The organism is Actinomadura sp. NPDC000929 (genome assembly GCF_040492065.1).
In the GTDB taxonomy this organism is placed as follows: domain Bacteria; phylum Actinomycetota; class Actinomycetes; order Streptosporangiales; family Streptosporangiaceae; genus Spirillospora; species Spirillospora verrucosospora.
Window position 1 is genome coordinate 1 of sequence record NZ_JBEUPA010000006.1, and the last position, 113870, is coordinate 113870.

Annotated in this window: 109 protein-coding genes, 4 tRNA genes and 2 pseudogenes (1 of these 115 running past the window's edge); 49 read left to right on the forward strand and 66 right to left on the reverse strand. The window is 70.1% G+C overall.

From position 1 onward, the window contains the following. From ABWI04_RS03770 to ABWI04_RS03880, 23 genes and pseudogenes are all read right to left on the reverse strand, one after another. A pseudogene (locus tag ABWI04_RS03770) lies at positions 1-583 on the reverse strand (DNA-directed RNA polymerase subunit beta); the annotation flags it as partial. Between the two features lie 530 nt (positions 584-1113). After that, on the reverse strand, positions 1114-2229 hold the full coding sequence (locus ABWI04_RS03775) for an Rv1363c family protein (protein ID WP_353831417.1): 1116 nt from the start codon (positions 2227-2229) through the stop codon (positions 1114-1116). Beyond that, positions 2226-2714, reverse strand: coding sequence for an Rv1363c family protein (locus ABWI04_RS03780; protein ID WP_353831418.1), 489 nt, complete (start codon positions 2712-2714; stop codon positions 2226-2228). The genes ABWI04_RS03775 and ABWI04_RS03780 overlap by 4 nt, the downstream gene beginning before the upstream one ends. A gap of 10 nt (positions 2715-2724) precedes the next feature. Further along, on the reverse strand, positions 2725-4206 hold the full coding sequence (locus ABWI04_RS03785; protein ID WP_345178458.1) for an MCE family protein: 1482 nt from the start codon (positions 4204-4206) through the stop codon (positions 2725-2727). After that, the gene (locus tag ABWI04_RS03790; protein ID WP_353831419.1) at positions 4203-5516 is read right to left on the reverse strand and encodes an MCE family protein; all 1314 of its coding nucleotides are present in this window, start codon (positions 5514-5516) and stop codon (positions 4203-4205) included. The genes ABWI04_RS03785 and ABWI04_RS03790 overlap by 4 nt, the downstream gene beginning before the upstream one ends. Continuing rightward, the gene (locus ABWI04_RS03795; RefSeq protein WP_345178455.1) at positions 5513-6790 is read right to left on the reverse strand and encodes an MCE family protein; all 1278 of its coding nucleotides are present in this window, start codon (positions 6788-6790) and stop codon (positions 5513-5515) included. Before ABWI04_RS03795 ends, ABWI04_RS03790 begins: the two co-directional genes overlap by 4 nt. A gap of 15 nt (positions 6791-6805) precedes the next feature. Continuing rightward, positions 6806-7882, reverse strand: a complete 1077-nt coding sequence (locus tag ABWI04_RS03800; protein WP_345178454.1) for an MCE family protein — start codon at positions 7880-7882, stop codon at positions 6806-6808. After that, positions 7883-8914: an MCE family protein gene (locus tag ABWI04_RS03805; RefSeq protein WP_353831420.1), complete on the reverse strand. Its 1032-nt coding sequence runs from the start codon at positions 8912-8914 to the stop codon at positions 7883-7885. Further along, the gene (locus ABWI04_RS03810) at positions 8911-10215 is read right to left on the reverse strand and encodes an MCE family protein (RefSeq protein WP_353831421.1); all 1305 of its coding nucleotides are present in this window, start codon (positions 10213-10215) and stop codon (positions 8911-8913) included. The genes ABWI04_RS03805 and ABWI04_RS03810 overlap by 4 nt, the downstream gene beginning before the upstream one ends. Before the next feature lie 60 nt (positions 10216-10275). Then, a complete protein-coding gene (locus ABWI04_RS03815; RefSeq protein WP_378188722.1) occupies positions 10276-11124 on the reverse strand; it encodes an MlaE family ABC transporter permease in 849 nt (282 codons plus the stop codon). Then, positions 11125-11976 (reverse strand): MlaE family ABC transporter permease, encoded by an 852-nt coding sequence (locus ABWI04_RS03820; protein WP_425550309.1) that lies wholly within the window; start codon positions 11974-11976, stop codon positions 11125-11127. It abuts the gene before it with no gap. Next, positions 11976-13100, reverse strand: coding sequence for an ABC transporter ATP-binding protein (locus ABWI04_RS03825; protein WP_345178449.1), 1125 nt, complete (start codon positions 13098-13100; stop codon positions 11976-11978). Before ABWI04_RS03825 ends, ABWI04_RS03820 begins: the two co-directional genes overlap by 1 nt. 646 nt (positions 13101-13746) lie before the next feature. After that, the gene (rplL, locus tag ABWI04_RS03830) at positions 13747-14136 is read right to left on the reverse strand and encodes a 50S ribosomal protein L7/L12 (RefSeq protein ID WP_345178448.1); all 390 of its coding nucleotides are present in this window, start codon (positions 14134-14136) and stop codon (positions 13747-13749) included. 55 nt (positions 14137-14191) lie between these two features. After that, the gene (rplJ, locus tag ABWI04_RS03835) at positions 14192-14755 is read right to left on the reverse strand and encodes a 50S ribosomal protein L10 (protein ID WP_345178445.1); all 564 of its coding nucleotides are present in this window, start codon (positions 14753-14755) and stop codon (positions 14192-14194) included. Positions 14756-15077: 322 nt separating this feature from the next. Beyond that, complete coding sequence (locus ABWI04_RS03840; RefSeq protein ID WP_345178443.1) at positions 15078-15956, reverse strand: SCO4651 family lipoprotein; 879 nt, start codon at positions 15954-15956, stop codon at positions 15078-15080. An 89-nt stretch (positions 15957-16045) separates the two neighbouring features. Then, positions 16046-16897 (reverse strand): SCO4651 family lipoprotein, encoded by an 852-nt coding sequence (locus ABWI04_RS03845; RefSeq protein WP_353831422.1) that lies wholly within the window; start codon positions 16895-16897, stop codon positions 16046-16048. A 163-nt stretch (positions 16898-17060) separates the two neighbouring features. Then, positions 17061-17933 (reverse strand): hypothetical protein, encoded by an 873-nt coding sequence (locus ABWI04_RS03850; RefSeq protein WP_353831423.1) that lies wholly within the window; start codon positions 17931-17933, stop codon positions 17061-17063. A gap of 91 nt (positions 17934-18024) precedes the next feature. After that, on the reverse strand, positions 18025-19572 hold the full coding sequence (locus tag ABWI04_RS03855; RefSeq protein ID WP_353831424.1) for a class I adenylate-forming enzyme family protein: 1548 nt from the start codon (positions 19570-19572) through the stop codon (positions 18025-18027). A 187-nt stretch (positions 19573-19759) separates the two neighbouring features. Further along, positions 19760-20476, reverse strand: a complete 717-nt coding sequence (gene rplA, locus ABWI04_RS03860; protein WP_149259625.1) for a 50S ribosomal protein L1 — start codon at positions 20474-20476, stop codon at positions 19760-19762. Between the two features lie 61 nt (positions 20477-20537). After that, on the reverse strand, positions 20538-20969 hold the full coding sequence (rplK, locus tag ABWI04_RS03865; protein ID WP_345178434.1) for a 50S ribosomal protein L11: 432 nt from the start codon (positions 20967-20969) through the stop codon (positions 20538-20540). Positions 20970-21285: 316 nt separating this feature from the next. Continuing rightward, positions 21286-22074, reverse strand: coding sequence for a transcription termination/antitermination protein NusG (gene nusG / locus ABWI04_RS03870; protein WP_378188796.1), 789 nt, complete (start codon positions 22072-22074; stop codon positions 21286-21288). A 155-nt stretch (positions 22075-22229) separates the two neighbouring features. Then, on the reverse strand, positions 22230-22484 hold the full coding sequence (secE, locus tag ABWI04_RS03875) for a preprotein translocase subunit SecE (protein ID WP_345178429.1): 255 nt from the start codon (positions 22482-22484) through the stop codon (positions 22230-22232). Positions 22485-22606: 122 nt separating this feature from the next. Next, positions 22607-22679, reverse strand: a tRNA-Trp gene (locus ABWI04_RS03880). A 257-nt stretch (positions 22680-22936) separates the two neighbouring features. Between ABWI04_RS03880 and ABWI04_RS03885 the strand changes: the two genes are divergently transcribed. Next, a complete protein-coding gene (locus tag ABWI04_RS03885; RefSeq protein WP_345178426.1) occupies positions 22937-24148 on the forward strand; it encodes a pyridoxal phosphate-dependent aminotransferase in 1212 nt (403 codons plus the stop codon). Positions 24149-24320: 172 nt separating this feature from the next. Here the strand turns inward: ABWI04_RS03885 and ABWI04_RS03890 are convergent, their stop codons facing one another. From ABWI04_RS03890 to ABWI04_RS03900, 3 genes are all read right to left on the reverse strand, one after another. Then, positions 24321-25073, reverse strand: a complete 753-nt coding sequence (locus ABWI04_RS03890; RefSeq protein ID WP_353831425.1) for a hypothetical protein — start codon at positions 25071-25073, stop codon at positions 24321-24323. Between the two features lie 3 nt (positions 25074-25076). Then, the gene (locus tag ABWI04_RS03895; RefSeq protein WP_345178421.1) at positions 25077-25586 is read right to left on the reverse strand and encodes a SigE family RNA polymerase sigma factor; all 510 of its coding nucleotides are present in this window, start codon (positions 25584-25586) and stop codon (positions 25077-25079) included. 135 nt (positions 25587-25721) lie between these two features. After that, the gene (locus ABWI04_RS03900) at positions 25722-26672 is read right to left on the reverse strand and encodes a hypothetical protein (RefSeq protein ID WP_353831426.1); all 951 of its coding nucleotides are present in this window, start codon (positions 26670-26672) and stop codon (positions 25722-25724) included. A 268-nt stretch (positions 26673-26940) separates the two neighbouring features. Here ABWI04_RS03900 and ABWI04_RS03905 point away from each other — a divergent pair, with 268 nt between their 5' ends. Beyond that, a complete protein-coding gene (locus ABWI04_RS03905; protein ID WP_353831484.1) occupies positions 26941-28002 on the forward strand; it encodes an adenosine deaminase in 1062 nt (353 codons plus the stop codon). Positions 28003-28038: 36 nt separating this feature from the next. On the opposite strand, the gene ABWI04_RS03910 is transcribed toward ABWI04_RS03905, so the two are convergent. From ABWI04_RS03910 to ABWI04_RS03935, 6 genes are all read right to left on the reverse strand, one after another. Beyond that, the gene (locus tag ABWI04_RS03910; RefSeq protein WP_353831427.1) at positions 28039-28737 is read right to left on the reverse strand and encodes a GntR family transcriptional regulator; all 699 of its coding nucleotides are present in this window, start codon (positions 28735-28737) and stop codon (positions 28039-28041) included. A gap of 80 nt (positions 28738-28817) precedes the next feature. After that, positions 28818-29399 carry a TMEM165/GDT1 family protein gene (locus ABWI04_RS03915; RefSeq protein ID WP_353831428.1) on the reverse strand — a complete coding sequence of 194 codons (582 nt, stop codon included), beginning with the start codon at positions 29397-29399 and terminating at the stop codon, positions 28818-28820. A gap of 217 nt (positions 29400-29616) precedes the next feature. Then, positions 29617-30684 (reverse strand): UDP-N-acetylmuramate dehydrogenase, encoded by a 1068-nt coding sequence (locus ABWI04_RS03920; RefSeq protein ID WP_345178411.1) that lies wholly within the window; start codon positions 30682-30684, stop codon positions 29617-29619. A gap of 104 nt (positions 30685-30788) precedes the next feature. Continuing rightward, positions 30789-31214 (reverse strand): MaoC/PaaZ C-terminal domain-containing protein, encoded by a 426-nt coding sequence (locus ABWI04_RS03925; protein ID WP_345178409.1) that lies wholly within the window; start codon positions 31212-31214, stop codon positions 30789-30791. Next, complete coding sequence (locus ABWI04_RS03930) at positions 31214-31651, reverse strand: MaoC family dehydratase N-terminal domain-containing protein (RefSeq protein ID WP_353831429.1); 438 nt, start codon at positions 31649-31651, stop codon at positions 31214-31216. The genes ABWI04_RS03925 and ABWI04_RS03930 overlap by 1 nt, the downstream gene beginning before the upstream one ends. A gap of 367 nt (positions 31652-32018) precedes the next feature. Continuing rightward, a complete protein-coding gene (locus ABWI04_RS03935; protein ID WP_353831430.1) occupies positions 32019-32723 on the reverse strand; it encodes an LOG family protein in 705 nt (234 codons plus the stop codon). Between the two features lie 305 nt (positions 32724-33028). Here ABWI04_RS03935 and ABWI04_RS03940 point away from each other — a divergent pair, with 305 nt between their 5' ends. Then, the gene (locus ABWI04_RS03940) at positions 33029-33607 is read left to right on the forward strand and encodes an NUDIX hydrolase (RefSeq protein WP_353831431.1); all 579 of its coding nucleotides are present in this window, start codon (positions 33029-33031) and stop codon (positions 33605-33607) included. Between the two features lie 287 nt (positions 33608-33894). Here ABWI04_RS03940 and rpmG read toward each other — a convergent pair whose 3' ends face one another. The 4 genes from rpmG to ABWI04_RS03960 form a co-directional block, all read right to left on the reverse strand. Continuing rightward, on the reverse strand, positions 33895-34059 hold the full coding sequence (rpmG, locus tag ABWI04_RS03945) for a 50S ribosomal protein L33 (protein WP_067466611.1): 165 nt from the start codon (positions 34057-34059) through the stop codon (positions 33895-33897). Between the two features lie 118 nt (positions 34060-34177). Next, positions 34178-34251 (reverse strand) — tRNA-Met (locus ABWI04_RS03950). A 292-nt stretch (positions 34252-34543) separates the two neighbouring features. After that, positions 34544-34616: transfer RNA gene (locus ABWI04_RS03955), tRNA-Thr, on the reverse strand. An 80-nt stretch (positions 34617-34696) separates the two neighbouring features. Further along, the gene (locus ABWI04_RS03960; RefSeq protein WP_353831432.1) at positions 34697-35824 is read right to left on the reverse strand and encodes an acyl-CoA dehydrogenase family protein; all 1128 of its coding nucleotides are present in this window, start codon (positions 35822-35824) and stop codon (positions 34697-34699) included. A gap of 79 nt (positions 35825-35903) precedes the next feature. Here ABWI04_RS03960 and ABWI04_RS03965 point away from each other — a divergent pair, with 79 nt between their 5' ends. Further along, positions 35904-36935 carry a hypothetical protein gene (locus tag ABWI04_RS03965; RefSeq protein WP_345178389.1) on the forward strand — a complete coding sequence of 344 codons (1032 nt, stop codon included), beginning with the start codon at positions 35904-35906 and terminating at the stop codon, positions 36933-36935. A 63-nt stretch (positions 36936-36998) separates the two neighbouring features. Here the strand turns inward: ABWI04_RS03965 and ABWI04_RS03970 are convergent, their stop codons facing one another. Continuing rightward, the gene (locus ABWI04_RS03970) at positions 36999-37727 is read right to left on the reverse strand and encodes a PP2C family serine/threonine-protein phosphatase (RefSeq protein ID WP_345178388.1); all 729 of its coding nucleotides are present in this window, start codon (positions 37725-37727) and stop codon (positions 36999-37001) included. A 563-nt stretch (positions 37728-38290) separates the two neighbouring features. On the opposite strand from ABWI04_RS03970, the gene ABWI04_RS03975 reads away from it, so the two are divergent. From ABWI04_RS03975 to ABWI04_RS03990, 4 genes are read left to right on the forward strand one after another with little or no spacing between them, the layout of a single operon-like run. Beyond that, positions 38291-38938, forward strand: coding sequence for a class F sortase (locus ABWI04_RS03975; RefSeq protein WP_353831433.1), 648 nt, complete (start codon positions 38291-38293; stop codon positions 38936-38938). A 1-nt stretch (position 38939) separates the two neighbouring features. Further along, positions 38940-40334: a glycosyltransferase family 2 protein gene (locus ABWI04_RS03980; protein WP_353831434.1), complete on the forward strand. Its 1395-nt coding sequence runs from the start codon at positions 38940-38942 to the stop codon at positions 40332-40334. A 3-nt stretch (positions 40335-40337) separates the two neighbouring features. Further along, entirely contained in the window at positions 40338-40502 is a 165-nt protein-coding gene (locus ABWI04_RS03985) for a hypothetical protein (RefSeq protein ID WP_160160924.1), read from the forward strand. Between the two features lie 55 nt (positions 40503-40557). Next, the gene (locus tag ABWI04_RS03990; RefSeq protein WP_353831435.1) at positions 40558-41166 is read left to right on the forward strand and encodes a cadmium resistance transporter; all 609 of its coding nucleotides are present in this window, start codon (positions 40558-40560) and stop codon (positions 41164-41166) included. 107 nt (positions 41167-41273) lie between these two features. Here the strand turns inward: ABWI04_RS03990 and ABWI04_RS03995 are convergent, their stop codons facing one another. From ABWI04_RS03995 to ABWI04_RS04005, 3 genes are all read right to left on the reverse strand, one after another. Next, a complete protein-coding gene (locus tag ABWI04_RS03995; RefSeq protein ID WP_345178380.1) occupies positions 41274-41432 on the reverse strand; it encodes a twin-arginine translocation signal domain-containing protein in 159 nt (52 codons plus the stop codon). Positions 41433-41786: 354 nt separating this feature from the next. Then, positions 41787-42371: a hypothetical protein gene (locus tag ABWI04_RS04000; protein WP_353831436.1), complete on the reverse strand. Its 585-nt coding sequence runs from the start codon at positions 42369-42371 to the stop codon at positions 41787-41789. A 464-nt stretch (positions 42372-42835) separates the two neighbouring features. Continuing rightward, positions 42836-43633: a GNAT family N-acetyltransferase gene (locus tag ABWI04_RS04005; protein ID WP_353831437.1), complete on the reverse strand. Its 798-nt coding sequence runs from the start codon at positions 43631-43633 to the stop codon at positions 42836-42838. 218 nt (positions 43634-43851) lie between these two features. Here ABWI04_RS04005 and ABWI04_RS04010 point away from each other — a divergent pair, with 218 nt between their 5' ends. The 4 genes from ABWI04_RS04010 (at position 43852) to ABWI04_RS04025 (ending at position 48537) form a co-directional block, all read left to right on the forward strand. Continuing rightward, entirely contained in the window at positions 43852-44130 is a 279-nt protein-coding gene (locus tag ABWI04_RS04010) for a hypothetical protein (protein ID WP_353831438.1), read from the forward strand. A gap of 417 nt (positions 44131-44547) precedes the next feature. Continuing rightward, positions 44548-45849: a tetratricopeptide repeat protein gene (locus tag ABWI04_RS04015; protein ID WP_353831439.1), complete on the forward strand. Its 1302-nt coding sequence runs from the start codon at positions 44548-44550 to the stop codon at positions 45847-45849. An 808-nt stretch (positions 45850-46657) separates the two neighbouring features. Next, positions 46658-47047: a site-specific integrase gene (locus tag ABWI04_RS04020; protein WP_353831440.1), complete on the forward strand. Its 390-nt coding sequence runs from the start codon at positions 46658-46660 to the stop codon at positions 47045-47047. Between the two features lie 284 nt (positions 47048-47331). Further along, the gene (locus ABWI04_RS04025) at positions 47332-48537 is read left to right on the forward strand and encodes a phospholipase D-like domain-containing protein (RefSeq protein WP_353831441.1); all 1206 of its coding nucleotides are present in this window, start codon (positions 47332-47334) and stop codon (positions 48535-48537) included. Between the two features lie 498 nt (positions 48538-49035). On the opposite strand, the gene ABWI04_RS04030 is transcribed toward ABWI04_RS04025, so the two are convergent. Next, complete coding sequence (locus tag ABWI04_RS04030; RefSeq protein WP_353831442.1) at positions 49036-52017, reverse strand: Eco57I restriction-modification methylase domain-containing protein; 2982 nt, start codon at positions 52015-52017, stop codon at positions 49036-49038. A gap of 448 nt (positions 52018-52465) precedes the next feature. On the opposite strand from ABWI04_RS04030, the gene ABWI04_RS04035 reads away from it, so the two are divergent. The 14 genes from ABWI04_RS04035 to ABWI04_RS04100 all read left to right on the forward strand — a co-directional run bounded on the left by ABWI04_RS04035 (position 52466) and on the right by ABWI04_RS04100 (position 64329). Then, positions 52466-54100: an Eco57I restriction-modification methylase domain-containing protein gene (locus ABWI04_RS04035; RefSeq protein ID WP_353831443.1), complete on the forward strand. Its 1635-nt coding sequence runs from the start codon at positions 52466-52468 to the stop codon at positions 54098-54100. A 253-nt stretch (positions 54101-54353) separates the two neighbouring features. After that, on the forward strand, positions 54354-55139 hold the full coding sequence (locus ABWI04_RS04040; protein ID WP_353831444.1) for a Scr1 family TA system antitoxin-like transcriptional regulator: 786 nt from the start codon (positions 54354-54356) through the stop codon (positions 55137-55139). 76 nt (positions 55140-55215) lie between these two features. Continuing rightward, a complete protein-coding gene (locus ABWI04_RS04045; RefSeq protein WP_353831445.1) occupies positions 55216-55626 on the forward strand; it encodes an ATP-binding protein in 411 nt (136 codons plus the stop codon). Between the two features lie 122 nt (positions 55627-55748). Next, complete coding sequence (locus ABWI04_RS04050) at positions 55749-56594, forward strand: sigma-70 RNA polymerase sigma factor region 4 domain-containing protein (RefSeq protein WP_353831446.1); 846 nt, start codon at positions 55749-55751, stop codon at positions 56592-56594. A gap of 10 nt (positions 56595-56604) precedes the next feature. After that, the gene (locus ABWI04_RS04055; protein ID WP_353831447.1) at positions 56605-57429 is read left to right on the forward strand and encodes a protein phosphatase 2C domain-containing protein; all 825 of its coding nucleotides are present in this window, start codon (positions 56605-56607) and stop codon (positions 57427-57429) included. 136 nt (positions 57430-57565) lie between these two features. After that, positions 57566-57928 (forward strand): SCO3933 family regulatory protein, encoded by a 363-nt coding sequence (locus ABWI04_RS04060; protein WP_258943674.1) that lies wholly within the window; start codon positions 57566-57568, stop codon positions 57926-57928. A gap of 13 nt (positions 57929-57941) precedes the next feature. Next, a complete protein-coding gene (locus ABWI04_RS04065; protein ID WP_353831448.1) occupies positions 57942-59282 on the forward strand; it encodes an FtsK/SpoIIIE domain-containing protein in 1341 nt (446 codons plus the stop codon). A 149-nt stretch (positions 59283-59431) separates the two neighbouring features. Next, positions 59432-59674, forward strand: a complete 243-nt coding sequence (locus ABWI04_RS04070; protein WP_353831449.1) for a hypothetical protein — start codon at positions 59432-59434, stop codon at positions 59672-59674. After that, a complete protein-coding gene (locus tag ABWI04_RS04075; protein ID WP_353831450.1) occupies positions 59671-60516 on the forward strand; it encodes a DUF2637 domain-containing protein in 846 nt (281 codons plus the stop codon). The genes ABWI04_RS04070 and ABWI04_RS04075 overlap by 4 nt, the downstream gene beginning before the upstream one ends. An 18-nt stretch (positions 60517-60534) precedes the next feature. After that, entirely contained in the window at positions 60535-60945 is a 411-nt protein-coding gene (locus tag ABWI04_RS04080) for a hypothetical protein (RefSeq protein ID WP_353831451.1), read from the forward strand. 139 nt (positions 60946-61084) lie between these two features. After that, positions 61085-61240 carry a hypothetical protein gene (locus ABWI04_RS04085; RefSeq protein WP_353831452.1) on the forward strand — a complete coding sequence of 52 codons (156 nt, stop codon included), beginning with the start codon at positions 61085-61087 and terminating at the stop codon, positions 61238-61240. Positions 61241-61382: 142 nt separating this feature from the next. After that, the gene (locus ABWI04_RS04090) at positions 61383-62750 is read left to right on the forward strand and encodes a replication initiator (RefSeq protein WP_353831453.1); all 1368 of its coding nucleotides are present in this window, start codon (positions 61383-61385) and stop codon (positions 62748-62750) included. Next, positions 62747-62941: a helix-turn-helix transcriptional regulator gene (locus ABWI04_RS04095; protein ID WP_353831454.1), complete on the forward strand. Its 195-nt coding sequence runs from the start codon at positions 62747-62749 to the stop codon at positions 62939-62941. The genes ABWI04_RS04090 and ABWI04_RS04095 overlap by 4 nt, the downstream gene beginning before the upstream one ends. Further along, positions 62941-64329, forward strand: coding sequence for a tyrosine-type recombinase/integrase (locus tag ABWI04_RS04100; protein WP_353831455.1), 1389 nt, complete (start codon positions 62941-62943; stop codon positions 64327-64329). Before ABWI04_RS04095 ends, ABWI04_RS04100 begins: the two co-directional genes overlap by 1 nt. Positions 64330-64450: 121 nt before the next feature. Here ABWI04_RS04100 and ABWI04_RS04105 read toward each other — a convergent pair. Continuing rightward, positions 64451-64532: transfer RNA gene (locus tag ABWI04_RS04105), tRNA-Tyr, on the reverse strand. Between the two features lie 127 nt (positions 64533-64659). Here ABWI04_RS04105 and ABWI04_RS04110 point away from each other — a divergent pair. Then, positions 64660-65148: a YajQ family cyclic di-GMP-binding protein gene (locus ABWI04_RS04110; protein WP_345178307.1), complete on the forward strand. Its 489-nt coding sequence runs from the start codon at positions 64660-64662 to the stop codon at positions 65146-65148. Between the two features lie 95 nt (positions 65149-65243). Here the strand turns inward: ABWI04_RS04110 and htpX are convergent, their stop codons facing one another. The 7 genes and pseudogenes from htpX to ABWI04_RS04145 form a co-directional block, all read right to left on the reverse strand. After that, positions 65244-66098, reverse strand: a complete 855-nt coding sequence (htpX, locus tag ABWI04_RS04115) for a zinc metalloprotease HtpX (RefSeq protein WP_345178305.1) — start codon at positions 66096-66098, stop codon at positions 65244-65246. Between the two features lie 77 nt (positions 66099-66175). Then, positions 66176-67663, reverse strand: coding sequence for an NADH-quinone oxidoreductase subunit N (locus ABWI04_RS04120; RefSeq protein ID WP_353831456.1), 1488 nt, complete (start codon positions 67661-67663; stop codon positions 66176-66178). After that, entirely contained in the window at positions 67663-69171 is a 1509-nt protein-coding gene (locus ABWI04_RS04125; protein ID WP_353831457.1) for a complex I subunit 4 family protein, read from the reverse strand. Before ABWI04_RS04125 ends, ABWI04_RS04120 begins: the two co-directional genes overlap by 1 nt. Beyond that, positions 69168-71030, reverse strand: coding sequence for an NADH-quinone oxidoreductase subunit 5 family protein (locus ABWI04_RS04130; protein ID WP_353831458.1), 1863 nt, complete (start codon positions 71028-71030; stop codon positions 69168-69170). The genes ABWI04_RS04125 and ABWI04_RS04130 overlap by 4 nt, the downstream gene beginning before the upstream one ends. Positions 71031-71161: 131 nt before the next feature. Further along, positions 71162-71443 (reverse strand): annotated as a pseudogene (gene nuoK, locus ABWI04_RS04135) (NADH-quinone oxidoreductase subunit NuoK); the annotation flags it as partial. Then, positions 71443-72036, reverse strand: a complete 594-nt coding sequence (locus ABWI04_RS04140) for an NADH-quinone oxidoreductase subunit J family protein (protein ID WP_353831460.1) — start codon at positions 72034-72036, stop codon at positions 71443-71445. The gene ABWI04_RS04140 and the pseudogene nuoK, both read right to left, overlap by 1 nt. Next, complete coding sequence (locus ABWI04_RS04145) at positions 72033-72593, reverse strand: NuoI/complex I 23 kDa subunit family protein (protein ID WP_345178294.1); 561 nt, start codon at positions 72591-72593, stop codon at positions 72033-72035. Before ABWI04_RS04145 ends, ABWI04_RS04140 begins: the two co-directional genes overlap by 4 nt. Before the next feature lie 369 nt (positions 72594-72962). Here ABWI04_RS04145 and ABWI04_RS04150 point away from each other — a divergent pair, with 369 nt between their 5' ends. Then, positions 72963-73559 carry a ComEA family DNA-binding protein gene (locus ABWI04_RS04150; protein ID WP_353831461.1) on the forward strand — a complete coding sequence of 199 codons (597 nt, stop codon included), beginning with the start codon at positions 72963-72965 and terminating at the stop codon, positions 73557-73559. Between the two features lie 20 nt (positions 73560-73579). Here the strand turns inward: ABWI04_RS04150 and ABWI04_RS04155 are convergent, their stop codons facing one another. The 4 genes from ABWI04_RS04155 to ABWI04_RS04170 are packed head-to-tail and all read right to left on the reverse strand — an operon-like array spanning position 73580 to position 76690. Next, positions 73580-74533 carry a complex I subunit 1/NuoH family protein gene (locus tag ABWI04_RS04155; protein WP_345178290.1) on the reverse strand — a complete coding sequence of 318 codons (954 nt, stop codon included), beginning with the start codon at positions 74531-74533 and terminating at the stop codon, positions 73580-73582. Next, on the reverse strand, positions 74526-75092 hold the full coding sequence (locus ABWI04_RS04160; protein ID WP_345178289.1) for an NADH-quinone oxidoreductase subunit C: 567 nt from the start codon (positions 75090-75092) through the stop codon (positions 74526-74528). The genes ABWI04_RS04155 and ABWI04_RS04160 overlap by 8 nt, the downstream gene beginning before the upstream one ends. Then, complete coding sequence (locus ABWI04_RS42795) at positions 75089-76291, reverse strand: NADH-quinone oxidoreductase subunit B (protein WP_502913121.1); 1203 nt, start codon at positions 76289-76291, stop codon at positions 75089-75091. The genes ABWI04_RS04160 and ABWI04_RS42795 overlap by 4 nt, the downstream gene beginning before the upstream one ends. A 27-nt stretch (positions 76292-76318) precedes the next feature. Beyond that, positions 76319-76690 carry an NADH-quinone oxidoreductase subunit A gene (locus ABWI04_RS04170; RefSeq protein WP_345178286.1) on the reverse strand — a complete coding sequence of 124 codons (372 nt, stop codon included), beginning with the start codon at positions 76688-76690 and terminating at the stop codon, positions 76319-76321. 356 nt (positions 76691-77046) lie between these two features. Between ABWI04_RS04170 and ABWI04_RS04175 the strand changes: the two genes are divergently transcribed. The 5 genes from ABWI04_RS04175 (at position 77047) to ABWI04_RS04195 (ending at position 84541) form a co-directional block, all read left to right on the forward strand. Then, the gene (locus tag ABWI04_RS04175) at positions 77047-78114 is read left to right on the forward strand and encodes a hypothetical protein (RefSeq protein WP_345178283.1); all 1068 of its coding nucleotides are present in this window, start codon (positions 77047-77049) and stop codon (positions 78112-78114) included. Positions 78115-78372: 258 nt separating this feature from the next. Then, the gene (locus ABWI04_RS04180) at positions 78373-79962 is read left to right on the forward strand and encodes a LolA-like protein (RefSeq protein ID WP_353831462.1); all 1590 of its coding nucleotides are present in this window, start codon (positions 78373-78375) and stop codon (positions 79960-79962) included. A 427-nt stretch (positions 79963-80389) separates the two neighbouring features. Continuing rightward, entirely contained in the window at positions 80390-82231 is a 1842-nt protein-coding gene (locus ABWI04_RS04185; RefSeq protein ID WP_345178278.1) for a 2-oxoacid:acceptor oxidoreductase subunit alpha, read from the forward strand. A gap of 82 nt (positions 82232-82313) precedes the next feature. Further along, complete coding sequence (locus ABWI04_RS04190) at positions 82314-83345, forward strand: 2-oxoacid:ferredoxin oxidoreductase subunit beta (protein WP_345178470.1); 1032 nt, start codon at positions 82314-82316, stop codon at positions 83343-83345. Between the two features lie 191 nt (positions 83346-83536). After that, the gene (locus ABWI04_RS04195; protein ID WP_353831463.1) at positions 83537-84541 is read left to right on the forward strand and encodes a SecDF P1 head subdomain-containing protein; all 1005 of its coding nucleotides are present in this window, start codon (positions 83537-83539) and stop codon (positions 84539-84541) included. A gap of 240 nt (positions 84542-84781) precedes the next feature. On the opposite strand, the gene ABWI04_RS04200 is transcribed toward ABWI04_RS04195, so the two are convergent. Both ABWI04_RS04200 and ABWI04_RS04205 read right to left on the reverse strand, forming a co-directional pair. Next, positions 84782-85603 carry a YceI family protein gene (locus ABWI04_RS04200; RefSeq protein ID WP_345178274.1) on the reverse strand — a complete coding sequence of 274 codons (822 nt, stop codon included), beginning with the start codon at positions 85601-85603 and terminating at the stop codon, positions 84782-84784. A gap of 70 nt (positions 85604-85673) precedes the next feature. Next, positions 85674-88265: an MFS transporter gene (locus tag ABWI04_RS04205; protein ID WP_353831464.1), complete on the reverse strand. Its 2592-nt coding sequence runs from the start codon at positions 88263-88265 to the stop codon at positions 85674-85676. A gap of 120 nt (positions 88266-88385) precedes the next feature. Here ABWI04_RS04205 and ABWI04_RS04210 point away from each other — a divergent pair, with 120 nt between their 5' ends. The 4 genes from ABWI04_RS04210 to ABWI04_RS04225 all read left to right on the forward strand — a co-directional run bounded on the left by ABWI04_RS04210 (position 88386) and on the right by ABWI04_RS04225 (position 93729). Beyond that, entirely contained in the window at positions 88386-89006 is a 621-nt protein-coding gene (locus ABWI04_RS04210) for a TetR/AcrR family transcriptional regulator (RefSeq protein ID WP_345178271.1), read from the forward strand. A gap of 89 nt (positions 89007-89095) precedes the next feature. Further along, positions 89096-91570 carry an alpha/beta fold hydrolase gene (locus tag ABWI04_RS04215; protein WP_353831465.1) on the forward strand — a complete coding sequence of 825 codons (2475 nt, stop codon included), beginning with the start codon at positions 89096-89098 and terminating at the stop codon, positions 91568-91570. After that, on the forward strand, positions 91567-92397 hold the full coding sequence (locus ABWI04_RS04220; RefSeq protein WP_345178267.1) for an ABC transporter permease: 831 nt from the start codon (positions 91567-91569) through the stop codon (positions 92395-92397). Before ABWI04_RS04215 ends, ABWI04_RS04220 begins: the two co-directional genes overlap by 4 nt. Before the next feature lie 699 nt (positions 92398-93096). Continuing rightward, entirely contained in the window at positions 93097-93729 is a 633-nt protein-coding gene (locus tag ABWI04_RS04225; RefSeq protein ID WP_353831466.1) for a nucleotidyl cyclase domain-containing protein, read from the forward strand. Between the two features lie 3 nt (positions 93730-93732). On the opposite strand, the gene ABWI04_RS04230 is transcribed toward ABWI04_RS04225, so the two are convergent. From ABWI04_RS04230 to ABWI04_RS04240, 3 genes are all read right to left on the reverse strand, one after another. Then, complete coding sequence (locus ABWI04_RS04230) at positions 93733-93939, reverse strand: DUF397 domain-containing protein (RefSeq protein WP_353831467.1); 207 nt, start codon at positions 93937-93939, stop codon at positions 93733-93735. A 270-nt stretch (positions 93940-94209) separates the two neighbouring features. Beyond that, entirely contained in the window at positions 94210-95061 is an 852-nt protein-coding gene (locus tag ABWI04_RS04235) for a helix-turn-helix domain-containing protein (protein ID WP_345178264.1), read from the reverse strand. A 440-nt stretch (positions 95062-95501) separates the two neighbouring features. Beyond that, positions 95502-96059, reverse strand: coding sequence for a DUF2716 domain-containing protein (locus ABWI04_RS04240; protein ID WP_345178261.1), 558 nt, complete (start codon positions 96057-96059; stop codon positions 95502-95504). A 94-nt stretch (positions 96060-96153) separates the two neighbouring features. Here ABWI04_RS04240 and ABWI04_RS04245 point away from each other — a divergent pair, with 94 nt between their 5' ends. Then, positions 96154-96792 carry a Type 1 glutamine amidotransferase-like domain-containing protein gene (locus ABWI04_RS04245; RefSeq protein WP_353831485.1) on the forward strand — a complete coding sequence of 213 codons (639 nt, stop codon included), beginning with the start codon at positions 96154-96156 and terminating at the stop codon, positions 96790-96792. 24 nt (positions 96793-96816) lie between these two features. Here ABWI04_RS04245 and ABWI04_RS04250 read toward each other — a convergent pair whose 3' ends face one another. The 5 genes from ABWI04_RS04250 to ABWI04_RS04270 all read right to left on the reverse strand — a co-directional run bounded on the left by ABWI04_RS04250 (position 96817) and on the right by ABWI04_RS04270 (position 100454). Next, on the reverse strand, positions 96817-97338 hold the full coding sequence (locus tag ABWI04_RS04250) for a flavoprotein (protein WP_353831468.1): 522 nt from the start codon (positions 97336-97338) through the stop codon (positions 96817-96819). A gap of 113 nt (positions 97339-97451) precedes the next feature. Next, complete coding sequence (locus ABWI04_RS04255; RefSeq protein WP_345178258.1) at positions 97452-97583, reverse strand: hypothetical protein; 132 nt, start codon at positions 97581-97583, stop codon at positions 97452-97454. Positions 97584-97773: 190 nt separating this feature from the next. Next, positions 97774-98190 (reverse strand): DUF2809 domain-containing protein, encoded by a 417-nt coding sequence (locus tag ABWI04_RS04260; protein WP_353831469.1) that lies wholly within the window; start codon positions 98188-98190, stop codon positions 97774-97776. A 57-nt stretch (positions 98191-98247) separates the two neighbouring features. Beyond that, complete coding sequence (locus ABWI04_RS04265; protein WP_353831470.1) at positions 98248-99342, reverse strand: hypothetical protein; 1095 nt, start codon at positions 99340-99342, stop codon at positions 98248-98250. A gap of 380 nt (positions 99343-99722) precedes the next feature. Beyond that, positions 99723-100454 carry an SDR family oxidoreductase gene (locus ABWI04_RS04270; RefSeq protein ID WP_353831471.1) on the reverse strand — a complete coding sequence of 244 codons (732 nt, stop codon included), beginning with the start codon at positions 100452-100454 and terminating at the stop codon, positions 99723-99725. Between the two features lie 95 nt (positions 100455-100549). On the opposite strand from ABWI04_RS04270, the gene ABWI04_RS04275 reads away from it, so the two are divergent. Beyond that, positions 100550-101380, forward strand: coding sequence for a LysR family transcriptional regulator (locus ABWI04_RS04275; RefSeq protein WP_345178250.1), 831 nt, complete (start codon positions 100550-100552; stop codon positions 101378-101380). Positions 101381-101571: 191 nt separating this feature from the next. Here ABWI04_RS04275 and ABWI04_RS04280 read toward each other — a convergent pair whose 3' ends face one another. After that, positions 101572-101865, reverse strand: a complete 294-nt coding sequence (locus ABWI04_RS04280) for a helix-turn-helix domain-containing protein (RefSeq protein WP_353831472.1) — start codon at positions 101863-101865, stop codon at positions 101572-101574. Next, on the reverse strand, positions 101858-102064 hold the full coding sequence (locus ABWI04_RS04285; protein WP_353831473.1) for a type II toxin-antitoxin system RelE/ParE family toxin: 207 nt from the start codon (positions 102062-102064) through the stop codon (positions 101858-101860). The genes ABWI04_RS04280 and ABWI04_RS04285 overlap by 8 nt, the downstream gene beginning before the upstream one ends. A gap of 383 nt (positions 102065-102447) precedes the next feature. Between ABWI04_RS04285 and rarD the strand changes: the two genes are divergently transcribed. The 9 genes from rarD (at position 102448) to ABWI04_RS04330 (ending at position 112232) form a co-directional block, all read left to right on the forward strand. Continuing rightward, positions 102448-103338 (forward strand): EamA family transporter RarD, encoded by an 891-nt coding sequence (rarD, locus tag ABWI04_RS04290; RefSeq protein WP_353831474.1) that lies wholly within the window; start codon positions 102448-102450, stop codon positions 103336-103338. 38 nt (positions 103339-103376) lie between these two features. Then, a complete protein-coding gene (locus ABWI04_RS04295; protein WP_353831475.1) occupies positions 103377-103736 on the forward strand; it encodes a hypothetical protein in 360 nt (119 codons plus the stop codon). A gap of 380 nt (positions 103737-104116) precedes the next feature. Beyond that, entirely contained in the window at positions 104117-105487 is a 1371-nt protein-coding gene (locus ABWI04_RS04300; protein ID WP_345178245.1) for a cytochrome P450, read from the forward strand. Further along, positions 105484-106404, forward strand: a complete 921-nt coding sequence (locus tag ABWI04_RS04305) for a terpene synthase family protein (RefSeq protein ID WP_353831476.1) — start codon at positions 105484-105486, stop codon at positions 106402-106404. The genes ABWI04_RS04300 and ABWI04_RS04305 overlap by 4 nt, the downstream gene beginning before the upstream one ends. Further along, complete coding sequence (locus tag ABWI04_RS04310) at positions 106401-108155, forward strand: prenyltransferase/squalene oxidase repeat-containing protein (RefSeq protein ID WP_353831477.1); 1755 nt, start codon at positions 106401-106403, stop codon at positions 108153-108155. The genes ABWI04_RS04305 and ABWI04_RS04310 overlap by 4 nt, the downstream gene beginning before the upstream one ends. 208 nt (positions 108156-108363) lie before the next feature. Beyond that, on the forward strand, positions 108364-110790 hold the full coding sequence (locus tag ABWI04_RS04315; protein WP_345178239.1) for a sensor histidine kinase: 2427 nt from the start codon (positions 108364-108366) through the stop codon (positions 110788-110790). Continuing rightward, positions 110787-111212 carry a roadblock/LC7 domain-containing protein gene (locus ABWI04_RS04320; RefSeq protein WP_345178237.1) on the forward strand — a complete coding sequence of 142 codons (426 nt, stop codon included), beginning with the start codon at positions 110787-110789 and terminating at the stop codon, positions 111210-111212. Before ABWI04_RS04315 ends, ABWI04_RS04320 begins: the two co-directional genes overlap by 4 nt. Continuing rightward, positions 111209-111637: a DUF742 domain-containing protein gene (locus ABWI04_RS04325; protein WP_345178235.1), complete on the forward strand. Its 429-nt coding sequence runs from the start codon at positions 111209-111211 to the stop codon at positions 111635-111637. Before ABWI04_RS04320 ends, ABWI04_RS04325 begins: the two co-directional genes overlap by 4 nt. Further along, positions 111618-112232, forward strand: a complete 615-nt coding sequence (locus tag ABWI04_RS04330) for a GTP-binding protein (RefSeq protein WP_345178233.1) — start codon at positions 111618-111620, stop codon at positions 112230-112232. Before ABWI04_RS04325 ends, ABWI04_RS04330 begins: the two co-directional genes overlap by 20 nt. Here ABWI04_RS04330 and ABWI04_RS04335 read toward each other — a convergent pair. Beyond that, positions 112229-113122, reverse strand: a complete 894-nt coding sequence (locus tag ABWI04_RS04335) for a LysR family transcriptional regulator (protein ID WP_353831478.1) — start codon at positions 113120-113122, stop codon at positions 112229-112231. The two genes, ABWI04_RS04330 and ABWI04_RS04335, sit on opposite strands and share 4 nt — an antisense overlap. 89 nt (positions 113123-113211) lie before the next feature. Here ABWI04_RS04335 and ABWI04_RS04340 point away from each other — a divergent pair, with 89 nt between their 5' ends. Continuing rightward, a protein-coding gene (locus tag ABWI04_RS04340) for an MFS transporter (RefSeq protein WP_353831479.1) crosses the window boundary here: on the forward strand, positions 113212-113870 show its 5' portion. The gene runs 529 nt beyond the window's last position; 659 of the gene's 1188 nt are visible here — the first part of the coding sequence; it begins with the start codon at positions 113212-113214; the stop codon falls past the right edge of the window.

The window sequence follows — 113870 nt, forward strand, 5'->3', positions numbered from 1 at the left end:
GCCAGGCACCCCGACTCGGGATCACCCGGCACCCGTAGATGTCCTTGTCCGACGCCTTGTCCAGCGCCCGGTCGAAGTACACCCCCGGCGAACGCACCAGCTGCGAGACCACGACACGCTCGGTGCCGTTGATGATGAAGGTGCCCTTGGGGGTCATGAGCGGGAAGTCGCCCATGAACACCGTCTGGCTCTTGATCTCACCGGTGGTGTTGTTGATGAACTCCGCCGTGACGAACATCGGGGCGGAGTAGGTCATGTCCTTGTCCTTGCACTCCTCGACGGAGTACTTGGGCGGCTCGAACCGGTGGTCCCGGAACGACAGGGACATGGTTCCGGAGAAGTCCTCGATCGGACTGATCTCTTCGAAGATCTCCTCCAGCCCCGACTGCGTCGGGACGCTCTTACTTCCGGCCTTCTGGGCCGCCTCGACCCGGGCCTTCCACCTCTCGTTGCCCAGCAGCCAGTCGAACGAGTTGGTCTGCAGAGCAAGGAGGTCCGGGACTTCGAGCGGCTCCTTGATGCGCGCGAAGGAGACGCGGTTCGGACCGGTTGCGGTATTCGAGGCGTTGCGCGAGGCTGCCAAGAGTGGTCCTTCCGAGGGCTCGCGGCGTAACAGATGACACGCACGCCAGACGATCCACGTTCGAGACCTGCTCAAAGAGGGCCAAACCGGACCCTCAAAGGGGCCTGAACCGGACCTTCACAGGTGTGCTCTCACACGTGGATAGTCAGAGGGCAGCGCAAAGGGGCAGTGTAGCCGAACCGGTACACCGCTCGCAACTCTAGCGCCGCAGTATGCATCACGTTGCCATGGAGCATCGCCCCTCAGCGCCTCTCAGTCAAGAGCGGACTTGGACTTTTCAGGCCCTGACCTGCAGTGAGGAAGGCCATAGTTTAGGGATCCGGGTTGACAGCCCGCGAACCGCCCACGACGGCGGGTCGCGCGCCCTCGGACCGTTCGGCCCGCCGCCTCGTCTAGGCGCGGCCCGAGGGGGTTAACAGCGACTCGTCCGCGCGCCGTGGCGGCCGTCCGGAAGACTCCGGGAGAGACAGGCGTCCAGGCCCGGAGGGCCGGGCGCCCGGCCGGAGACCGGCGCCCGGCGCGTGCGGCGGCTAGGAGAGGACCGTGAGCTCAGAGGCGAGCCACTTGCCGTCCTTCTTGACCATCGTCAGCTTGATCCGGAGCGGCTCGGGGAGGCGCTGCTGCTTGTCGGTCTTGGTCGCCGACGACCGGTTGGCGTAGACGAGCGCCACGACCTTGTCGGGGGTCGCGCTCACGACGCCGACCTTCATGACCGTCGTGTTGGAGACGGCCTGCTGCTGGACGGCGACGGTCTTGAGCTGCTGGGCGAGCTTGTCGTACTGGGTGTGCAGCTTGCCCGTCGTGGTCGCGGACGCGGCCTTCAGGTCGGTGTCCAGCGTCTGGTAGTCGTACGAGGACAGCTTCTGGGCCGCGCGGGACGCCGCGAAGGACGCCTCCTTGGACGCCTGCTCGGTCGCGTCCTGCTCGCGGACCTTCAGCGCCAGCGCCGTGGTGGCCGCCGCGAGCGCGACCGCCAGGACGACCAGCACGGCGATCACCGTCGACCTGCCGCCCAGCCGGGACCGGCCCGCCGGCTCGTCCTCGTCGTCGTCCTCGTCGTCGTCGCCCTCGTCGCCCTCGTCGGTCGCCTTGACCGGCTTCTTGAGGTTCAGGCGCTTGGTCCTGGGGGCCTTGGCGGGCTTCGCGTCCTCGCCGTCTTCCTCGCCCTCGGCGTCTTCCTCAGCCTCGGATTCCTCCTCGGCCTCAGCGGCTTCAGCGACCTTCGCGGTCTCGGCGCTCTTCGCAGCCTTGGCCTTCTTCGGAGCCTTGGCCGTCTTGGAGGTCTGGGCCGTCTTGAGGGACTCGGTCTCGTCCTCTTCGGCCTTCGCGTCGTCGTCGCCGACGGCCTCGCCGTCCGTCTCCGCCGCTGATTCGCTCCCTGCGGCGTCGGCGTCGCCGGACGCGACTTCAGACGCCTTCCCGCCACGACGGGGCTTCTTGGGGGATTTGAGGGCCTTAGGAGTCTCCTCCGGAACGTCCTCCTCGGGCTCCTCGTCCGCCGCGGCCGCTTCGGCGGCGGCCGCCTCGTCCGCGGCGATCTGGGCGAGGCGCGCGGCCTCCCGGGCCTTCGCGGCGGCCTCCTCCGCCAGACGCGCCGCCTCGGCGGCCTCCTCGGCCCTGGCCGCTCGATCCGCCTTGATCGTCACGGGACAACCTCCAGTCCGGACACGAGCCAGCGGCCGTCGACCCGCGTGAGGTCCATCTGGTACCGGTAGCCCTGCGGCGTACCGTTCTGCACCTTGTCGTTGGTGACGGTCCCGGTGAGGGACACCATCACCTCGGCGGAGTCGCCGTCGATGGAGACCAGCGCGGCGTCGACGTCCCTGACCGTCGACTTGGCCTTGGCCTTGGTGATCTGCTGCATGAAGGCGTTCGACTGGCTTCCCAGCTTGTTCCTGAGGTCGCCGGTGGTGCCGCCCACGATGCGGTCCAGGTCGCGCTGGGCGGTGGCGGCGTCGAGCGACATCAGGTTGACGCCCATCTGCCGCGCCGACTGGATCGCCTTCGCCTTCTGGTCGGCCTCGTCCTTGTTCCTGAGGGAGACCACGCCGAGCCAGCCGGACGCGACGGCGAGCCCCACCACGACGACGCTCAGGACGATCGCGGTGACGAGGGGTAGACGGCGCCTCATCGTGCCCGCCTCACTGGCTCAGCGGTCCGAGCAGGAGCCACTTCCACGAGGATTCCTCTCCCAACTGGCGTGTACCGGCGCTGCGCGGCATGACGTATCGCTTGCCATCGGGGCCGTAGACGGCGCCCGTCGCTGGATCGTATCCAGCGAATTCGACTGAACCGGCCGGATACGACAGGTACAGGTTCCCGCCCGCGAGCTGGCCCGTCGGGGCCTCCGCGGCCTTCGCCTTGCTCTTGCCGGAGCCCTTGGCGTCCGTCTTGCCGCCGTCGCCGTCGCCGCTGCCGGCGCCGTCGCCGCGGGTGCCGTACGCGCCGCCCTCGGGGAACCCGGCCCCCGTGGTCGCGCCCGGCGGGACCTGCGGGAACGGCGCGATGGCGTCGCGCGGGAAGTTGCGGGCGCCGCGCACCGCCGTGGGCGCGTTGTTCGGCGCCTTGCAGCCGACGTCCAGGCGCGGCTTCTTCTTCGAGGTGTCCTGCGGCCAGCGGTGCTTGACCTTCTCGTAGCCCTGCGTGCAGGCGGGCGGCCCGTCGATGTTGAGGTCGAGCCCCAGGTGCTGCGTCCCGTCCCCGGGCGTGACGGTGAACGCGCCCGCGACCGTCACCGGGTAGAGGATGAACAGCGACCGCAGGCCGGCCTTGCGGGACGCGACGATCTGCCCCGTCGTGGTCAGGTTGGCCAGCAGGACGGGCAGCGTCGGCGCCAGCTGGTTGATGGCCTGGTGGGTCTCGTTCACCGCGCCCGGAGCGCTGTCGATGGTCTTGCGCAGCGCCGGGTCGTCGTTGCGGAGCGAGGTGGTCAGCGCGTTCAGGTTGCGGGCGAAGCCCTGGATGTTGGCGCCCTGGCCGCGCTGGGTGTCGAGGACGGTCACGCTGTTGTTCAGCAGCCGCTCGGTGTCGGGGTAGGCCTCGTTGGCGGTCTTCAGCAGCCGGTCGGTGTCGTCCAGGATCGACTGGAGGTCCGAGGCGGAGCCGGTGAACGCCTTGTTCAGTTCGTCCACGATGATGCCGAGATCCTTGGTGTTCACCGACCCGACGAGGGAGTCGACGTTGCGCAGCAGCTCGGCGGTGGACACCGGCAGCGTGGTGCGGCTCCGCGGGATGGTGTACGGGTCGCCCTCGTCCAGGTAGGGCCCGGACTTCGTGGTGGGCTCCAGGTCGATGTACTGCTCGCCGACCGCCGACCGGTTCGCCACGACGGCCTTGGTGCCCTCGCGCGGGATCCGCTTTCCGCGCTCCAGCAGCAGCTTGACGCGGATGCCGTCCTTGGTCAGCTCCAGGGGGCCGACGCGCCCGACCGGGACGCCCCGGTAGGTGACCTCGGCGTTGGTGAACACGCCGCCGGAGTCGGTGAGGTCGACGTAGGCGACGTACTGCTTGCCGAGCAGGTCGCGGCCGATGCCGATGTAGTTGACCGAGACGATCGCCACGCCGACGACGGTGATGACCGCGAAGGCGATGAGCTGGACGATGACGCCGCGCTTGAGGATCACGAGAGGCCCCCCGCCATCAGGGTCCGCAGACCGCCGTCACCGGGGTCGGGCGCGAGCGCGCCCGGCCGTCCCTGGCCGTTCGTGCCGGCCGGCTTCCCCGGGGTCTGTGTGGTGCCGCCGGGAAGCCCGGGCAGCCCGCCCTGGCTCCCGCCGCCCGGCGTCTGCGGCAGGACTCCCAGCGGGGAGTCCGGGAGCGTCACGTTCGGCACCTGGAGCATGCCGCGCATCTGCTTGCCGCTGCCGAGCAGCCCTTCCAGGTCCGTGCCGCCGAGCAGGTTCTGCGCGATGGACTCGAAGTCCAGGTCGACGGTCAGCCGCACGTTGCCGTAGTCGCCCGCGATGACGTTCTCGAACGTCGAGGGGAACGGGAAGGTGATCAGCGTCTCCAGCGACTTCGGCAGGTCGGAGCCGGCCTTGTTGAGGTTGCGCAGGATCGTGTTGAGGTCCCGCAGGTTGGCCAGCATGTCGGCCTTGGATTGGTTGATCACGTAGGTGGTGGTGCGGCTGAGCTTGTTCAGCGCGACCAGCATCTTGGTGAGGTCGGCGCGGTTGCGGTCGAGGACGGCGATCGCGGGCCCCGTCCGGTCGATGGTGTCCTGGATCGTCTTGCGCTCGGCCGCCAGCTTGCCGGTCAGCCGGTCGATGCTGTCCAGCGCCCGGGTGATCGCGGCGCGGTTCTGGTCCAGCGTCCCCGCGAAGGTGTTCACCCGCTGGAGCACCGACTTGATCGTGGACTCCCGGCCGCCCATCGCGGCCTGCAGCTCGTGACTGATCGTGGAGACCTGCTCCAGGCCGCCGCCGTTCAGCAGCAGCGACATCGCCGACAGCACCTCTTCGATCTCGGTGCCGCGGGAGGTGCGGTTCAGCGGGATCAGGTCGTCGTCGGCGAGCTCCCCGACCGGCGCCTCGTTCTTCGGCGGTTCGAGCTGCACGAACTTCTCGCCGAGCAGGCTGGTCTGGCTGATCGTCGCGATCGCGTTGTCGGGGAGCTTGACGTCGCCGCGGAACTTGACCGTGACGACGGCGTGCCAGCCGGCGCCCTGCCCGCCCTGCCCGCCGGGCTCGCCGGCCAGCTCGATCTTCTCGACCTTGCCCACCGACACGTCGTTGACCTTGACCGCCGACTGCGGGACGAGGTCCAGCACGTTCGCGAACTCGATCTTGACGGTGCGCGGGTGGGAGCCGAGGTCGGGCCCGCCGGGCAGCGGCAGCGACTCCACGCCGTTGAACGAGCAGCCGGACAGGGCCGTCACGCCCGCGAGCGCCGCGGCGCCGAGCAGCCGCGCCCTTCCGATCGACCGCCTGGTCATCGGCCACCTCCAGGCAGCAGCGCCGTGACGTCCGTGGGCTTCTTCTGGGTCCCGGTCGCCGCGGGCTTGTTCGTCGTGCTCGTCTTGCCGGACTTGCCGGGCCTGCCCTGCGGGCCGTAGGCGTCCGGCGGGATGGGCACCGGGTCGTAGTGCGTGGTCAGCGCGGTGATCCAGGACAGGTCCAGGCTGAAGCCGGTCAGCGCCTTGCCGATCCCGTTGTACGGCTTGACGAAGTCGAGGCACTCCTTGGCGGGCGTGCCCACCGAGTACGCCAGCGAGCAGATCCAGTCGGCCAGGTCGTGGAACTGGCGGAAGTTGTCGCGGGTGTGGATCGTGCCGCTGATCGGGTCGTAGGCGCGGGCCAGGTTGTTCACGGCGAGCGGGCCGGCGGTGAGGATCTCGGCGAGCGCGCCCTTCTCCTTCACCAGCACGCCGGTGACCTGCGCGAGCTGCCGGACGTTGGCGGCCAGCTCGGTGCGGTTGCCCTTGACGAATCGCTGCACGTTCCGCAGCGTCGGGGCGAGGGTGTTGAGGGCCGCGCTGAGCTCCTCCTTCTCCCCCGCGAGCTGCCCGGAGACGCCGTTGAGGTGCCCGGAGAACGACTTGATCTGCTGGTCGTTGGCCTTCATCGCGTCGGTGATGATCCGCAGGTTCTTGATCGTCTCGGCGACGTCGCCGCGGTCCGTGCTCAGCGTGCTGAGCGCCTTGGACGCGTCGGCGATCGTCTGCCGGATGTCCTCGCCCTGCCCGTCCAGGTTCGCCGCGCCGACCTGCAGCAGCCGCGACAGCGAGCCCTGCTGGCCGTTCGCTCCGGGCGCGTTCGCGCCCTGCGGGCCGAGCGCCCGGGACAGCTCGTTCAGGTTGCCGCCGACCTCGTCGACCTCGACCGGCACCGCGGTGCGGTTGGTGCCCAGCGTCGCCCCGTCGGCCAGGACGGCGCCGCCCTTGTAGACGGGCGTGATCTGGACGTAGCGGTCGGCGACGAGGGTCTGGTTGACGATCACGGCCTGCGCGCCGGCGGGAACCTTGTACTCGGCGTCGTACCTCAGCTCGACCTTCACCGCGTCCCCGACGGGCTCGACGCTGGTGACCTCGCCGACGGGGATGCCGAGGATGCGGACGTCCGCGCCCTTGTACAGGCCGACCGCCTTGGTGAAGTACGCCGTCATGTGGCGCTGCTTCGGCTCCTGGAGGACGAGCAGGAGCACGGCGGCCAGCACCGCGACGGCGAGGATCGCGCCGCCCAGGCGGAGGATGCTCGTGGAGTTACGCACTGGTGACCTGCCTGCTCACGGGAGGAAGGGCAACGGGTTGTCGGTGTTGCCGGTCGTGCCGGTGCCGGGCGATCCGCCGCCCGGACGGGCGCCCTGCCTGTTCGTCGTCGCGCCTCCGCCGGACGGGGGGTTCTGGATCGAGGCGGGGATCGGGATCAGGTTCTGGATCCACGAGTCGAACCAGCGGCCGGTGCCCGTCACGTCGGAGAACTGCCGGGCGAACGGCGCGAACAGCTGGAGGATCCGGTCCAGGTTGTTCTGGTTCTTCAGCAGGATCCGGTTGACCGCGGCCAGGTTGTCCAGCATCGGGCGCAGCTGCGCGTCGTTCTCGTTGATCAGCGCGTTCACCTGCTGCGACAGGGTCACGGTGTTGATCAGCAGCTGGTGGATGACGTCGCGCCTGGCCTGCACCGCCTGGAGCACCTTGTCGCCGTCCTGGACGAGCTTGGCGAAGTCCTGGTTGCGGTCGGCGAGCAGCTTGGAGACGTCCTTGGCCTTGCCGGCCAGCTCGTGCAACTCGTCGTCGCGGGACGCGACCGTGTTGGACAGCCGGCGCAGCCCCTGCAGGGAGGCCCTGACCTCCTCCGGGGAGTTCTTGAAGGTGTCCGACAGCACGTCGAAGGACTTGGCGACCTGCTGCACGTCGATCGCGCCGACGCGCTGGCTGAGCTCGCTGATCGCGGGGACGACCTCGAACGGGGTGTGGGTCCGCTCGATCGGGATGTTGCGGGCGAGCCGGCCGCGCCCGCGCGGGTTCAGCGCGAGGTAGTGGGCGCCGAGCACCGTCTTGATCTTGATGTCGGCCTCGGTGCGGTCGCCGAGCCGCACGCCGTCGTCGACCCGGAAGGTGACCTTCACGTGGTCGCCGGCCAGCTCCAGCCCGGTGACCTTGCCGACCTTGACGCCCGCGATCCGGACCTCCTCGCCGGCCCGCAGCCCGGCCGCCTCCCGGAACGCGGCGGTGTGGGTCCTGCCGCCGGAGACGAACGGGATGTTCTCCAGGTTCATCGCCAGCACCACCAGCACGATGATGATCGCGAACGCGGAGAGACCGATGGGGACCGGGTTGCGTTCCCGGAACGGGATCCTCATCTACTTGCACCTCGCGTTCTCGTTCACGATCGCCGGCGTCTGGTAGACCGGTCCGCCCGGCAGCCGCACCCGCGCGTCGAGACCGCAGATGTACATGTTGAACCAGGAGCCGTAGGAGGAGATGTTCACCAGCCCCTCCAGCCGCTTCGGCGTCCGCTGCAGGCCCGCGTCGAGCTCCTTGCCGTTCGCGTCGAACGTGGCGGTGAGCTTGCGCAGCCCCGCGATGTCGTCGCGGAGGTCCGGGCGGGCGTCGGCGAGCAGGTTCTGGGTGGTGCCGGTCAGCTCGTTGATCGCCGCCACCGAGTCGAAGATCGCCTTGCGGTCCCCCGAGACCCCGCTGACGAACCCGCGCAGGTCCGTGATCAGCTGGTTGACCTCGGTGTGCCGCTCGTCGATGGTGCCGAGCACGGTGTTCAGGTTGTCGATCACCTGGCCGATGACCTTGTCCCGGTCGGCGAGGGTGTTGGTCAGCGACGCCACGTGCGCGAGCAGGCTGTTGATCGTCCCGCCCTCGCCCTGGAGCACCTGGATGATCTGCATCGCGAGCGTGTTGACGTCCTTGGGCTCCAGCGCGCGGAACAGCGGCCGGAACCCGTTGAACAGGGTCGTCAGGTCCAGCGCGGGCGTGGTCTGCCCGATCGGGATCGTTCCGCCCGGCCGGAGGTAGTCGTTGGCCCGGCCGGCGCCGTCGGTCAGCGCCAGGTACCGCTGGCCCATCAGGTTGCGGTACCGGATCTGCGCCTTGGTGGACGAGGGCAGCCCCGCCTTGAACACGTCCTCCTTCTGGAGGCTGAACGTCACCTCGGCCTTGTCGCCCTCGTACAGCTCGATGTGCTCGATCTGGCCGACCCGGACGCCGGCGACGCGCACGTCGTCGTTGTCGAGCAGGCCCGTCACGTCCGAGAAGATCGCCTTGTAGGTGGTCGTCTCCCGGAACCGCATGTTGGAGATCGTCATCGCCAGCACGCCGGTGGCCAGCGAGGTGACGACCACGAAGATCCCCAGCTTGATCGCCGCACTGGTCGTCCTCACTTGACCGTCACCACCGATCCGTCGCCCAGCAGCGGCCCGAACATCAGCGCCGCGACGTCGGACAGCTGGTCGGCGCGGGTCCGCGTCACCGGTCCGAGCACGTTCTTGATCTTGTCCTTCTCGCTCATCGAGCCCGGGTCCACGAAGACGTTCGACAGCGCCCGGCCGCGGCTCCCGCCGCCGTTCGGGTCGTCGGGGTTCTTCCACCACAGGTCGTCCTGCGTGCCGTCCAGCGCCAGGTAGGTCGGGGACGGGACCTTGGGGTTCGGCAGCCCGTAGCAGCGCGGGTCGCGCTGGTCCTTGGCCTCCGGCTTGTCCAGCGGGTACTTGTAGCCCGGCACCGGCTTGACGATCTCGATCGTCAGGTTGAAGGTCTTGGACCCGTTGCCGCCGGCCACCCGCTGCGACTCCGGCCTGAGCTTCATCAGCCCGGCGAACACGCACGGCAGGGACGGCGAGTAGCGCGCGACCAGGTCCAGCCCGTCCCGGTTCGCGATGTTGAAGCCGATGATCTTCGGGGCGTTCTGCCGCATGAACACGTCGCCGTCCTGCGCCAGCGCGGTCGTCGCCGGGATCAGCTGCTCGATCGTCGCCTTCTTGTCGGTGATCGTCCGGCTGGTGACGTTGAGGTTGCGGAGCGTCTGCAGCAGGTCGGGCGCCGCGGCGCTGTAGATGTCGGAGACGTCGGCCAGGCCGTTCAGGTCGTGCACCAGCGTGCCGAGCTGCGGGTTGACCTTCCGCAGCAGCTCGTCGGCCTCCTCCAGGTTCCGGCCGATCTGGTCGCCGCGGCCCTGCAGCGCCGTCGCCAGGGCGTTCAGCGTCGCGTTCAGCTCCGCCGGCTTCACCGCCTGCAGCAGCGGGAGCAGGTCGTTCAGCACCTTGTCGATCTCGACGGCGGCCTGGGAGCGGTCCTGCTGGATCACCTGGCCCGAGCGCAGTCCCATCGGGCCTCCCTGCGCTGGGGCCGCCAGGTCCACGTACTTCTCGCCGAACAGCGTCTTCGGCAGCAGCCGCGCCTGGACGTTGCGCGGGATCAGCTTCGCCTTGCCCGGGTCCAGCGCCAGGTGGAGCGTCGCCCCCCGCGCGTCGGCGTCGGTGCCGCGCACCTCCCCGACGATCAGACCGCGGATCTTCACGTCGGAGTGCGGCAGCAGCTGCAGCCCCGCCCGCTCCGTCCGCACCTTGACGTCGAGCGTCGGCGTGAACGCCTTGTTGTACAGCGCCACGGTCAGCGCCAGCAGCAGGATGATCACGACGATCATCGACGCGCCGAGCACCCGGTAACGCACCCGCTCACTCATGCCGGCCTCCTGTGGGGGGACGACCCCCCACACCCCCCGCGTTCGCTCCGCTCATCCACGTCACCCCGCGATCCGGACGCTGGTGGTGGTGCCCCAGATCGCCATGCCGAGCATCAGGTCGACCACGTTGATCACCACGATGCTGGTGCGCACCGCGCGGCCCACCGCGACGCCGACGCCCGCCGGGCCGCCGGAGGCGTGGTAGCCGTAGTAGCAGTGGATCAGCATCACGAGCACCGCGAAAACGATCACTTTTCCGAATGACCACAAGATGTCGTACGGCGGTAGGAACAAATGGAAATAGTGGTCATAGGTGCCGGTCGACTGGCCGTAGAACATCGTCACGATGACCCGGGTCGCGCCGTAGGAGGCGAGCAGTCCCACGATGTAGAGCGGAATGACCGCGATCATCCCGGCGAGCATCCGGGTGGTGACGAGGAACGGCATCGACGGGACGGCCATGACCTCCAGCGCGTCGATCTCGTCGGAGATCCGCATCGCGCCGAGCTGGGCGGTGAACCCGCAGCCGACCGTCGCCGACAGGGCGAGCGCCGACACCAGCGGCGCGATCTCGCGGGTGTTGAAGTAGGACGCGACGAACCCGGTGAACGCGGCCGTGCCGATCTGGTTCAGCGACTCGTAGCCCTGCAGGCCGACCTGGCTGCCGGTGAAGAACGTCATGAACCCGACGATCACCACCGAGCCGCCGATCACCGCGAGGCCGCCGGTGCCGAGGCTCACCTCGGCCAGCAGCCGCAGCACCTCCTTGCGGTACCGGCGCAGCACCCGGAACACCCACGCGAACGCGCGGGCGTAGAACGACATCTGGTGGCCGAAGTCGTCCAGCCGGTCGAGCGGCGCGCTCGCCACCCGCCGGGCGGCCTTGCCCGTCTTGCCAGGGGCAGCCATCTACATCCCCTTCGACGGGACGAACTGGAAGTACAGCGTGGAGATCAGGAAGTTCTCCAGGAAGAGCAGCATGAACGTGATGACGACGGTCTGGTTGACCGCGTCGCCCACGCCCTTCGGCCCGCCCTTGGCGTTCAGGCCCTTGTACGCGGCGACCAGGCCCGCGGTGATGCCGAAGACGAACGCCTTGAACTCGGCCTGCAGCAGGTCGGGCAGCTGCGCGATGGCGTTGAAGGAGGCCAGGTAGGCGCCGGGGGTGCCGCCCTGCAGCATCACGTTGAAGAAGTAGCCGCCCAGCAGGCCGACCACCGAGACCAGCCCGTTGAGGAACAGCGCGACGAACGCGCAGGCGAGCATCCGCGGCACCACCAGGCGGTGCAGGGGGTTGATGCCCAGCACCTCCATGGCGTCGATCTCCTCGCGGATCTTCCGGGAGCCGATGTCGGCGCACATCGCCGACCCGGCGGCGCCCGCGACCAGCAGCGAGGTGACCAGCGGGCTGGCCTCCCGGACGATCGCGACCACCGCGGTGGCGCCGGTGTAGGACTGCGCGCCGAGCTGCCGGATCAGCCCGCCGACCTGGAGGGACAGCACGCCGCCGAAGGGGATGGCGACCAGCATCGTGGGGACGACGGTGACGCTGACGATGAACCAGGCCTGCTGGATGAACTCGCGCCACTGGAACGGCCACTGGAACATCGCGCGGCCGGTGTCCAGGCACAGGGCGAAGAACCGTCCCGGTTCCTTGATCGCGACGTTGGCCGCGCCGTCCCCGATCTTGCGGAACGTCGCCGAAGAGCCCCCGCCCTTTTTTGCCCCTCGCTGGTCCGCGCCGATACCAGGAGTGGACATCAGTAGCCTGCACCCGCTCCCGGCCGGCCGGGCGGCGGGGTGCCGGGGAACCCTCCCCCGGGTCCGCCGGGCGGCGGACCGGCGGGCGGCATGCCGCCGGGCGCCCCGTGCGCGCCGCCGGCGGGAGTGCCGACGGGCGTCATGGACGCCACGTACCGGGGCCACTCCTCCACCCAGTTGCGGCCGAGGTCGTCGACGAACGAGCCGGGCGGCGGCGTGACGCCGTGCGCCGCGCACCAGGCGCCGGGCGCGTGCATGCCGGCGCGGATCAGCCCGTTGCTCGGCATCTGCTGCGGCGGGATCGGCGGCAGCTTGCCGGGGTCGTGGCCCATCTTCGCCTCGGCCTCCAGCTCGGACTCGTCCTTCTCCTCGGACATGCCGATCGGGCCGATCTTGCTGGCGTTGAGGAACTGCCGGACGACCGGCTCCTCGCTGGACAGCAGCATCTCCCGCGGCCCGAACATCGCCAGGTGCCGCTGGTACAGCAGGCCGATGTTGTCCGGGAGGGTGCGGGCGGTGTTGATGTCGTGGGTGACGATCAGGAACGTCGCGCCGATCTGCGCGTTGAGGTCGATGAACACCTGGTTGAGGAACGCGGTGCGGACCGGGTCGAGGCCGGAGTCCGGCTCGTCCACCAGCAGGATCTCGGGGTCCAGGACGAGCGCGCGGGCCAGGCCGGCGCGCTTCTTCATGCCACCGGAGATCTCGCCGGGAAGCTTGTGCTCGGCGCCGAGAAGACCGACCAGGTCCATCTTCTCCATGACGATGCGCTTGATCTCGGACTCGGACTTCTTGGTGTGCTCGCGGAGCGGGAAGGCGATGTTGTCGAACAGGTTCATGGAGCCGAACAGAGCGCCGTCCTGGAACAGGACGCCGAACAGCTTCCGGGTGTCGTACAGCTGCGACTCGGGCAGGTAGGGCAGGTCCCTGTCGCCGATCCAGATGTGCCCGCGGTCGGGCTTGAGCAGCCCCACGAGGGACTTCAGGAAGACCGACTTTCCGGTGCCGGACGGACCCAGGAGAACGGAGATCTCACCTGCGGGAATGGTCAGCGACACGTCCTGCCAGATCACCTGGCGGCCGAAGGACTTCGTCAGGCCCTCGACTCTGATCTCGACGCCCACTCGTCACCTTTCGTCCAGGCCGGGGGAATCCCGAACCAATGAGCGAGTAGCACTCAGGCTCTTTCTGTCGTCACACCGCGTTCTGTCTCCACGCCGCGTTCCGTCGTCACACCGCGTGTCCGCCGCATTGCTACCGTCCGGTAGCCGTGACGGGTGCCACTACCGTAGCGGCCCCCCGTCCAAATGGAAGGGGTTCCGACCCAGATCAGCGGCCAAATGCGACGTTGTAAGACAATCGTTACTTACGGCGTCTATGAGACTAGTGGTCCAAGAACCGGAGCCTCAAGACCGGGGGTGCCGGGGACGGCCGCGACCCTGCGGCCCGCCGCACTGCGGGGACGCGAGCGGCCGGGTGTGGCCACCGCGTCAGACGGGACGCTACGCCGCGCGCGGGAAGCCGCACAACCCGCCGGGACACACGGTTTCCCGCAGGTGTTTGTCACCTCAGCACAGAAAACAGACCTTCCGGGCATCGCCGGTCCACGTTCCGCGACAAGGCCATCCGCCTGCCGCCCGCCTGCCGCCCGCCGGGCGCGACCCGGCCCGCGAGCACCCGGGGCAAGCGAATGGAGGCGGCCACCCCATCGGGGTGACCGCCTCCTGGAGAGCAGTGGAGCCGCGCGGGCTCCGGAGCTCTGGAGCGTCGTTACTTGACGGTGACCGAGGCGCCGGCCTTCTCCAGGGCCTCCTTGGCCTTGTCGGCCGTCTCCTTGTTGACCTTCTCCAGCAGCGGCTTCGGCGCGCCGTCGACCAGGTCCTTGGCCTCCTTGAGGCCGAGGCTCGTCAGGGCGCGCACCTCCTTGATGACCTGGATCTTCTTGTCGCCGGCACCCTCGAGGATGACGTCGAACTCGTCCTGCGCCGGGGCCTCCTCGGCGCCGCCGACCGGGCCGCCCTGGCCCGGGACGACGGCCGCGACGGGGGCGGCGGCCTTGACGTCGAAGACCTCTTCGAACTGCTTCACGAACTCGGAGAGCTCGAGAAGGGTCATCTCCTTGAAGGCGTCGAGCAGGTCGTCGGTGCTGAGCTTCGCCATGATGATTCCTCCGCTATGGCTTGTGATCTGGGGTGGTACGGGAACCGCGGGTTGCCTACTCGGCGGACGCCTCGGCGGCGGGTGCCTCGGCGGTCTCGCCCTCGGCCTCGCGCTTGGCGCGCAGCGCCTCGGCGAGCTGGGCGGCCTGCGTCGGCAGCGCGTTGAACAGCGCGGCGGCGTTGGCCATCGAGCCCTTCATCGCACCGGCCAGCTTCGCGAGGAGCACCTCGCGCGACTCGAGGTCCGCCAGCTTGGTGATCTGGGCCGCGTCCATCGACTGACCGTCGATGAAACCGCCCTTGATCACCAGCATCGGGTTCGCCTTGGCGAAGTCGCGCAGGCCCTTGGCGGCCTCGACGACGTCGCCGCGGACGAACGCGATGGCCGACGGGCCTTCGAGCAGCTCACGGAACTGCTCGTCGACACCGGCCTCGTTCGCGGCGCGCTTGGTCAGCGTGTTCTTCACCACGCGGAACCGCGCGGTCTCGCCGAGGTTGTCGCGCAGCTCCTTGACCTGCGCGACGGAAAGCCCGCGGTACTCGGTCAGCACGGCGCCGTTGGAGCTCTCGAACTCGTCCTTGAGCTCGGCGATCGCCGCGTCCTTGTGGGCCTTGGCCATAGCCCTCCTTCCGATTACCTGGGTGGTCCGATCCACGCCGCAGTCCGCGGACGAACTGGGCGCCGATCCACCAAAAAACGCCCCGGCGCAGGCGCACGGGGCGTCCAGGCACGGCACGGAGGCCATGCGGGAAGCTCTCGTCTCACCTACGCAGGCCGCCCGAACTGAGTCGGGTCCTTCGGTCACCTCGCGGGAGGTGACGACCGGCGGTCTTCGGCATCGGACAGCATACGTGCCCTGACCAAGGACACCAAATCAGCGGACAGAGCGAGGGACCGCGCCCCGGGCGGGGCGCGGTCCCTCGGTCGTGCTCAGGCCAGGATCAGGATCCGCCGGGCAGGCCGCCGCCGCCGAGCCGGCCCATGATCTCGCCGAAGTCCGTGACCTCGCTCGCCGGCGGCTCGGTGACCTGCACCGGCTTGCCGTAGTCGCGGTACTTCATCGTCATGGTCATGTCGCCGGTGGTCGACTGCGTCGACCTCATCGTCATCTGACGCGGCAGCTGCTGGCCGTCCACCCACAGGTCGAAGTTCATGGCCTGGAGGCCGGTCGTGCCGAGGCTCTTGCGGTAGGCCTCCTGCGTCTCCGGGGAGAGCTTGGCGACCGCGTCCTCCATCCGGTACGTGCCGGTGTAGTGGGTGGTCTGGACGCCGTCGATGGTCTCCTTGCCGACCTCGCGCGCGTCCTTGGACGCCGTCAGCATCTTGGTGTTCTGCACCGGGTCCATCTGCCGGGACTGCCGGAGCAGCTCGTCGATGTTCATCCCGGACTTGGCGCCCAGCTCGTCCAGCGAGATCTTGATCCAGGGCTTGGTCCCGCCGCCGAGCTGGGACAGCATCGGCATCTTCATGTACATGGTCCGGCCGACGAGCCGCTGCTCCATGCCGCCCGTCGGCTTGCCCGCGACCGTCATCTGCCCGAAGTTCATGCTGTAGGCCAGGTCGGGCTTCGTGCGGTACTGCATCGTGCCGCTCATCGTCATGTCGCCCGTCGACGAGCCGGTCGACTTCATCGTCAGGTCGGCCTGGAACGAGTCGATCTGGCCGGTCTTCTCGGCGGCCTTGCCGAGGACCTGCGCGGCGGACAGCCGGAGCCCCTTGCCGGCGTCGTCCACCGTCTTCCCGGCCTCGCCGAGGCAGCCGGTCAGCGAGAGGGCGAGGCCGGTGGCCAGCGCCGTGCCTGCCGCGAAACGACGGATCATCAGGGGGGTCTCCTTGCTCTCCTTGGCACCCGAGGGGTAGGGCCGAACGGTACATCAGACGCAAATGACCCCGCTGCGGTTCACCGTTCTCAGTTGCCGCCCAGGGCGGCCGGGAGGGACAGCTGCCCCACCTGGTCGGACGGAGGCGTGTTCACCTTGAACGACTTGCCGTAGTCGCTGTAGAGGACGGTCACCGACCCGTTCTCGCCCTTCGAGCCGGTCGCCTTGGAGACGAGCTTGCGCGGCAGGTTGTCGCCGTCGGTCCACAGATCGAAGTTGATCTTGCCGTTGGCCCGGTCCTTCGGCAGCCACTGCTGGACCTTCGCGCGGGCCTGCGCGTCGAGCCGGTTCAGCGCGTCCTCGACGGTGACCGTCCCGGCGTAGTGGGTCGTCTTGACCCCGTCGACCGTCTCGGTGCCGACCCTGCGGGCGTCCTTGGAGCCGGTGAACATCTTCGTCTGCTCGGCCGGGTCCACCTTCTGCACCTGGTCGACCAGGCCCCGGACGTCGAAGCCGGTCCGCTGCGCCATCTGGTTCACGTCGATCTTCACCCACGGCTTGCCGCCGCTGACGAACTGCGCGAGCTGCGGGACCTTCGCGTACAGCGTGTTGCCGGTGAAGACGGCCTGGCCCTTGGCGCCCGGCACGCTCTGCCCGTTCTGGCTGAAGTCGTCCAGCTTCGCGCTGAACTCCAGCGACGGGCGCAGCCGGAACTGCCCGTTGGCGTGGACCTTCCCGTCGCCGCCGCCGGTGCCCGTCACCGTCAGGTCGGCCTTGAACGTGTCGGCCTTGCCGGTCTTCTCGGACGCCTTCAGCAGCGCCTGGTTCGCGCTGAGCTTCATGTTGCCGGTGTTCTCCGTCCCGTCCCCGTTGCATCCGGAGAGGAGGAGCGCGGCACCCACTGCGGTGCCGCCGGCCGCCACCACGAGTCGTCGGTTCATTAGGGTTGAGCCTCCCTTGTCGCCCTGCTGGTGTTCCCAGTCTCTTCGGGCGTTAACGGAAGGGCATCCCCCGGTAGTACGAATGGGCCCCCGCCCGGTACGACCAACGGCGTAGCCCTTCCCCTGACCCGACGTCAGGGGTGTCCGGCGTCCCGGAGCCGCGTCAGCGGTAGGCGCCGAAGGTCATCGACCCGGCCAGCCCCGCGCCGGGCGCCTGCCCGCTGAGGCTGATCGAGGTCGGCCGGGCCTCGCTGTCGGCCAGCAGGTCGAGCCCGCATCCGGTGTCGTCCGGCACCCACTTGCGGAACGCCGCCACCGCGTCCTGCGGCAGCAGGGCGTACACGCCGCCCATGAGCGTCTGCGCGGTGAAGCGCGTCAGCCCGGCGGCGTCCGGCTCGCTCGCCGTCATGCCGGGCAGCGTCCCGATCATGAAGGTGAACTGCCGGGGGTCGGAGCCGCTCTGCAGGCCGCCCAGCTGCGCCGGGGTCAGCGTGGACCGCGTCCACTTCTGCCCGTCGTAGCCCTTGAGCGTGCTCCCCTGGACGATCACCTTCTGGGTGACCTTGGACAGCTCGCCGCCCTTCATCGTCCGCGTGACGCCGGTGGCGCTCATCGAGAACTTCGGCCACAGCGTGAACGTGGCCGTCTCGACGGCGTGCTGGTAGTCGCCGTCCGAGCCCACCGTCACCTTCAGGTCCGTCTTGCGGGTGAAGGAGTGCAGGCTGGGACCGGGCTGGGGCGGCGCCGTCGGCAGGTTGTGCGCGGCGCCCCCGTTCCCGGGGGTGCGCGTGCCGGGACGCGCGCTCGCGCCCGGGGCGGCTCCCGGCGCGCCGGGCGTGCCCGGGGAGACCGTGGCGGACGCGGCGCCGTTGGGGTTGGCCGGGTCACGCTGGGCCATCGCCGCGGAGGGGGGCAGCACCCCCGCGTCCTTCGGCGAGTCGCCCCCGATCTTCACCACCATCAGGATCGCCGTGGGCACGACGGCCACCGCGGTCACGGCGGAGATGGCGATGGCCCGATCGGTACGACGCTTCACGCGGCAATTCAACACCAGGTTCCTCGCCGGTAACAAAACAATCGGATACCAGATTGTCCGGTTCTGGACTGCGAGACGTGTATCCGCCGATTCAGGGGATTTCGGGGCGGTCTGTCAGCTCGGCGCGGAGGGCGGCCTTGCGGACCTTGCCGGTCCCGGTGCGCGGGAGCGCCGTCACGAACTCGACGCGCCGCGGCGTCTTGAAACCGGCGAGCCGGGCACGGCACGCCGCCGTCAGGTCCTCCTCCCGCGGCCGGACGCCGTCCGGCACGATCACCGCGCACACCGACTGGCCCCAGCGCGGATCGGGCAGCCCCACCACCGCGACCTCCCCCACCCCCGGGACCGTGCGCAGGACGTCCTCGACCTCGCGCGACGAGACGTTCTCCCCGCCCGTGATGATCACGTCCTTGAGCCGGTCGGCGAGGTACAGGTAGCCGTCCGCGTCGACGCGGCCCGCGTCACCGGTCCGGAACCAGCCGCCCGCGAACGCCTCGGCGGTCGCCTCGGGATCGTCCCAGTACCCGTCCGCCACCTGCGCTCCCCGGACGACCACCTCGCCCAGCGCGCCCGGCGGCAGCGGCGCCCCGTCCTCGCCGATCACCGCGATCTCCGCGCCGTCGCCCGGACGGCCCGCCGACGCCGCCAGCTCCGGCCTGCCCGCCACCGCCGCGCGGTGGTCCGCCGGGGAAAGGAACGTCGCGTTGCCCGACAGCTCGGTCATGCCGTACCCCTGGTTCAGGTCGCAGCCGAGCGCCGCGCCCGCGCGGCGCAGCAGCGGCACCGGCATCGGCGCCGACCCGTACGCGATCACCCGGACGGTGGCCCGCAGCGCCTCCAGCGCCGCCGGGTCCCCGTCCAGGTGGGCGAGCAGGTCCTCCAGCATCGTCGGTGCGAGCGACAGATTCGTGACGCCGTGCCGGCGCGCCGCGTCCACCAGGGCGGCCGGACCGAACCGGCGCAGCACGACGGCGGGCCGCCGGAACAGGTGGTGCAGGACGACCTGGTAGCCCGCCACATGGCACAGGGGGAACGGCGTGCAGAACACGTCGTCCGGCGATACGGGACGGCCCGACGCCGTGACCGCCATCCCCGCCAGCAGGCTCCTGTGGGTGAGCCGCACGCCCTTCGGCCTGCCGGTCGTGCCGCTGGTGAACATCAGCCAGGCGACCTCGGCCGGGTCGCGGCCGTCCTCCCGCGGAGGGGCCGGGCCGTCCCACGGCAGGTCGGCGACGTCCACGAGCGGCGGACGCCCTGCGGGAAGTCCTCCCTCGCGGGCCAGCCTCTCCAGCAGGTCCGGCTCACCGATGACGAGCTCGGCGCCGCAGCGGACGACCTGGTCGGCCCATTCGCGCGGATGCAGCCTCTGGTTGAGCGGCACCAGGATCCTGCCTTCGCGCGGAACCCCGTAGTAGGCCGCCACGTACTCCAGCCGGTTGTGCGCGAGCAGCGCCACCCGCGCCCCCGGCGAGCACCGCGCGGACAGGTGGGCGCTCAGCGCGTCCGTCCGGGCGCGCAGCTCGCGGAACGTCCAGGTCGTGCCGTCGACCGACAGGGCAGGGGCCTCGGGGGCGTCCTCCGCGGCCGCGTCGAGCACGTCGTACAGCCGGTGGACGTCCCGGCGCCGCGTCCCGCCCATCGCATCCCCTTCGCCGACGACGATCCGGGCGCCGAATCTAGCGGCGGACCGGTGTGCGGGGCCGGCCGCGTCCCGCTGAGCGCGACCTGAGGAAGGCCGCCCGACCATCCACAGCCTGTGGAAAAAACGAACAGGGCGCCCCCGTGGTGGGGACGCCCTGTTCGACGGCGTTCGACGCCGGGCTCGATCAGGCCTCTTCGAGCTCGGCCGTCAGGTTGCGGACCGCGTTCGGGTCCACCGGGATGCTCGGGCCCATCGACGTGGTCAGCGCCGCCTTCTTGACGTACCGGCCCTTCGCGGCGGACGGCTTGAGACGCTGGATCTCGTCGACCGCGGCGGCGTAGTTCTCCACCAGCTGGCGCTCGTCGAAGGACGCCTTGCCGATGATGAAGTGCAGGTTCGCGTGCCGGTCGACCCGGAACTCGATCTTGCCGCCCTTGATGTCGGACACGGCCTTGGACACGTCCATCGTGACCGTGCCGGTCTTCGGGTTCGGCATCAGGCCGCGCGGACCGAGCACCCGGCCGAGCCGGCCGACCTTGCCCATCTGGTCCGGGGTCGCGACCACGGCGTCGAAGTCCAGGAAGCCGCCCTGGATCCGCTCGATCAGGTCGTCCGAGCCGACGAGGTCGGCGCCCGCCGCCTCGGCCTCCTGCGCCTTGGCGCCGACGGCGAAGACGAGCACGCGGGCGGTCTTGCCGGTGCCGTGCGGCAGGTTGACCGTGCCGCGGACCATCTGGTCGGCCTTGCGCGGGTCGACGCCCAGCCGCATGGCGACCTCGACGGTCGCGTCGAACTTGGTGACCGCGGTCTCCTTGGCCAGCTTCACGGCCTCGACCGGGCTGTACAGCCGCTCCCGGTCGATCTTCTCCGCCGCGGCGCGGTAGCCCTTGCTGCGCTTCATGTGCGTTCCTCCAGACGGAACTCGTGGTAGGGGCCAGCGCCGGCCCTCCCACTGGGACGTGTTACTTGACCTCGATGCCCATCGACCGCGCGGTGCCGGCGACGATCTTCTCGGCGGCGTCCAGGTCCTTGGCGTTGAGGTCGGGCATCTTGGTCGTGGCGATCTCACGGATCTGGTCGCGGGTGACCGAGCCGACCTTGGTCTTGTGCGGCTCGCCGCTGCCCTTCTCCACGCCCGCGGCCTTCAGGATGAGCTGCGCGGCCGGCGGGGTCTTGGTGACGAAGCTGAACGACCGGTCCTCGTAGATGGTGATCTCTACGGGGATGACGTTGCCGCGCTGGGACTCCGTGGCGGCGTTGTACTGCTTGCAGAAGTCCATGATGTTGACGCCGTGCGGACCGAGCGCGGTACCGACGGGCGGCGCGGGCGTGGCCTGCCCGGCCTGCAACTGGACCTTGACGAGCGCGGCGATCTTCTTCTTCTTGGGAGGCATGCCTCTCCCTCGTGTTCCGTTTCGTGTGGTCCCGACTCCCGGAGACCGGGCAACACGGCGGGCGGAACTAGACCGCCGCGTTGGGACCTTGGCCGACCCCGCGTCCCCGCGTGCGCGGGGAACGACACCGCACCCCGAAGAGCGCGGTGATTCGAGGTCATCCCCGCGCGAGCGGGGCGATGGGCGCCGGTCTCCGATGATCGGAGGCCGGGAACCCGGGCCCGTCCGCGCCTCTGCGGGGACGGCCCGTCCAGGATACGGCCTGGCCTGAGCGGCCCGGACGTCTCTCGGGGACGGGTGAGACCGTGGACGCCTGTCAGATCTTGGAGACCTGGTTGAAGGAGAGCTCGACCGGCGTCTCGCGACCGAAGATGGAGACCAGCACCTTGAGCTTCTGCTGCTCGGCGTTGATCTCGTTGACGGTGGCGGGGAGGGTGGCGAACGGGCCGTCCATGACGGTGACCGACTCGCCGACCTCGTAGTCGACGGTGGCGGGGGCCTTGGCCTGCTCCTTGGCGGCCTTGGCGACGCCCTCCTCCGGCTCGGGGGCCAGCAGGTTGGCGACCTCGTCCAGGCTGAGCGGGGACGGCTTGTTCAGCAGGCCGACGAACCCGGTGACGCCGGGGGTGTTGCGGACCGCGGCCCACGACTCGTCGGTGAGCTCCATGCGGACGAGGATGTAGCCCGGCAGGACCTTCTCGTTGACCTTCTGGCGCTTGCCGCCCTTGATCTCGGTCACCTCGTGCTGCGGGACCTCGATCTGGAAGATGTAGTCCTCCATGTTGAGGGTCTGCGTCCGGGTCTCGATGTTGGTCTTGACCCGGTTCTCGTAGCCCGCGTAGGAGTGCACGACGTACCAGTCGCCCGGCTGGAGGCGCAGCTGCATCTTGAAGTCGGCGTACGGGTCGGCCGGCGGCTCGGCGGCGGCCTCCTCCTCGTCCGCCTCCTCCTCGGCGGCGCCCTCGCCCTCGACGGACGCGGCGAGCTCGGCGGCGCCCTCGGCCGCGTCCGGCGCGGGGCCCTCGCCTTCGAGCTTCGTGTCCGCGGGCTCGGCGTCGCCGGCGGAGACGACCGCCTCGGCCGTCTCGTCGGCGGGCTCAGCCACCTGGTCGGCCGCAGCAGCCGCAGCGGACTGGGCCTCTTCAACGGCCTCGTCGTAGGGCTGTGAGGGCTCGGACACGGTCAACTCTTCTCTCGGTCTGCGGTGATGGACTTGCGAAGGTACGGCGGGGCCCGTCGCCCGGCCCGGGCCGGGCTGCGTCAGCCGAAGAGCTGGTAGATGCCCTTCTGCAACCCGTAGTCGATGCCGGAGACGAGCGCGACCATGACCAGCACGAACACCAGCGAGACGGTCGTGTAGGTGACCAGCTCCCGCCGCGTCGGCCAGATGACCTTGCGCAGCTCGGCGATGATCTGGCGCACGAACAGCGCGGGCGAGGTCCGCTTGGAAGGGGCCTTCTTCTTGCCCTTGCCCTCGTCCTTGGCCTCGGGCTCGTCGCGAGTCTCAGTCGCCATTTGCCGCCGTTCACCTCATAGGTCGTGATTCAACCACCCTGTGGTTGCCGCGCGGTCCCGTGCCGCGGAGTGCCACGGCGACGCCATGGCGCGGCTGGCACGGGTGCGCGCACCGCACCTCGCAGGGCAGGAGGGACTCGAACCCCCAACCGCCGGTTTTGGAGACCGGAGCTCTACCAATTGAGCCACTGCCCTTCGCTTCTCCGGCTAAGGAGAAACCCGACCACAGGATCGGGTGGGTGCCGGGTCCCAGCTTACGGCCTGATTCGGTGCCCGCGTGCGGACAGGCTCGTATACCGGCGACACGTCACTTGGAGGAGGAGTCTACGTGCCCGAGGGGCCCGCGTCGAACCGGATATCGGGGGGCCTCCGGAAGGCCGCGGCGAGGACCCGTCCCACCGGCGCGGATATATGGCTGCGGGTCCCGGTGCGACGTCTGTAACGATAGGGGTATGAGCATCGACCGTCCTCGCATCTCCAAGCGCATCGCCGCGATATCCGAGTCCGCCACGCTGGCCGTCGACGCCAAGGCCAAGGCGCTGAAGGCGGCGGGCCGCCCGGTCATCGGGTTCGGCGCGGGCGAGCCCGACTTCCCGACGCCCGACTACATCGTCGAGGCCGCGGTCACCGCGTGCCGGGTGCCGCGCTTCCACAAGTACACGCCCGCGGGCGGGCTGCCCGAGCTGCGCGCCGCGATCGCCGAGAAGACCGAGCGCGACTCCGGCTACCGGGTCGAGGCCTCCCAGGTTCTCGTGACCAACGGCGGCAAGCAGGCGGTGTACGAGGCGTTCGCGGCGCTGCTCGACCCGGGCGACGAGGTGATCGTCCCGACGCCGTACTGGACGACCTACCCCGAGTCGATCAAGCTGGCGGGCGGGGTGCCCGTGGACGTCGTCGCCGACGAGACCACCGGCTACAAGGTGAGCGTCGAGCAGCTGGAGGCGGCCCGCACCGACCGGACGAAGGTGCTGCTGTTCGTCTCGCCGTCCAACCCGACGGGCGCGGTCTACAGCCGCGACGAGATCGAGGCGATCGGGCGCTGGGCCGACGGGCACGGCCTGTGGGTCGTCACCGACGAGATCTACGAGCACCTCGTGTACGGCGGCGCCGAGTTCCACTCGATGCCCGTGGTGGTGCCGGAGCTGGCCGACCGGACGCTCGTCCTGAACGGGGTGGCCAAGACCTACGCGATGACCGGCTGGCGGGTCGGCTGGCTGATCGGCCCGGCGGACGTGGTGAAGGCCGCCCAGAACCTGCAGTCGCACGCGACGTCCAACGTGGCGAACGTCTCCCAGGCCGCCGCGCTCGCCGCCGTGACCGGCGACCTGTCGGCGGTCGCGGAGATGCGCGTGGCGTTCGACCGGCGCCGGCAGACGATGGTCCGGATGCTGAACGAGATCCCGGGCATGGTGTGCCCCGAGCCGGAGGGCGCGTTCTACGCCTACCCGTCGGTCAAGGCGCTGCTCGGCAAGCAGCTGCGCGGCAAGCGCCCCGAGACGTCGGTGGAGCTGGCGTCGCTGATCCTCGAAGAGGCCGAGGTCGCTCTGGTGCCGGGCGAGGCGTTCGGCACGCCGGGCTACTTCCGGCTCTCCTACGCGCTGGGCGACGACGACCTGGTCGAGGGCGTCTCGCGCGTCGCGAAGCTGCTGTCCGAGGCGAGCTGACCTCCACGACACGCCGCGCGCGGACCCGCGCACACGAAACCGGCCCCGGGTGCACATTTCCCGGGGCCGGTTTCGTATGGGACGGGTTCCGCCGGTTCCCGTCCCGGGAAGTCCGGCGGGACGTCCCGCGCACGGCCCCTCTCCGCCGTGGGACGCCCCGCCGGAACGGGGTTCAGGGGCGCACGCCCTCGGCGATGCGCATGAGCCGGTCCTTGGCCGAGCCGGAGGCGGTCACGGTGACGCCGACCCCGCGCCGCGCCAGCCAGGAGATCTGCCGCGAGGAGTCGGGGCGGTCGCCGGTCAGCGCGGGCATGCCGTGCACGGACGTGCGGCCGGGGATGCCCGGCACCCGCATCAGGTCCTTCGGGCCGGTCAGCCCACCGCCCTTCACGAGCGCGACCTCCACCCAGCCGCCCTCGCCGCGCCACGCGCAGGTCGTGGTCCTGCGGTCGGCGTCGCCGGTGACCTCGCAGGGGCCGACGGCGGCCAGGCCGTCGGGCAGATACGTGATCCATTCCGGCAGCACGCCGGTGACGCCGTCCGGGCCCGGCGTGGCCGGGGTCCGCCCGTCTCCGGACGAGCCGCGCGGCTCCGGCCTGCGGGAGGCTCCCGCCTCGGGACTCCCCTTGGGGGACGGGGACCCGGGGAGGCCCGGGACGGGAGGTCGCTCCGGCAGCCGGAGGGGCGAGACGGTGTCGCTGGGACGGGTCGTCTCGGTGTCTCCGACCGGTGTGGCCCGGAACGACTGATAGGTGGGCACGAGGGCCAGGGCCGCGACCGACGCGGCCGCGACGCCGGCGGCCGCGTGGAGCCGGGCCTTGCGGCGGCGGTGGCGGCGCTTGACGTCGGTGACGAGCGACTGTGACGCGGTCGCCCCGGCCACCTGCTCGGCCATGGCCTTCCGCAGTTCACTCTCCAGATCCATCGCTCATCTCCCCAGTGGGGCCAGGTTCGTGTCGAGGCGTTCCCGGAGCCTGGCGAGCCCCCGGGACGCCTGGCTCTTCACCGTTCCGACCGAGCAGCCGAGAGCCTGGGCCGTCTCCGCCTCCGAAAGGTCCTCCCAGAAGCGCAGGACCAGGACCGCGCGCTGCCGCGGGCCGAGCTTGCGCAGCTCGTCCATGAGGGTCCCCCTCAGCTCGACGGAATGGTTCGGCGAGTCGGCCGGCGTCTCCGGGAGCCTCGCCATCTGGATCTCCCGGAGCACCTTCCACCGCCGGGAGCGGCTGATCACCAGGTTGACCAGGATCCGGCGGACGTACGGCTCGGGATCGCTTCCCGCCTCCAGCCGCCCCCAGTGGCGGTAGGCCTTCTCCAGCGCGGTCTGCAGGATGTCCTCGGCGTCCTGCCGGGCCCCGCACATCAGTGCCGCGGTGCGCAGCAGGGCATCGCCGCGTGCCGCCACGAACTCCACGAACGACTCGTCGTCTCGACGCCCCACAGTGCTCCGTCCCGGCTAGAGCGGTTCCGGCAGTTTGTCCCGTCGGGGACGGGCGGCCTCCGCGCCAGGGCCGCCCGCCCACGCCTGTGTTGTGTTACTGGTGTTACTGGTTTCGCCCTGGGTCGTTACGGGGTGTCAGCCCGCCTTGTGCAGGGCGGCGGCCAGGTCCTTCGTCCCGCCGGCCAGGACGGGGCTGCCGTTGACGAACAGCGAGGTCCCGTTCGGGTCGAACAGCAGCACGCCGCTGCCGTTCGGGCTCTGCCAGGCGGCCAGGCCGGCGATGGTCAGCGGGGTGCCGCCCTGCGGCAGGCCAAGCGCCTGGCGCAGCTGCTCCTGGGTCATGCCGGCGCGCGTCTTGATCGTCTCGACGGTGAGCCACTGGCCGGCCTTGCCGGTCCACTTCTGCGTGACGGCGCAGATCTGCGCCTTGCGCAGGTCGGCGGAGCCGGGGACGGCCGACACGTAGCGCAGGCCCTTGGCGGTCATGACGGTCTTCTCGACGGGGCCGCCGACCTTCACGGCGGGCTTCAGCGTGCTGCAGTCGAGCTTGGGCAGCGCCGGCAGCGCGGGCTTGGCGGGGGCGCCGGGCACGCGCGCGTTCGGCTTGGCCGCCGGGGCGCCGCCGGGCAGGTCGCCGGTGGACGGCGCGCAGGTGGGCAGGTTCGCCGGGACGCCGGGCTTGGCGGGGAGGGTCTTGCCGTCCGGGAGCTTCGCGCCGGGGAGCTCGGTGTTCGGGATGCCGACCTCCGGCAGGTCCTTGCCGGGGACGCCGGTCTTCGGCAGCTGCCCCTCCGGCAGGTGCTGGGTGGCCGGGTTCTGCTTGAGGTGCTGCTCGACCTGCTTCTTCGCCCCGTCGGCCGGGACCTTGGGCAGTCCGGGCTTGGCCGGGAGGTTCGCCGGGAGGCAGGTCGGGGCGGTCTTGGGGGCGGCGTCCTGGAGCTTGCGCTCCACGGCGGGGGCCTTGGCGCTGCTCGACTGGAGGCCGGCCTCGTGGTGGGAGCCGGTCATGGCCCACGTCGCGCCGCCGCCCACGGCCACGGTCCCGACGGCGGACGCTGCGATCAAGGCGGCCTTCAGCGTGATCATCGTGAATCCCTTCGGAGGCAAGGTGGTGCTTCGGGGGTGCCTGTCTCTCTCTGGCGCCCCTCGTATACGCACGGTGCCGGTGGGGGGTTGCACGGGATTCCAAAGTTTTTTCGGGGATGCCCATGGGGCGCGATGGCCGCCGGGTGTCATGCGAGGTAGTCCGGTGGAGTGATCCTGTGGGGGCGGGCGTTCGAGGAGGACGATGATCCGGCAACATTGGCTCATGGAGGCCCGTACCGTTTCAGCCCGTCCGGCCGAGCACCGTCCCATGCCGGACCCCCGGAAGCCCGCGCCCGCGCGCGGTCCCGCCCGCCCGGACGTGGCCCTGCTCCCCAAGGCGCACCTGCACCTTCACTTCACCGGGTCGATGCGGCACTCCACGCTCGTGGAGCTCGCCGGCCTGCACGGCGTCCACCTGCCCGACGCCCTCGTCGAGGACTGGCCGCCCCGGCTGCACGCGACCGACGAGCGCGGCTGGTTCCGGTTCCAGCGCCTGTACGACATCGCCCGCTCCGTCCTGCAGACGCCGGACGACCTGCGCCGGCTGCTGCGCGAGACGGCCGAGGACGAGGCCGCCGAGGGGTCGGGCTGGCTGGAGATCCAGGTCGACCCGAGCGGGTACGCCGGGCGCTTCGGCGGCCTGACCCCGACCGTGGAGCTGGTGCTGGACGCCGCGCGCCAGGCGTCGGAGGCGACCGGCGTCGGTATCGGCGTGGTGATCGCGGCGAACCGGACCCGGCACCCGCTGGACGCCAAGACCCTCGCGCGCCTCGCCGTGCGCTACACCGGCAGGGGCGTCGTCGGGTTCGGCCTGTCCAACGACGAGCGGCGGGGCCGCGCCTACGACTTCGAGGGCGCGTTCAGGATCGCCAAGCGCGGCGGGCTGCTGTCGGACCCGCACGGCGGCGAGCTGCTCGGCCCGGCGAGCGTCCGCGAGTGCCTGGAGACGCTGGAGGCCGACCGGATCGGGCACGGGGTCCGCGCCGTCGAGGACCCGCGGCTCCTGGAGCGCATCGTGGACCGCGGGGTCACGCTGGAGGTCTGCCCGGCGTCGAACGTGGGTCTCGGCGTGGCGGCGACGGCGTCGGACGTCCCGCTGCGGCGGCTGTTCGAGGCGGGCGCGTCGATCGCGCTCGGCGCCGACGACCCGCTGCTGTTCGGGTCGCGGCTGGCGCGCCAGTACGAGCTGGCCCGCACCGCGCACGCGTTCACCGACGCCGAGCTGGCGGAGCTGGCCCGGCAGTCGATCCGGGCCTCGGCGGCGCCGGACGACGTGCGGCGCCGGCTGCTGGCGGGCGTCGACGCCTGGCTCGGCGACCGGCCGCGCTGACGACCGCGCGGGCGGCCGCGCGGCGGGCCGCGGCGATCATGTGGACGGGCGCCACAGGCCCCGGCGTTCGAGGTGGCCTGCCAGCAGCTCCCCGGCCCGGACGATGTGGGCGCGCATCTCCTCGCCGGCCGCGCGGGCGTCGCCGTCCCGGAGCGCCGCGAGGATCCGCCCGTGGTCGCGGACGGCGACGTCCGGCCAGCCGGCGAGGCGCCCGTACAGGCCGCGCGGCACGTACCGGGCGGCCGTGCCGAGCGACCAGGCGAGCTTCGGCGAGTCGGCGGCCAGGTTGATCTCGCGGTGGAAGCGGTGGTTGCGCTCCTCCATGAGGTCGGGGCGGTGCGCGGCCTTGTCGCGCGCCAGGGCGCGCTGGAGGCCGTCCAGGCGCTCCAGGGCGGCGGGGCCGATCCGGGGCGCGGCGCGCACGGTCAGCTCGGCGGCGATGCCGGCCTGCACCCAGAAAAGATCTTGGACGTCCCGCTCCGACAGCGGCGCGACGACGAACCCGCGCCGCGGCTCCAGGACGACGAAGCCCTCGCTGCGCAGCGACTTCAGCGCCTCCCTGACGGGCGTGACGCTGATGCCGAACTCCAGGGCCAGCCGTTCCAGCCGCAGGTGGTCGCCGGGCCGGATGCGCCCGTCCATGATCAGTTCGCGGATGCGGGCGGCGGCCTCGTCGCTCAGCTGGAGCCGCGTGCCGAGCGCCTGCCGCGGCGGAAGGGAGGCGGGTAGGGCCACGGTGGTAACTCCCGTCCGGGCCCTTCCGCGGTGGAGCCTCGCTACCGCTCACGGGCCCTGGAGGGAGTGTTCCCGCCGGGTCACGCGGTGATGCCCTCGATCAGCAGCAGGACGCCGAAGATGGCGAACCCCGCCGCGGCGCCGTACTTGATGACGCGCTCGGGCAGCCTGCGGCCGAGCATCTGGCCGACGACGATGGCGAGCGCGTCGGCGGCGACCATGCCGACGGTCGAGCCGAGCCAGACGCCGGTCAGCCCGGCGAGGCCGCCGTGGTCGGCGGCGAGGGTGACGGTGGCGAGCATCGTCTTGTCGCCGAGCTCGGCGAGGAAGAACGCCCCGCCGACGGCGAGGATCGCCGACCCGGTGGCCATGCGCGCCTTGTCGCGCTCGGCGTCGTCCAGCTCGTCGCCGCGCAGCGTCCACAGCGCGAAGCCGAGGAACGCGATGCCCGCGATGATCGAGATCGGGCCGGTGGGGAGCGCGGCGCCGAGGGCCGCGCCGAGGGCGACGCTGGCCAGGTGGACGATCGCGGTCGCGGCCGTGATTCCGATCAGCACCGGGAGGGCGCGGAAGCGGGTGGCGAACGTCATGGCCATGAGCTGGCTCTTGTCGCCCAGCTCGGCCACGAAGATCACGGCCAGACTGATGAGGAAGGCGGTCACCTGGTCCCTTTCGCTCGTGCTGCCGGGCGAAGGGCGGGGGCTCGCGCGCACGACCTCGGCCCGGCATGACTGCCAGGCCGAAGGTCTCGTCCGCCGCGATGTGACCGGGCCCGCGTGACCGGGCGCCGTCGGCGGCGCCAGCATGTCGACCACGCGATTGGGACTACTCCCCCTCGACGCCGTCCACCCTACCAAGGAGCCTCGGGCGGGCCCCGGGTCAGAGGGTCGCGCCCACCATGACGGGCTCGTTCACCAGCTCGACTCCGAACGCGTCCCGGACGCCGTCGCGGACCTCGCGGGCCAGCGCGAGCAGGTCGGCGGTGGTGGCGCCGCCCGGGTTGGTGAGGGCGAGGGTGTGCTTGGTGGAGATGCGGGCCGGGCCGCGCGCGTGGCCCTTGGCGAACCCGGCGCGGTCGATGAGCCAGGCCGCGGACGTCTTCACCCGGCCGTCGGCCTCCGGGTAGCGCGGGAACGTCGCGTCCGGGCCGAGGCGCTCGGCGACGCGGCGTTCGAGCTCGGCGAGCCGGTCCGGGTCGAGGATCGGGTTGGTGAAGAAGGACCCGGCGCTGCGGGTGTCGGGGTCGGCCGCGTCCAGGACCATGCCCTTGCCGCGCCGCAGTTCGAGGACGGCGTCGCGGGCCTCCTTCAGCGCGACCCGGTCCCCCGGCCGGACGCCCAGCCTGCGCGCCAGCTCGGCGTAGGCGATGGGCTGCGACTCCTCGGCCTCCTCCAGGGCGTACGTGACGTCCAGGACGACATACCGGTCGTTTCCCTTGAAGGCGCTGTGCCGGTAGGTGAACCGGCAGGCGTCGCGGTCGAGGGCGACGCAGTCGCGGGCCTCCCGGTCGTAGGCGCGGACCTCCACGATCGTCTCGCTGACGTCCTGCCCGTAGGCGCCGACGTTCTGGATCGGCGTCGCGCCGACGCGGCCGGGGATCCCGGACAGGCACTCGACTCCGGCGAGGCCGTCGGCGACGCAGCGGGCGACGAACGGGTCCCAGTCCTCGCCGGCCTGGACGCGCAGCAGCACCCTGCCGCCCTCGGCGGCGACGCGCTCGGTGCCGCGGGTCCCGACGCGCACGACGGTGCCGGGGAACCCGTCGTCGGACACCACGAGGTTGCTGCCGCCGCCGAGCACCAGGACCGGTTCGCCCTCGTCGTCGGCCTTGCGGACGGCCGCGACCAGCTCCGCCTCGGTCGTCGCCTCGACGAAGCGCCGCGCGGGACCGCCCAGCCGCAGCGTGGTGTATCCGGCCAGGTTCACGTCTTCGGCGAACACCGCCACGTCGTCTCCCCCTCCTGCCGTGCCCCGCGCCGCCGGGCCGGCCCGCCCTCGTCCCCTCGACGCGCGCACCGGCCGGGACGATCCCGGCCGGTGTGCCGCCGCGCTCAGGCGAGCCTGACGACCGCCTTGGCGCGTGTGAGGACCTTCTGGTCGTTGGACCTGGCGGTGAGCGCCACGACGACCTTGTTGTCGTCGAGCTTCTCCTCCACCTTGCCGCTGATCTCCAGCGTCGCGCCGCCCTCGTCCGGGACCACGACTGGAGAGGAGAACCGTACCCCGTAGTCCACGACGGCGCCCGGGTCGCCGGCCCAGTCGGTGACGAACCGGCCGCCCTGCGCCATCGTGTACATGCCGTGCGCGATCACGTCCGGCAGGCCGACGGCCTTGGCGACGCCCTCGCGCCAGTGGATCGGGTTGAAGTCGCCGGACGCGCCCGCGTACATGACGAGGTTGGCGCGGTCGACGGCGTAGGTCTGCTTGGGGATCTCGGTGCCGACCTCGACGTCGGCGTAGTTCACCTTGGCGGTCATCAGGCACCCCGCTCCACGATCGTGTTGTAGGACTTGCAGACCGGCTCGCCCTCGACGGTCGCGATCTCGGTCTCCACGACCATCTTCTCGTTGTTGCCGATCGACCTGATCTCGATGATCGTCGAGGTGCAGGTGATGACGTCCCCGGCGCGCAGCGGGCGCGTGTACTCGAAGCGCTGCTCGCCGTGCACGACCATCGCGTAGTTGAGGCCGAGGTCGGGGTCGGCGAGCCCGGGGTTGCCGAGGGAGACCACGATCGGGAAGGTGGGCGGCGCGATGACGTCGGGGTACCCGGCCGCCTTGGCCGCCTCGCGGTCGCGGTAGACGGGGTTGCGGTCGCCGATCGCGTCCGCGAACTCGCGGATCTTCACCCGGCTGACCTCGTAGGGCTCGCTGGGCGGGAAGCTCCGCCCGATGAAATCACGGTTGAGTGCCATGCAGTCCGTTCCCTCCAGATGGACCAGGGCCCCGCGGACTCGCCGGCCGCACCGCTCCGCCGGCCGGGGCGTCCGGGCGCCTTCTGAGCGCGCTGGTTCCGCCTCTCCGGACGGACGGTAACAGAACGGCATTCACACCGTCCGCGCGGGTCTCAGTGCCAGAACGGAGAGTTCGTGACGGCCTGGACGGCCTGGGGAATGAGCGGCCTTCTGGAGGAGCGGCGGACGGCGGGAATCGGACACTGGGCGAAAGTCTCGGCGCATACATGAAACTCCCGGTCGGGCAGCGAGAACGCTGTCCGACCGGGAGTCCACTGACGCTCAGGGATCCCGCCCAGGGAGCGGGACCCTTACTTCACGCCGCCCCCTAGGAGACGGTGTGCCCGGGCATGAGGGCCATGACCTCGTCCACCGTGTCGACGATGGTGTAGAGGTCGGGGTCCCCCGGGGAGATCTTGCCGCTGGGCAGCATCGTCCCCCGGATCCAGGCGTCCAGGCCCCCCCAGTACTTCTCGCCGACCAGCACGATCGGCCGCGGGGGGATCTTCTTGGTCTGAACGAGGGTCAGCGCCTCGAACAGCTCGTCGAGGCTGCCGTTGCCGCCCGGCAGCACCACGATCGCGTCCGAGTACTTCACGAACTTCACCTTGCGGGTGAAGAAGTACCGGCACTCGATCCCGACGGTGAGGTACGGGTTGAGGTGCTGCTCGTGGGGGAGCTCGATGCCCACCCCGATCGACACCCCGCCGTTCTGGAACGCGCCCTTGTTGGCGGCCTCCATCGCGCCGGGGCCACCGCCCGTGATCACCGCGAAGCCGGCTGCGGCCAGCGCGGCGCCGATGCCGACGCCGAGCTCGTACTCGTCCGTGCCGGGTGCGGTGCGGGCGCTGCCGAACACGGCGACCGTCGGCAGGCCGATGCGGTCGAGGACCCGGAAGCCCTCGGCGAACTCGGCCTCCGCGCGCCGGCCCAGCATCGAGCTGGGCTCGACCAGTGCCGGCTCGGCCGCCTGCGAGGCGGGCAGCTGTATGTCTCGCTCCCCCGGACCGGAGGAACAGATCGGTTCTGTCATGTTGGTTCTCCGTTGAACCCGCCTTACGCCGTCCGAGACGGACGCAAGGGCACCCCGGATTTCGGGATGCGATGTTGATCGTCCGCTGGTCCGGACGAGCCGCAACCTCCCTTGGCGGACGAGTTCACGACGGGCGATGACCCGTGTGCGCACCGTTCTGACCGGTCTGCGCACCGCGATGACAGGGCCGTCCACCAGGCGCTCTGCGCCCATTGCGGGGAGCCTTCGCGCCTGGACTGTCCAACCTGCGGCATCGTGCCGCGCCAGATATCCGACAAACAAGAACAAAAGGGAGTGAAGCAGCCATGAGTGCTGCCCGAAATACGCACCCTAAAAGGTGTGACGGTCATTCCGTCGGCGTCATCATCACCGATCCGGTCCTGGGCGTCCTGATCGGCGACATCTCCGACGGCCGGGGCGCGTCCGGCGTTGGCGGGCATGTCGAGGACGACTTCGACGGCTTCGACCAAGCGGCCCACGGGGAGGTCAACGAAGAGACGGGTCTGACCGTCACGTCGCTGAACCCGCTGTTCCCGGAGCCGAAGTGGCGTGCCAACCCCTGCAAGCGGGGGGACGGCCCGTTCGGTCTCGGCCACAAGTGGCAGCTGTACCGCGCCACGGTGGCCGACGTGAAGGCACTCCGCCTCGACAGGAAGTCGTTCCGGAACCTGCGGTGGGTCTCCGAGGCCCAGCTGCAGGAACTGGCGGAGCGCACCCTGCGCTACGCCAGGGGCGAGATCACCCACGGGGAGTGGGACCAGAGTCCCGGCCTCACGTTCTCGTGGGTCCTGTGGTTCGTCCTGGCCGGCATGATCGAGATGCCGGAGGCGGAACTGCAGGAGATCGAAGACGCGATGCTCAACGACACGAGCAACCGTCCGTGAAACCCGCCCGGGGACCGGTCGGCAGCCACGCTGCCGGCCGGTCCCCGGGACCTGCGTTCCGGACGGACGGCGCCCGGAACGACGTTCAGCCCGCCCTCGCGGACTGCGAGAACGGGCTGATGCGTGTCAGTGGCAAGCGTGCGAAGAAGTCTGCGCTGCGGGGCGGACTCGCACCGTGGCCGGGTCTCCCGGGCATGGACCGTGGGTCCTTGGCCGGCGGGTGTCCCGATGCGGACGGTGGGTCCTGGCCCTGCGGCAGGGCAGTACTTCTCCGTCCGGGACCTCGGTTAGCGGGTCTCCTTGTGCGGACGGTGCGTCCGGCAGTTCGGGCAGTACTTCTTGATCTCCAGGCGGTCCGGGTCGTTGCGCCGGTTCTTCCGCGTGATGTAGTTGCGGTGCTTGCACTCCTGGCAGGCCAGCGTGATCTTCGGCCGGACGTCGGTGGCAGCCACGATGGAGTGCCTTTCTGAGCTAGGGACATGGACTTTCGGACCTCGGCCGTCCCCGGGGGACGGCCGGCGATTCGACCCAGCCTGCTCACCCCCGTCGGGGGGTGAGAGACCTGGGTAGTAGCGAGGGCCGGACTTGAACCGGCGACACAGCGATTATGAGCCGCTTGCTCTGCCTGACTGAGCTACCCCGCCGAGATGGTCGGTGTGGACCGGATTGCCAGGATACCGGATGCTCACCGAGCCCTGGGAACACGAGAACCCGGACGATGATCGGGGAACCGGTTCCGCGGGCTCCGCGGGACCGTCTCCAGAATACCGGGTGCGCCGGTGAGCTGCGAAACGTCCTGCTGGAACCGGTGGGACGGTACCACAGGCACAGGTATGGAGCGAATCAGGGCGCTCGGCGCCGCGGGGGCGGCGACGGCCGCTCCCCGGTACGACGAAGGCCGCCCTCCGGAATGCGGATGGCGGCCGGTTTGCCGTGAGCCCCTTTACGGAATCGAACCGTAGACCTTCTCCTTACCATGGAGACGCTCTGCCGACTGAGCTAAAGGGGCCTGCGTCGTTCGCGCAGTGAAACCATACAGGGTCCGGGCGCGTGGTGCGAACCGGATTCCCGCGCCGGTGTCCGCGCTGGTCAGCGCAGCAGGTTCCGGGCGATGACGAGCTGCTGGATCTGGCTCGTCCCCTCGTAGATGCGGAAGAGCCGGACGTCGCGGTAGAAGCGCTCGACGGCGACGCCGCGCATGTAGCCCATGCCCCCGTAGACCTGGACGGCACGGTCGGCGACCCGTCCGACCATCTCCGAGCAGTAGTACTTGGCGCAGGACGGGCCGAGCTTGGTGTCCTCGCCGGCGTCGTAGGCGCGGGCCGCCTCCAGGACCATCGAGCGTCCGGCGTACAGCTCGGTCTGGGAGTCGGCGATGAGCCCTTGGATGAGCTGATACTCGCCGATCGCCTTGCCGCCCTGGCTGCGCTCCTTCGCGTACGCGACGGTCTCGTCGAGGATCCTCTGGGCGAGCCCCACGCAGACGGCGGCGATGCTGACCCGGCCATGGGCGAGTGACGCCATCGCGGTGCGGAAGCCCGTCCCCTCCGTCCCGACCATGGCGTCGGCGGGGACGCGCACGCCGTCGAAGAAGACCTCGGCCGTGTGGGCGCCGCGCTGGCCCATCTTCTCGTCGGACGGGCCGACGCGCAGGCCGCCCGCGCCCTTCTCGACGAGGAAGGTGGAGATGCCGCGGGAGCCGGGGCCGCCCGTCCGGGCGAAGACCATGAAGACGTCGGCCTCGGGCGCGTTGGTGATGAACCGCTTGGCGCCGTCGATGACGTAGTCGTCGCCGTCCCGGACCGCGGTCGTGGTCAGCGCGCTCGGGTCGGACCCCGCCTCGGCCTCGGTCAGCGCGAACGCCCCGACGACCTCTCCGGACGCGAGCCTCGGCAGCCAGGCCTCCTTCTGCGCCGCCGTCCCGGCGTTCACCAGGACCTGCCCGGCGATGCCGTTGCTGGTGCCGAACATGGAGCGGAACGCGGGGCTGGCGTAGCCGAGCTCGAAGACCAGCCGCACCTCCTCACCGAGCGAGAGGCCGAGCCCGCCGTACTCCTCGGGCAGCGCGTACCCGAACAGGCCCATGTCGCGGGACGTGCGCCGGAGCCGCTCCGGGATCGCGTCGGTCTCCTCGATCTCCTCCTCGCACGGGACGACCTGGTCGCGGACGAAGCTGCGGACGGCCTTGAGCACGTCGGCGAAATCCTGGGGCTCCATGCGCCCTATTCTAGAATCAGATTCCAAGATGGTGGGCGGATTCCGGCCCGGCGCACCCGATATGCCAAGGTGATCGTTTATGTCGCTCCAGCCTCTCGTCGATCAGATCGTCCGGGCCGCGGTGGTCGAGGACCGCTCCTTCGGCGACCTCCTCCCGCAGCTCATGCAGGTGTTCCAGACGGCCTCCCCCGCCGAGATGACCGCCGCGATGCCCCGCCTCGCCGAGGGCATCGCCGAGGCGCCCCCGAACCTCGGCGGGTGGCTCGCCATCGTCTCCGGCGCCTGGGTCGAGAACGGCGCCGACCCCGACCCCGTCGGGGCGCCGCTCGTCCACCGCATCTCCGAGGTCACCGCCGCCGCGCTGGCGTTCGCGAACGCGTGGGACCAGGCCGCCGGCGGCAAGCCGCCGCCGGACATGCAGGAGGAGCAGCCCTCCCAGCAGGTCTTCGACACCGTCGCGCCGCACCTCGGGGACGGCGCCGTGACCGCGATGATGTCGTGGTTCGCGCTGCCGCAGTTCGCGATGGCGGGCTGCACCGTCCTGCAGATGGGGCCCGCGGTGCGGGCGGGCATCGCCGACCGCGACTTCTGCGCCTTCGCCGCCGGGCAGGCCGCCCAGTACCTCGGGCAGATGGAGCACTACCAGGCGCTGCTGCGCGTCCTGGACGGCGAGCGCCTCCTCGTCCTCGACCGCGCGAGCCGCAAGGGGTGGACGGTCACGATCGGCGGGATCGGCGACAACTTCCAGCTGCACGTCCTGCTCGCGGGCGCGCTCATCGGACGTCCCGGCGGGCTGACCGGCGACCGCCCCGCCCCCGAGATCATCGCCTGCTTCCTCAACGCCGACACCCCGCCCGGGCGCCCGATCATCTCCAGCCCGTGGAACCTCGTCGACGCGCACGGCGAACCGATCTGGAACGAGGGCGTCCCGGCCGACATCCCGGTCGTGAACGGCACCCGCGTCGTCGTGATCGATCCGCCGTCCTACGAGCGCACGTTCCCCGCCGGACGTCGCTTCCCCCTCATGCCCGGCACCCTCCGCATGGAGGGCATGCACCTGCCGGAGGACCTGGACGCCTGGTGGCCGCACATCGCGGCCCCGACGCGTTGACAGCAGGGCGGCCCCGACGCGCTGACGGCAGAGCGGCTCCGACGCGTTAGGCGGGGGCAGCGGTCAGGAGTCGAAGCGCACGAAGACGGCGGTGGCGTCGTCGTACCGCTTCCCGCGGGCCGCGGTCGCCTCCGCCTCCGCGGCCCTGGTCCTCCTGACGAGTTCCCGCGGCCCCTCCTCGTCGAGGAGGCGGAGCAGGTCGCCCCACTCCATCCGGCCGAACCGCTCCACGAGCCTGGACGCGCCGTCGCTCAGCACCGCCGCCCGCCGCAGCCCCTCGACCGGCACCTCGCCGGTCAGCCCCTCGTACGCGGCCTCCGGCCTGGTGCTCGCCACCCAGAACCCCCCGGGGCTGTTGCGCGACCGCCGCACGCCCTCCAGGGTGTAGCTCGGCAGATGGTCCACCCGGTCGTCCCGGAAGACCCTGATCTCGCCGACGTCCACCACGATCGGCGAGTCGGCGAGGACGTACCACTCCACGGCCCCGCCGCGACGGCGCAGCAGCGACACGGTCGCGGACGGGCTGTCCGGATTGCCCAGGTCGCACGTCTCGGTGTGCGCCTCCGCGGTCACCTTGATCGCCTCGGCGACGAGGTCGGGCAGGGGCTTGCCGTCCTCCAGCGCCAGCAGCGCCGCGATATGCCCGCCGAGCCTGCGCACCAGCCACGCGGGGTCGTGCCGGCAGCCGCTGTCGACCCCCTGCGGGGCGGTCGCGCCGTCCAGCAGCACCACCCAGCCGGGGCCGGCCGCCACGAAGTCCTCGTTCTCCCGTCCCGGCGTCGCCACACTCACATAACTCACCTGCACGGATGCAGGTCTACCCGGTGGCCCGCCCCTTGGGGAGCCGCTAGACCAATTCCCTCATCCCGAGTTCCCGCGCCGGTCCTGATGTGGTGGCCCTAGGGATGCGAACGCCGCCGCCGGGCGTGGCCCACCCACTCCCGCGCGTTTCGGCCCCGACCGGAGGACCAAGCCGACGACCCCTGTGACCTGCGAAGATCATTTTCGGCCGAGAGATGGGCCACTTTCGGACAGCGATGTTTGTATCCACCGTCGCGGCCGTCCCGCCGTCGCCGACCGGCGCCCCCTCGCCGCCCACTCCGGCCCCCACCGACATTTCCGCAGGTCAAGTGCCACATGGCGCAACACTCTGGTTCGCAGCGTCCCTGCCTGAACGACCTGGTTGACAGGACCAATGACTCCCTCATGGGACAAGCCACCTCAACTGTCACAGGACGTTCATCTGCGACTTCACCGTCCTCACGCCCCAAACGTTAACTCTGGCTCATTACCGTTCGACCACCACCGCGTTCCGCGGCCCCCACCCCCCGAGCGGCGAGAGGAGCACGACCCCAGTGACGTCTCGTGGTCAACGCGCGCGCGTGCTCGCCGCCGTCGCCGTGGGCGCGTCAGCCCTGCTCGTGGCCGGGTTCCTGGCTTTTCAGGCCTTCCGGGGAGACCCGGCGACCGCCGCTCCGCCGATGCCGTCGCCCGACGCGTCCCGTCCCGCCGAGCCCGCCACGACGGCGTCGCTGCCGCCCGCCGCTCCGCTCCGCCTCGAAGTGCCGCGGATCGGCGTGCGCACACCGCTGATGAAGCTGGCCAAGAACCCGGACCGGACGGTCGAGACGCCGCCGCCGAGCCGCGCGCAGGAGGCCGGCTGGTACCGCCTCGGGGCCGCGCCCGGCAGCCGGGGCGCTGCCGTGATCATCGGGCACGTGGACTCGGCGCGCGGCCCGGCCGTGTTCTACCGGCTGGGAGAACTGCGCCCCGGCGACCGGGCCAGCGTCCTGCGCGCCGACGGCCGCACCGCCGTGTTCCGGGTCGACTCCGTCGAGCGGTTCGGCAAGGACCGCTTCCCCACCCGCCGCGTCTACTCCGACCCCGGCTACGCGGCGCTCCGCCTGATCACCTGCGGCGGGCGCTTCGACCGCGCCACCGGCCACTACGTGGACAACGTCATCGCCTTCGGCCACCTGATGCGCACCGAAGGGACCCGCTGACATGCGCCCCGTCTCCGGCGCCCCCGACGGGCCCCGCCCCCACCAGGGACGGCACCGTCTCCCGCGCCCCGCTCCGCACGTCGGGGCGTCTCCCGTCCGGCGGACGCCCGGTTCGGGACACCTGGCGTCCCCGTTGGCGCGGGGAGGCCCCAGCACCCACCGCGCCCTCTCCCCGACCGTCACCGTCCCCGACCGGATGGCGGCCGCGCTCATGCCTCCGCCGGTCCGGCGCCCCTCGCCCCCGGCTCCGTCCCCGCCTCCACCCGTCCACGCCCGGCCGCGGCCCGCCCCCGCGCCGTCCCGCAAGGGGAAGGACGGCAAGCGCGACCAGGCCCCCGTGCGCGCGGACGCGATGCGCGTGACCGTCCTGATCCCGGCGCACAACGAGGCGAAGCAGATCACCGAGACGATCGCCTCGCTGCGCCGCCAGGAGCGCCCCCCGGACCACATCATCGTGATCGCCGACAACTGCACCGACGCCACCGCCGCGTTCGCGCAGCTGTGCGGCGTCGAGATCGTCGGCACCCGCGGCAACGAGCACAAGAAGGCGGGCGCGCTGAACCAGGTCCTCGACCGGCTGCTGCCGATCTTCGGCCTGGACGACGCGATCATGGTGATGGACGCCGACTCGGCGCTCGACCCCGGCTTCATCCGGCACGGCGTCGAATACCTGGCCACCGGCCGGTACGCCGCCGTCGGCGGCACCTTCACCGGCAAGCCGGGCGGCGGCGCCGTCGGCATGTTCCAGCGCAACGAGTACGCCCGCTACGCCCGCGACGTCCGGCGCCTCCAAGGCAAGGCCCTCGTCCTCACCGGAACCGCCACGATCTTCCGGGCCGCCACGCTCCAGGAGGTGGTCGCCGCCCGCCGTGACCGCCGCCTCCCCGGCCTGCCGCACGTCTACGACGTCCGCGTCCTGACCGAGGACAACGAGCTGACCCTCGCCATCCTCCACCTCGGGTTCCGCATCCTCTGCCCGAAGGAGTGCACGCTCACCACCGAGGTGATGCCGACCTGGCGCGAACTGGCCCAGCAGCGGCTCCGCTGGAAGCGCGGCGCGCTGGAGAACCTCGTCGACTACGGCTGGACGCCCGTCACCCGGCCCTACTGGGGACGGCAGCTGCTCTCCCTGGTCGGCATCCTCGTGATCACCGCGTACCTGCTCTCGCTCGCCTACTCGGTGATCTGGCTCGGCGGGATCCAGATCAGCCCGCTGTGGGCCGGCATCACGGTGATCTTCATGGTGGAGCGCGTGGTGACCGTCCGCCGGCGCGGCCCGGCGCAGATGGCGATCGCCGCCACCATCGTCGTCGAGATGGTCTTCGACGTCTTCCTCCAGATCGTCCAGGCGCGTGCGTTCTGGCAGGCCGCCTGGCGCAAAGAAAGGAAATGGTGATCCATGTACAACAACCCCCCGATCGGCGGCGTGGCCGCCGGATTCGGCGGCGCCGCCGCCGCGTCGCCCTGGCTCGGCCTCCAGGCCCTCTGGCTCGGCCTCGCCCTCTTCACCCTGGTCTCCGCGGGCCTCGCGGTGAAGCGCATCCTCCCCGCACGCAAGGGCTGACGGTGAAGGCCGGGCCCCTCCCCGGCCTTCACCCCTCTCCGGTAGGTTCCGGCGGATGGGCTCAATAGCGGGCACGGTCGCGACCGCGTGCGGCATGTTCGCTGCGACGAACGTCGACGACCTGATCGTCCTGACCGTCCTCTTCCTGTCCGGACGCGCGACCGGGTCCCCGCGGCCCTGGCAGATCTGGGCGGGCCAGTACGCGGGCATCGCCGCCCTGGTCCTCGTCTCGGTGGTCGCCGCGCTGGGCCTGACGATCGTCCCGGACGAATGGATCGGCCTGCTCGGCCTCGTCCCTCTGGCCCTCGGCGTCCGCGGCCTCGTCGCGGCCGTCCGCGCCGGAGACCACGACGGCCCTCCCGCGGTCGCCTCGGGCCTGCTCCCGATCGCCGGCGTGACGATCGCCAACGGCGCCGACAACATCTCGGCCTACACGCCGGTCTTCCGCACCATCGGCCCGGAGTCCACCCTCGTCACCGTCGCGGTCTTCGCGGCGGGCGTGGCCCTGTGGTGCCTGACCGCGTCCTGGCTGGGCTCGCACAAGAAGGTCATCGATCTCTTGGACCAGCACGGCCGATGGCTGGTCCCGATCGCCTTCATCACCATCGGAGCCTTGATCGTCCTACAGTCCGCCGCTGACCTCCGCCACGCCCTCGGCCTCTGACCCGCCCCTGCGTGGGGACGAACCGCAGCCGGAAGAGGCACAGCCTGCCGGACGCAAAAGCAGGGCCGGGCCCCCTCGTGGAGGGGGCCCGGCTGAATTCTTCGCGATCAGCGCTTCGGCTGCTCCGTGGAGGAGTCGCCAGAGCGAGGAGCCTCCTGCTGGGGGCTCTTCTTCTCTTCGTCCTTGTCCTTGCCCGTCACTGCGAGCACAGCCCCGACAGCCGCTGCTCCGATGACCTGTCGCCGGGTGATCTTGGCGTCTCCCATGGTTCTCTCTTTTCTCTTGTTTTTCAGTTGACTGCGGGACCGAGCCCGCAGGACGTACCGTCCGGGCACCACGCCCTAGCGCAAGCGGCCGAGAGCATTCGGTGAGAACGACGGCATCGCATCGGGATCAGCGCGCGGAGTCAGCGGCATCGCGCGCATCCGCGGAGCCAGGAGGGTGGGCCGCTGAACACCGAGAGCCCCCAGGCGCGATCGCGACTGGCCGAGCCGGCCGTCCCGTGTGAGAGAGACACATGCGAAGGAGAGCAGACGAAAGCGCCGACAAACGCGTGACTGCCTTTACGTGAACCCCGCAATTCACGTAAAGGCAGTCACTTCCGCGGCGTCAGCTGCCGGCTATTTGAACGCGGTGTAGCGGCCGTAGGGCGCGGTCAGCACGAAGCTCTTGTACTTCCCGGTCTTGCAGTTGCTCCACGTGTAGTACATGTTCCCGTAGACCCGGCGCATCTCGAAACCGCGGGTGACCCTCAGCGTCGTCTTCGGCGGGACCGTGGTCTCGTCGCTCTGCGTGGTGGTGATGCTCTCCGACTTCTCGAGACCGCCGCCGGCCTTCACGTTCACCTCGGCGAAGAACCAGGCCTTGAACGAGCCGGACACCTCGACGTTGACGTTCCACTTCGTACTCGCTTGCTGGCTGAGGGTGTAGGTGCGCTTCACCGACCGCTTCGAACCGTTGTACAGCTTCTCCGTCTCGCCCGTCGACTTGCGGAAGTTGACCTTGCGCTGGACCTTGACGGCCCAGCCGGGGTCGCAGTGCGGGCTCGCCGCCCTGGCGACCTTGTCCTGCGCGGCCACCTGCCCGGCGGTGCTGGAGTGGCCGGACCCCGAGACGGCCAGCGCGATGGCCGGAACGGCGACCAAGGCGGCCGCTCCGGTGCCGATCGCGGCGATGCGGGCCTGCTTTGCCTTCGAGCTCTTCACGAATTCTCCCTGAGTCGATACGCGATTTCCGATCGGTGGGGAGAGCTTAGAAATCCAGGAAGAAAGCACCCTAGGGCCTTAGGGCCCTACGCGGCGCTGACGGGGACCCCAAGCCCGGCACTCAAAACGTGCATTGCAGAGAGAAGAAGCGGAAACCGGACATCGAGATGACGCGCCTTCCCGCGTCCCCGCGGGCCCACGGCGCGGAATTTCCATGACGAGGACTGGCAGGCCGATTCTTCCGCCCGCATTCTGCGAGCCATGCGAGCGCGCGTGGCGCCCAGGGCCCCGAGGGCCTCACTCCCGATCAGTCCGCCTGACCGCCATGTGGACGCGGCGATCGTCCCGACCACGCGCGGAGCCCCAGCGCTCCGTCTCGACACTGGCCCTTGAACACATGGGGCCAGATCTTGGCGCCCCCAGACACCGGCTATATCGAGTCGGCGGCGAAGCCACGCCCAGGTTCAGGCGGAGCGGGAGAACGTCACGTAGTCGGCGACCAACTGATAGCCGAGACCTTGATAGGTGGCGCTACTCGCCGGGGTCGCGACGTGCACGATCTCGGTCGCACCGGCGGCCAGCAGCGAGCGGGTGACGGCGGCCACCAGCGCGGTCGCGTAGCCGCGTCCCCGGTGCTCGTTCGTCGTGTAGATCAGGTCGAGGCGCACCGCCGAGCCGAACCGGGGCCCGTGACCGGCGACCGCCACCACGCGGCCACCGGTCTCCCAGACGTACAGGTCACCGGCGGCGAGACGGCCGGCGACGGCCCCGAGCGTGCCGTGGCCCCGGGTGACGGCCTCGTACCAGCGGTCCAGCAGATCGTGGTCCGTCGGCGCCGCGGGCCGCGCGAAGCCGTCCGGCACCGAACAGGGCCGAAGCGCCTCCAGCCGGTACAACCGCAGTCGGGGACCGACCACCCGCCCGGGACATCCCGACGCGAACGCCTCGGCAAGGTCACTGCGGCCCTCCCACGCGTGGGGCGCGCCGTCCAGATACCCCGGCAGCGCAGCCGCGGCCTCCACCGGCATGTCGCCAAGAAGCAACGGGCCGAAAGAGGGGCGGACGAACGCGCCACCGACCGTCCCCCCAGGATCTGTCCACCATCCGAACAGCGGCGGAGTCCCTCCACCACCTGAGCGGCGGAAGGCGGACAGCGCGATCAGCAGCGGGAGGTTGGTCGCCGCCCGCGCGAGCAGGAACTCCTCCCCTGGGCCGAACTCAGCCGGGTCGCCCACCACAGACCAGCCGGAAGTCAACGCCACGTCCGCCCCTCCAAGCAACGGGAACCACCTGACTTCTTCGGACATCGGCAGCGTCTCAGAAGACCACCTCGTCCGGGCCCGGACGGCGGCATCCGCTCGTTCGGAGAGGATCCGCACCGACGCCGACGCCATGATCATTGCGTGTTGCCGTCGGGGTCGGACGGTCGTGAGTGCACCACGAGAGAGTCTCGAGGTGTCACGTTAAAAGGAGATCTACCATGACTGCTTCGGGTATGACCCCCGAGAAGGTCGCGGACAAGCTGCGAGTCCTCGCGGCCCTGGCTCCTCTGGTCACCGAGAGCCCGACGGCCGCGAAGATGTGCGGCGAGCTGGCCCGGGAACTGCGTCCCGTCATGCCGACGGTGATGCGCGCGCTCGTCTTCTTCGCCCTCGCCGACACCGTCGCCACGCTCACGAAGCCGGGCGGCCTCCTGGAGGACTTCCTCAAGGGCGGCCCCTCCACCGGCAGCACCACCAAGACTTCCGACACCGAGTGACGGCCGCCTAGTTCAGGCGACCGGCACACACAGCCGGAGGTTCCACGAAGGAGTCAGCAAGACCAGGCCTTGGCTCGCTGATCTCAAGGGCGGCCCGGCGTGACCACGCCGGACCGTCCAGCCAAGCGGGACCCCCGGCACGCCGTGCCGGGGGTTCCTTTGTCAGCGGACTGTCGGCGTGCAGCCTCAATCGCCGTCTCAGCCGGCAGTTCGAGCATCTTCAGCTTCGATCACCCGTTTCATCCCTCCAGCACCGCGTTCCATCCATTTGCGAAGGGGACCGGTTGTATCGCGGGCGTATCGAAAAACGCATATGCCACCGCAACGCTCTTCCGTCTTGGGTGGGGGCTTGGACCACAGCGGTCTGCGCCGAGCGCATTGCGCTCGGCGGAAAGTGATTACGGAAGAGGAGAAGGCGTGGCTGGTGACGGGAGCTGGGATCGGCGTTCGCTTCTGCGGGGCGCGGCTGTGGTGGCCGGTGCCGCCGCGGCCACACCGCTGCTCGGCAAGACGGCTAGGGCGCACGCCGACGGCAGTGACGCGGACGCGTTGTTCAAGGCTGGGAAGTTCGAGGAGGCCGCCCGCGCGTACGAGGAGATCCTGAAGAAGGACCCAACGAACCTGCACGCTGCACGCCAGCGCGGCTACGTCGGGCTACTGGCCAACAAGTTCCCCGACGCGGAGAAGTACCTCACGATGGCCCTCAGACTGGCGCCCGACGACAAGGAGACCAACCAGCTCCTGGGCGACTGCTACATCAGGCAGGACAAATTCTCCCTCTCCGTGCCCCGTTGGCGAGCGGGCGGCGAGGAAGGATACGCCAAATGGTTCGCGGCGATCCGCGGCGAGGCCTACCAGATTCACGGCGACATCGGCCGCGTGCCATGGAGGCAGATGGACCCGGAACCGCTGGTAGAGGTCTCCGTCAACGGCGGACCGCCGAAGAAGCTCAGTTTCTACACCGGCGCGCCGAATCTGAGCCTGACCGCGTCGGCGGCCAAGGAAGCCGGCCTGAGCCCCGTGTACGCGGAGAAGACCGACTTCGAAGGCACCCCCATATGGGTGTACTACGGGGTGCTGGACTCCTTCAACCTGGGCGGCCTCGAACTGCGCAACGTCCCGGTGGGCTGGTCGTCGACGGAGTCGGGCGGAGATGTCAGCACCGGCAACGACGGCCTGATCGGCACGTGGATCTTCTACCACCTGCTGACCACCTTCGACTACGCGGGCCGCTCACTGATCCTGCGCCGACCGACCCCCGAAGCGGTCGCCGAGGCCACACGGGCGGGCACCAAGCCCCTGCCGCTCTGGCTCTCCCGTGACCACGATCTCAGCAGCACGGGCAGCATCGCCGGCTCCGGCCCGCGGGTGATGGGCGTCAACTTCGGCGGAATCGGCGAGATCGCCGTGGGCATGCCCGGGGAGGTGGCCAAGCAGTTGGGGGTCCGCACCGACTACGACCGCCCCATCGAGACCTTCGCCCACAGCCACCCGACCACCACCTACCCCTGCTACCCGAAGGAGATCCGCCTCGGCGACGCCGTCGCCAACGACATCTACTGCGAAGCCGACCCGAACATGCCGGTCAACGTGGGCTGGCCCTACGGATCAGGGATCGACGCGATAGGCCACTTCGCCCACTGCTTCTGGAAGCCCTACAACGTCACCCTCGACTTCACCAACATGAAGCTCTACCTCGCCCACGGCAAAGCCGCCTGATCACTGCCGAGGTAGGTCCCCTCCGGTCAGTGCAGCGCGCAAGGGCAAAGCGTTCACCCTCAAGACCGGTCGCCTGGTGTCGGGGAAGCGCGGCGAGGACACGATCGCCTGATCCCCCTTCTCGGTCACTACCGCACCGCGAAGTGGCCGTAGGCCTCGCCCCACCATCGGCAGGGCATCGCTAAGGCCCTGACGGACGCAACAGAAGTGGTGCTCACCCGTCCAAGGGTGCCCCGGCGGGGACGCTCCTTCGTGAGGCCCCGCCGGGCTAGGCGTACAGCGGACTTCACCAGAACGGGGGCGCACCGCCTGAGCATCTACTCCCCGCGCTGCACTGGCCGGAATGGAACACGCTCGACCTACGGCAACTGGCGCCGGAGCGGCAAAACCCGCAGATCGCACGCCAGGCGCTCAACCGACTCAGCAGCAAGCAAGACGGGCCACGCGCCACCGGCAGCAGGGCGACCAGGAAGCGGGCGACGTTTAACAACGCCATGGAGCACGCCTGCCAGCGGCGCATTCTGCCGATCAACCCGCTGCCCCTGGTCAACTGGACCTGCCCTCGCGTGGCGCGACGCTAGACCTGCGCGTGATCGCCAAGCCGAGACGCCATACGCCCGGCGACACGCCGCCGTGTCCACATGGCGTGGGGCCGGGGTGCCGTCGGCTCAGGGGGCCGAGTCGGCCGGGCGCAGCGACGCCGTCCTGCTGCGGGTGTACGCCAAGTCCATGACCGGGCAGGAGGACGACGCCAAGCGGCGAATTGCGGCTGTTCTCTGGTGGGCGTGGTGGGTCGCTTTCAGAGAGCGTGTACGGGCGCGTCTGGCAGCTCGCCCGCGGCATGGCGCTCACGCCCACACAGGTGGCCTCTCCCCTGGCCAGACGGCCCTACGACCTCCGCCATAGCGACGTCACGCTCGCCCTGAACGCCGACGTCCCGGCGCTCGAGGTCGCCCGCCGCGCCGGCCACGGCGTCGACGTCCTGCTACGGGTCTACGCCGGGTGCATCAACGGCCACGAGCACATGTGGAACGGCCGTATCGAGGACGCGCTCAAGGACGGCGACCAGCTAGGAGTGCGATGCCCGCTAGGACGACCGGAGGGGACCGGCGAGGTCATCGACACCGGCGAGCTGCGCGGGGGCGTTCCGGCCGTCTGTGCCAGATGGCTCAGTGGCAGCGCTGGTGTTTGGGCGTGAGGTGTTCGGGTTGGGGTCCCCGCTGTGCGGTCTAGGGTCCTAGGGCCCTAGTTGAGGGTTCGGAGGGTTTTTAGCCTCATCGGCAAGACAGCGGATGTGACATCGGTCAGAAGGCATCCAACAGCGAGGCTCGGATCCCTACCGGAAGGCTGAAGATGTCCAGCAAGCTCCCCCTCAAGGTGCCCGTCGCTCTCGGTGCGCTCGCTTTCGCGAGTGCCGCGCTCCCGGCCGGTCCGGTGCACGCCGATCCGCCGAATGAGGCGATTCCCATCGCTCTCGATCAGGTGGACGACTATGTGAAGTTCACCGAGGACGACAACACGGTGATCTCCGATCACGCCAAGGCCCTCATCGACGCCGCGCCGAGCGGGGCGACGATCCGGCTCCCGCTGTACTACTTCAGCCAGAACAAGATCGTGACCTCTCTCAGCAGGGCGAAGGGGCGGGGCGTCAAGGTCAGGGTCGTCATCAACGGCAGCGAGATCGGCATGCCGCAGTACCGGGAGCTGACGGCGGCGTTCGCCGACTCGCCCGATGCGGTGCGGACGTGCGGGCGGCGGGTCACGGACAGCGCCGGCGGGTTCCCGAAGCAGAGCGGGCGCTACATATCCACTCGCGGATGCGCCGCCAACCGGAAGGTCGGCGACAACTACTCGCGGATGCACAACAAGTTCATGACGATCGACAAGGTCGCGAAGAAGGGGGGAGGCGTCGCGCGGAACGTCGTTTACGTGGCGTCCGCCAATCTGCACGAGTGGACCTCGTACGAAAGTGCCATCACGGTGCGGGACGCCGGGCTGTACAGGTTCTACAGCAGATATTTCGACGACATGTACCGTCTCGCGAACAGGTCGGGGCGGCTCGACAACTACGGATCGAGTCACGTGTACAAGCCGCCCGGCGGGAAGTATCAGGTCTACACGTTCCCTCGGAGGGAGGCCGCCGGGAAAGCGCGCACGAGTGCGTCCAACGATCCGGTCGTGGCGGACGTGAAGGCGGCGAGGTGCTCGCGCAGTGCCAGCGACGACGTCATCAACGTGGCGAACGTCAGGGTCGTCCGGATGGCGGTGGCCAACGCGCTCATCGATGCTGGGAAGCGCGGCTGTACGGTCCGAGTGCTCACCGGGGACATCGCCTATGAGGACGGTGGGGCGGAGCTGATCTACGCGGCGGTCAACAAGCTCGCGTACAGCTCCTACATCGAGGGCGGCGTCAGGTACTGCGGGCCGGTGAACAACATCTCGTGGATGCACGAGAAGTTCATGCAGATCAGTAAGGGCACGTCGTCCGGCCTGTACGTGGGCAGCCACAACCTCACCGTCCAGGCACTGCGCCAGCAGGACGAGAACATCCTCCGCGTGCGGAACGCCACGCTGTACGCGGCCTACACCGGGCGTTTCGACTCGCTCCACACCTACTGCTCGCAGTGGAAGCCGAAGGTGCCTCCTCACACGGGCCCGGGCGACAACGCGGTCGAGGACGTCGACTAGAGGACGCTCGGACGGCCGTGTTCCGTGAACACCCGGCAATGGCCGGTAGGAGCGGGGAGCTACCGGGAACCAACGAGAACGGCCCCTGACAGCGTTCTAGCTGGTCAGGGGCCCTTCTACGTGGTGGTGGCGGGTGCAGGGTTCGAACCTGCGTAGGCTAAGCCGACGGATTTACAGTCCCCCCGCCTAACTCCTCTGGCCTGTGCATACACCACTCAAGGACCGCGCTTAGGCCCGTATTGGGCACAGCCGCCGTAAAGCAGCGCGCATCGTTCCGGAGGGCTCACCCGCGCGAACGGCGCCCAAGGTGTGACAGACCGCTTCGCGCGGGTGTGCCCTCCGGCCCGCGGGGGGCTGGGGGCCGCGAGGCCCCCGCTTCGCGCTCGCTGAGCCCAGTTCATCAGGGCGCCGTACCATCTTTACTCCTGTTGGACCGAAGCTATTGCAGTGGGATCCACTAGCTTCGCATCGACCGCCATCTTCTTCTGACGGACTAGGTCAAAGGCGCAGCGCCGCCACGACGCTCGCGGCGAGGTCCCAACGAGCGAGAAAGAGGTCCTCGATCTGCAGCCGCGTAGCGTCGATCTTGGCCCTGTGCTGGGTCATCCGCCGCTCCGGAGTGGAGGAAGTTTTTGCGTGCAGATTGCGAAGAGCGACCATCTTAGAGGCGACATCGTTGTGAAACTCCACGTCGACGGAGTCGTTAAAGTCGAGTCGCGGAACCGGAACATCATTCATTACGGCTGTTCCCCTGGCGACGTAACCATCGCGGAAGGCGCTGCCGCGCTTGCGCAAAAAGAACTCGATGGGCCGCTGGTCAAGTAGCGCGAGCACGAAGTCGAGTGAGTAGCCGAGATTCCGGGGGTAGAGCGCGATCTCACCTGCGGTACCACCGGACTGGTAGACGATCCCCACTGTGTCGAGGCCGTACTTGCCGCCGCGCTGGTTGGTCGAGTAGAAGATCTTCGGTGCTTGGGTGCAGTAGCCGATAGCCTGCACGCGCCCGTACACGTAGAACGCCTTCGCGCGCTCCCGAGATGGGACGTTACGCTTGTCCATCAGCGCCCTGTGGGCTGTCAGGTACTTGTAGGCGAGCGGATACTGCTCTCTCATGTCCGCCTCAGGGATTACTTCGAACCCGGACAGGTTCTGGGCAGCTGAGGTCGGCTGGTACGGATAAACTATGAGGGCATCTGCTTGCACCTCGAAGTGTGAGCGAACTCCAGTGGAGTCGTCCAGGTAGGGCCGGGTGACATCCTCCTCGATACGCCAGGTCGCCCCACTCTTGGTGAACTCGACGATCCCGTTAGATACTTCGGGATTTGTGATCACGTAGACCGAGTTGAGGCTCGTCTGTACGCCGTTGCGGGCCTCTACGACCTCTTTCATCTGGATCGAGTTCTGGCGAATCTTTGCCAGAACTCGTTCCTCATTCGCGTCTGCCGGAAGGACCAGAGGTTCCTCGGGACCCTCTGGAAGATGTCGAACACTGAGGGTGCGGTGCACTCCGGCACCGGCCAAGAAGTCATTGATGGTGTCAGGCTCGGCGTACTCGAAATCGGTGGCCGCCGCGCGCTTCACGACTAGCGAGCAAATGTAGATCGACTTGTTCTCAAAGACTTGGACGTGTCGGAAATTCACGAGCCGTCGCAGCGTTCCCACAGATCGAAGCATGGCCCTAAACCGAGGTCCGGCCTCGATGGTCATCCACTTGTTCGGGATTACAACGCCGAGGACACCCCTGTCGTTGAGGTGGTCGACAGCGAACTCGACGAACGCGAAGTACTTGTCGAACTGTTGATGAGATGTCGTATATTCTCTCTTGATGTAGGCAAATTCCCATTTATCATACAACTTCATTTGCTCGGTGCTCATGTAAGGCGGATTGCCCACGATGAGGTCGAACGATACGGGGAGACCGACCTGAGCGAGCGCGATAGGCTGAGTTACCTCCTCGGCACCCGAAGGAGCCGCCGCCGGCATCGCTCGAACCAATGTGTTCCCATGGGCGATATTTGCGCTCAGGTCGGGCAGGATACTCCGCTCGCGCGCGGGGAGGGTCTCACGCCGCTCATCCTCCAGGAGACGGACAAGTAGGCTGAACCTGGCCACTTCGACCGCGTTGAAGTCGATGTCGATACCGAAGCAGTAATCCACCAGGAGGCGCCGTTTCTCCTTGAAGGCGAGCCTGTAGGTGTGTTCGGCGACCTTCAAGAGACCGGGGCGTCCTCCTATTCCAGTACGGCGAATTACCTCGCGCTCGATTAGGGCATCGAACACCGATACGAGGAAGCGCCCCGACCCGACCGCGAAGTCGAGCGTCTTCGGTAGGTCGACGTCGACATTGTCGACGGCCGCGCGGATCGTGGCAGTGACGAGCTCCTGCGGTGTGGTCACGACATCGCGCTTGGCGTACTCACGCTTCTTGTTGAGTCGCACCGTGGGGCAGCCGCCAGTTCTGATGATGGCGAGGTGCTCAGCCAAGGATGCCTCGTAGACGAGACCCAGGAAGTTTGCGTCGAGGACAGCAAACGAGAATGGAGAAAGTGGCGCGTAGAGATTGTCGACGATGGACTTTAGGACTGTCGCGCTAACCATTAGGACTGGGTCGTTCGGAGCGCCAGCCGTTCGGAAGATTCCGGTGTTATAGCGGTCGTTGAGACGCTTGAAGAGCCCGACGACGTCAGTCGTAGTGCCATTGAACGCATCGCGCAGAACACCTTCGCCCTCGATGCCCCGATCCTCGCACATGCGGACGAATACGAGGCGGTTGAGAATACGCTGGACGGCATCGTTAATCTCTGCTTCAGTCATCGTCGCGTTTCCAGCCACGAGACTCTCGCCCAACATGAGGCGCCACTTGTTGAACTGCTGGACAAAGCGTTGGTCGGCGGGCAGAGGCGCCTGGGACAGGACGGCCATGAACTGCTTGAGCCAGTCGGGGGCGTGCACGGCTTCACGCCCGATGAGGCACTCGAGCTTGTCCCAATTCTCGACGAGCTCCTGGTAGTCGCACTCGAACTTGAGTGCCGTAGTGGCCGTGTCCTCTGGCCCGATGGGAACGCTCGTGTCGAAGATGCGGACGTGCCGGAAGTTGGTGAGTACCGCGATCGGGTGCTGCTTCGTCCAGCCGTACGCGCGGGTCTGACGGATCGCCTCCATGTCGATAAGCACGTCCACCGACGGCTTCTTCGCCTCCACGTACAACTTGCCGACGCCATCGACGCGGAGGGTATAGTCGGGGCGCTTGTTGGAGGTGTCCTCCTGCTGCTGACTCTCTTCGCGGACTACCTCTCGCTTCGACGGAGTCAGGCCTTGCTGGTTCTCGATGTCCCAACCGAGAGCCCGCAGGAGCGGGTCGATGAACTCGCTGCGGGCATCCGCTTCCAGATACCGCCTCCGAGAGTCGGTGTAGTAGTCGAAGTCGGCGGCGAACCTCTCGACCAGCCTCCGGACGGTGGCCTTGCTGTCAGCTTTCACGCCGGCTGCGCCTCCCGGAGCTGTCGGCCCGTCAGCCGTCGATGCACGTGCTGGGTCACGCTGAGGTCATCGCTGGAAGCCCCCGCTCTGCTAAGTACTATGTCGTCCTGGGCCGTCAAGGTCTGCCTCATACCCACACCTTTGCGGAAGCGACGGTCGAACCGCAACAGTCCACCGGGATTCACCTCGACGATCGGGATCAGGAGTGGAGGATCTCGGAACGCCCGAATTCGAGGACGTGAAGTGTGGGCCTCGACGCTGTCGAAAGGCTCCATACTCCGCGACGAGCGGAAGTGTCACGTCGCAAAGAAGATGATTCCATGCAAACTCGCTTGGACGTGCAGAATGCCGGAACTGTGAAGCTTTGCAGCATGGCGCCGTGAACAGGAGGTTGCGATCAATACTGAGAATGTGAGAGTATTCGCTGGCGACTACCCGAAGGCGGCTCATGAAAGTGTCTGACGAAGTATCCGCAGAAAAACTTCGCGGCGGCTTCTACTCCCCCGCGGGCCTGGTCAAGGTTTGCCTCGACCGTGTGGCGGACCTACTTGGGGATCGGCGAGAGATTCGGCTGCTTGAGCCCAGTGCCGGAAATGGAGCATTCCTTCGCGGGACGCTGCAACATCCCCTAAAAGAGAAAATCTCTCAGATGACTCTCGTGGAGATTGTTGAGTCGGAGGCTGAACTATGTCGACAGAGTGCGACCTCCGCCTCCCTCACGTCAAGCGTGCTTCATGGGAGTTTCCTCAGCGAGATCATCAAGATGGAACCAACCTTTGACGCTGCAGTTGGCAACCCACCTTTCGTTCGATTCCAGTTCGTCGATCCCACAGAGAGGCGCCATGCCGAGGCAATCGCCACGCAACTCGGCGTGACACTTCGAGGGGTTTCCAATCTCTGGATTCCCATACTCTACAAGGCGATAGCCTCCCTCAATCAGGGGGGTGCATTTGCCTTCATCGTTCCGGCCGAATGTCTTACGGGCATATCTGCAGCGGATGCTCGACGATGGCTGCTAAGAAACACAAAGCAGCTTAGAATAGATCTTTTCCTGCCGGGCTCTTTCCCGACGGTCCTACAAGAGGTCGTTGTAATCAGCGGCGTGAAAACATCCTATAATCCTCGAAGCACACACTCTGTCACAGTCGTTGACCACGACAGTTCAACAAGGATATGGGATCACTCCATTTTTGCAGATGAGCCCACTTGGACCAAGCTTCTCATGTCGCCAACGCACGTTAGCGCACTAGACGAAGCTTCTAGCCTTCCTGGCTGCATCCATCTAGGCGGTGTAGCAAAGTTCAGCGTGGCAACGGTCACCGGTGCCAACGACTTCTTCTCAGTCGACGAAACGACAATAAAGAACTACGAACTCGAAGCATGGGCAAGACCGCTGCTGCCTCGCATACGAAACGCCCCTGGTCTTCGCTTCACAGCTGACGACTTCCTAGAAATCTCAAAGAATCAGATCAAGTCTTACCTCCTGGATTTTTCGTCTTCCGCGCCCGACCCCATGCTCTTTGAGGGACCCCGGGAATACCTGGAGCAAGGCGAAGGAAAGCTACTCCATAAGCGTTACAAATGCCGTATACGCTCGCCTTGGTATCGCGTTCCTGTTGTATCTCCTGGGGACCTGCTTCTCTCGAAGAGATCGCACCATTACCCCAGAGTGGTTCTCAACGAAAAGAGAGCCATCACTACCGACACTATTTATCAAGCCAAACTCGCCCCTACATATTCCGATAAAGGTACAGCCCTGACGGCAGGTTTCCATAATTCACTAACGCTTCTCAGTGCCGAAATCGAGGGGAGAAGTTTCGGAGGCGGCGTCCTGGAGCTTGTACCTAGCGAAGTAGCGCGACTCAAAGTTTTCGTCTCCGAGCAATTGACCGGGGAACTCGAGAGCCTCGACAAGATTGCTCGGTCTTCCGCGCCGGAGCGTGAAGATCTTCTCGTGGAGGAAACTGATAGACGGCTTTCGAAAGCCATCGGCGGACTCAATGATTCACTGATGACAAGTCTCGCGGAGGCTCGCGCATCGCTACAACGCCGTCGTCATGACCGAAGTAGCGTTGGTTCGTAACCGGTCGGCCAGCCCAGCAGCCGACAAATCGGGCGGTGTCCGCCGCTGGGCTGGTCGGCGGGTCGGCCGGAACAGGCCGCACGCCCGCCGACCAGCTCAGCGGGCGTCCGCGTAGCGGGCGCCCTTGAAGACGTATTGAAAGTCCTCATCCGGCAGAGTGTGAGGGCTGCTGACCTGCGGGTTTGGTTGGTGGTGTTGCTCGTCTCGTCTCGGGGGCCTTGGTTGGGGCTCGTGGGTGGTAGAACGCTCGGTTATGGGTGCTGAGCGGCTTGAGGAGATCGGGCGGGAGTTGCGGCGGCTTCGGACCTCGGCGGGGTTGTCCGGGGTTGGCCTGGCGGCTCGGGCTGGGGTTCCTCAGCCGACGGTGTCTCGGGTGGAGACCGGGCGGCGGGTTTCTGATCCGGAGGTGGTTGCCCGGTTGGTCGGGGCTCTGGAGGTGGGGCCGGCTGAGGCTGAGCGGCTGCTGGGTCTGGTGCGTGAGGCTTATGCGGAGACCTCCCGGCGGGTGGATGCGGGGGTGTCGTTCCGGAGCGGGGCCAGTGTGGAGCTGCTTGCGGGGGCTCGGGTTGTCCGGGCGTTCGAGCCTGTGGTGATGCCTCGGTTGTTGTGGACGGGAGAGTATGCGGCTGCGATCGGGGCGGACGTCGCCGGCGTCTCGGTGCTGGACAACGATGGCGGCCGGTTCGTGGTCCTGGTGGCGGAGGCCGTCTTGCGGACGTGGCCGGGGTCGGGTGAGTGCATGGCGGGGCAGCTTGCTCACCTGGCGGAGGTGTCGGGGCGGGCGAACGTGCGGTTGGGGATCGTCCCGGGGGCGGCGGTGTCGCGTGTGCCGCTTCATGGGTTCTCGGTGTACGACGATGCGGCGGTGTCGGTGGAGACGTTCACGCGCGAGCTGACCTTGACCGACGAGGACGAGGTGCGGGCGTACGTGGAGATCTTCGAGGGGTTCGAGCGGGCGGCCATGTTCGGGGACGAGGCCCAGGCGCTGGTGGACCGGGCGGCCGGTGATCTGCGGAAAGTTCTGCGTTCTATTCACTGAGCGTATTGAATAGCCCCCTAGACCTGTCATACGCTGCGTGTCCCCCGGGGTGTTCAGCCCCCTAGACGCGCGGGTGGTGATCGACGTGACGCGCTTGTCCCGGCTGTTCGCGGGCCGACCCGAATCGATCAGTGAGGCGAGAGCCTTCGGGCGGGCCTTCATCGCCGACCGTGTCCCGGACGAGGTTGCCGGGCTGGTCGAACTGGTCGTGAGTGAGCTGTGCACGAACGCCGTGGAACACACGGCCAGCGGGGAGGACGATGGCAACTTCGTCCTCGAACTGGAGTTGCAGGACGGGCATGTGCGGGTGGCAGTGGTCGACATGGGGGCCCAGACGCAACCGACGGTGAACGATGAACCGAGCGGCCCGGATGCCGTGTCCGGGCGTGGGCTGTTCCTCGTCGACGCGGTCTCCAAAGCATGGGGCAGCGAACATGTTCGGGTCGGGCGGCGTGTCTGGGCGGACGTCGTCGGCGCGGCGGTGTGAGCGGTCCGCCGATACCGCGTCGGCGGCGGCGTCTGCGCGTTGTCAGTTCCTCAACGGGGCGTGAGCTTTCCGGCACCTTGTCTAGAGTCCTAGACTCCCTGGTGGATGCCGGAGGGGGTGTCATGCCAGGCGAGTTGGAGCGCATCGCGCAGATCGATGACCCGTACGAACTGCTTCGGGCTGCAACTGAGCGCTTGGCAGAGGCTCAACAGGAGGTCACCGAACTGGCGCGGCTGCGGCGGCGACTGATTCAGGACCTGCATGCGCAAGGGATGTCGTACGCGCAGATCGCGCAAGCGGCGGGGCTGAGCCGCGGGCGTATCCATCAGATCCGGCACACGGGGCCGGCGCCTGAGGGCGCGTTCCTGGGGTCGGGTGAGGTCACCGTCGTGACTCCCCTGCGGCCCGACCCTGCGAGCGATCGGACATATGTCGCGCTGGACGACTTGAGGACCGGGCAGCGACTGGAAGACCTGGCGCGGACGTTCGACCTGACCGTGAAGTCCGATCATGTCGGGCTCGATGGCGGGATCGACCTCAACCGTGCCGGGATGCTGGTTATCTGCGGGCCCCGGATGTCCCCCGCGATGCAGGAGGCGTACGGCAAGGATCCCGTTCTTCAGTGGGAGCGGGATGAGGTCGGGTGGCTGCTTCGCGACACTCGGACCGGCGACGGACATCGGTCCGGGCAGGAAGACGATCCGGCGCGGAACTATGACGTGGGCTATCTGGGGCGGCTGCCTCGACCGGACGGCAAGGGAAGCTTCCTGGCCATCGCCGGTATCCATCCTGAGGGGTCGCTCGGTGTGGTCCATCTGCTGACCACGGATATCGGGAGCCTGTGGGGGCAGGTCGGCAACGAACGGTTCTCGGTCGTGGTCGGCACCGAGTACACCGCGGACACCCATGAGCCGGTGCGGACGGAGTTGCTGACCCCGATCTACCGGCACGACGAGGCGCCGACCTGACGAGGAACGTATGCGCGTGCTGATCGCCAGCGAACCGGGGCACCCTGAGCGGGACAACGAGGACTTCGCGGCGGCGGCGCCTGGGCTGCTGCTCGTGGTCGACGGTGCCGGCACCCCGGCCGGTGTCGAGTCGGGGTGCTCGCACTCGGTCGCCTGGTACGCGCGCAACCTCGGCGGGCTGCTCCTGGCCGCCGCTGGTGACGTCGCCGTGGGCCTGGACGAGGCGCTCGCAGTGAGCATCGACCGCGTCAACGCGCTGCATGCGACATCGTGCGATCTCGGCCACCCGGGCTCACCCTCGGCAACCGTGGCGCTCGCAAGGATCCGTGACGGGCACCTTGAACACCTGGTGCTCTCGGACGCCGTTCTCGTCCTCGATCGCCTCGACCAGGCGCCGACCGCCGTCAGCGACGATCGGCTTGCCGACGTGATCGCCCGGTTGGACGAACCGGCCGGGCCCTGTGTTGTCGGCAGCGACAAGCACGCGAAACGCCTGCGGACTCGGGTCGAACGGCTCGCCTCCTACCGCAACCAGCCCGGCGGGTTCTGGGTGGCCAGCACCAAGCCGGAGGCGGCACACGAGGCGCTGATCGGGTCGACACCACTCGCCGAGCTGGCGGCGGTCGCGCTGCTGAGTGACGGCGCTAGCCGGCTGGTCGACCACTTCCGACTGATGGTCTGGGCGGATCTGCTCGGCGTCCTCCGCAAGGACGGGCCGCGAGGACTGATCGCACGGACACGCGAGGTCGAGTCGACCGACCCGGACGGGGCCCGGTGGCCGCGCGGCAAGGCATCTGACGATGCGAGCGCCGTCTACTGGACCGTCCAAGACTGAACTTCGAGCGAGGCTGTAGACCCCCCTAGACAGTCGCTCGTTCCTCGCCTGTGTTCTACGTGTACCCCCCTAGACAGTCCGCTCGCGGATCGAGTTGGATCGAAGTGTCTAGGGGGGTGGACGACAGGAGAGAACCTTGCGGAACATCCCGGTGGACGTGTCGGCGCTGACGTTCGTCTGCGTCTCCCCGCCGCGTCCCAAGCTGGTCAACCAGGACACGGGGGAGGTGAAGACGGACCGCAACGGGCAGACGGTGTTCACAGTCGGGCTGTCGGCCGCTGACCCGATGGGGCGGGTTGACCTGCTCAACGTCGCGGTGACCGGGGACCAGTCGATCACGCTCGGGGAGGTCGTCACGCCGGTCGGACTGGTCGCCTTCCCCTGGGAGGCGGTTCTCGGCGGTGAGAAGCGGTGGGGCGTCGCCTACCGCGCTGAGCGCATCGCCCCCGTGTCGGCCGTCCCGGCGTCGGACTCGTCCGCTCCGGCGGGCGTGGCCTGAACGGGTCGCCGTCATGACTGACTTCGTCCTGGTGCTCGGGGTCCTGGCCGCTGCGGCGGCCGGGCTCTGGGCCTGGCGCCGGTATCACCCGGTGTCGTTCTGGTACGGCGTCGGATTCCCGGCCCGTGCGGTGCTGGTGTACCTGACGTGGCATCACGTCGCCTCCGGGTGCAAGCTCACCCGCAACCGGCGCCGGTTCCGCCTCACCCTCGACGCCATCCCCGTGGTCGGGCCCGCCTCCCGCTCCGCCGCAACCGTGGTCGAGCACAAGCGGCGGGTACGGCGGGTCGACGTCGAGCGCTCACCCCGCCTCGGCCTCCTGCGGCCGACTCGGCTTGGGTGGCGGATGCGGCTGCGCCTGCACGACGGGCAAGTCCCCGCCGACTACGAGAAAGCCGCGGAGGGGATCGCGCACGCTTGGCGCGTCCACTCGGTGCGGGTGGTCGACGTGCGGCCCGGCCGCGTCACCCTGTGGGCCACCATGCGTGACCCGCTGGTCGAGGTGGTCGCCGTGCCCGAAACCGGTGAGCTTCTGACCGTGCGTCCGGGCAAGCTGGAGAACGGCCGTGACTGGGTGATCGACTTCCGCGCGGTGCCGCACTGGCTCAACGTCGGCGCGACTCAGTCCGGTAAGTCGAACATGGCCAACGCCCTGCTCAAGGGTCTGGCTCCGCAACCGGTCGCCCTGGTCGGCTTCGACCTCAAGGGCGGAGTCGAGTTCACCCCCTACGCGCCACGACTCTCGGCGCTGGCGACCACGCGTAAAGAGTCGGTCGATCTGCTCGTCGACCTGGTGGGCGAGGTCGAGAACCGCATGGCCACCTGCCGGGCGCACGGGGCGCGCAACGTATGGACACTGCCGGAAGATCTGCGGCCGATGCCTATCGTGGTCCTGGTGGACGAGGTCGCCGAACTATTCCTCATGGCCGACAAGTCCGAGAAAGACGAGGTGGCCAAGACCGCTACCGCGCTCCTGCGGGTCGCTCAGCTCGGTCGGGCGTTCGCCGTCTACCTGATCGTGTGCGGGCAACGCGTCGGCTCCGACCTCGGGCCGGGCGTTACCGCGCTGCGGGCCCAGTTGTCGGGGCGGGTATGCCACCACGTCAACGACCCGGAGACGGCGAACATGGCGCTCGGCGACCTCGACCCCGCCGCCCTGGACGCCGCCCGCGCCATCCCCGCTGAGACTCCCGGCGTGTGCATCGTCGCCGGCCAAGACGGCTCATGGCACCGCGCCCGGTCCGTCTACGTCCCCGAACACGAAGCCGAACAAGCCGCGCGCGACTACGCGCACCTGACCCCGGACTGGGAGACCCTCGTCGGCTCCGCCCCGGTCATCCGCCCCGCCGCCTAGACGCCTCTCCTCACCTTCCCGGCTCGGCGTGAGCCCTGATCGCGCCACGTCCCTACCGAACCATGTCCGAAACCGGTCCTGGAGGCTGCCCGATGGTCGCCCACACTCGTGCCCTTCGTCCCCGCCCGCGTCCCCGATTCGTCGCCCTCGTGTCCCCCTCGTCCCCGTCCTCGGGCTCGTCCCGGGTGGCGTCGGTGTCGTCCTGGGACGTGTGGCCGGTCGGAGTCGAGTGGGACGAGTTCCGCTCACTGCACATCGCCCGCTGCCAGCAGTGCGCCGAGGCGTTCGCCTCCTCGTCCCCGGCGCAAGCCGACGACTGGACCGACCTCCATCGCTGTGACCCCGAACTGGTCGCCCTGCTCGCCCTCGTCACCGACCAGCGGGCCGCATGAGTCGCCGTCTGTTCGGCGCGGTGGCTGATTCCGGGCCGGTGGTGGTGCTGGCTGGGATCGCGGCGGCGGGGTCGTTCACCCACATTCGCGACACGGCGACCGAGCATGGTCAAGGCGGGTGGATGGCTTGGGCTATCGCGGTCTGCATCGACCTGACGTGCGTCATGGCTGCCGGGGAACGCCAGCGAGACAAGAGCACCGGGCGGGAAACAGGGCGACTGTCGTGGCCGACCGTCGTCCTAATCGGCGGAATCCTGCTCTCCCTCGCTGCCAACCTCGCCCAAGCCGATCCCTCGGTGTGGGGCTGGATCACCGCGGGCACTCCTGCGGGTGCGTTTCTGGTCGCGGTGTCGATGCTGGAGCGGCGAAAGGCTGGCACCCGGGCGGCGGATCGCACCTCGCCCGTCCCTGAGTCCTTCGGCCGTCCCGACCCGGCCCCGGTCGTCTCGTCCTCGTCCTCGTCCGGCTCGTCCTCACCGCCGTCCCCGTGGGTGGTGTGGGAGGACGAACACCCCACCGTCGCCGCCGCCGTCCCCGCTGCTCAGGACGAACCCCGCGACCGCGACCACGACGAGCAGGACGGACAGACCTCCATCCCCGTCCCCGTCCCGGCCGCAGCCCCAGCCGCCGAGGAAACCGCGGTGCCCGCGCCCGATCCCGCTCCGGCCGCCCCGCTGGTCGACTTCGCACGCCGCGTCGCCTCCGAGCACGAAAGCCGGCACGGGCGCCCGATCACCCGTGACGCGCTGCGCGCCCGGCTCGGCGTCTCCAACCAACTCGCCTCGGACCTGCTCCGCCAACTCCGCACCGAACAGCCCCAAGCAACCGCGTCCGTCTCCTGACCTCTGGAGGAACCCGCCATGACCTCGCCCGCTGAACTGACCGGCCAGACCTCCCTTCCTGTGCCCGGTGACCTGTTCGCCCGCCACCAGACCATCGCCGGCCTGCGCGCCCTGGCCGACTTCCTGGAGGCCAACCCGGCCGTGCCAATCAAGGAGTACGGCGGGGACTACAACGTCTACACCCGCACCGGAGACGACGCCGCAGCGGTCGCCGTAGTCGACCAGGTCGCAGCACTCCTGAACACCGAAGTCACCGACGACCGCCCCCACGGCGGCCACTACATCGCCTCCAAGACCTTCGGCCGCATCACCTACCAAATGGTCCACATCCCCGCCCGACAGATGGACGAGCACCACGCCCACATCAGCTACCGCGACAACATCCGCCTCGACCCCGATCAGGACGGCGACCAGGGACGGGCAGCCTGATGCGCGCTCGGCCAACTCGTCGCCGCTGGGGCATGTGCCGATGGAAGTGCGGGACGTGCGGCGGGGGCGGGGTCGCCTCCGACGGCTCCACCTGCCCCGACTGCAACGGCCACGGCCACACCTGACAGGAGGACACCGGATGTTCCTGCGTCGCTGTGCCTTCGGCTGCTTCTGGCTGGTCCTGGGCCTGTTCGTCGTCCGTCAGCCCGAATCCGCCGCGCACGCCGTTCGCGCCTTCATTCAGGGCCTGGCCCTGCTCGCCGACGCGCTCTCGCTGCTCGTCTCGGCGTTCTAGCTCCGCCCCCGGCGCGGCCACAAGCCGCCAAGCAAGAGAGCCGCGCCGGGGGCCCGTCCCCACTAGCCACCTGAACGGATAGGGAGACCCGTCCATCGTGCCGCAAGCTGCTCCACACGTCTCCGAGATCGCCGCGCGGGACATGGCCACGCGGTTCAACCGCCGCGACTTTCGCCGATGGGCCGCCCGCGCCCACTCCACCGGAGGATGCGCCCAACCCGTCCACCTCCGCGGACGCGTCACCCACCTAGACCGCCAAACCGGCGAGATCCTCCGCCACTACTCCACCGCCCAAGAACCCGGCGGGGCACTCCGGGTGGCGTGTAAAACCCGGCGCGCGTCGCGGTGTCCGGCTTGCGCTGAGGTCTACCGCGCCGACACCTACCAGCTCGTCCGGGCGGGCCTGGTCGGCGGCAAGGGTGTACCGGACACCGTGAGCACTCACCCGGCGGCCTTTGTCACGCTCACCGCGCCCTCGTTCGGGCCCGTCCACTCCCGCCGCACCGGCAAGGCCGGCGGCGTGGTCGCATGCCGTCCTCGACGCGACGGCGGGGCCTGTCCGCATGGGCGGCCGGTCTCCTGCACCGTCCGGCACGGGGACGCAGACCCGCGCCTCGGGCAACCCATCTGCCCGGACTGCTTCGACTACGCGGGGGCCGTGCTATGGAACGCCCACGCTCCTGAACTGTGGCGACGGTTCGCCCTGGCCTTCCGCCGTTACGTCGCCCGATCGGCGGGCCTGCGAGTCGCCGACCTGCGGGACGTCCTCACCGTCTCCTTCGCCAAGGTCGCCGAGTATCAGCGGCGCGGCCTGGTCCACTTCCACGCCGTCATCCGCCTCGACGGACCCGGCGGCCCCGACGCATCCCCGCCCGTCTGGGCCACCCTCGCCCTCCTCGAAGCGGCCGTCGACCATGCGTCGGGCGCGGTCACGGTCTCTACTCCTGCGGCGGGCGGTGTCCCGGCCCTGACGCATGCCTGGGGCTCACAGATCGACGTCCGGCCGATCACCACCACGGGGGAACTGACCGATACCGCTGTGGCGGGCTACATCGCCAAATACGCCACCAAAGCCGCCGAATGCGTCGGCACCCTCGACCGCCGAATCCGGCCGACTGACGACCTGGCCGACCTGCCTGTAAGCGGCCACGCCCGGCGACTCATCGCCGAATGCCTCCGACTGGGCGCCGTCGAAGAGTTCGCGGGGCTGCGGCTGACCGAGTGGGCCCACATGCTCGGCTTCCGCGGCCACTTCTCCACCAAATCCCGCCGCTACTCCACCACCCTCGGCGCACTCCGCCAAGCCCGCATCGACCACAACCAGCACCAACACGACGAGATCACAACTGGCCGTCTGCCCTTCGACGACGACCAGGTCCTCGTCGTCGCGCACTGGCGCTACCTCGGCCAAGGCATGACACCCGGCGAAGCACTCCTCACCGCCGCACTCACCGGCAAGCCCATGCCGCCCCTCAACCCGAACGATCACGCGCAAGGGAGCCTCGCTTGACCGCGTCCACCGCCCGGGACCAACTCACCGTTCCGCAGCTCTGCGAGGAGCTACAGATCTCCCGGTCCACGTTCTACGAGTGGCGGCAGAAGGGCCGCGCGCCCGTCTGCCTGGTGCTGCCGAACGGCAGCCTTCGCGTCCGGCGCCGTGACCTTGACCGGTGGCTGGCTACCTGCGAAGAGGCCGCCTGATGGACGACACCACGTACGACGTCGTTGTCCACCAGACCGAGGTCTACAAGGGCAAGCGCACCAACAGCTACATCGTCCGGTGGAAGGTCGGTAGGAAGCGGTGGAAGGAGTCGCTTCGCAACAAGGCTCAGGCGGACAGCTTCCGGTCCTCTCTGGTCAGTGCAGCTCGCAAGGGTGAAGCATTCAGCCTCAAGACTGGCCGCCCGGTGTCGTGGCAGCGCGACGAGGACGCGATCACCTGGTACGCCTTCTCGGTCGACTACTGCGCCGCGAAGTGGCCGTACGCCTCGCCCAACCATCGGCGGGGCATTGCTGAGGCCCTGACGGACGCGACAGAAGTGCTGCTCACCTCGTCCAAGGGTGCCCCGGCGGGGGCGCTCCTTCGTGAGGCTCTGCGGGGCTGGGCGTACAGCGGGCGTCACCAGAACGGGGGCGAACCGCCTGAGCATCTGCTCCCCGCGCTGCGCTGGCTGGAGCGGAACACGATCGACATGCGGGAACTGGCATCGGACCGGCAGGGCTCGCAGATCGCGCGCCAGGTGCTCGACCGGCTGAGCAGGAAGCAAGACGGGTCACCGGCCGCCGGCAGTACGGCGACCAGGAAGCGGGCGACGTTCAACAACGCCATGGAGTACGCCTGTGAGCGGCGGATCCTGGCGGTCAACCCGCTGACCTTGGTGAAGTGGACTCGGCCCCGCGTGGCGCAGACGCTGGACCTGCGGGTGGTCGCCAATCCCGACCAGGCGCGGCGGCTCCTCGATGCCGTCCGGGCACAGGGCAAGCGTGGTGAGCGCATGGTGGGGTTCTACGCCGTCATGTACTACGCCGCGCTCCGGCCTGAGGAAGCGGTCGACCTGCGACGGGATCACCTGGTGAGCCTGCCCGACGACGGATGGGGCGAGATGCGGCTGACGCACGCTGAGCCTCGTAGCGGTTCCCGATGGACCAACAGCGGGAAGCCGCGGGATAAGCAGCCGCTCAAGCACCGGGCCCCGGGCGAGACGCGGCCGGTGCCTATCCATCCCGAGTTGGTGACGCTGCTGCGCCACCACATCAAGGCTTTCAACATCCAGCCGGAGGGGCGCCTGTTCGTCGGGCCGCGCGGCGGGATCATGACCGACCGGACGTACCTCGGCATGTGGCACAAGGCCCGACAGATGGCGCTCAGCCCCCATGAGGCAGCCTCGCCGCTCGCCGAGACGCCGTACGCCCTGCGGCATGCGGCCGTGTCCACGTGGCTCGGGGCCGGGGTGCCGGCGGCTCAGGTGGCCGAATGGGCCGGGCACAGTGTCGCCGTCCTGCTGCGGGTGTACGCCAAGTGCGTGGCCGGGCAGGAGGAGGACGCCAAGCGGCGAATTGCTGAGGCGACCAGGCCAAAGGACGGCTGAAACTTCGGCCCGTATTTGGCCCGGCCGCTCGTAGAGGGCCACTCACAGCCCGAGACAGCCGGACAAGACGAGAACAGCCCCTGACCGGGTTACGCCTGGTCAGGGGCTGTTTTCACTGGTGTGGCGGGTGCAGGGTTCGAACCTGCGTAGGCTAAGCCGACGGATTTACAGTCCGCTCCCATTGGCCACTCGGGCAACCCGCCGTGGTGTTTCGCTGGAAAGGATAGCGGACCATCGGGGTGGGTGTGACATCGAGGCGGGGCGTGCGGGGCGTGGGGAGTCGATACGCTCTGTAGATCGTGATGCTGCTGCTGAGGGGATGTGTGGGCGATGGCCGACTCGTCGTTTGACATCGTGTCGAAGCTCGACCGGCAGGAGGTCGACAACGCGTTGAACCAGGCCGCCAAGGAGGTGGCGAACCGGTTCGACTTCCGGAACGTGGACGCGGGGATCAAGTGGTCCGGGGAGTCGATCGAGATCCAGGCGAACACCGAGGAGCGGGCGAACGCCGTGCTGGACGTGCTGAAGGACAAGCTCGTCAAGCGGGGGATCTCGCTGAAGGCGATCGACGCGGGTGAGCCGAAGCTGTCGGGCAAGGTGTACAAGCTGGGCGTGGGCCTGAAGGAGGGCATCGCCCAGGAGGACGCGAAGAAGATCGGCAAGATCATCCGGGACGAGGGGCCCAAGGGTGTGAAGGCCCAGGTGCAGGGGGACGAGCTGCGGGTCAGCTCGAAGAAGAAGGACGACCTCCAGCAGGTCATCACCCTGTTGAAGGGCAAGGACCTCGACGTCGCGCTGCAGTTCGTGAACTACCGGTAGGACGAGGGGAGCGCGCCGGCCCCATCCCCCGCAGAAGTGGCCGGCGCGCTCTTGTTGGTTATGACGCGGCGGCGTCCGGAGTGGTTCGGGCGAATCTAGCGGCGGCCGGCCATGCGTTCCAGGCGGGCGATGCGGTCGGCGGTCGGCGGGTGGGTGGAGAAGAGCTTGCCGATGCCGGCGCCCTGGAACGGGTTGGCGATCATCAGGGAGCTGGTGGTGGCGAGCTCGGGGTCCTGCGGCAGCGGCAGCGCGCGGGTGCCGGCGTCGATCTTGCGGAGGGCGGAGGCCAGGGCGAGGGGGTCGCCGGTGAGGCGGGCGCCCGCGGCGTCGGCGGAGTACTCGCGGGTCCGGCTGATGGCCATCTGGACGACGGCGGCGGCGACGGGGCCGAGGATCAGCATCAGGAGGGCGCCGAGGACGCCGGGGCCGTCGTCGTCCTCGGAGCGGCCGATCGGCAGGAAGATCGCCAGGTGGGACAGGTACGTGATGACCGTGGCGATGGCGGCGGCGACGGAGGAGATGAGGATGTCGCGGCTGTAGACGTGGGACAGCTCGTGGCCGAGGACGGCGCGCAGTTCGCGCTCGTCCAGCATCTGGAGGATCCCGCGGGTGCAGCAGACGGCGGCGTTGCGCGGGTTGCGGCCGGTCGCGAACGCGTTGGGCTGGCGGGTCTCGGAGACGTAGAGGCGCGGCATGGGCTGGCGGGCCGAGGTCGCCAGTTCCCGGACGAGCCGGTACAGCACCGGCGCCTCGACCTCGCCGACGGGGTGGGCGCGCATCGAGCGGAGCGCGATGCGGTCGCTGAAGAAGTACGCGACGCCGTTGGTTCCGAGGGCGATGACCAGCGCGATCGCCAGACCGGTGCCGCCGCCGAACGTCCAGCCGGCGACCAGCACCAATGCCGACAGCGCAGCGATCAATGCTGCCGTCTTGACGCCGTTGAACCGCACCTGCGTTGCCTCCCCGTCGACTCCGGCATGAACATCAACGGTTTGACCTGGGGGAACGTTCCCAAACGTTTCCCCGGTTACGTGGCGTTCCCGACCGTCTGCAGGACGATCTGGGGCGCGACGGACAGCACGACCGCGCCCGCGGCCGCCGCGGTGATGGCGGCGCGGACGCCGAGGCCCGGCACCGCGTCGTAGTCCTCGCTGGTGGCGGAGGGGGTGAAGAGGCGGACCGCCCAGGCGAGGTAGTAGTAGAGCCCGATCACGGTGTTGATCGCCATCACGACGGCGAGCCAGGTGACGCCGCCGGCGAGGGTGGCGCGGAACACGACGACCTTCGCGAACAGCCCCATGACGCCGGGGGGCAGGCCGGCGAGGCAGATGAGGAAGAAGGCCAGGGCGGTGGCCACGGCGGGGCTGCGGTGGGCGAGGCCGCGGTAGTCGTCGAGGGTGTCCCAGCGTCCGGTGGCGGCGCCGCGGCGGTGGAAGCCGATCACGACGGCGAACGCGCCGATGTTCATGACGGCGTAGAGGGCGACGTAGGCGGTGGTGGCGGCGACGGCCTCGGGGAGGCGGTGCGAGCCGACCGCGAGGGGCGCGAGCATGTAGCCCGACTGGGCGACCGACGACCAGGCCAGCAGGCGGATCGCGGTCCGCTGGCGGAGGGCGGCGAGGTTCCCGAGGGTCATGGTGAGGGCGGCCAGGACGGCGACGACGGGGCCCCACACGTGCCCGTAGGCGGGCAGGCCCAGGGCGAGGACGATCGCGAGCCCGGCGAACCCGGCGGCCTTGGAGACCACGGCGAGGAACACGGCGACGGGCAGCGGGGACCCCTGGTAGACGTCCGGCGCCCAGAAGTGGAACGGGACGGCTGCGACCTTGAACGCGAACCCGGCGAGGACGAGGACGGAGCCCAGCGCGGCGACGGGGTCGAGGTCGGCGGGGAGCCGGGCGAGGGCGGGCGCGATGCGGTCGAGGTGCATGGCGCCGGTCGCGCCGTACACGAGGCTGATGCCGAACAGCATGACCGCGGTGGACACGACGGAGACGAGGAACAGCTTCAGCGCGGCCTCGGAGGACGTCCCGTCGTAGCGGCGCAGCGCGGCCAGCGCGAACACCGGAAGGGAGAGGGTCTCCAGCGCGACGACGAGGAGGACGAGGTCGCGGGCCGCGACCAGGGTGAGGGCGCCGATGACGGCGGCGAGCAGCAGGAAGTGGTACTCCCCCACCGGGATCTTCGAGTCGGTGATCTCCTGGAGGGACAGCAGCACGACGATGACGGCGGCGCCGAGGATGATCCCCTGGAACAGCAGGGTGAAGTCGTCCGCGACGTAGGAGCAGGAGGCGGGGCCGCCGGAGCGCAGGCCGTCCGGCAGGCAGAAGGTGGCGCGGCGGTCCCCGGGGGCCAGTGCGATCACCGCGGCGAGCGCGGCGGCGAGGGACCCGCCGGACAGCAGGGACAGGACGCGGCGGGGCGCGTCGAAGGCGTCGGCGAGCAGCAGCCCGATCGCGGCGACGGCGAGGATCAGCGGCGGCGCGACCGCCGCGTAGTCGATGTCCTGGATCATCAGCCGCCTCCGAGCAGCGCGCGGACCGGACCCGTGGTCACGTCCAGCAGGGTCTTCGGCCAGAGGCCGACCAGCAGCGTCAGCGCGATCAGCGGCGCCCAGGCGGCGTACTCCTGGAGGGAGACCGACGCGACCGGGCCGCGGGGGACGGCGACGCCGTCGGACGGCCCGTGGGTGAGCCTCGCGAGCATCCGCAGGAAGTAGGCGGCGGTCAGGACGGTGCCGAGCGCGGCGACGGCCATGAACGTCACGAAGGTCTCGCGGGGCAGGTCGGCGTGCGGGCGGTACGCGCCGATCAGGGCGAGGACCTCGCCCCAGAAGCCGGCGAGGCCGGGGAGCCCGAGGGACGCGACGGACGCGAAGGTGAGGATGGAGGCCAGCCGCGGGGACGTGCCGAGCATGCCGCCGCCGAGGGCGTTCATGTCGGCGGTGCCCCAGCGTTCCTTGATCGAGCCGACGAGGAAGAACAGCAGGCCGGTGATGAGGCCGTGCGCGATGTTGCCGAAGAGGGCGGCGTTGACGCCGACCGGGGTGAGGGTGGCGATGCCGAGCAGGACGAACCCCATGTGCCCGACGGACGAGTAGGCGATCATCCGTTTGAGGTCGCGCTGGGCGAGGCAGGCGAGCGCGCCGTAGACGATCCCGATGACGGCGAGGAGGCCGAGCCACGGCGCCCAGACCTGCGCGCCGCCGGGGGCGAGCGGGAGCGCGACGCGGACCAGGCCGTAGGTGCCCATCTTCAGCAACACCCCGGCCAGCAGGACGGACCCGACCGTGGGGGCCTCGGTGTGCGCGTCGGGGAGCCAGGTGTGCAGCGGCCACATCGGCGCCTTGACCGCGAACCCGATCCCCATCAGGGCGAACGCGGTGATCTGGAGGCCGTGCGACAGGCCGGCTCCGTGCCGGGCGGCCAGGTCGGTCATGTCGAGCGTGCCGGCCTCGGCGCCGACGAGCAGCATCCCGGCGAGCAGGAACCCGGAGCCGAGGAGCGTGTAGAGGATGAACTTGGTGGCGGCGGCGCGGCGGCCCGCCCCGCCCCACAGCATGATCACCACGTACATGGGGACGAGGACGGTCTCGAAGAACACGAAGAACAGCACGAGGTCGAGCGCGACGAAGGTGCCGAGCATCCCGACCTCCAGGACGAGCAGCAGGGCGGTCAGCAGCCGGATCCGGCCGCCTTCCGGCGGGTGCCGCAGCGTGTAGAGGAAGCACAGGAACGTCAGCAGGGCGGTCAGCACGACGAGGGGCAGCGAGATCCCGTCCACGCCGAGGTGGAACCGCAGGCCGATGGCGGGCGCCCAGGGCCGGTCGACCTCCATCTGCATGCGGGACGTGCCGGCGAAGTCGAACGCGGTCAGCGCCGACACCGCGACGAGCAGGGTCGCGGCGGACACGGCCGTCCCGAACGCGCGGACGGCGAAGCCGGTGCGCAGGAACCGGTTCGCCGGGACGAGCATCGCCAGCGCCCCGAGCAGCGGGATCGCCATCATCAGCACGAAGATCACTGGAAGATCACCACCGCGGCCGCGATGGCGGCGACACCGGCGAGCAGGCCGGTGAGGTAGGTCTGCGGGTTTCCGTTCTGGACGAATCTGACCAGGCCGCCGATCCGCCCCGCGCCGCGTCCGGCGCCGACGACGGCGGCGTCCACGCCCCGCTGGTCGAACAGGACGACATGTCGAGCCAGGGCCTGGACGGGCCGGACGATGACCGCCGTATAGAGCTCGTCCACGTAGAAGGCCCGCGCGAAGACGGTACGGACGGGGCCGAGCGCGCGCGCGGGATCCAGTGCCGGGTCGCGGTTCCACACAAGGAAGGCACCGCCCGCGCCCACCGCGAGCAGCAGCACGCTGAGCAGCGACGCTCCGAGTTGGGGCCGCAGTTCCGAAGCCCCGAGGCCGAAGAATCCGAGGATCGCGGCGGGGACAGCCAGCGCCGCCACGGTCCACGACATGATCCGTGCCGGGTCGCGGACCTCGTACGTCCCGCGCCGCTCACCGAAGAACGTCATCAACCACGCACGCATCGCATAGGCGGCCGTCAGGACGACCGTGACGAGCAATCCCCCGTAGACCAGCCAGGCGATCCCGCCCGATGTGACCTCGCCGCCATGCAGGGCTGCGTGCTGGGCGGCCTCGATGACGGCGTCCTTGCTGAACCACCCGCTGAACGGCGGGACGCCCGCGAGCGCGGCGAAGCCCACGGTCATCGACCAGAACGTGAGGGGCATGCCGCGCCGCAGGCCGCCGTAGTGGGCGAGCATGTTCGACCCGGCGGTCACGATGACGCACCCGGCGGCCAGGAACAGCAGCGCCTTGAACGCCGCGTGCGTCAGCAGGTGGAAGATCGCGGCCGACCGCGCCCCCACCGCGAGCCCGGCGGCCATCACGGCGAGCTGGCTGATCGTGGAGTAGGCCAGCACGCGCTTCAGGTCGTCCTGGGCGAGGGCGGCGCACGCCGAGCCGACCATGGAGACCACCGCGAGGACGCCGAGGACGGCGAGCGCGGACGGCGCCGCGAGGAACACCCCGTACAGGCGCGCCACGACGTAGATCCCCGCCGCGACCATCGTGGCCGCGTGGATGAGGGCGCTGATCGGCGTGGGGCCCGCCATCGCGTCCGGGAGCCAGGTGTGCAGCGGGAACTGGGCGCTCTTGCCCGCGACGCCCGCGACCAGGAGCAGCGCGGCCGCCGTCGCCGTCGACTGCGGGAGGTCGCCGGCCGTCCGGACGATCCGGTCGATCTGGAACGTCCCCGCGCCCACGCCGAGCACGATCACGCCGATGAGGAAGCCGACGTCGCCGAGCCGCGTGACGAGGAACGCCTTGACCGCCGCCCGCGAGTTGGCCCGCTCCTCCCAGTGGTGCCCGATCAGGAAGTACGAGCAGATGCCCATGACCTCCCAGCCCACGTACAGGACGAGCAGGTCGCCGGAGTAGACGACGAGCAGCATCGCGGACGTGAACAGGGAGATGAACGCGGCGTAGGAGGAGTACCGGCGGTCGCTCGACATGTACGCGACCGAGAACACCTGGACGGCGAGCGCGACACAGCAGACCATGAGGCCGACCACCGCGGCCAGGCCGTCCACCTGGAACCCGACCCTGATCGGCACCGATCCGGTGTCGACCAGCGTGAGCACGCCGGTGCGCTCGCCCGGGTCGCGCCAGACGGCGAACGCGACGATCGCCGACAGGACGAGCGACACCGCGACCGGCGCGCAGGCGATCAGCGCGGGGCCGTTCCGCAGCGGCGACCCCGCGGGGCCGCCGCGCAGCGCCCGGGTCAGGGACGGGCCGAAGAGCAGGCCGGCGAACGCGGCGAGGAAGGGCAGCAGCGCGGCGAGCGACGCGAGCCAGATCACTGCGCCGCCTCCTCGCGCTCGGGCGCCGGTTCGGGAGTGCCCTCCCCGCCGTCGGACACGCGTCCGGCCGGACGGGGGACGGCCTCCGCGTCCTCCACGGCCTCCGCGTCTTCGGAGAGCGCGCGGAGGCGGTCGACGTCGATCATCTGCCGGTTGCGGAACACCAGCAGCACGACCGCGAGGCCGAGCCCGACCTCCGCCGCGGCGATCACGATGGTGAACAGCGTGAGGACCTGGCCGCCGTGCAGGCGGTCCCGGTACCAGACGTCGAACGTGACGAGGTTGAGGTTCACCGCGTTCAGCATCAGCTCGACCGACATCAGGACGAGGATCGCGTTGCGGCGCGCGAGCACCCCGTACACGCCGACGGAGAACAGGAGGGCGGCGACGACCGTCGGGTAGGCGAGATGCATCAGGCGGCGCCCTTCCCGTCCGGCTCCGCGCCGGGCTTCGCGTCCGGCTCCCCGACGGGTTTCCGGACCGGCTTCGCCTCAGCCGCCGGACGGGCCCGGATGTCGGACCGCGACAGGACGATCGCGCCGACCAGCGAGGCCAGCAGCAGCACCGACAGGACCTCGAACGGCAGCACCCACGTCCGGAACACGGCGCCGCCGAGCTCGTCCGCCGACCCGCCGCCCGCGCGCAGCGGCATCCGCGCGCCGCCGAACCCCATGACCGTCACCGTGACCAGGACGGCGGCCGTGGCGGCGGCGACGGCCAGCGCGGCCCACCGGTTCCCGGAGTCGAGGTCGGCGGACTGCCCGATCGGCGCCCGCGTCAGCATGACCCCGAACAGCAGCAGCACCACGACGGCGCCGACGTAGATGAGGACCTGCACCCAGGCCACGAACTCCGCGGTGAGGACGAGGTAGCCGCCCGCGAGCGCGCCGAACGACACGACCAGCCACAGCGCCGCGTGGACGAGCTGCCGCGTCGTGACCACGAGGATCGCGGAGCCGACGGCCACCACGCCGAGCAGCGTGAACACGATCTCCTGGCCGCTCATCCGCGCTCTCCCGGCCCCGGGGGCGGGCCCGTGCGGGGAGTCCGGGCGGCCCGCGCGGCGGCCTTCTCCGCCGCGGCCACCTCCTTCGGCGGCTCGGCGGACGGGTCGTGCGCCTGCGGCGGCGGGACGGTCCACATCCACTCCCGCAGCCGCTCCTTCTCGTGCGTCAGCTCGGCGATGTCGTACTCGGCGTACTCGAACTCCGGCGACCAGAACAGCGCGTCGAAGGGGCACACCTCGATGCAGATGCCGCAGTACATGCAGAGCGCGAAGTCGATCGCGAAGCGGTCGAGGACGTTGCGGGTCCGGGGGCGCCCGCCGCCTTCGGCCGGGAGCGTCTCCTTGTGCGAATCGATGTAGATGCACCAGTCGGGACACTCGCGGGCGCACAGCATGCACACCGTGCAGTTCTCCTCGAACAGCGCGATGACGCCCCTGCTGCGCGGCGGCAGGTCCGGTTGCACTTCGGGGTACTGGCGCGTTATGGACCGCCGCGTCATCGTCCGCAACGTGACCGCCAGCCCCTTGGCCAGCCCGCCTCCTGGTAGCCGTCCCACGCGCCCCATGATTGCGCACGATCGGCGTGGGGGGAACGCGACGGGTTCGGCGTTCGTCCAACGAGGTATAGGTCGTGTGCTAGTGCGCAGGCTTGCGGCCGGGGAGGGCATGTGGGTCATCACGCGGAGCGCCCCTACGATCCCGAGCCCGAGCACCGCTCCCGGCCGGCGTCCGACCACCCCCGTCCCCAGCACCGGCACCCGCCGCGACCTCCGCAGCGGCCGCACCCGGCGCCCGGCAGGCGCCCCCCGTACCCGGGTCCGCCCGGGGCCCCGTACCCGGGTCCGCCCGGGCCCGCGCAGCCGCCCCTGCCGTCGCCCATCCCGGTGCCCACCCCGCAGACGGCCCGCGGAATCGTTTGGGCTTTCGTGCCCTTTGTCACGCTGGGCTACGGGACGCCGTTCTCGTTCCTGTACGCGGCCGTCCGGCGGCGGTCCCTCGGGCTCGGGATCACCGCCGCCGGCTACGGCGCCGGCACGGCCGCCGTGATGATGATGCTCCAGGCCGGCGACCCGATCTTCCTCGTCCTCGGCTCGTTCCTGGCGATCCTGCTGTGGATCGCCGGGACGGGGCACGCGTTCGCCGTCCGGCCGTCGGTCTTCCCCCGCGAGATCCCCCGCAACGTGCTCAACGAGCACGCGATCGAGGTCGCCAGGTACCGGCGGTCGCTGCGCGAGCAGGCCCGCGCGCTCGCCGCCGAGGACCCGGCGCTCGCCCGCGAGCTGCGCATCGGCCGCCCCGACGTGCCGCGCGCCTACGACGACGGCGGGCTCGTGGACGTCAACCACGCGCCCCGCGAGATCATCGAGGCGCTGCCCGGCATGACCCCGGAGATCGCCGACCGGATCGTGCGCCGCCGCGCGCAGACGGGCGGGTTCGTCTCCGTCGAGGAGATGGCCCTCGACGCCGACGTCCCGCCGGACGTCCTCCCCCAGCTCGCCGACTTCACGATCTTCCTCCGCTGACCCCCCGGCGCCGGCGGCGCTCAGAGGGCGACCCTGAGGACGCCGGTCAGCGCGAGCTGGGCCAGCGACAGCGGGACGAGCCACGCCCAGGCGAGCTTCTGCAGCTGGTCCTCGCGCATGCGCGGGTAGCTGACCCGCAGCCAGATCACGCAGAACGCCAGCACGGCGATCTTCAGCAGCGTCCAGAGCCAGCCCAGCTCGGTGTTCAGGAACGGGCCCTTCCACCCGCCGAGGAACAGCACCGTCGTCAGCGCGCACAGCACGACGATCCCGGCGTACTCGGCCAGGATGAACAGCGCGAAGCGCAGCCCGCCGTACTCCGTGTACGGGCCGAAGATGATCTCCGAGTCGGCGACCGGCATGTCGAACGGCGGGCGCCGCAGCTCCGCCAGGCCCGCGACGAAGAAGACCACGCCGCCGACCGCCTGCCACGGCAGCCACCACCAGCGCCACTCCTCCACGACGCCCTGCAGCGACAGCGTCCCCGCCGCCATCGCCACCGACGACGCCGCGAACACCATCGGCAGCTCGTAGGACATCAGCTGCGCCGCGACCCGCATCCCGCCGAGCAGGGAGTACTTGTTCGCGCTCGCCCAGCCCGCCATGATCGCGCCGATCACCCCGACGCCCATCACGGCGAGCGCGAAGAACACCCCGGGGCCGAGGTCGAGCGCGACCTGCCCGCCGGGCCCGACCGGGATCACCAGCAGCACCAGCAGGTACGGGACGATCGCCACGCCCGGCGCCAGCTTGAACACCCAGCGGTCGGCGTCGCGCGGGACCACGTCCTCCTTCTGCGCGAACTTGACGCCGTCGGCGACGAGCTGTGCCCAGCCGTGGAAACCGCCCGCGTACATGGGGCCGAGACGGCCCTGCATGTGCGCCATCACCTTGTGCTCGGCCTGCCCCACCAGCAGCGGGAGCACCGCGAACGCGCCCGCGACCAGCACCAGCTTGACCACGACCTCAAGCATGGGGCCCCCAGCCCTCCGGAACCCCGGGCGGGCGGACGCGGCGGCGGCTCGGCGCCCCGTGCCCCGACTCGCCCGGCTCCTTGGCGCCCGGCCACGGCTTGGCGACGCGGGCGGCGAGCACGAAGTCCTTGCGCAGCGGGTGGCCCTCGAACCCGTCGGGCAGCAGCAGGGGCACGAGGTTCGGGTGGCCCTCGAAGAGGATGCCGAACATCTCCGCCGTCTCCCGCTCGTGCCATGCGGCGCCCCGGTAGACGCCCGTCGCCGTCGCCAGCACGGGCGCCCGCTTCGTGACGCGCGTGCGGATCAGCAGGTGGTGGCGGCGCTCCAGCGAGTACACGTGGACGACGACCGCGAAGCCGTCCTCCAGCTCGTCGACGCCGGTCAGCCAGTCGAAGAAGCCGCAGGACAGGTCGTCGCGCGCGAAGGTGAGCGCGTCCAGCCAGAGCTCGGGGGACACCCCGACGGCCAGCCCGCCGAAGGTCTCCTCGGTGGTGACCTCGTCGCCGAAGCGTCCCGTCCAGGCGTCGGCGAGTTCCGCTCCCGGCGGCTGCGGGCTCATCGGTCGCGCCCGATCTGGTCGTCGTGGTCGTCGTCCACCAGCCCGGGGATGATCGACGGGTCGTGCGACGGGTCCGCGCCCAGGTCGTCGTCCTCCACCACCGGGACGGGCACGGTGACGTACTGGTCCTCGACCATGTGGACGGGCTGCGTCGTGTCGGACGGCCCAGCAGGAGGCGCGGCCTGCTCGGGTTCGGGTTCGGGCGCGGGTTCGGGCTCGCCCGAAACGTCGGCCTCGCCGAGATGCCGGACGGGCTGGGTGACGTCGGTCGGATCGACGGGCGGCGCTCCGGGCTCCGGCGCGACCGGCGGCTGGACGGGCGGCGCCTTGTCCTCCGGCCGGACAGGCTGCGTCTTGTCCTCCGGCCGGACGGGCGGCGTCATGTCCTCCGGCCGGACAGGCTGCGTCTTGTCCTCCGGCCGGACGGGCGGCGTCTCGGGCCTCGGTTCGAGCTCCATCGTGGCCTCCGCGTCGCCGAGGTGCGGGACGGGCAGCGTCTCGTTGTCCGCGGCCGCGGTCTCTTCCGCCTCGTCCTTCGGGGGCTCGGCCTCATGGCCGTCGGCCTCCAGGCTGTGCCAGTGCTCGAAGCTCTCGTGCTCGTCGGACGGGGGTGGCGGCTGGAGCGGGCGGCGCAGGACGGTGGCCGGGAACGGACGCGGCGCGGGCGGCGGGGCGACGGGCTCGCCGCCGCCGTCCCCGCCGTAGCGGTCGCCCAGCGACTCGCCCGCGATCTTCTCCTGGAGGTGGACGATGCCCTGCAGCAGCGCCTCGGGCCGGGGCGGGCAGCCGGGGACGTAGACGTCCACCGGGATGATCTGGTCGACGCCCTTGGTCACGCAGTAGGAGTCCCAGTACGGGCCGCCGCAGTTGGAGCAGGCGCCGAAGGAGATGACGTACTTGGGTTCGGGCATCTGCTCGTAGAGGCGCCGCACCGCGGGGGCCATCTTGTCGCTGACGGTGCCGGAGACGACCATCAGGTCGGCCTGCCGCGGACCCGGCGCGAACGGGATGACGCCGAGCCGGATGAAGTCGTGCCTGCTCATCGACGTCGCGATGAACTCGATGGCGCAGCAGGCCAGGCCGAAGTTGAAGACCCACAGCGAGTAGCGGCGGCCCCAGTTGAGCACGAACCTGATCGGCTTGGGCGCGAGCCGCGACAGCGGCCCGACGCTCGGCGGGGGAAGATCGATGGTGCCCACGACGCCATTGTTACAGCGCCGGAGGGGTCAGACCCAGGACAGGACGCCCTTCTTGCCCGCGTAGGCGAGGCCCGCGGCCAGGAACGCCAGGAAGACGAACATCTCGCCGAGCGTCGTCGCGCCGTAGCCGGGGTCGGAGAAGACGGTCGCCCAGGGGAAGAGGAACACCGCGTCCACGGCGAACACCACGTAGAGGTAGGCGAAGACGTAATAGCGCACGTAGGAGTGGGCCCAGCCCTCGCCGACAGGGTCGACGCCGCACTCGTACGTCGTCAGCTTCTCGACCGTGGGACGATGGGGACGCAGCAACCGGTTCGCCGCGAGAGCTCCCCCGACGATCCCGGCGCCCGCGAGGAGCAACACGACCAGAACGACATATGTGTCGAAATAGTTATGCACCAGATCCTCCTCGTGTGCGTCACATCCAGTATCTCGCGATGCAGCATCGAGAAGTGTGACGTGGTACCTCCACCCGGGAGGATCACAGTGTCATGCTCTTGCTGCACACTAGGTTCGCATGGGTCGGTTTTGACCTGGAAGGACGTGACCGGATGAGCAACCCCCCGCCTCCCCCGGGCTGGGAATCCCCGGGTGGGGCCTCCTGGCCGCCTCCGCCGCCGCCAGCGGGCCCGGGCGGGCCCGGTCCCGGCGGACCCGGAGGCCCGGGCGGCCCGCCCCCGCCCGGCGGCTTCGGTGGTCCCGGAACGCCGCCCCCCTTCTTCCCCCCGCCCCCCGGCGGCCCGATGGGCCCGCCGATGCCTCCGCCGAAGCGCGGCGGTGGCGGCGGCCTGGTGATCGGCCTCATCGGCGGCGGCCTCGTCCTCCTTGTGATCATCGCGGTCGTGGTGTTCGTGGTGGCCAAGGGCGGCGGCAAGTCCCCCGAGGAGAAGCTGACCGCGGCCGCGACCAACATGGACGCCGCCCGCGCGGTCTCGCTGAAGGGCACGTTCGGCGGCAGCGAGACGCTGCGCGGCGAGCTGAACGTCACCAAGGGCGGCCGCGCGATGGGTCCGGTCACCTGGAACACCGACCAGGTCACCGTGCTGTCGGCCGACGGCAAGCTGTTCGTGAAGGGCGACAAGTCCTACTGGACGCGGCAGATCTCCTCCACCGACGACCCCTACTACCTCACCTCGGGTGAGCAGTGGGGCCGGCTGAGCGCGGACGAGCTCGACCTCGACTTCAAGGAGCAGCTGTCGCCGACGGCGCTGGCGAGCAAGATCCGCTCGGCCCGGCTGTCGCGCGTCAAGCCGATCGAGACGACCTGGATGGGCAAGAAGGCGCTCAAGTTCAGCACCTTCTCCTCCACGCTCTACATCACCGACGAGGACGACGCCGAGCTGATCCGCTACGAGGCGACCACGCCGCGGGTCGCGCTGGACGTCACCCCGAAGGACTCCGGCGACGCCTCGTCCCTCATCTCGGACATGCGCACCAGCATGGGCGAGCTGAAGGACGCCTTCAACGCCTCGTCCAAGCCGACGGTCGACGAGTGGAAGAAGGGCGGCTGCAACGGCAACTCCGGCTGCACGGTCGAGGCCAAGATCCGGCCGCCGTACGACGTGGAGAAGCCCGTCACGATCGACGTCCGGTTCCGGCTCACCGCCGGCACGCTGACGGGCCGCGACCTCGGCAACTGCACCGCGCGCATCACGATCTCCAGCTCCCTGTCTCAGTGGGCGAGCTGCCGGGTCGTGAGCAGCTCGTGGACGAGCTGGGCGAAGGCGACCGGCGGCACGTTCTACAAGCACGCCGAGTACAAGGTGATCGGCGCCACCTCCGCCGAGGTGTCCGCTCTGCAGAACGGCCTCGACAGCGAATGACGCCGCAGGTGAGGCGCATCACGCGCTGATCCGCACCGGCAAGGGTGCCCGGTGGCGCTCCTCCCGTTCCGGGAGGACGCGCCGCCGGGCACCCTTATGCTCTTTGTGGACGGCCCCTCCAGGGCCCGGCGGCCGCCCTTCCCCCCGGAACGTTTCGGAGCCCGTCGGCGCCCACCGGGGGACGCCTCCAGATCCCTTGCTTTGTGTCTGACGGTCGGGCCGGTACCTGGCCCCGGAAGTGAGCAGAGTGAGCCCCGAGTGAGCGCTGAACAGGACGAGCCGTCGCCGACGGCCTCTTCCCGACCCCCGTATCCGGACGAGTCCGGCGACGCCTCCCACCCGGACGGCGGCCCGCAGCAGGGCGCCCCCGTCCAGGAGGGCCCCCACCCGGGGGACGTCCGCGTCGCCGGCGGCCAGGCCCCACCCGGCGCGGCCGCTCCCACCGGTCCGGACGCGGCTCACACGGGCTCCCCCGGCTCGGATCCGGAGGCGACCCCCACCGATCCGCGCGGCACGCCCTCCTTCGTCCCCGCGGGCCCGCCCTCCGCCGCTCCGCCCGGCGCGGGCCTCCCGCCTGACGCGGGCTTCCCGGGCGAGCCGGGCGCGGCCTTCTCGCAGAGCGGTCCCGTCCCGCCGGTGCGCCAGCGCAGGCCCCGGGGCCGGCGCGTGGTGGTGTTCGCCGGGGCCGCGGCCGCCGTCGTGGTGGCCGGAGCGGTGGCGGCCGTGGCGCTCACCGGGGGCGAGGAGGCCCCGAAGCCGAAGCCGAAGGCGACCGCGCCGGCTCCTCCTCCGGCGTGGACGGTCGCGGCGGGCCGAGCCCTCACCTCCGGGACGGGCCTGCGCTACGACGGCACCCTGACGATCAACGGCCGGCCGGTCCAGGCGCGGCTGCGCGTGACCCCGGCCGGGGCGGCGAGCGGCACGCTCACCGCGGGCGTGCTGACGGCGGAGGTCGTCGCGATCGGCGGCGACACCTACCTCAGGGCCGGGACGGCGTTCTGGCAGACCTACGCGAGCGGCGTCGCGCACCCGGAGTACTACGCGGGACGCTGGTCCAAGGCGCCCGCCTCGGTGCCCGGTTTCGACGTCCCGGACATCCTCGGGCCCAAGGCGATCGCCAGGTCGCTGGCGAAGTCCCCGGCGAAACCGCCCACGGAGAACGTGGGCGGCGTCCGCGCCTTCAAGGTCAAGGCGTCCGGCGCGGAGTACGTGCTCACGGCCCAGGCCCCGTACCGGCTGCTGGCGGTGCGCCCGGCCGGGCAGGCGGCGCAGCACTTCACCGTCGCGCCGGTGGCGGCCCCGGAGACGCTGTTCGCCGAACTGCGTCCGCGGGTGGCCCGGCTCGGGGGCGCGTTCGATCCCGGCCTGCGCTTCACGCCGGGGACGCTGGCGTTCAGCAACTGCGACCAGAACACCAGCGGCTGCACGGTGAGCATGCCCGCCACGCTCACCGAGCCCGCGACGGTGCCCGACGGCGCGCGGGCGGTGCTGCGTGCGGCGCTCTCCTCCAAGGGCGAGCCGCTCGGGTCGTGCTCGGGGGCGGGACCGGTCCCGGCCAACCGGTCGCTCGTCCTGCGCTGCACCGTGACGAGCAAACTGTGGCGGCACTGGATGCGCGCGGCCCTCGACAACCCCGGCTCCTACCCCTACGAGGCGAAGGCGCGCGTCGTCGGGGAGGCCGTCGACGTCGCCGACGTGCCGAAGCTCCTCGCCCGCGTCGACCGCGAGCGCAAGGCGGTGGTGAAGGCGGCCGCGGGCACGCCGGGCCCGACGGTGTCGGCCGAACCGTCGGTCAAGCGCTCGGAGCGACCGGAAATCGCCACATCTCAGACACCAGGGACACCGTGAGCCCCACGTGCAGGGGCGGTGCGGTCGAACGGGATTCCGGATGTCTACACTTCGGGTCGTGAACTCCACGCCTCTGGGGAGCGGATGCTCCTCGACGAGTCCCGCGCGGCCGCTGGTCCGGCGTCTGCACGTCGACCTGTGCCGCCAGCGCAGCTGCCTGTGTTCGGGATGAACCCGTGGGCCCGTCCAGGTCGTATCGCCCGATAGGACCTGCGGAGCGTTCGCCGCCCGTCGCTCGCCTCCATGACGCGCGGCCACCGGCACCGGACGAGGAACGCGCGCCTTCCCTGCGCGGTCATCCCAGTGTGCGGCCCGTCACCGCTAACCCATCCTGTCCCGGACATACCATGAAGGTAAGCCTAAGTAGCATCACGATCCTGGGTGCCTCCCCCAGGACGGATGCTGCGCGTCGAGGAGGTCTTCCTCTGTGACCAAACAGGTCCAGCAGCTCGACCGCGTCATCATTCGCTTCGCCGGAGACTCCGGCGACGGCATGCAGCTGACCGGCGACCGCTTCACCCAGGAGACCGCGGCGTTCGGCAACGACCTTTCCACGTTGCCGAACTTCCCGGCCGAAATCCGCGCCCCCGCCGGGACCCTCCCCGGCGTGTCCAGTTTCCAGTTGCACTTCGCCGACCACGACATCCTGACCCCGGGCGACGCGCCCAACGTCCTGGTCGCGATGAACCCCGCCGCCCTCAAGGCGAACCTCGGGGATCTTCCGCACGGCGCCGACCTCATCGTCAACACCGACGAGTTCAGCAAGCGCAACCTCGCCAAGGTCGGCTACGCGGCCAGCCCCGTCGAGGACGGCTCGCTGTCGGAGTACCGGGTCCACGCGCTGCCGCTGACCTCGATGACGGTGAAGGCGCTCGAAGACTTCGACATCTCCAAGAAGGACGCCGAGCGCGCGAAGAACATGTTCGCCCTCGGCCTCCTGTCGTGGCTGTACCACCGTCCCACCGAGGGGACACTGGCCTTCCTGGAGCGCAAGTTCGCCAGCAAGCCCGAGATCATGAAGGCCAACATCGCGGCCTTCCAGGCGGGCTGGTCCTACGGCGAGACGACCGAGGCGTTCTCGGTGCAGTACGAGATCAAGCCGGCCGAGCACGAGCCGGGGCTCTACCGCAACATCACCGGGAACCTCGCGCTGGCGTACGGGCTGGTCGCGGCGGGCGTGCAGAGCGGGCTGCCGATCTTCCTCGGCTCCTACCCGATCACGCCGGCGTCCGACATCCTGCACGAGATCTCCAAGCACAAGCGGTTCGGCGTCCGCACCTTCCAGGCCGAGGACGAGATCGCCGCGGTCGGCGCGGCGCTCGGCGCCTCGTTCGGCGGGTCGCTCGGCGTCACCACCACGTCGGGCCCCGGCATCGCGCTCAAGAGCGAGACGATCGGCCTCGGCGTCGCGACCGAGCTTCCGCTGCTGGTCATCGACGTGCAGCGGGCCGGCCCGTCCACCGGCCTGCCGACCAAGACCGAGCAGGCCGACCTGCTGCAGGCCATGTACGGCCGCAACGGCGAGGCGCCCGTCCCGGTGATCGCGCCGCAGTCCCCGTCGGACTGCTTCGACGCAACGATCGAGGCGGCGCGGATCGCGGTGAAGTACCGCACGCCGGTGATCCTGCTGTCGGACGGCTACCTCGCCAACGGCTCCGAGCCGTGGCGGCTGCCGGACGTGGCGACGCTGCCGAAGATCGAGCCGAACTTCGCCGAGCCGTCGCAGGAGGAGTTCCAGCCGTTCGCGCGCGACCCGGAGACCCTCGCCCGCCCGTGGGCGGTCCCCGGCACGGCCGGGCTGGAGCACCGGATCGGCGGTCTGGAGAAGGCCGACGTCACCGGCAACATCTCCTACGACCCCGCCAACCACGACCGCATGGTCCGGCTCCGCCAGGCCAAGATCGACGGGATCGCGAACGACATCGAGCCGCTCGCCGTGGACGACCCGTCCGGCGCGGCCCGTGTCCTGGTGGTGGGCTGGGGCGGGACGTACGGGGCCATCTCCGCCGCCGTGCGGCGCGTGCGGGCGTCCGGGCGCGCCATCGCGCAGGCCCACCTGCGGCACCTCAACCCGTTCCCCGCGAACCTGCCCGAGGTCCTGCGCTCCTACGACAAGGTGATCGTCCCTGAGATCAACCTCGGCCAGCTAGGGCTGCTGCTGCGCGGCCGGCTGCTCATCGACGTGATCGGCTACAACCAGGTCCGCGGCCTGCCCTTCAAGGCCGAGGAGCTCCAGGGCGTCATCCAGGATGTGATCGACAGTGAGTGACAACGGAGCCCACGGCACCGTCCCCGCCAACGGCAACGGGTCCGCCAACGGCAACGGCAACGGACCGGCGGACGGCCGCGGCCTGCTCTCCCTCGTCCCGAAGGCGGACGGGAAGCAGACGATGAAGGACTTCAAGACCGACCAGGAGGTGCGCTGGTGCCCCGGGTGCGGTGACTACGCGATCCTCGCGGCCGTCCAGTCGTTCCTTCCCGAGCTCGGGCTGCGCCGCGAGAACATCACGTTCATCTCCGGCATCGGCTGCTCGTCGCGGTTCCCGTACTACATGAACACCTACGGGTTCCACTCGATCCACGGCCGCGCGCCCGCGATCGCGACGGGCCTCGCCACGTCCCGTCCCGACCTGTCGGTGTGGGTGGTGACCGGGGACGGCGACTCGCTGTCCATCGGCGGCAACCACCTGATCCACGCGCTGCGCCGCAACGTCAACCTCAAGATCCTGCTGTTCAACAACCGGATCTACGGGCTGACGAAGGGCCAGTACTCGCCGACCTCGGAGATCGGCAAGATCACCAAGTCGACGCCGATGGGCTCGCTCGACGCCCCCTTCAACCCGCTGTCGCTCGCGATCGGTGCGGAGGGCACATTCGTCGCCCGCACCATCGACTCCGACCGCAAGCACCTGCAGTCGGTCCTGCGGGCCGCCGCGCAGCACCGCGGCACCGCGCTCGTCGAGATCTACCAGAACTGCAACATCTTCAACGACGGCGCGTTCGACCCGCTGAAGGACGCGGACGTGCGCGACGACGTCACCGTCCGGCTGGAGCACGGCGAGCCCATCGTCTTCGGGGCGGACCGTGCCAAGGCGCTGCGCCGCACCCCGACCGGGTCGTTCGAGGTCGTGAACGTCGCCGACGTCGACCCGGCCGAGATCGCCGTGCACGACGCCCACAACCCGGACCCGTCGCAGGCGTTCGCGCTGTCGCGGCTCGACCAGCCGGCGTTCGAGCACACCCCGATCGGCATCTTCCGGGACGTCGACCGCCCGTCCTACGACGAGCTGATGCGGGCCCAGCTCGACGAGGCCGTCCAGGCGCAGGGCGAGGGCGACCTCGCGGCCCTGCTCGGCAGCGGCGACACCTGGCGCATCGACTAGACGGCGTCTCCGCAGGCCCGGCCCCCGCTTCACGGGGGCCGGGCCTTTTCGCGCTTGGAAACCCCGCGAACGGGGCACGGTCTCCCACGTGCCGGTCGGCCGGCGATCCGCGGCGGTCTTCCGGGCGGGAGGCCGTGCGCGGCGGCGTCCTCGCCTGACAGACTGAGGAGATCACGAACCGGGAGGTGACGATGCGGGTCATACCGCGCCTGAACAAGGGTCGTCAGCGGGACGAGGAACCCGCACCCGTCCCGGCGCCTCCCGCCCCGTCCCCCGAACCCGCGGCTCCGGACCCGAGCCTGAAATGGCCGCCCCCGCCCGCACCGGTCCTCCCCGAAGACGCCGCCGCGACGACGCAGCCCCAACCGACGACCGCCCGGCCCCCTGCCCCCGTCCCGCCCGAGGAGACCGCGCCCACCGCGGACACCCGTCCCATGAAGACCGGGTTCGAGCCGGGCCGCGACCCCGCTGAGGCGCTGGGGCAGGAGAGCCTCCGGGACGCGGAGCCGCGCTCCCAGGCCACGACGGCCGTTCTGCCCGCGGCCACGCGCCCCCTGGGCACGGAGGCCGAGAGGCGGCGGGCGCGGGCCGCCCAGCGGCAGCGGGAGGCCGCGGAGATGAAGCGGAGCCGGGCGGCGCGGCGGCAGGGCCGCCCGTACCGGGAGGCCGCGCCCGCGAGGGCCGCCGACCAGCACCGGTCGGCGATGCTGGTCATGGTGCTCACACTGGGACTGCTGATCGCGGCCGTCGCGGTGACCGGCGGGATGATCGCGTCCTCGATGCGGACGCGCCCGGTGACGCTGGCCGCCCCGCTGCACATCTACCCCGTCGCGCAGGTGCTGCCGGGCCCGTGCCCCGCCGGGACGCAGGGCATCACCGGACAGGCCGCCACCGGGGTGACCTGCTACCGGCTCACCCAGGGGATCGCGATCCACAAGGTCGCCGACCTGCGCGTGCAGAAGTCGCGGGTGAAGCCCGGCGGATACGACGTGGCGCTCACGCTGCGCCCCGGCGACCGCCGCGCGTTCGCCGAGCTGACCCGGGCGACGGTCGGCCGCGACCTGGCCTTCGTCGTCCGCGACCGCCTCGTCACCCTGCCGCGCGTCGACATGGCCATCACCGACGGAAAGGTCGTCGTCACCGGCTCCCCCGACCGCCCCTCGGCCAACGCCCTGGTCCGCCAGCTGCGTTCTTGATTGCTTTTTCTCCTCCTTCGGGCCTGGCGGCCCTCCATCGTCGAAAAAGCGGGCGATCGCTGGCATCGCTTCGTCTCGCCTTGGCGGCTCGCTGCGCGATCAGATTCTTGCTTCGCTCGAATCTGCCTTCGGACGCGATCGCAACCATTGAGGTTGTTGCGTGGTTGCGGGGCGGGCTGGGGTGGGTTCAGTAGTGGGCCGGGTCGGCGTTGAGCCGCCTTGTGCGCGGCTCGGTGGTGGTTACGGCAGGTCTTCGCCTTGGACGGCTTGGATCTCCAGTTCGACCTTGAGGCTCTCGCCGACGAGGGAGATGCCCGCTTCCAGGATCTGGTTGAAGCGGATGCCGAAGTCGGTGCGGGGGAGATCGGCGGTGGCGCGGAACGCGGCGCGGAGGCCGCCCCACGGGTCGGAGCCCATGCCGAGATAGATCATGTCGAGGTCGACCGGCTGGGTGATGCCGTTGAGGGTGAGGCGGCCGTGCACCGTCCAGCGGTCGGGTCCGGCGCCGGTCAGCCCGTCGCCCTCGTAGGTGAGGACGGGATGGACGTCGGCGTTCAGGAAGTCGGCCGAGCGCAGGTGGTCGTCGCGCATCTTGTTGCCGGTCTCGATGGACGCCGCCTCGATGCGCGCCGTGACGCGGGACTCCTCGACCGGCTCGGCGATCTCGATGCGTCCCTCGAAGGCGGCGAACCGGCCGCGGACGCTCGACAGGCCGATGTGCTGGGCGACGGCGCCGATGTTGGAGTGCGCCGGGTCGATCGTCCAGACGCCGGGCGGCGGGAGCTCGGTGCCGCCCGCCCGGCCGAGGACGATCCTGCCGATGTCGGCGCTTCCGGCGCTGGACACGATCATCGTGGCGGCGGCCGGCTGGAAGCCCATGGCCGTCACGATCACCGTGTAGGTGCCGGGGGGCAGCGGGCCGGCGGCGAGCACGCCGTCCTCGCCGGTCTGCTCGCGCGCGACCTGGTCGCCCGCCAGGTTCGTGACCGTGACGATGGCGTGCCGCACCGCCCAGCCGTCCTTCGTCCGCACCGTTCCGCGCAGACCTCGGTTAGCGTCCATCAACGACCCGCACTCCAGGTTCCGTGTCTCGTGGCCGCCGCCTGCGGGCGGCCCGGCTCGCTCGTGCCCGTCACTCGTCCGGGTAGCCGAGCTTGAGGTCGTGGTCGTCCAGCCCGCTGCCGGAGAGCGACAGGCCGGTCGCGACCGGAGGATATCCGGACGCGATCACCGTGTACTGGCCACCGGTGAGGTCGGTGAAGGCGTACTCGCCGTCCGGTCCCGTGATGACCATCGCGACGACGTTGCCGGCGGCGTCGACGAGCGTGACCCGCGCCTCCCCGACCGGCTCGCCCGACTCGTTGCGGACCGTTCCGCGGATGCGGGCGCCGGGCGGCATCTCCACGTCCAGCCGCGTCTGGCCGTTGCCGGTCACCTCCACCGGCATCGCGACCGGGCGGTGCGCGGCGGCGCTGACGGCGAGCGTGTAGGCGCCGGCCACGAGGTCCTTGAACGTGTAGCGGCCGTCGGCGTCGGTGCGGCCGGTGCCGACGACGTCGCCGCGCACGTCGGTGACGACGACCATCGCGTTCACGATGGGGGTGCCGTCGGCGCTGCGGACCGTTCCGGCGAGGCCGCCGCTGCCGGCCAGCAGCAGGTCGAACTCGACCGGCCGGTCGCCGACGACGAGGGTCGCGGCCTGCGGCTCGTGCCCGCCGGTGGCGGCGATCAGCACGTAGCTGCCGGGGCCCGGCGTCGGCAGCGCGTACCGCCCGTCCTCCCGCGTGATCGCGCGGGCGAGCTGGTGGCCGTCGACGCCGATGAGGGTGAGGGCGGCGGACGCGACGGGCTCGCCTTCGCGGGTCCGCACCACGCCGCGGACGGGGACGCCGCCGCCGTTGGCGTCCTGCTCGATCTGCTGGGCGAGGAGCTTCGCCTGGGCCGCCAGCTCCGCGGCGGCCGGGGTCTCCGACGCCTGGGCGGGCGGGGCCGCGGCGACGGTGGCGAAGCGGCCGTCGTCCGGGTAGCCGTTGTCGCGTGCGTGCCTGCCGGCGCCGACCGCGCCGACCGCCCCGGTCCGCACCACCGCGGACGGCGGGCGCACGACGCCGCTCTCCGCCGGGACGTCGGTCGCGGGCGCCTCGGACGGCGGCGCGTCCTTGCCGCGGTGCGCCGAGCCGCGCAGGGGGAGCTCCTTCAGCGCCAGCATCGCGAGGAAGCCCACCAGGGCGATGGGGATGCCGACGAGGAAGACGCTCTGCAGCGAGTCGGTGAAGGCGTCCTGGATGATGCCCCTGATCTGCGGATCAAGCTTGCTGATCTCCTCCGGGGAGCCGAGGTCGGTCGCGCCGCCGCCGGCCGGCACGGGGATGCCCGCCGCGCGGAAGCCGCTGGTGATCTCCTCCGCGACCCGGTTGGTGAGGATCGCGCCGAACGCGGCCACGCCCATCGCGCCGCCGAGGTTGCGGAAGAACGAGACGCCGGACGTCGTCGAGGCGAGGTCGGCGGGCGCGGCGGCGTTCTGCGCGGCCAGGATGAGGATCTGCAGGCTGAGGCCCATGCCGACGCCGAGGACGGCGAGGTCGGCGCCGACGATGACCTTGGGCGAGTCGGTGTGCAGCAGCGACAGCAGGTACAGCCCGCCGGCGACGCACAGCAGCCCGACCACCGGGAAGATCTTGTAGCGGCCCGTCCGGGTGACGACCTGGCCGGAGCCGGTGGAGGTGATTAGCATCCCGACGACCAGCGGCAGCGTCATCAGGCCGGACGTCGTGGGGCTCATCCCCTTGACGATCTGCAGGTACTGCGGCATGTAGATCATCACGCCGAACATCGCCATGCCGACGCAGACGGAGACGAACGAGGTCAGCAGGAAGGTGGGGTTGCGGAACAGCCGGGGCGGCAGGATCGGGTCACGCGCGACGCGTTCGGCGACGACCGCGAGGACGAGCAGCAGGGCGGCGACGCCGAGCAGGGCGTAGGTCCACCGGGAGTTCCAGTCGAACTCGATCCCGCCCATGGACAGCACCAGCATCAGCACGGCGGCGCTGCCGGTGATGGTGAACGCCCCGAACACGTCGATGCGGGTGTCGCGCCGCACCTTGGGCAGCTTGAGCACCTTCTGGATGACGAGGAAGGCGACGATGGCGAGCGGCACGCACACGTAGAAGCACCAGCGCCAGCCGAGGCTGTCGGCGTCGACGATGAACCCGCCGAGCAGCGGCCCCGCGACCGTCGAGACGCCGAACACCGCGCCCATGAACCCGGCGTAGCGGCCGCGCTGCCGGGGCTCGACGACGTCCCCGAGGATGACCTGGGCCAGCGCCGACAGGCCGCCGACGCCGAGGCCCTGGAACGCGCGGGCGGCGATCAGCTGGCCGATGTTCTGCGACAGCCCCGCCCCCACCGAGGCGGCCACGAAGATGACCAGGGCGGTCTGGAACATGAGCTTGCGGCCGGCGATGTCCGACAGCTTGCCCCACAGGGGCGTGGACGCGGTCATGGTCAGCAGGGACGCGCTCGCGACCCAGGACAGCTTGTCCTGGCCGCCGAGGTCGCCGACGATCGTCGGCAGCGCCGTGGCGACCACCGACGTCGAGATCATCGACGTCAGCATCGCCATCATCAGACCGGCGAGGATCTCCAGGATCTGTCGGTGCGTGTACTGCGGTCTCGCTTGCTCTGGCGCCGCCGGGCCGTGCGACGCCACGCTCGCCTGAGCCACATTGCCCCCACAACTCAGATGAATTACCTGTGTTTTGCATGTATCTTATGTAGACGCATGTTTACTTGCAACTCAGGACATAATGGACACCGACTGTAACGGCGACCGGGGGCTGGCGGAATGCAGGTCGGGGAACAGATCGGAAAACAGGCCGCGGGCGCGGCGGCGCGGGGGCGCAAGCGCGACCGGGAGGCCACCCGGCGCCGCATCCTGGACGCCGCCCGCGACCTGTTCGGCGAGCACGGCTACGACGGCGTCACCGTCCGCATGATCGCCGGGCACGCCGAGGCGAACACGGCGCTGGTCCACCGGTACTTCGGCTCCAAGGCGGCGCTGTTCGGCGAGGTCCTGGCCGGGGAGTCGGTGATCCGCGGCGTCATCGCGGGCGACCCCGGGGGGCTGCCGCGCCGGCTCGCCGAGCACTTCGTCCGGCAGGTCGACCAGCGCTCGGTCACCGCCATGTCCCGGATGCTGGACCGGTCGGCGGGCCACCCCGAGGTCAAGGAGATCCTGCTCCGCTACCTGGAGGACGTGATCGTCGAGCCGATGGTGGCGCAGCTCCAGGGGCCCGACGCGCGGGCGCGGGCGCTGCTCGCGTCCACGATCATCATGGGCGGCGGGCCGGTGCGGCGCCTGGTCGGCCTCGGCGACCTGCGCGCCGCCGACCCCGCCGACCTCACCGACCGCCTCACCGCCATGTTCACCGCGGCCCTCGCCCCCTCCGTCCACCGCGAGACGTAGCACCCCGGGGCCGCGTACCCCGGCGGGAGCAGGCGGGATCGCCTTCAGGGCGGAGCGGACGGCCGCGAGGCGCGCATAGGGTTCTGCTCATGGGGCGGGCGGGCGCTGTCAGGGCGCGGTGGGACAGGACGGGACGGCCCGCGCGCTGGGCGTCGGCGGCGGTCGCCGTGGCGCTCGCCGGCGGGGCCGCGGCCTGGGGCGCGACGGCCGGCGGCGAGGCCCGCGTCCAGGCGTCCGAGCAGCGCGTCACCGTCGTCGACGGGCCGAACGACGACCAGCGCGTCACGCTCGACACGACGTTCTACAAGCCGGTCGGACGGGCCAGGGGCCCTGCGGTCCTGCTGGGCCACGGCTTCGGCGGCAGCAAGCGGGACGTCGCCGGCGAGGCCCGCGACCTCGCCCGCGCCGGGTACGCGGTGCTGGCCTGGTCGGCGCGCGGGTTCGGGCGCTCGACCGGCGAGATCGCCCTCAACTCGCCCGACTACGAGGTGAAGGACGCCCGGCAGCTGATCGACTGGCTGGCCCGGCGGCCGGAGGTCCGGCTCGACGGCCCCGGCGACCCGCGCGTCGGGATGGCGGGCCAGTCCTACGGCGGCGCGATCGCGCTGATGACCGCCGCCTACGACCGGCGGGTCGACGCCATCGCACCGCAGATCACCTGGAACAGCCTCCCCGACGCGCTCTTCCCCGACGCCGCCTCTGGCGCCAAGCCGACGGACGGCGTCTTCAAGAAGCTGTGGGCGGGGCTGTTCTTCACGGACAGCGCGAACCGGACGGCGTGCGGGCGTTTCCTGCCGTCCGTGTGCGAGATGTACCAGGAGGTGGCGGAGAAGGGACGCCCCACCGAGTCGGCGATCACGATGCTGCACCGGTCGAGCCCCGCATCCGTCGCCGACCGGATCCGGGTGCCGACGCTGCTCGTCCAGGGCCAGTCCGACTCGCTGTTCCCACTCGACCAGGCCGACGCCAACGCGCAGGCGATCGCGCGGAACGGCGCGCCGGTGTCGGTGGTGTGGTTCCAGGGCGGGCACGACGGCGGCGACCCGGAGACCGAACGGGTCGAGGGGCTCGTGCGCGACTTCTTCGACGCCCGCCTCATGCGGTCGTCCGCGCCCTCCCCGGACGGTTTCACCGTGACGCGGGCAGGCGGGCTCGACTCCTCCACCCAGGCGGTCGTCGTCGACGAGGCGTCGACGCCGCGGTATCCCGGGCTTTCGGGTGACGCGTCGCGCCTGCCGCTGGCCGGGGCCGAGCAGACGATCTTCAATCCGGCGGGCGGGTCGCCCGCCTCGATCTCGGCCCTGCCGGGGCTGGGAGCGCTCGGATCCCTGGGCGGGTCGCTGGGAGGCTCGCTGGGCGGGCAACTGCCATCGGACATGCCCGGGCAGACCGCCACCTTCGAGACGCGCCCGCTCGACCGTCCGCTGTGGCTGACGGGCGCCGCGACCGTGCGCCTGAAGGTCACCGGCGACGGTCCCCTGTTCGCGAAGCTCTACGACGTCTCGCCGGGCGGAGGCGCCGCTCCGGCGCGACGGCTGGCCGCGCCGTTCCGGGTGTCCGGCGGCGAGGTCACGGTGACGCTCCCGGCGATGGACTACCGCTTCGACCGCGGGCACCGGCTCCGCCTGGTCGTCGCCACCACCGACATGGGGTTCGCGACGCCCGCGAAGCCGTCGTCGTACAAGGTGCAGGTGGTGTCGCCGCTGACCGTCCCGTCCGTCCCGTCGTTGAAGGCCGCGCCGGCGCCTCTGCCCGTCTGGGTGTGGGCTCTGCCTGTCGCTGCCGTCGCTCTGGCGCTCGCCATACTTCTCCCTGGACGCCGTAGGCGCGGCGCCGAAACGGACAGCGACGTGCCCCTGGAGATAGCGGGGCTGACGAAGGCGTACAAGAACGGGCACCTCGCCGTCTCCGACCTGTCGTTCCGGGTGGAGAAGGGGCAGGTGCTCGGACTCCTGGGGCCGAACGGCGCGGGAAAGACGACGACACTGCGCATGCTGATGGGCCTCATCCACCCAGACTCCGGCTCGATCCGCATCTTCGGGCACCGCGTGTACCCGGGCGCACCCGTGCTGTCCCGCCTTGGTTCCTTCGTGGAGGGGCCTGGGTTCCTGCCCCACCTCTCCGGTCGCGACAACCTGGACCTCTACTGGCGCGCCACCGGGCGTCCCTTGGACGAGGCCCACCTGGACGAGGCGTTGAAGATAGCCAACCTGGGTTCGGCGCTCGACCGGGCCGTCCGCACGTACTCGCAGGGGATGCGGCAGCGTCTCGCCATCGCGCAGGCCATGCTCGGCCTGCCGGACCTCCTCGTCCTGGACGAGCCCACCAACGGCCTCGACCCGCCCCAGATCCGCGAGATGCGGGAGGTGCTCGTCCGGTACGCGGCGGCCGGGCGGACGGTCATCGTCTCCAGCCACCTGCTCGCCGAGGTCGAGCAGACCTGCACGCACGCCGTCGTCATGGCGGGCGGCCGCCGCGTCGCCGCCGGCCCGGTCGCCGAGATCACCGGATCCGGCCGCCGCCTGGAGGACGCGTTCCTGGAGATCATCGGGGAGGGTTCATGACCGCCTACCACGCCCGGCGCACCCTTCCGCTGCGGGTCGAGGCCGTCCGCCAGTTCCGGCGCCGCCGCACGCTGGTCGCCTTCGCGTTCCTGCTCGTGCTGCCGTGGGTGCTGGTCGCCGCGTTCAAGATCGGCGGGGATCCGGGGCCGGACGGCGTCCCCAGCCTGGTCGACGTCGCCACGTCGTCCGCGCTGAACTTCGCCCTCTTCGCCCTGTTCGTCTCCACCGGTTTCCTGCTGGTGGTCGCGGTCGCCCTGTTCTGCGGCGACACGGTGGCGAGCGAGGCGGGCTGGTCGTCCCTGCGCTACCTGCTCGCCGCGCCCGTGCCCCGCGCCCGGCTGCTGCGCCAGAAACTGATCGTCGCCCTCTCCTACGCGGTCGTCGCGGTCGTCAGCCTGCCGCTGATGTCGCTGGTCGCGGGGACGGCCGGATTCGGCTGGGGCGACGTCGAGCTCCCGACCGGCGGCACCGTCCCGGTGAGCACCGCCCTCGGCCGCATGGCGATCATCATCGGCTACTCCCTCGTGGCGCAGCTCGTCGTCGCCGCCCTGGCGTTCCTGCTCTCGGTGACGACCGACTCCCCCCTCGGCGCGGTCGGCGGCGCGGTCGGGCTCGTCATCGTCAGCAACATCCTGGACGCCGTCACCGCCCTCGGCTCCTGGCGCGACTTCCTCCCGACGCACTGGATGTACTCCTGGATGGACGCGCTTCAGCCCGAGATCCAGTGGGCGGGCATGGCCAAGGGCGCCGCCCTCTCCCTCTCCTACGCCGCCGTCCTGCTCGCGCTGGCCTTCCGCCGCTTCCGGACACGCGACATCGTCTCCTGATCCCGCCCACGCTCCGCGTTCCTCCGGACGCGAACCGTGGATCACAACCCCCCGAAAATCGGTCGAACCTGCAGTTCAGGTGGCATAAGCTCGGCGAACCTCGACCGGCGCGACCGCGTCATACGAGGCAACGGCCCGATCCCCGGGTTTTAAAGGCAGCCCGGCGGGGGGAGATGATCACCATGGCACGGCAGCAGCTCGTCAAGCGCCCCAGGCCCCCACGTCAACCGAGCCCACCCGACCTGCGGACCCCTTCGGGCCGCCTCCTGCCGTACTGACCCCACCGGGAGAGCCTCGCAGGGAGCCTCTCCCGCTCGACGACGGTCCGTTCGAGGCCGCCACGCCCTCGCCGTGGCGGCCCCGGTCGGCGCGAGCGGTTTGGGCGCCGCCGCCACGTCCCACCGACCCCACAAGCGCATCGCGTACGCCTCGTGCGCGGGCGTCACCCTCGCCTTGGTCGCCCCAACGAGGGTCGGCAGACTGCCACCTGGCAGTTCGATAGGTTACTTTGCGCCAGTAGCCAGATCACCATGCTGCACGGCACGTGCATCAACGCAGGTCAGCGGTCGAGTACCCGGAGAGGCGGTCCGGGCGGGAAGCTACCGGCAAAGTGCCATGTTGCTAACCGACCTATGTTTCTCTGCACAGAGCATCACGCATCGGGCAGAATCGAACCGACGGCGGTTTCGAGGACGGCAGATGATGCTTCGACGACCCTGGTCCACCGGCGGAACGCGGCTCGTGTACCGCCTGCTCCTCGCCGTGGACCTGGAGAAGTACAGTCACCTGGACGCGCAGCGGCAACTCGCCGCCCAGAAGGACCTCCGCAGGCTGCTCAACGGCTGCGCGAGAAGGACCGGCCTGCGCACCAACGACTGGTACCGCCAGCCCGGCGGGGACGGGGAACTCGTCGTCATGCCCGCCGACGTCGACATCCCCCACGTCGTGGGCGCCTTCACGTCCGACCTCGAATGCGCGCTCGCCGAGCTCAACAGGGGGCGGGCCACCCGCCTGCGCATGCGGCTCGCCCTCCACCACGGCACCGTGATCGACGGGCCGCTCGGCCCGGCCGGCGACGCCCCCGTCGTGGTCTCCCGGTTACTGGACTCCGCGCCGCTGCGCGAGCACCTCACCGAGCACCAGGACCGCGACCTCGCCCTGGTGGTGTCCGACACCCTGTACAAGGACGTCGTGGGCAGCGGCTTCTGCGCCCTGAAGCCCACGGACTTCTCCCGGCTGGAAGTAGTGATCAAGGAGAAGCCGTACAGCGGCTACATCCACCACGACAGGCTGCAGCCGCGAGAGCTCCCCCTCCCGGCGCCCGCCGCATGACGATCAGTCCGTCCCGTCGCCGTACCGCCTGCGTATGGAGCGCCGAAGAAGCAGCCACTCCACGCTCGAAATCGTCAGGACGGCGCTCAGGCGATCCGTGGAATCCCGCATCAGAACGGATTCCCCGTCACAAGCGATCTCGACGCAGTTGCCTCCACCGCTGCGACTGCTCTTTCTCCAGACCACCCGCGATCGTTTCGTCCTGTCCACACTGGCCCCTTCCAACCGCCGGCCTTCACGGCGCGGCTGTCAGAATTCCGGGGCACAACCTTGGAGGCGTCCTCGCAGGCCAATCAGGATGCGAACGGCGACCTTCTGTTCGGGCGAACGTCCTCACGCTCGGCCATGCCCTTCGGCGCACGATCCCAGGCACACCACAGTCCTGTGTCGTGCTCTGTCAATGTGAGAGTGTAAGTGTTCACCGAAGATCAAGCCATAGGTGGATCACTCGCCCCGCGCCGCTGCCGGCGTCGAGGAGCCTCAGAGCGATTCCGCGACCGTGTTGAGCAGCACGGCCGAGCCTTCCGGACCAAGCGAAATACGGCGCAGCACCTCGAACTTCTCGCGATAGCGGACGATGTCCTCGCGATAGTCGCGACCGATCAGTTCACCCTGCGCGCCTTCCAGATACAGCACGTCGTCGTCTTCGGCTTCGACGAACTCAAGGAGCTTGAACGGCCCGCTCAGCCCCGGATGGGCGCCCCGGTCGAGGGGAACGATCTCGATGGTCACGTTGGGCCGCTTCGCCATCTCCAGCAGGTGCGACAACTGGGCGCGCATCACCGCGGCGCCTCCGACCAGCCGACGGATCGCCGCCTCGTCGATGACGAAGTAGAACCTGGGGGGCGCGTCCCCCTCGAAGATCTCCTGCCTGCGCAGGCGCACCTCGACCAGTTCGCTGATCTGCTCGGGAGCGTCCTCGCCGCGCAGGTTCGAGAGGATCTCCTTGGCATAGGCGCTGATCTGCAGAAGGCCCGGAACGAGCAGAGGATCGAACTCGCGGCAGGCGCCGGCGGCCGACTCGAAGCCGATGAGCTCCGCCATCTGCGGGCTGAGGACCCTGCGATAAGCGCTCCACCAGGCCGTTTCACGGGCCGCGCGCGCCAGCCCCAGAAACTCGTCGTACCGTTCCGCCGGCACTCCATACTGCTGCAACATGACGCGGACGTCGCTCACCGCGACCCGGACCATCCCGCCTTCAATGCGGATGATTTTCGAAAGTGACCATTCCAGGGCCTTCGCCGCCTGCTCCTGCGTCAGCTCGGCGGCCTCACGGGCCCTGCGGAGCTCTACCCGAAGGCGTCGCTGGTGAACAGTCGGACTGTCCGGCATGCCCTACACCTTCCACTTCTCTGCCAGAAGGCAGAGTGCAACCTTTCAAAGCGCCTAGGTCGCAAAGACTAGTGCACCACCAACCGCATGTGGTCGGTTCACGCCCGAGGATTTGCCCAACCTCGACGACTCAGCGTCCCCAAAAGAACACAAACCGCCACACACGACCTGTCCAATACCCACACTGCCAAGGAGCCGCAATCCAGGCTCCAGCGACTCACCAGCATCCCTGACCCGCTGTCGTGACCCGCCGGGTACCGAGAACCTCGCTATAGGGTTCGAAAGCACCCACCAGAGGGTCACAGTCCAGGCGACGCTCTGTCGTCTGCAGAGAAAGAAGCCGATGAGCACGGCAACCGACGTCGACGCCTTGCGGCGCATGGTGGCTTCAGCCGCTACGCGTGGGGAATGGCGCTGCGCTGACCCCCGGCGCCGACTCCTCAGAGCCCATTGCGACGGAGGACGCTGCTCAGGACGCCGGTGTTCCGCGCCTCGACAGCCTCCAAGAGTCGTTCACCGTAGGCGCAGAGGCTGGCCTCCCACGGATGTCCGAACGTCCCGAACGAGAGATCCTGCGACAGGAAGATGTAGTAGTCGTCGTCAGGAAAGACGGGGACGACCCAGGAGTTGTAGTCCTCCGGCTCGCTCAGGCGGTGCGGCCAGAAGCGGTAGCAAGGGTGCGGCCAGTCCATGACGTAGAGCCACTCGTCCCGATCGACGCAAGCCTTGAAGGCTTCATGGAACAGGACGTTGACGTCGCCAGGCTCAACGGCGAGGTACCAGTGCCACTCTGAGAGAGTAGGACGTTCCCGGGCAAGATCCCACGTCACCGACGGGGAAGGCTCCAGGATGCCCCTCCGCGGATCCGGCCGGCCAGAGGGACGAAATGACGTCAACTCCTCGAAGGCACGCCAGGCCCCATCCTGATCCGAATCGGAGAGCCGGACCCATGCCGGCAAGTCTTCCGCCATCATCCCTCCAGAGGTCCGGCTGGACATTCTCACCCAACCTCGGCGCCCAGGCATCTCCCTAAGAGAGGAGACGCGCAGGACGCTCGCCCGGGTAGGGGCGTCCTAGGGTTCTCGGGTGCGCATGTATCTGTCCTCCTGGCGGACCGGACAGCATCCGGAACGGATGCTGCAACTGCTGGAGAGTCCCGCCGGGGCTCGGACGGCGGTGATCGCAAACGCCGTCGACGCCCTGCCCGGCACCGAGCGCCGAGCCGCGGTCGAGCACGAGATCCACGCTCTCACCGCCCTCGGCCTCCGACCTGTCGAAGTCGATCTGCGGACGTACTTCGACCAGGAACCAAGCCGCGTCGCTGCCGCGCTCCGAGGTTTCCCTCTCCTCTGGGTCCGCGGAGGCAACGTGTTCGTCCTCCGTCACGCTCTGGCGAAGAGTGGCGCCGACCGCGCCATAACCGAGCTCCTGCAACAGGACGCTGTCGTCTATGCGGGTTACAGCGCCGGCGCCTGCGTCCTGGCCCCAGACCTACACGGGCTGGAGCGATGCGACAGTCCCCAGGCTGTGCACAGCGCCTATGGCGCACCGGCCCGCTTCGACGGCCTGGCCGTCCTCGACTACGTCGTGGTGCCGCACATCGACTCCCCCGGACATCCCGAGACCGAGATCCTAGGAGCTGTCGCTGACCACTACCGCTCCCAGGGCATCGCCCACCACACGCTGCGCGATGGCGAGGCCATCGTGATCGACTCCCCCACTGGCGACTGACCAATCCCTGCGGACATAGGCAGCTCAGCCGTCGAGGATGCCGTTCAACTCGGTGAGGATGTCCTGCCAACTCGGCATGCGCGCATGTGAAGGGGCGGCCGGGGCGAAAAGGATGTGGGCGCCCATCGAGCGGAGGGCGTCCAGGTTCCGCCCGAAGGCCACGTGGGTGGCCAGTTCCGCCTTGACCTGCGGGACCGCGAGTATCGGCACGCCCATGCCGAGGTGCTCGCACAGCATGCCGACCGCGACCGTGTCCGTGATGCCGAGCGCCCATTTGTTGATCGTGTTGAACGTGGCCGGAGCCACCACGATCGCGTCCGCGGGAGGCAGCCCGTTCGACGTCTCGTGCGGCTGCCGGAAGTCGGTCCGCACCGGCCCGCCGGTCAGGGCCGCGAGCCGGTCCATGTCCAGGAACTTGGCCCCCATGGGGGTCGCGATCACCCGGACATGCCAGCCCGCGCCTTGGGCCAGCCGCACGAAAGCCTCCAGATCGGACGCCGCACCAGCCCCGCACACGACCACGTAGAGCACCTTCGCCGAGGTCATCGACCTGCCTCCCCCCTGCGCGTGTTCTCTGCGGACCAGCAATGAGCATGGCATCCGTCCTGACCCGCTCGGAATCGGCCCCGAGCACAGCCCGCAGGTAGATCAGCAACAGATCACGCGCGAATGCCGCCGCTGGCGCCGTTAACGATCAGGCTTGAGATGCCGCCCGCGAAGCACAACAGCCCGAGGCAGAAAGCCGCGATACCTGCCCTGCGGGCAAGCTGCCGGCCAGTGACGGGGCTCATAAGGGAGTCTCCTTTGCACGCGCTCTGAAACGCTTTCTCTTGCGACCGTCCGAGCGCGCGCTTTTGTGACAACGCAGCGGCAAGGGTCGTCCTTGCGAGGCCTCGCCGCTCAGGGCCGAGCAGCGCGTCCAGACCGAGCGACAGCCGACACGGAATTGCCGCAACCACCCCGCCGGAACGAAAGGCTCGGCTAAAGCTCGACGGACGTCGGCTCTGCTCGAGAATGTGCGCGGGCCCGAAAAAACCAGTGCGCGGCGACCAAAGGGACAACGCCGACGGGATACCAGGCGACATCAACCGGGTCGAACCGGCCTCCTAGCAGCTGGCGCACGATCCAGCCGCGTTGGGAAAGCGCCTCCGGTACAGGCGTGAGCTGTGCGAACTCGATGAGCCAGCAATAGGCGATCGCAGCAGCGCCGGCAGCCAGTGGGGAGATCGACGGCCTTATGAAGATCACTATCGTGTAGACGATGGCGGCGGACAGCGCGGCGCCTGAGTACTGCTCGACGGGCCCGTCCAGCGCGGCCCGGATCGCGTAGGCCGCGCCCGCGCAACCGACCGCCGTGACCACCATCAGCGGCCGGATCCACCGCGCTGCGAGCGACATCGCGCGATCATACTGACTGAGCGGACTGGAAGGACCTGGACCCGGGCGGCCGCGCGGTCAGCGTCTGCGCTCTATGAAAGGGGCGCCGGCGAGGGAACTAGGCAGGCCGGTCGACCAGATCGAGCGCGTTCCCGGTACTCGGGCCAGGTCACGGATCCAGACGGCGGTGCCAGGGCGTCCCGCGCCGCTTTCGGTGGTCCAGCTACCGCCGCTGTAGTGCAGGTAGCTCTTGTCGTCGTCGACCGTGCTCACCGAAACCCAGGCGCCCTGGTCACCATCGCTGGCGAGCGTGGGGAAGTGATAGGCGAACGGGGACGCGGGGATCGTCGTCGACGTCCAGCTCTCGCCGTCCCAGTGCATGAGCTCGGGAGCCGCATAGCTGGTGCTGGCACGGTAGGCCCAGACGCTCGTGGCCGAGACGGGTGCGATCTTCGCGATGTAGGTCTGCTCCTTGGACGGGTACCGAATCGTGCTCCACTTGGTGCCGTTCCAATGCAGCATGGCCTCAGTCGGACCGGCCCCCGGGATGTCGCAGGTGCAGGCGATCCAGATGTCCTTCGCCGACCGGACGGCGACGGTGGAGGCACTGACCATCGGCACCGGAGTCTTCTGGCGCACCCATCGTCCGTTCTGGAAACGCAAGGCGACAGCCTTCTTCGCCTGCGAGTCGTATCCGACCGACCAGGCCGGTCCGCCGGGCGCCGCCGAGACGATCTGCAGATACGTGGGCAGGGGTGACGGCATGGTGGGCCGGACCCCGGCCGGGTAACCGACCCTGCGCCAAGCGGTGCCGTTCCAATGCAGTGCCGGCGAGCCGCTCTCGTTCAGGTAGATGCCCCAGGCGTTCCGCGGTCCGGCGGCGGCGAGGTCGACGACCTGGCCCGTGCCCGGCGGCAGCTCCTGGCGCTGCCACTGCCGACCATTCCAGGCGAGCATGACGGGTTTTCCACTCGACGACGCGTCCTCGATCCCGGCCGCCCACGCGGCCCGCGGCCCGGCCGCCGCTATCTCGGTCACCACCCCGAGACCGTCGAGAGTCGGAGTGGGCACCTTCTCCCATTCCGGGGCCGCCGCGGTGGCGGCGGATGGCATGAGCAGCAGGCCGGAGAAGGCGGTCCAAGCGGTGACGCGAAGAACTCGATGTCCAGCCATGCAGACTCCCGGGGTGGTCCGGCGGCAGACCCCCCAAGATCTCGCCGCCGTCTACTGGCAAGCTTTGAGACCTACCTATCCCAAGATCACCTAAGCCAAACAGACATGTTCGTTCATATGACCGATGCAGGCCACCCGCTTGACCGCGCGATCCTCCAACGGAGGAGTACCAGCCCAGGAGAAGCTCAGGGTGATGGCAGTGCAGCCCGGGCACGCCACTAGGACGGGGTGCGGGGATCCTCCAGCCAGGAAATTGTCCGATCGGCAGCAGTTTCAAATGCTTGGCCCACTGAAATGCCGTTTTCGACGACCAGGGCGAGAGTCCCGGGTGCCTGTGTTCAGGAAACTCAGCGTGATGGAGGGCCAGTGTGGCCGACGAGTTACCAGGGCACCACGCCGGCGTCTTCGAAGAAGGAGCCGGTCGGGCCGTTTTCAGGCAGGGTGGCCAGGTGGATGGCTATGGCGGCGCCTTGTTGGGCGGTGCGGATGCCGCGGAAGCCGTTGAGATCGGTCGCGCAGTAGCCGGGGCAGGCGGCGTTGATCAGGATGTTGGTGTCGTGCAGCTCCTTGGCGTACTGGAGGGTCACGGCGTTGAGGAAGGTCTTGGAGGGCGCGTAGGCGGCGGAGATCGGGCCTACGGCCTCCACGTCGGACTGAGAACTCTGGCGGGTGAGAGACCCGACGCTGCTGGACATGTTCACGATTCGCGGTGCGGCGGACCGCCTGAGCAGCGGCAGCATGGCGTTGGTGACGCGGATGACGCCGATCACGTTGGTCTCCACGACCGTTCGCATGGTCGCGGGGTCGACGGTCGTGGGCGTCTGTGGCATCCCACCGGTCACCCCGGCATTGTTGACCAGCACGTCGAGCCTTCCGAAACGCTCGGAGAGCAGGGAGGCCGCGGCGGTGACGCTCTCGTCGGAGGTCACGTCGAGAGGTACCGCGAACGCGTCGACCCCCTCGGCGCGGAGTTTTCCGACGGCCGCCGAGAGCCGCTCCGGGGACCTGGCCGCCACGCCGACGGTGTGGCCAAGAGCGCCGAGCCCGACGGCGATCTCGTAGCCGATTCCCTTGTTGGCACCGGTGATCAGTGTGATCGTCTGTTCGCTCATACCCGAAATCCTGGCCGTACGGCCGGGAGCACTCCAACACCGCTTGGGTAGCGTTCGATACCTCGCGGGTATTGATCCCCCGGTACGGTGAGAGCATGGAGACGCGAGAGTTGCGGTACTTCGTCGCCGTCGCCGAGGAACTCCATTTCGGCCGCGCCGCCGAGCGCCTCGGGATCGCCCAGCCGCCCCTCTCGCGGGCGATCAAGCAGCTGGAACGCCGCCTGGGCGTTCGGCTTCTCGAACGCACCAGCCGTACCGTCGGACTCACCGAGGCCGGAAAGGTTCTGCTCAGAGAGGGCCGGGCTGCCCTCGACGCGGTCGACGCCGCCGGCCGCCGCACCCGCCGCGCCGCCGCCACGGAGCCGAAACTGGTGCTCGTCACCAAGGCCGGGGCGTCGGGTGAGCTGCTGCCGAAACTCCTGGACGCCTACGCCGCCGAGCCCGGCGCGGTCGCCGTCGAGGTCCTGCTGTGCGGGATCGGAGAGCAGGAGCGGCTGCTCCGCGACGGCCGGGCCGACGTCGGCCTGCTGCACAGGCCGTTCGACTCGACGACCGGCCTGGACACCGAGGAGCTGAGCACCGAGGGCCAGATCCTGGTTCTGCCGAAAGACCATCCCCTCGAAGGCCGTACGGACCTGCGCATGGCCGACATCGCCGACCTCCCGCTGCCACGCTGGCCGCACTTCGACGGCGGCTACCCCGACGGCCCGGGACCCGAGGTGCACGACCACGCCCAGCTCCTGCAGCTGATCGCGCTGGGCAGGGCGGTGGCCCTACTGCCGGAGACCGCCCGGAGCCATCTCCGCCGCGACCTGGCCTTCGTGCCGATCCTGGACGCGCCGACCGTCACCACCGTGATCGCCTGGCCGCCGCACAGCCGGTCCCTGGCCCTCGCCGGACTGATCCAGACGGCCACCCGCCTCTAGAGCGCAGGCGGCGGCAACCGTTCGACAATGCCACCGTGCGCCCTACGCCCCGGCCTGGCGGAGAAGCCGCTATCGGCATGGAGCTCTAGATGAGGGTGCGCACCACCGCGAGCATCGCAATACACCGGTAGCCGTTCGGATTCTTGCGCAGGTACTGCTGGTGGTACCCGTCTCTGCACATGGTCGCCGTCTTAGGCGGCCGGACTCCGCAGTTTGACGACGAGTTCGACACCGAGAGCTCGGGCCAGGCGTTCGAGGACCGCCAGTGTCGGGACGGTGCCGCCGGCTTCGAACCGGGCCACGGCCGACTGGGTCATCTCCGCCCCCCTGGCCAGTTCGCTCTGACTCCAGCCACGCTCCTCACGAAGTGCCCGAACACTCCGCCCCAGTTCATAGGCCAAGCGAGCAACGTCGTACGCCTCGGCAGCACCAGGTTCGGACATGCGGCGCTCGCGCAGCGCACTCCAGTCCGCCCGATCACCCATCGACCTCACCTTCCTCAGCCTCCGCCGAGTGCGCCTCGGCCACGCACAGCCGCAGCGCCCTTCGAGCGCGCTCCACCTCTCGATCTTCTCGCATGCGCGTCTTGTGGAACACCGTGAGCAGAACGATTCGTCTGCCAGAAGCGATCCAGTAGGTCACACGTACGGCCTGGGCGTCGAGGTGGAAACGCAACTCCCTCAACTTGCCATCAAGCTGTCGCGTGTACGGCTCCCCAAGCGGCCTCCCTCATCAGCGAGCAAGTCGATGTAGAACGCCGCCGTAGCGAAATGCCCGGTCGGTAGACCTTCCAACCACTCCCGCACCTCCGGCTCAAGCTCCACAGTACCCCAGGCCATAGCATCGATGCTATGGCCTGGGAGGCGGCGAATCTGGACTTTGCAGAAGCTGGAGCGACCAGCGCTACTCGGCGGGGGCTACGCCGACCGGGCGGGAGAGGCCCGTGCCGCCGGTCCCGCAGTAGCCGGCCGGCCACGTCGAGGATCTCGTGGGGGGGTCAGGCTGCTGGTCCCGCTCGTCAGGACCGTTGTTCCTTTTGGTTAATTACCTGCTGATATGTTGCCTCGGTGAAGCGGGGAGTGGTGTGCGGGGTCGCAGCGTACGTGCTGTGGGGGCTGTTCCCGCTCTACTGGCCGCTGCTGAAGCCGGCGGGGGCCGGCGAGATCCTCGCGCACCGGATCATGTGGTCGCTGGTCGCGGTGGTCGCGGTGCTGGCCGTGCGGCGGAGCCGGGGGTGGCTGCGGACGCTGGGATGGCGGCGGGGCGTGCTGCTGACGCTGGCGGCGCTGGTGATCAGCGTCAACTGGGGGACGTACATCTACGCCGTCAACACCGGGCACACGATCGAGTCCGCGCTCGGGTACTTCATCAACCCGCTGATCAGCGTGCTGTTCGGCGTGGTGATCTTCCGGGAGCGGCTGCGGCCGTGGCAGTGGGCGGCGGTCGGGATGGGGATGGCCGCGGTGGTCGCGCTGACCGTCGACTACGGGCGGCCGCCCTGGATCGCGCTGGTGCTGGCGTCCGCATTCGCGGTGTACGGGCTGCTGAAGAAGTTCGCCGACATGCCCTCGGCGGAGAGCCTGGCGGTCGAGACGGCGGTGACGTTCCTGCCGGCGCTGGGGTTCGTGCTGCTGCTGGAGGGACGGGGCGAGGCGACCTTCGGGCATCACGGGGCGGGGCACGCGGTGCTGCTGGCCGGGGCCGGGATCGTGACGGCCGTGCCGTTGATGCTCTTCAACGCGGCGGCCGTCAGGCTGCCGCTGAGCGTCATCGGGATGCTGCAGTACCTGGCGCCGGTGCTGCAGTTCGCCATCGGGCTTTTCGTGCAGCACGAGGAGATGCCGCCGAGCCGGTGGGCGGGGTTCCTGCTGGTCTGGCTCGCCCTGGTGACGCTCACGTGGGACGGGGTGGCCGCCGGACGAAGGGAAGCGGTGCCCCAAACCGGGCCAAGGGGCTAAAGTGCCGGACGTCACACCCCCGAGCGAGGGAGTCGTCGTTGCGTCTGCTCAGCGTCACCGTGTTGGGAACAGCGCTCGTCGCGGCGGGCATGCTGGCTCCGGCGACGGGGCGGGCGACGGCGCATGGGGACGGTCCGGTCTCGGTGGAGCCCGCCGCCGCGCGGCCCGGTGAGCGGATCCGGCTTTCGGTGCCGGGATGCAGGGGCACGGTGGCCGCCACTTCCGAAGCGTTCGCCGCGCGGGCCGTGGACCACTCGACCGTCGTGAGGCGCGACGCGGCGCCCGGCAGCTACCCCGTCGTGGTCCGCTGCGGATCACGCAGAGTGACCGGCAAGGTCAGAGTGGCGGGGCGAGTGGCGTGGCCCGATCTGGTCCCGATCGACCACGGGGCAAAGTAATTCGGTATAAACCGGAAGAGGGCTCCATTTAGCGGGCGTCACTCTCCGTGTTCTCACGCGCCGGCGAAAGTGCTTTTCGCGGGCCTCTTCGGCGTGCTTGTAAGGCCGACTCGGACAATGAGACAACACAGCGGGCAAGTGATAAGGGTCACGTCGGAAAGGTTGAGATTTCTACCGGGCGAAGCCTTGCCGTTGTTAATTGATCATGTGATACTCCCACAGAAAGCTACATAACACCGCAACCTTCCCACAAAGCCCGAATCACTCATTCACGGCATCCCACCGCGAGGGGCGCCGTGCGTTCCGGGCGCTCCCATGCCCCCGGAACGGCCAACCGCGAGCACTGGTACTCCAACTCAACATCGAGGGGCAGTCGGTAAATGTCCGTTGACGTCGGCGCCGTCCCAGTCCAGAAGGCGAAGAACTTCCCCCTTTACCGCACGGTCGCCGGCTTCGTCCGCGATCCACTTCGCCAGCTGGAGCGGATCAGCACGGAGGGGGACGGCCGGCTCATCCGGCTCGACCTCGGTGCGTCCCACCCCTACCTGGTCACCCATCCCGACCACATCCAGCAGGTCCTGCGGCGCGAGTCGGAGATCTTCCAGCGGGACGGGGTGTTCTGGAGGCCGCTGCGCGAGCTGATGGGCGACAGCATCCTGTCCGAGGGCGCCGAGTGGGAGCACAGCAAGCGGGTGCTGCAGCCGGTCTTCACCACCCGCAACGTCAACCGGCTCACCGGGCTGATGGCGGATGCGATCAACGACGCCGTCGGCAAGCTGGAGGAGCCCGCCCGCGCGGGACGGCCGATCGACGTGCTGCCGGAGATGAGCCGGATCGTCAACGAGACCGTGATCAAGGTCCTGTTCGGCGACAAGATCTCCCCGGTCGAGGCCAACCAGCTGATCCCGACGTTCGACCAGATCGCGACGTCGATCTCGGTCCGCTTCCTGCTGCCGTTCCTGCCGCGCGTGCTCCCGATGCCGGGCGACCGGGCGTTCAAGGACGCCGTGCAGGTGATGGACGAGGTCCTGTTCGAGCTGGTGGCGCGCTACCGGGACGATCCGGGCGACGGCAGCGACATCTTCACCGCGCTCTGCCAGGCCCGGACCGAGGACGGCGCCCCACCGGACGACAAGTGGATCCGCGACAACCTGCTCGCGATGTTCGCGACCAGCACCGAGACCACGACGCTGGCGCTGACCTGGCTGTGGCCGCTGCTGCACGACCACCCGGTAGTCCTGGACCGGCTGGTCGAGGAGATCGAGGGAGTGGTGGGCGCCGAGCCCGTCCGCCCGGACCATCTTCCGAGGCTGCCGTACGTGTCGCAGGTCGTCCAGGAGCTGCTGCGCCTGTACCCGGTGGGCTGGATGTTCCCGCGCATGGCGACCGCGCCGACGATCCTCGGCGGCGTGCACATCGAGCCGGGCGACCCGGTGCTCATCAGCCCGTTCCTCACGCACCGGCTGGCGTCGGTGTGGGAGCGCCCGCTGGAGTTCGACCCGGAGCGGTTCACGCCGGAGAACTCGCGCAGGCGGCACCGCTACGCCTACTTCCCCTTCGGCGGGGGCCCGCACCAGTGCATCGGCCGGCACGTGTTCGACGTCGAGGCGCGGATGATCCTGACGAGCATCCTGAGCCGGTTCCGCCCGGCCCTGTCCGACGCGATCCCCGCCATGCCGCGCATCGGCGCGACGCTGCGGCCGCGGGAGTCGATGGAGATGACGCTGACCCCGGTCGGGCGGAACGCGTGACGGCGGCGGAAAAGGCGCCTCCGCGTCCCGGCGGCCCCGCGGCGCCCGACGCCCTGCAGGGCGCGCGGCACGACGGCGCCGTCATGGCGCAGGCCGTGAAGTGCGCCCGCGACCTGGCGAAATGCGCGGAGACCTATCCGGACCTGTTCGACGTCAAGCCGATCGACGAGACCCTGTTCAACGCCGTCGCCTGCGCGAACGCGTTCGGGTCGCCGTGGCTCACCGCGTCCGGGATCCGGATGGCGGCGCGCACCTCGCTGTGGATCTTCGGCCTGGACTGGCTGGTGGACCATGTCGCGACGTCCCGGGACGAGGTGGACGACATCAACCAGCGCTGCCTCGACGTCGCGGAGGGGGCGCCGCCGACGCCGGGCGACGGGCTCACCCGGTTCCTCGCCGACATCCGGGACGAGGCGGCCGGGGCGCCCGCCTTCGCGGCGCTGCGCGACGACTGGCTGGCGCAGCTCGCGCGGCTGCTGCACGCCGGGGCCCGCGAGCTGACGTGGAAGTCGGTCGACGTGGCCTCGTGGCCGACGTTCGACGAGTACCTGGACAACGCCGACAACTACGGCTCGGCCTGGGTCAACATCTCGCACTGGATCGTGCACGCCGACCAGGGCGTCCTCGACCACATCGGCGAGCTGCAGGCCGCGAGCCGGGACGTCCAGCAGGTGCTGCGGCTGCTCAACGACCTCGCCACCTACGAGCGGGACGTCACCTGGGGCGACCTGAACGCGCAGATGCTGGGGGTGGAACGTGCCCAGATCACCGCGCGGATCGACGAGATCGTGGCCCGCTGCCGCGAGCGCGTGGGGCCGCTGCGGGACGACTGCCCCGAGGCGGTGGCCTACCTCGAACGGCAGATCGGCTTCAGTACGGGCTTCTACGGGCTGAGCGACTACTGGGGGTCGCTGTGACCGTCGAGGAGGCGGGCCCGGAGACGGCCGAGGCCGCCGATCCCGACCCCGACGATCTTTACGCGGCCGCCGCCGCGCTGGTGGACGATCTCGTCCGCCACCCGTGGGGGCGGTCGTCCCCGTCGGTCTACGAGACCGGGCGGCTGGTGGGCCTCGCCCCCTGGCTGACCGGCCATGCCGCAAGGATCCGGTTCCTTCTCGACACGCAGCGGCCCGACGGCGGCTGGGGGCCGCCCGACCCGGGCTACGCGCTCGTCCCGAGCCTGAGCGCGACCGAGGCGCTGCTCTCCGTGCTCGCCCCGGAGGGCGGGCGCTGGCCCGCCGACGTCTCCGTCGCCGAGGTGGTCCGCGGCGCCGGACGCGCCCTGCGGTCCCTCGCGCGGCGGCTCGCCGGCGCCGCCGCGGCCGACTTCCCGGACATGCCGGCCATCGAGCACATCACCCCGGCCCTCATCGAGGCGATCAACGGGCACCTCGACCGGCTCCGCGACGACCCGGCCCTCGCCGCCTGGTGGACGGGCGGGCGGCTGGCCCCGCCCGCCGGGATGGACGGGGCGTTCGTCGCCGCCGCCAAGGCCCACCTGGAGAACGGCGGCGCCGTGCCGCTGAAGGTCCAGCACGCCCTGGAGGTCGCGGGGGCGTCGGCGCGGCGGGCCGGTTCGGTCCGTCCCGTGCCGCTGCCGGACCCGGCGCGTGCCGTCCGCGAAGTCGCGGCGGCGGGCGAGCGGCGGCGGTTCGCGACCGTCGGCGCCTCCACCGCGGCCACCGCCGCGTGGCTCGGCGGTCCCGACGGCGACGGCCCTGGCGACGAGGCCGCGCGGCGCTATCTGGAGGCCGCCGCCGAGCAGCACGGCGGTCCCGTTTCCGTCGCCGTCCCGGTGACCAACTTCGAGCGCGGGTGGGTGCTGGGCTGGCTGGCCCGCACCGGGCTCACGCCGGCCGCCCCGCCGGAGTTGATCGCCCAGATGCGGGCGTCGCTCGGCGAGGACGGCGCGCCGGGCGGCACCGGCCTGCCCCCGGACGCCGACACCAGTTCCGGGGTGCTGTACGCGTTGTCGCTTCTCGGTGAACCGCACCCGCCCGACCTGCTGTGGAAGTACGAAACGAGCACGCATTTCTGTAGCTGGCCCGGAGAGAACGGACGGTCCGTCACGACGAACGCGCACGTGCTTGAGGCGTTCGGCCATTACCTGGAGTGCGGCGGCGCCGGACCGGCCGGCCGTTACGCGGCGAGCGCGCGAAAAGCGGCGTCCTGGCTCGTCGGCGAGCAGTTGTCCGACGGCCGCTGGCAGGACAGGTGGCACGCTTCGCCGCTCTACGCGACCGCTTGCGCCGCTCTGGCGCTGGCCGAGTTCGGCGGCCCGGAATCGGCGGACGCGGTGAATCGGTCCGTCGCGTGGGTGCTGGGCGAGCAGCGCCCGGACGGCTCCTGGGGGCGCTGGTGCGGGACCGCCGAGGAGACGGCCTACGCCGTGCACATCCTGACGCTGGCCCGCCCGTCCGGCGGCGCCGCGCCCGACCCGGCGGTGCGGGAGGCGGCGGAGCGAGCGGTCCGGCGGGGCTGCGCCTACCTCAGGGCGGCCCTGCGGACCACTGCGGGGAGCCTGACCGGCGGTCCGGGCGACGTTGACTCCGGCAAGCCGCCTCTCTGGCACGATAAAGACCTATATCGCCCAACGAGCATCGTGCGGGCAGCGGTCCTGGGCGCCCTTCGTGTGGCACATCGTGACACGAGTGTTTCAGTGCGGTGAATTTCACCACCCTGTCCGAGGGTGACCTGGTTGTACGCCTGAGCCGGAAACCATTCACCTTGAGTGGGTTTGGTGGCGTTGGTAAGGTTCACCGGTGCCTTGCCGATCATCCGGCATAGCGCTACCCGCTCTCACCGCCACCAGTGTCTCGCAGCCGGGCCCAAGACCTCGCATTGCAGGCACCTTGACAATTGTTGGGGCGATCATAATGCGTTTCCGCAACTCACGGCTGCGGACCAAGATTGCGGCCCTGCTGGTCTCGCTGACCGCGCTGTGGGCCTTCGCCGCCTGGGTGACGTTGCGCGAGGGCGTGAACCTGCTCTTCGTGAGCACGCTGGACAGCGTCGTGGCCCCGAGCGACCCGCTGCTCGTCGAGCTCCAGCAGGAGCGCCGCCTCACCGTGACCATGCTCGCGTCCGGCCAGCGGCGGCCCGACCTGCTCGCCGCCCAGCGCGCCCGCACCGACAAGGAGCGGGCCATCGTCGTCGAGAAGGCCCGCAGCGGCTCGGTCCGCCGCGCCGCCGACGACGAGATGGACCAGCGGCTCGACGCGATGGTCCGGCTGCTCGGCCGGCTCGACGGCGACCGCCGCTCGATCGACGCCGGCGCCTTCGACCGCCGGCACATCATCGACGCCTACTCCGACACCATCGAGTCGATCTTCCACATGTACGACGGGACGACGACGCTCGACGACAAGGGGTTCACCTCCGACCTGCGCGCGGAGATCGCCGTCAACCGGTCCTGGGAGCTGCTGTCCCAGGAGGACGCGCTGGTCGCCGGCGTCCTCGCGTCCGGCCGGATCACCCCGGTCGACCAGATCGACATCGCCAAGGCCGTCGGCGCCCGGCGCCTCAACTACGAGCGCGCCCTGGTCGACCTCGAGGGCGCGGACCGGCAGGCCTGGGACGAGCTGAACGCCAACAAGCGCCTCACCACCGTCAGCGCCCTGGAGGACATGCTCCTCCAGCGGACGAAGGCGCAGCACCCCCGCATGACCGCCGAGCAGTGGCGCAACGCGACCGAGCCCGCGCTCGCCCAGATGCGCAAGTCCATCCAGGACGCCGGCGACCGGCTGGTGGAGCGCGCCACTCCCATCGCCGCCTGGGTCGTCATCCGGCTGCTGCTCGCCGGTGGCCTCGGCCTCCTCGCGGTCATCGCGTCCATCGTCGTGTCGATCACCACGGCGCGCGCGCTCGTCCGGCAGCTGGAACGGCTGCGCGGCGCCGCGTGGGAACTGGCCGAGCAGCGGCTGCCCGGCGTCGTCGAGCGGCTCGGGCACGGCGAGAAGGTGGACGTCGAGCTCGAGGCGCCGCCGCTGCGGTTCGGCACCGACGAGATCGGGCAGGTGGGCCGCGCGTTCAACGCCGTCCAGGAGACCGCGATCCGTACCGCCGTCGAGCAGGCGGAACTGCGCCGCGGCATCCGGGACGTCCTGCTGAGCCTGGCCCGCCGCACCCAGACGCTGGTGCACCGGCAGCTCACCATGCTGGACGCGATGGAGCGCCGCCGCGACATCGAGACCAAGGAGCTGGAGGAGCTGTTCCGGCTCGACCACCTCGCGACCCGCATGCGGCGCAACGCCGAGAACCTCATCGTGCTGTCCGGCGCCCTCCCGGCCCGCGGCTGGCGCAACGCCGTCCCGATGGTGGACGTCGTCCGCGCCGCCGTCGGCGAGGTCGAGGACTACACCCGCGTCACCGTCCTGCCGTTCGGCCCGGTCGAGCTGGCCGGACGCTCGGTCGGCGACGTCACCCACCTGCTCGCCGAGCTGATCGAGAATGCCGTGTCGTTCTCCCCGCCCGACACCATCGTGCAGGTCGGCGGGCACCTGGTCGCCAGCGGCTTCGCCATCGACATCGAGGACCGCGGGCTCGGCATGACCGACGAGAAGCTCGCCGAGATCAACGCGCGGATCGCCGACCCGCCCGACTTCAACCTGCAGAGCTCGGTCCAGCTCGGCCTGTTCGTGGTCAGCAAGCTCGCCGAGCGCTACAACCTGCAGGTCTCGCTGAAGCGGTCCGCCTACGGCGGCACCACGGCCGTCGTCGTCATCCCCCGGGACCTGATCGTCGAGCAGGGCCCGGCGCAGGTCCCGGCCGGCACCACCACCACGAACGGCCTGGAGGTGCGGCGCCCCGCCGCGGCGCTCGCCGCGTCCGGCGTCCGCTCCGCGTCCCCCACGACGACGCTCCCCCCGGCGGGCACCGGCCCGCAGCACCCCGCACCCGCCCTCGTGGCGGTCCCCCCGCCGGCCGCGGACCCGCTGCCCGTGCGGCCCCCCGGCGGCGCCCCCGCACCGGAGCCCGAGGCCCCCACGCCCGCGCGGCACGACGACCCCGCGGACGGCGCACGTCCCGACCCCATCGAGCCGGAGGACCTGCCACCCGTGCCCGACATCTCCACAACACCGTCCGGTCTTCCCGTCCGTGTGCCGCAGGCGAACCTGGCCGAACCCCTGCGCACCGACGAGCCCGCCGTCGCCGACGAGCAGGACGAGCAGGAGGACCCGGGCCGCTCCCCCGAGGAGATTCAGCGGATCATGGGTTCCTACCAGCGCGGCACCCAGCGGGGCCGCGTCGACGCGGCGGAAGCCCTCGGCACCAACGCAGCGGAAGGCGAGGCAGATCAGTGACGCAGAAGACCGGTTCCTCCTCCGATCTGGGCTGGCTGCTGGACGACCTCGTCCACCGCCTGCCGCACGCCCGCAGCGCGGTCGTGCTGTCGGCGGACGGCCTGCTCATGGCGTCGTCCGAGGGCATGACGCAGGACGACGGCGAGCACCTCGCCGCCGTCGCCGCCGGAATCCAGAGCCTCGCCAAGGGCGCCGGGACCCGCTTCGGCGGCGGCCCGGTCCGGCAGACGATCGTCGAGATGGCGTCGGCGTTCCTGCTGGTCACGGTCGCCGGGAAGGGCGCGTGCCTCGCCGTCCTCGCCACCGAGGAGGTCGACGTCGGCCTCACCGCATACGAGATGGCGATGCTCGTCACCGCCATGGGCCACCACCTCACCTCCCCGTCGCGTTCGGAATCCGCGCAGGAGGGGCGCCCGGCATGATGCCCCCCGAGGATCCCGCCCAGGAGCCCTGGGCGGACGAGGCCGCGACGCGCCCGCCGGTCGACGACCGGTTCCTGGACGAGCACGCCGGTCCGATGGTGCGGCCCTACGTGATGACCAGCGGCCGGATCGAGCCGACCCGCGGCAAGTTCGACCTCATCACCCTGGTGGTGGCGGTCGGACCGGAGCCGGAGGGCGCGATCGGCCTCGGACCCGAGCACCTGTCCATCATCCGGCTGTGCCAGGCGGTGATGTCGGTGGCCGAGATCACCGGCCATCTCGATCTGCCCGTGGCGACCGTCCGGGTGATGCTCGGCGACCTGCTCGACAAGGGATTCGTCTCCCTTCAGGAGCCCGAACCGGAGGCGGACATGCACGACATCAGGCTCTACAAGGCGGTGATCGATGGTCTCCGGGCCCTCTAGGCGCGGCGTGCGCGCCCGCCGGCTCCCCACCGCGGTCAAGATCGTGATCGCGGGCGGTTTCGGGGTCGGCAAGACCACGATGGTGGGCACGGTCTCGGAGACCAGCCCCCTGCGCACCGAGGAGTTGCTCACCGACGAGAGCGTGGGCGTCGACGACATCTCCGGGGTGGAGCGCAAGACGACCACAACGGTCGCGATGGACTTCGGCCGCATCACGATGCGCGACGAGTACGTCCTCTACCTGTTCGGCACCCCCGGCCAGGAGCGCTTCTGGTTCATGTGGGACGAGGTCTCGCTCGGCGCGCTCGGCGCCGTCGTCCTCGCCGACACCCGCCGCCTGTCGGACTGCTTCCCGTCCGTCGACTACTTCGAGCGCCGCGGCACCCCGTTCATCGTCGCCGTGAACTGCTTCGAGGGCGCCCAGCGCTACGACCTCGCGGAGATCCAGATGGCCCTCAACCTGGGCCCGAAGGTTCCCGTCATGCTCTGCGACGCCCGCAGCCTCGGCTCCTGCAAGGAGGTCCTCATCGACCTCGTCCTGCACGCCATGAAGACCCGCGGCCTCACGGAGGAGCCCGAACCCCAGAACGCCTAGCCGCGGACGCCCGCCGCGACGGTCCCGGCGAAGGCGCGGAGCCGCGCGGTGGCGCGGTCCCGATGCCAGACGAGCGCGAGCGCCGAATCGGGCAGGCCGGTGAGCGGGACGAAGACGACGTCGCCCCGCACGTGGCGGCGGGCGGTCGGGACGCACAGCGGCATCGCGCCGCGCCCGGCGGCGACCATCGCGAGGGCCTCCTGGATCGTGCTGACGGCCGGTCCGGACGGGATCGCGGCGCCGCCGGGCGTCAGCGGCGGGGACTGCGCGTCGCGCCAGTAGCGCGGCGCCGGGCCGGCGATCCTGACGAGCGGGTGCCCGGCCAGGTCCTCGGCGCGGACCGACGGGCGGTCCGCGAGCGGGTGGCGAGCCGGGACGGCCAGGCGCAGCGGCGCCTCGGAGAAGACCGGGCCGACGGCGAGGCCGGGCTCACGCACCGGGGTCAGGACGATCGCGGCGTCCACATCGCCGCCCAGCACCGGCCCGAACGGGTCGGCCAGCGGCATCTCGACCGTCCGCACCTCGCAGCCGGGGTGGCCGCTCTGGAACGCGCGGACCAGACCCGCCAGCTCCTCGTCCAGGGACCCGAGGAAGCCGATCCGCAGCACCCCGCCGACACCGCGCGCCCTGCTCCTGGCCCCTTCGACGGCGTCGAGGAGGGCCGCGTAGGCGGGCCGCAGATCGTCCCGGAAGGCGGCTCCGAGCGGGGTCAGCCGGACGCGGCGGCTGGTGCGCTCCACCAGCCGGGCCCCGACCCGCAGTTCGAGGGCGCGCACCAGCTGGCTGACACGGCTCTGGGAGAGGTAGAGGCGCTCCGCGGTCCGGCCGAAATGCAGCTCCTCGCTGAGGACGAGGAAGCACTCCAGCTCCCGGGTCTCCAGTTCCGGCACGCGACGCCCCCGATCGATGAGTCTGGCTCATACAAGGATGCGATCTTCACCGTTGTTCCCCCATCGGCCCGCCCGCCAGGGTCGGGGGCATGACGGTTCCCTCCTCTCCCCCGCCGCGCCGGGGGTGGCCGGCGGTGCTCGCGGTCGCCGCGGCCACGTTCCTCGTCGTCACCAGCGAGATGCTGCCGGTCGGCCTGCTGACCTCGATCGGCCCGGACCTCGGCGTGTCCGCGGGCACGGCCGGGCTGGCGATGACCGTGCCCGGCCTCGTCGCGGCGCTGTCCGCCCCCGCGCTCTCCGCGGCGACCGCCCGGCTGGACCGGCGGGCGGTGCTGGCCGTGCTGGCGGGCCTGCTGGCCGCGGCCGACCTCGGCTCGGCGGCCGCCCCCGGGCTGCCCGCGCTGCTGGCGTCGCGGGTCCTGGTCGGCGTGGCGATCGGCGGCGTGTGGGCGATCGCCGGCGGGCTGGCGGCACGGCTGGTGCCGGAGCGCTCCGCCGGCGCCGCCACTTCGGTGATCTTCGGCGGAGTGGCGGTGGCGTCGGTGGCGGGGGTTCCGGCCGGCACGCTGATCGGCGACCTCGCGGGCTGGCGGGCGGCGTTCGCCGCGGCCGGAGCGCTGTCGCTGGTCGCCTGCGCCGCGCTCGCCGCGCTGCTGCCGCCGCTGCCCGGAACCGGCGCGGCGGGTCTGGCCGCCATGCCGCAGGTGCTTCGCGCGCCCCGCGCGCAGGCCGGACTCCTGGTGACGTT

Coding starts and splice junctions, on each gene's coding strand:
- ABWI04_RS03780 (WP_353831418.1), bottom strand. CDS start 2,714: ATGAGGCGCCGTCTACCCCTCGTCACCGCGATCGTCCTGAGCGTCGTC.
- ABWI04_RS03790 (WP_353831419.1), bottom strand. CDS start 5,516: ATGACCAGGCGGTCGATCGGAAGGGCGCGGCTGCTCGGCGCCGCGGCG.
- ABWI04_RS03800 (WP_345178454.1), bottom strand. CDS start 7,882: ATGAGGATCCCGTTCCGGGAACGCAACCCGGTCCCCATCGGTCTCTCC.
- ABWI04_RS03810 (WP_353831421.1), bottom strand. CDS start 10,215: ATGAGTGAGCGGGTGCGTTACCGGGTGCTCGGCGCGTCGATGATCGTC.
- ABWI04_RS03815 (WP_378188722.1), bottom strand. CDS start 11,124: ATGGCTGCCCCTGGCAAGACGGGCAAGGCCGCCCGGCGGGTGGCGAGC.
- ABWI04_RS03820 (WP_425550309.1), bottom strand. CDS start 11,976: ATGTCCACTCCTGGTATCGGCGCGGACCAGCGAGGGGCAAAAAAGGGC.
- rplL (WP_345178448.1), bottom strand. CDS start 14,136: ATGGCGAAGCTCAGCACCGACGACCTGCTCGACGCCTTCAAGGAGATG.
- rplJ (WP_345178445.1), bottom strand. CDS start 14,755: ATGGCCAAGGCCCACAAGGACGCGGCGATCGCCGAGCTCAAGGACGAG.
- ABWI04_RS03840 (WP_345178443.1), bottom strand. CDS start 15,956: ATGATCCGTCGTTTCGCGGCAGGCACGGCGCTGGCCACCGGCCTCGCC.
- ABWI04_RS03845 (WP_353831422.1), bottom strand. CDS start 16,897: ATGAACCGACGACTCGTGGTGGCGGCCGGCGGCACCGCAGTGGGTGCC.
- ABWI04_RS03855 (WP_353831424.1), bottom strand. CDS start 19,572: ATGGGCGGGACGCGGCGCCGGGACGTCCACCGGCTGTACGACGTGCTC.
- rplA (WP_149259625.1), bottom strand. CDS start 20,476: ATGAAGCGCAGCAAGGGCTACCGCGCCGCGGCGGAGAAGATCGACCGG.
- rplK (WP_345178434.1), bottom strand. CDS start 20,969: ATGCCTCCCAAGAAGAAGAAGATCGCCGCGCTCGTCAAGGTCCAGTTG.
- secE (WP_345178429.1), bottom strand. CDS start 22,484: ATGGCGACTGAGACTCGCGACGAGCCCGAGGCCAAGGACGAGGGCAAG.
- ABWI04_RS03885 (WP_345178426.1), top strand. CDS start 22,937: ATGAGCATCGACCGTCCTCGCATCTCCAAGCGCATCGCCGCGATATCC.
- ABWI04_RS03890 (WP_353831425.1), bottom strand. CDS start 25,073: ATGGATCTGGAGAGTGAACTGCGGAAGGCCATGGCCGAGCAGGTGGCC.
- ABWI04_RS03900 (WP_353831426.1), bottom strand. CDS start 26,672: ATGATCACGCTGAAGGCCGCCTTGATCGCAGCGTCCGCCGTCGGGACC.
- ABWI04_RS03905 (WP_353831484.1), top strand. CDS start 26,941: ATGCCGGACCCCCGGAAGCCCGCGCCCGCGCGCGGTCCCGCCCGCCCG.
- ABWI04_RS03925 (WP_345178409.1), bottom strand. CDS start 31,214: ATGACCGCCAAGGTGAACTACGCCGACGTCGAGGTCGGCACCGAGATC.
- ABWI04_RS03930 (WP_353831429.1), bottom strand. CDS start 31,651: ATGGCACTCAACCGTGATTTCATCGGGCGGAGCTTCCCGCCCAGCGAG.
- ABWI04_RS03935 (WP_353831430.1), bottom strand. CDS start 32,723: ATGACAGAACCGATCTGTTCCTCCGGTCCGGGGGAGCGAGACATACAG.
- ABWI04_RS03940 (WP_353831431.1), top strand. CDS start 33,029: ATGAGTGCTGCCCGAAATACGCACCCTAAAAGGTGTGACGGTCATTCC.
- ABWI04_RS03960 (WP_353831432.1), bottom strand. CDS start 35,824: ATGGAGCCCCAGGATTTCGCCGACGTGCTCAAGGCCGTCCGCAGCTTC.
- ABWI04_RS03965 (WP_345178389.1), top strand. CDS start 35,904: ATGTCGCTCCAGCCTCTCGTCGATCAGATCGTCCGGGCCGCGGTGGTC.
- ABWI04_RS03980 (WP_353831434.1), top strand. CDS start 38,940: ATGCGCCCCGTCTCCGGCGCCCCCGACGGGCCCCGCCCCCACCAGGGA.
- ABWI04_RS03985 (WP_160160924.1), top strand. CDS start 40,338: ATGTACAACAACCCCCCGATCGGCGGCGTGGCCGCCGGATTCGGCGGC.
- ABWI04_RS03990 (WP_353831435.1), top strand. CDS start 40,558: ATGGGCTCAATAGCGGGCACGGTCGCGACCGCGTGCGGCATGTTCGCT.
- ABWI04_RS03995 (WP_345178380.1), bottom strand. CDS start 41,432: ATGGGAGACGCCAAGATCACCCGGCGACAGGTCATCGGAGCAGCGGCT.
- ABWI04_RS04010 (WP_353831438.1), top strand. CDS start 43,852: ATGACTGCTTCGGGTATGACCCCCGAGAAGGTCGCGGACAAGCTGCGA.
- ABWI04_RS04035 (WP_353831443.1), top strand. CDS start 52,466: ATGAAAGTGTCTGACGAAGTATCCGCAGAAAAACTTCGCGGCGGCTTC.
- ABWI04_RS04040 (WP_353831444.1), top strand. CDS start 54,354: ATGGGTGCTGAGCGGCTTGAGGAGATCGGGCGGGAGTTGCGGCGGCTT.
- ABWI04_RS04050 (WP_353831446.1), top strand. CDS start 55,749: ATGCCAGGCGAGTTGGAGCGCATCGCGCAGATCGATGACCCGTACGAA.
- ABWI04_RS04055 (WP_353831447.1), top strand. CDS start 56,605: ATGCGCGTGCTGATCGCCAGCGAACCGGGGCACCCTGAGCGGGACAAC.
- ABWI04_RS04065 (WP_353831448.1), top strand. CDS start 57,942: ATGACTGACTTCGTCCTGGTGCTCGGGGTCCTGGCCGCTGCGGCGGCC.
- ABWI04_RS04075 (WP_353831450.1), top strand. CDS start 59,671: ATGAGTCGCCGTCTGTTCGGCGCGGTGGCTGATTCCGGGCCGGTGGTG.
- ABWI04_RS04080 (WP_353831451.1), top strand. CDS start 60,535: ATGACCTCGCCCGCTGAACTGACCGGCCAGACCTCCCTTCCTGTGCCC.
- ABWI04_RS04085 (WP_353831452.1), top strand. CDS start 61,085: ATGTTCCTGCGTCGCTGTGCCTTCGGCTGCTTCTGGCTGGTCCTGGGC.
- ABWI04_RS04090 (WP_353831453.1), top strand. CDS start 61,383: ATGGCCACGCGGTTCAACCGCCGCGACTTTCGCCGATGGGCCGCCCGC.
- ABWI04_RS04100 (WP_353831455.1), top strand. CDS start 62,941: ATGGACGACACCACGTACGACGTCGTTGTCCACCAGACCGAGGTCTAC.
- ABWI04_RS04110 (WP_345178307.1), top strand. CDS start 64,660: ATGGCCGACTCGTCGTTTGACATCGTGTCGAAGCTCGACCGGCAGGAG.
- ABWI04_RS04120 (WP_353831456.1), bottom strand. CDS start 67,663: ATGATCCAGGACATCGACTACGCGGCGGTCGCGCCGCCGCTGATCCTC.
- ABWI04_RS04140 (WP_353831460.1), bottom strand. CDS start 72,036: ATGAGCGGCCAGGAGATCGTGTTCACGCTGCTCGGCGTGGTGGCCGTC.
- ABWI04_RS04155 (WP_345178290.1), bottom strand. CDS start 74,533: ATGCTTGAGGTCGTGGTCAAGCTGGTGCTGGTCGCGGGCGCGTTCGCG.
- ABWI04_RS04160 (WP_345178289.1), bottom strand. CDS start 75,092: ATGAGCCCGCAGCCGCCGGGAGCGGAACTCGCCGACGCCTGGACGGGA.
- ABWI04_RS04175 (WP_345178283.1), top strand. CDS start 77,047: ATGCCTCCGCCGAAGCGCGGCGGTGGCGGCGGCCTGGTGATCGGCCTC.
- ABWI04_RS04195 (WP_353831463.1), top strand. CDS start 83,537: ATGCGGGTCATACCGCGCCTGAACAAGGGTCGTCAGCGGGACGAGGAA.
- ABWI04_RS04200 (WP_345178274.1), bottom strand. CDS start 85,603: ATGGACGCTAACCGAGGTCTGCGCGGAACGGTGCGGACGAAGGACGGC.
- ABWI04_RS04210 (WP_345178271.1), top strand. CDS start 88,386: ATGCAGGTCGGGGAACAGATCGGAAAACAGGCCGCGGGCGCGGCGGCG.
- ABWI04_RS04215 (WP_353831465.1), top strand. CDS start 89,096: ATGGGGCGGGCGGGCGCTGTCAGGGCGCGGTGGGACAGGACGGGACGG.
- ABWI04_RS04220 (WP_345178267.1), top strand. CDS start 91,567: ATGACCGCCTACCACGCCCGGCGCACCCTTCCGCTGCGGGTCGAGGCC.
- ABWI04_RS04225 (WP_353831466.1), top strand. CDS start 93,097: ATGATGCTTCGACGACCCTGGTCCACCGGCGGAACGCGGCTCGTGTAC.
- ABWI04_RS04235 (WP_345178264.1), bottom strand. CDS start 95,061: ATGCCGGACAGTCCGACTGTTCACCAGCGACGCCTTCGGGTAGAGCTC.
- ABWI04_RS04240 (WP_345178261.1), bottom strand. CDS start 96,059: ATGTCCAGCCGGACCTCTGGAGGGATGATGGCGGAAGACTTGCCGGCA.
- ABWI04_RS04245 (WP_353831485.1), top strand. CDS start 96,154: ATGTATCTGTCCTCCTGGCGGACCGGACAGCATCCGGAACGGATGCTG.
- ABWI04_RS04250 (WP_353831468.1), bottom strand. CDS start 97,338: ATGACCTCGGCGAAGGTGCTCTACGTGGTCGTGTGCGGGGCTGGTGCG.
- ABWI04_RS04255 (WP_345178258.1), bottom strand. CDS start 97,583: ATGAGCCCCGTCACTGGCCGGCAGCTTGCCCGCAGGGCAGGTATCGCG.
- ABWI04_RS04260 (WP_353831469.1), bottom strand. CDS start 98,190: ATGTCGCTCGCAGCGCGGTGGATCCGGCCGCTGATGGTGGTCACGGCG.
- ABWI04_RS04265 (WP_353831470.1), bottom strand. CDS start 99,342: ATGGCTGGACATCGAGTTCTTCGCGTCACCGCTTGGACCGCCTTCTCC.
- ABWI04_RS04270 (WP_353831471.1), bottom strand. CDS start 100,454: ATGAGCGAACAGACGATCACACTGATCACCGGTGCCAACAAGGGAATC.
- ABWI04_RS04275 (WP_345178250.1), top strand. CDS start 100,550: ATGGAGACGCGAGAGTTGCGGTACTTCGTCGCCGTCGCCGAGGAACTC.
- ABWI04_RS04280 (WP_353831472.1), bottom strand. CDS start 101,865: ATGGGTGATCGGGCGGACTGGAGTGCGCTGCGCGAGCGCCGCATGTCC.
- ABWI04_RS04300 (WP_345178245.1), top strand. CDS start 104,117: ATGTCCGTTGACGTCGGCGCCGTCCCAGTCCAGAAGGCGAAGAACTTC.
- ABWI04_RS04315 (WP_345178239.1), top strand. CDS start 108,364: ATGCGTTTCCGCAACTCACGGCTGCGGACCAAGATTGCGGCCCTGCTG.
- ABWI04_RS04325 (WP_345178235.1), top strand. CDS start 111,209: ATGATGCCCCCCGAGGATCCCGCCCAGGAGCCCTGGGCGGACGAGGCC.
- ABWI04_RS04330 (WP_345178233.1), top strand. CDS start 111,618: ATGGTCTCCGGGCCCTCTAGGCGCGGCGTGCGCGCCCGCCGGCTCCCC.